This is a genomic window from Bacteroides cellulosilyticus (genome assembly GCF_020091405.1).
Lineage (GTDB): Bacteria > Bacteroidota > Bacteroidia > Bacteroidales > Bacteroidaceae > Bacteroides.
Map to the genome: position 1 here is coordinate 1268771 of NZ_CP081903.1, position 115343 is coordinate 1384113.

The window sequence follows — 115343 nt, forward strand, 5'->3', positions numbered from 1 at the left end:
TTGTCAGTCGGAGTGTGTAATAGTTGTTGCGCACTACACCATACTTTCCATACTCCATGTGTCCCAAAGCACCGTTATCGTGACGAACCTCATAGTAGTAATAGTTAAGGCTCTTCTGGAACCAACGAACTCCGGTTCCCTTAGCGATTTCGCCACCATTGGTAATGCCAAGGTTGTCGAGGTCTGTTTGAGTAAGAGCTGCAAAATCAGCAATACTTGCAATAGCAGGATATATACCATCCAACTTCGTTTTGAAAGCTTCGCAAGAAATCACCAATGCTTTTTGTGCCGCATCCCTCTTATCTTCATCCAATGCCTTAGCAACGCCATAGGCCTCTTGCAGTTTTACCAACGTCTCATAATTCGTATAAACACCATTGAGAGAAGACTGATACCAGTCCTGGCCCATAGTATATCCGTTAGGTACGTAATTGGCTTTAAGCACCAGACGGGTAGCTCCGCCCAATTTCTGGTCAGCGGCAGCCATCGTATTCTCCGTACTGTAGGCAACCTTCTTATCTTTCTCATCTACTCCGGTCTCCTCATTCGCATCATACCATTTCACCTTAGGTTCGTAATCCTCAATCTGATTCAAGATGATACCGGTACGATGGTTAGGACTTGCAAAGTTCGGGTCTTCTGTGTAGAAGTTTGTCTTATACTCATTGGGCGTATGAGGAGATGTCAACTTCGTTTTTTTCGCAAACGGGAAGAACTGGGAGTTCACGTAATCAATAGTCCACTTTGCGAATGCAAACTTGGCACCGGCAGGCAGTACTTCTATATCAGCCCCGGCAGCTCCCTTAAGCGTAACCGCCATTTTTGCTGAAAGGCGTTCTATCTGAAGCTGCGCCCGATTCTTCACAGCATCAGCTTTTGCTTCTGCCTCAGTCTTATATTTACTGGCATCAATGATGGAGCCTGATACATCAAGCAGGCAATCGTCCTTCCATTTATGATTGGCAGATGACGGATCGCTGTCATCGAACTCACCGGCATTAATCATGGTAAAACCTTTGTTAGTATCTTCAGCACGTACACGTGCAATCTCCTCTATAAGATAAAGGTTATCTTCTGCAGTGTTATCTTCAGTTACACTAAACATTGTGTTTATATCAGCGTATGTTGCATCCTTCACTACCTTAGCAGCTATATGAGCTTTCATCTGTGCGCCCGGATTAGCTATAACAAGCAAGTATTTAGTATCCGGAGACACCTTAAATGGTTCCAAAGGAGTGGTTCCATCAGGTGAAAGATGTGATGAGTTCAGGATGTTATAATACGGGGGCTCATCTTTTTCATTAACAACCTTCCTATTCTCATCAAACAGAATCAAATAAACCTCATTGATCTTAGTTTCAGCTTCCAGCGCACCTGTTTCTGTAGAACCCGCACGCGTTTTCGAAGCTTTAGGAACCGATAGGCTAATCGACATATAAGCCGCATCATAGCCTTTTTCATCACCGCCACCAGGAGTGGTTTCACCGTTATCCGAGCAACTCGCCAATGCCGCAACCGCCAGCAATGACACTAAAATAGATTTAATCTTTAGCATAAAACAAACATTTATTAGAATTAATACATATATAATTTACTCACTTTTATTCCTTCTCTTCATCTCGGCCGCATTAGCCTTTTTCTTAGCTAATTCTTCCAGATTTCCCTTTGCCGCATCCAGTCCCGACTGTTCGGCAGCCTTCAAATACTTTTCCGATGATTCATATTCTCCTTTCATTAATAGTAAAACTCCCATTGCATTGTTATATTCGGGCAGACAAGCGTCCGACTTCACTCTTTCCAGATAGCGTTCCGCAGAAACCAGGTCATTGCGCGAAAGGGCTGCGGCAGCCGCATTCATATTGGCAATCTCACTTTCCGGATAGATGCGGACGGCAGACTCAAAAATATCGATAAACTCCTGCGAACCCTTCGGATAGGTATTGGCCACCATGAACATCTCATTCAAGCTCAGATTCTGCGGACGTTTCTTTATCACCTCCTTCGCCTCCTCCAGGTTGAAATTCCTCACATCGTAACTCACCTTACAGATAGCTACGCGCAGACTTGGAAATATATGTTTCAGCATAAACCGGTAAGGCACTCCCGCACGAAGCTGCATCAACTTCGTTTCCCTTCCCTTTTCAATAGGAATATTCGTAATGATGTCCAGCACTTCGTCCTTGTAATCCATCTCAAACGTATCGAGCGCCTTTATCAGCCCGTCCCAGTTTTCACCGCCGAAGATGATGTAATACTGGTCGCGCGGGAAGTCGTAGCGGGCAGCCAGATAATTACGCAATGCCATGGCACGACCTTCGGACAAACGTCTGTTCGCTTCCAACGTTCCTTCGGGAGAAGCATAGCCGATGATATCCAGACGCTTCACCTTCACGTTGGCATCAGACTTCAGATCGTCAATCATCGCACGTATCTTAGCCAGTTCCTGAGGATTGTTCATATATTCGGGACGGATATTCACCTTATTCACCTCGAAATCCAGAAAACATTCCGCCTGCACATCACGGCTCTTTATCTCCTCCACCGTAGGCTCTACGTACGAGAGATAGGGAGTCACCACATACGGCACCAGCATACGTTCGAGCGTAACCTTATCAAAAGTGTACTCCACATTCATCAGTGTGCTTTCGCCACAACCGCACTCATCACGCTGCACGTTCAGACGGGCATTCGCCATCCAAGCCTCGTAAGGCAACGTATATCGGTAGCGGATAACACCACTCTTCTTCTTCTGATTTTTCTCTATCAGATAAGGTGCCTTGTAGCTCTTCTTCGCCTTAGCGCTCATCACCGCCAGCCTGCGTTCATAAACCAGATATTCGTTTTTCCCCTTGATGGAAACCCGTGGAAGATCGTAGGTAACGGTGGGAGAAACCAATTGCGGGATAAAGTCCACCCCATGAGATGATTTCACCTTCACATTATCCATCACTATGTCAAAATCTATATGGATAGTTTCCCCCAGTTGCTCCAGTCGCACAGGCTCTATAGTGATAGTTCCTTCATAAGAGCGTTCCTGAGCCATGACTCCGTCGAGATTCAGGCATAAGGCAGTCAGCACCCATATGATGAATTGCACATTTCTTTTCATCCTTCTCATTCTATTTAATTACGTAAATAAGTGACACACTCGCTTTAGTAGGGCCCAGGTAGTTCTTGCCGGTATCTTTCAGTTTAGTGCCACACGTTGCACAGGGATACTTTTCATACACAATGCGTGCATATCCCAAACCGAGGGAAGCCTCTATACTCCAGCGTTTCCTCAATATCCATGAGTGGCCTATCGAAATACCACCGCCATACAAGCGCCCCTGATAGCGCATATTCTGCATATTCTCACTGACGAACGGCCAGTCGGGCCATCCGCCCACATTGAAGTCTGCGTAATGGGCGTGCAGCCCGATGAATGTACGGTTGAAGCTTTCGCAGAACCAGTACCGAAGTTCCGGCTGTATGCCCCAGTGCTTCAAACGGGTATCATCAAACTTCCAAGGATTATAATTGACCGGAATATCCAATGTCCACTTGCGTGCCAAAGCTACTTCCAGACCGAGATTCATAGTTGTGGTAGCATCATAAAGAAGGTTGCTTTTTACGGCAATCTTCTGAGCTTTACTTTCAGTCGGCAACAAACCCAATATGAATAGTATGCATACTAATATCTTCTTCATTCAATTCTCGTTTTTATTATAAAATCATTTTATAAACCGGATCCGCATTCTCACCTCTGAAACGTACCGAAAACAGCCTAAAATCTCAGTATGCAAATATCGGAGTAATAAGGGAGACGGTAAATTGTATCTATTTCTGTTATAGGCACTAAAAAAGTAAGGAGACTACTAATTAAGCGATTGCCCGGCAGAGAAGTTGCCAAAATAAGAAAAAGAGGGTTTTTGAAGAATTCATTTGCGCTATATGAATATTTAATATCCAATTGTTTCAATATCCGAAACTTACGAGAGAAATAAAACCAAATTATTTAATATATGAAAAGGGGAAAGATTATCAATATATACAAGTTAGCAATATACAAATATACAAGTTTGTAGTTAAGATATGCCCTACAAGTATCTCTTGAGCCTTTTAGAAGGAATAAAGGCAAGATTTCAAATGAAACAATTTTGTAATAATTACTACATTACAGACTTTTTATTCTTACTTCAATTATAAGAGATGAGGGTATCCGCTCAATAATCTGAACATATACCTTTTGATTCAAACGGAAAAGAAAGGAGGCAAAGGATAATTGAGATTTTAGACACGGATTACACGGATTACACTGTTGTTTTTATATACTGCAACAGTGTAATCCGTGTAATCCGTGTCTAAAATAGATTCATAACTTATCCGCAATGCAAAGTTATCGTCTATAGCTTCTAAAATCATCGTCCTTGCAACAAAGACTTAGAACGAAGGCTTCGTTTTTATAAATGTAATCTTCGTTTCTATAAACGAAGATTACATTTATAAAAACGAAGCTTTCATTTCAAGTATTCATAGTAAGAAAGGAAAGTCTTATCAAGGGAGGGCGTTAGTTTTGATAGCATCCGTATCTAAAATAGAATCATATCTGTGCAGAAAGGAATTATTTCACCACAGAGGACACAGAGAGCACAGAGGTTATAATTATCTCTGAATTAGAAGTCTAAAAACTCTGCGTTCTCTGTGTCTTCTGTGGTGAAAAGATTCATAACCGAAAAAAATGAAACAAATAAGAGGTGTATTTCCTACTTCAATTCAAAAGGAACAATGCCTTTGATGTCCGCTGCCGAAGCTGCAATGACGGCTTCAAACTTACCCGGTTCGGCTACCCAGGCATGTTGGGCGTCATCGAAGAAACTCAAGGCTTCTTTGTCGATGGTGAAGGTAACTTCTTTCTCTTCGCCCGGAGCCAGTTTCACTTTCTTGAAGCCTTTCAGCTCCTTAACGGGACGGGGCAGACTGGACTTCTTATCGCTGATATACAACTGTACGACTTCCTGGCCCTCGCGGTCACCCGTATTCTTTACGGTTACGGTAAAGGAAATCTGATCATCGGCAGACATCACTTTCTTGTCAGCGACAGGTTTACCATAAGCAAATGTCGTATAAGAAAGTCCGTGTCCGAAGGGGAATAAGGGCTTCACCTTCTTTTGTTTATCGGCCCAACGATAACCTACGAAGATACCTTCGTTATATTTCATATCCACCACTTCCTTGCTACGGTCGCCAAAGTACTCGCCAAGGCTGTGGGCCGGTACATCTTCCAGACGGGCGGGGAAAGTGAAAGGCAACTTACCGGAAGGATTGGCATCACCCATCAATACGGCGGCAATCGAATTTCCGGCTTCAGAGCCCAGGAACCAGGCTTGCAATACCGAAGGAACTTCCGCAATCCAGGGCATCGCCACGGCATTGCCGGAAACATTCACAACAATCAGATTCTTATTGGCTTTTGCCAAAGCGGAGATGACATCATCCTGTGCATAAGGCAGGCCAAGACTTTCGCGGTCGGAATCTTCGCAATCCTGATTGTTGCTCTTATTCAGTCCGCCAATAAAGATAACATAATCAGCATCCGCAGCTACTTTTACGGCTTCGGCTATCAATTCTGCGGGCGTACGGTCGTCCTTCAGGTTCTGCCCCGTTACCACACCATTATACTCACCTGTCGCATCACCCACGTAACCACGGGCGTAAACCACTTCCGCCTTATCGCCCACACGGTTCCGGATGCCATCCAACGGTGAAAGTTCACGTTGCACTTTCAAAGAGGAACTGCCACCGCCTACGGTCATCATCTTCACGGCATTCTCACCGATAACGGCAATCTTTTTCGCTTTATTCAGGTCGATGGGCAATACGCCACCGTTGTTTTGCAACAACACAATGCCCTCTTCACCAATGCGGCGTGCCGCCTCATAATGTTCGGGAGAAAGTATGGAACCTAAAGGACGGTTCACATCCATCGTAGTGCGGAATGCCAGACGCAGGATGCGGCGCACCTTGTCGTCCAGTTCTTTCGTACCTACCTTACCGGACTTAATGCGTTCGAGATAAGGCATGGCCAGATAATAATTATCGTAAGCATTGCTATGCCCGTTGGAAAGACCATCCGTCCAGCTGCCGAACTCCATATCGAGGCCGTTCGTGATAGACTGGTCGGTATCGTGCGTGCCGCCCCAGTCGGAAACGACTACGCCATCAAAGCCCCATTCGCCTTTCAGGATATCGTTCAGCAGATATTGGTTATGGCAGGCATGCTGACCTTTATACAGATTGTAAGCACCCATAATAGACCACGTCTTGCCTTCCTGAACGGCTGCCTTGAAAGCAGGCAGATAGATTTCATAAAGGGCACGGTCGTCTACGATGACGTTAGTGGTGTGACGGTTGATTTCCTGATTGTTCAGTGCATAGTGCTTCACACAGGCAGCTACGCCATTCTGCTGCACGCCTTGCACGTAGGGAACTACCATGCGGGAAGCCAGATATGGATCTTCGCCCATGTACTCAAAGTTACGTCCGTTCAGCGGTGTACGGTAGATGTTGACTCCGGGGCCTAAAAGGACGGTCTTGTTGCGATAACGCGCTTCCTCACCGATGCTTTTTCCATAAAGCATGGACATATCGGGGTTCCAGGTAGCGGCCAGACAGGTCAAAGCCGGAAAAGCCACACAGGAGTCGTTGGTCCATCCTGCCTGATCCCATTCATCCCAAAGAACTTCGGGGCGGATACCGTGAGGTCCGTCCGTCATCCAGAATTCAGGAATACCCAAGCGGGGCACGCCCGGACTGCTGAATTTACTTTGCGCATGCAGCATAGCCACCTTTTCTTCGATAGTCAGCCTTTTCAACGCATCTTCCACTCTTTCTTCAATAGGTTTGGCCGCATCCAGATACACAGGTTTCTGCTGCGCAAAGAGCGGAAGAGCAACAGCGAATGCGAAACCGAATAATACTTTCCTCATATTGATATTTATTAATAAGTACTCAATCAAAATTAATCCGTAATATAAATGATAATTTAGCGGTGTGATTTACGGGGTATCACTGTTTCATACCTAACGATTGTATATATCCTTCCTGCACCACGCAGTTCTTCAGTTTACATGCCTCGATAAAGTCCATCATTGCCTTGCGTGCCATCACCTGATCGGGACGTGCGTCACGGATTTCCTTATAAGATGTACGGGGAGCCTCGGAGAAATAAACGATATTCGCCCAATTCTCCGGAGGAGTGATACCGACGAAACTGGAACCATCCATCTTCTTATATGGCCAGAAGGTATAGCCTATATTATTGTCACGCATCGTCTGGCAGAAAGCGGCCTGCCATTCATCCGTGTTATGGCCTATTTCGCCCATATACATCGGCAGATTCACTTTGTCACGGAAATCAATAATACTCTGGATAGCTTCTTTTGTAGGATCGCCCCCATAGCGGTGACAGGTATACATGATCTTATCATCAAACTTAGAGTCCTTGAACGGCTTGAAGTTACCATTCCATTGTGCACCACCCAACAGGATAATATGGTTAGTGTCCACCTCACGGATAGCAGCTACACCCATCTTATAGATATCCTCCAGCTTACCGTTCAGTTCTTCCATATTGGGGAAGTACGGAGCAATGGGCTCATTGAAAAGCTCATAACCGAGGATAACCGGCTCATTCTTATACCGGTCTGCAATCTTGCGCCAAATGTCGCAATACAATTGCTGACTCGTTTCGCTTTCAAACAGCCAGGGATATCCGTAACTATCATCGATATTATCACCAGTCTGTCCGCCCGGAGCATCGTGCATATCGAGAATCAGATAAAGGTCAGCTTCACGGCACCATTCCACTACACTGTCCACACGGGCAAAGCCGTCCTGAGCGGTGGTCAGTCCCATAAAGTCCTCATCGGTGAAGAGTTTATAATGGAACGGGAGGCGGATAGTGTTCGCACCTGTGTTCTTGATGAACTGTACGTCCTCACGGGTAATGTAATTGTCTTTAAACGCTTTCCAGAATTCGGCGGTAAAGTCGGGTCCCACCAGCTGGCTGAACATTTCATTGATGAAACGGGGCGAGTTGGTCTTGCTGAACTTAAACATATACCCTTCCGGGTTCAGCCAGTTACCCAGATTGGTACCCATGATAAAGAGTTTCGTACCGTCGGGCTTAATCAGGTCTTGCCCTTGAATTGTTACAAACGCGGCAGGTTCCTGTGCTTTTTCTGCCTTTTCACCGCAACTGCCTAACATCAGGGAGGCGGCAAGGAGGGATGTACCCACTAAAATTGATTTGAACATGGTATTATAAATATAAGATTATTTCTTCCAGCGATAAGATGCCACAGCCTTGGCAGGCACTACACAATCCACGCAATTCTTTCCGTCCGTTACTGTCAGTCTGGCTTCAGAGGTTCCTTCATTCAACAGCACAAAAGCCACGGTTCCATCGGGATTTTCGAACGCAGAGTACATCAAGCCTTTCTCTGCCACGCCTCTGCTTTCGATACGGACTGCACCCGGTTTCACCACAGACGACAGGTGGCCGATGATGTAATAATGAGAATTATAAGTCATCGTCCTGTAGTCTTCACGACTGATATCGACCGCACCGTAGCAGGTCTTACATCCTCCTTCACGCCAGGGACCACGCTCATTATCCAGCATCAGATTCCAGACAATAACGCCTTTACACCAGTTGTTTACCGTTCCGAGGGCTACTTCACGCATATCTTCCATCAGTCGCTTTTCAAGATTGCGCCCGTCATTCCACATGCCGATGGAGGTTTCGGTGAAAATCAATTCCTTGTCAGGACGCTTCTGTCGGATATTGTTCAGTTCCTCGCGCCTGCCACCATAATTGTGATAAGCGGCTCCGGTGAGGAAAGCGGCAGCTACTTCATCATCATATATCTTAACGGGGTATTGTTGCTGATCGGCCATGTTATCGTAGTTGTAATTATGATCGAAAGCATAAATCTTCGTATCCAGTCCGGCAGCCTTGAAAGCAGGGCCAAGAGCGTCGCGCACAAAGGCCAGTTCTTCTTTCCAACCCATGAATAAAGATGCGGAATTACCCCTGTTCAACGGTTCATTTTGCGGAGTGACGGAATAAATATCAATACCTTCTTTACGAAATGCCTCAATCCATTTCACGAAGTAAGTGGCATAATCCCGATAGTAATCCGGATTCAGTTGTCCGCTTGTCCAGGAATCGAAGGGCTTCTTTTCCTCCAGGTTATTCACCTTCATCCATTTAGGGCATGTCCACGGAGAGCCCAGTATCTTAATGGTGGGATTAATCGCCAGAATATCTTTTAAGATAGGTATTACGTATTCTTTTTCTTCGGTCTGCAAGGCAAAGTTTTCAATGCCTTTCGTATCGCAGCAGGTATATTCGCTCAGTGAGAAATCGGAGCAGCCTATGGAAATACGGATATAGCTGAAGCCCAGTCCGTCTTTATCCGAAAAAGTTTCGGTAAGAAACTTCGCACGGTCGGCAGGTGTCATTTGCATCAGATTGTAGCAGGTAGAACCGGTCACGGCAGCACCGAAACCGTCCATCTCCTGAAATTTCACCTTCGGATTCAGGGTGATTACGGATGCAAACGCCGGAGTTTTAGAGAGCTTCTGAGCAGTGTGATTAAAGCTTTGCTGACGGTCGGCAGTCGTGATGTACACATCTGCTTTCTTCTTTCCTGCCGCATTTTCGTCCAATGAAGCGGAAGTCTCGGCACAAGCTGTAATGGCAGCGAATAAACAGCATCCTAATAAAAGAGGTAGTTTCAAGTTCATGGTATGTTTTTCAAGGGTTAATTAATCTTCCCCAAAGGTAGGCAAGATAAAGACAGTATGCACCTCCGGTTTATCAAGATGTGGATAAGATGAAAGCATGCGGAACGATAACAGACTAAATAACAAGACAATAAGTTTGTGGTGAGAAAGTAAAAAAGTGGATGAATAGGAAAGGAATGGCGTATGTTTAGCGTATCCTCATAACGCACATTTCAAAGTCATCCCGCGAGACGCACGCTTTATTTTTCACTTTAGCGCGGTAATTATAGATTGTATTGACGGAATAACGAAGGAACTCGGCAATCTGCGAACTATCGTCAATACCTAGACGGATCAAGGCAAAAATACGCAATTCTGTATTCAGCAATTCACCCTTGCGGAGTATGATCCGTTCTTCAGGCTGCAACAACTGATTGAACTTTTCTACAAAGTCAGGGAAAAGATGGAGGAAGGCAGTATCGAAGTTCTCGTACAGTTCTTTCAGGTCAGTATCGAGCACATCTCTTGAACGCACCATCTTCAGTAGTTCCTCCGTCTGTCCGCCGGAAAGTTTTTTGTTGACCATGCGTCGGTAAGCATCCAGACGGTCGATATAGGTAGAACACAGTTTCAGGAAACGGCCGATATATTCCTCTTTTATATGATTGGACATCTGCAACTGTTCATTGGCCTGTTCCAGATGACTGCGGGCTATAGAAAGATGCTTCATCTGCCGATATATCCAGATGATAGCCATAACCAGCAACAGGGACAGGATACTGATCATCCAAAGATAAAAGCGCAGACGGTCGTTCTGCTTCTCCTGCATGGCCTGATAGGTAAGGTCTATCAGAGACAGGATGCCTGCCGTCTGCAAGCTGCGGCTACGGGCATTGTAGTGGTTGGTTTCATCCCACGAGAAGCGAATGTAGCGGTAAGCACGTTCAATGTCTCCTTCTTCATAAAGCAGTTGCGCCAAGGTCCACAAGGAAGCATGATCGGTAATTGCCAGCCGGACATCTGTCAAAGCAGACAAAGCCAGATAATACTTTTCCTGCTGTCTGTCTCCCAACCTACGGTAAAGCAGGGAACGGTGGTAAGTGACCAACGCATATTCCGGGGTATCGGGACGTATGCCCGCCAAACGGCTATCATTTATCCTCAAAGCCTCCTCCAATTGACCGGAGCCGGCGGCTTTCATCTCTTTACGTTCCAGGTAGAGGGCGGAGGCAGGAGAAAGCACCTGCATCAGAGAGTCTCCATAAGCGGTAGACAAACCGTAATAACGGCTGCGCCGGAAGGTATCCTGCGTATACGTCCCCAATTCATTGTACAAATGACGGTAACATTCATAATAATCGGGTAACAAACGGGGAGAAAGCTTAGAGGGATTTATCTTTTCCAGATCTTCGGAAGCTTCTTTATACATACCTGCCGCTGACATCAGATGCGCCCTCCGGATACGGGTTTCATCTGCCGCATCCTGCTCACCGTGCTGTTGCGCCCAGCGCAGGTTACGGCTCAGATAGTAAAGGGCGGAGTCGCAGATGTATGCTTTGTATTCCTGATACATTTCCGCATTCAGCCGGAAGAGCTCCGGAGTTTCCGAACCGGTCTGTACCAATTGCTGCCTCAACGCCTCAATACGGGCTTCACGCACTGCCACATATTCTTTGTGCTTACCGATGGCTACGTCCAAAGCATCAGTCCAGCCATCTATTGCAGGAATATCGGCCGGAGCCGACATACCATGAATGCCAACTAAAGCCAGGCCTAGAAATATCAGCAGTTTTATCTTCATAGGGGACAAATATAAAAAATTTGTTTTCTATATTTGCAGCATTAACCCCCAAATGTATTCTATAATGAAAAACTTAACACCTCAACGAGTGGCGGCGGTCGATGTATTCCGTGCGCTTACTATGTTCCTAATGCTCTTTGTGAATGATATCCCCGGTCTGAAAAACATCCCCCACTGGCTCAAGCATGCCGAAATGAATGAAGATATGATGGGATTTTCCGATACTATTTTCCCCGCATTCTTGTTCTGTATGGGTATGTCCGTTTCTTTTGCCATACAAAACCGTTACCGGAAAGGTGACACTACTTTGCAGGTCATTGCGCACGTCTTCTGGCGTACGGTGGCACTGATTGCAATGGGACTGTTTTCGCTCAATTCGGGCGGCATTGAAGGAGGCCTCTCCCATCAATGGTTCACAATACTGATGGTTGTCGGTTTCTTCCTGGTCTGGGCGGTTTATCCCAAGGCCGAAGGTTCCAAAAAGTACCTTTTCATCGCAATGAAAGTTGTCGGAGTCGCACTGCTGGCGTTCCTTGTACTGTATAAAGATTTAAACGGAAAACCTTTCCACCAAGGTTGGTGGGGCATACTGGGACTTATCGGTTGGACATACGTGGTTTGTGCCGGTATTTATCTGTTTACCCGCGAGAGTTTACGCAAGAATGTAATTGCATGGCTGGTGGTTGTGCTGCTTGCCGTAATCAGCCATTCCAGCCTGATACCGCAGGAGTACGGATTGCGTGTCATCCTGCTGCCTTTCATCCCCAGTGACTGGACACTGCATGCATTCGGCATGTCGGGCGTGCTCACTTCGTTGTTGATGCAGAAATATGCCGACCGCGAACATCCGCGTAAGTTCATCACTATGCTTTGTGTATTGGGTGCCGTCATGCTCATTGCCGCACTTTGCTCGCATCCTTACTGGATTATCTCGAAGATACAGGCCACTCCGAGCTGGTTGTTCTATTGCCTTGCCGCATTCTTCCCGCTGTTCGGATTGTTCTATTGGCTGACGGATGTGAAAGGCAAAACGCCGTGGTTCGATATCATCAAACCTGCCGGAACTGCAACACTGACATGCTATATCATTCCTTATCTATGGTATTCCGTACAGCAGTTATTAGGTTTGTACTATCCCGAAGTGCTGAATGCCGGTACACCGGGTTTACTGCGTTCGCTCATATTCTCCCTCATCATCGTCCAACTGACCGGGTTGCTGGTGAAGGCTAAAATAAAACTGAAAGTATAACTTATAAGATTTATGTTAAAGTTACAAACTCCCAACAACGAAAACAAGGTGCTGCTTCATTCCTGTTGCGCACCTTGTTCTTCCGCCATTATCGAATGTCTGCTTGCCAACGACATCCGTCCTACCGTATTTTATTATAATCCCAATATCTACCCTCAGGAAGAGTACGAAATCCGGAAAGCCGAAGCCATCCGCTACGTCCTGGGTCTTGGACTCGACTTCATTGATGGTGACTACGATTACCAGTTGTGGCGTTTGTCCATGCAGGGTATGGAAAACGAACCCGAACGTGGCAGCCGTTGCCTGAAATGTTTCACCCACCGACTGACGGAGACCGCCCGGTATGCTTCAGAACATGGCTTCACCCTGTTCACCACCACCCTCGCCTCCTCCCGCTGGAAAAGCCTCGACCAGATAAATGAGGCGGGACGCCGTGCCTCCTCCCTCTATCCCGGCACCACCTTCTGGGAACAGAACTGGCGAAAAGGAGGATTACAGGACCGGAGGAACCAACTTCTTAAAGAACATGAATTCTATAATCAGCAGTATTGCGGTTGTGAGTTCAGTATGCGGAGGCTTGAAACAACTTGATAATTATATAAACAGTGGTCAAGTATCTATCAGAGGAGCCGTCAATCGAATCTACTTCTGGCATTCTTTGAAAGATTGTGTTGGATTATAGAAAAATTTAAAAGGAAAAGCATACCTTTACAGGTGTTTTAAACAGAAGAAACAAGATGGCTAAGAAAGCAGTACTTCAAGTGAAGGACATTACGATAAGAACCTTACTGCAAAACGGAATAGATTACATTTGCATTACAGATATAGCCCGTCAGAAAAATCCGATAGAGCCGAAAGATGTCGTTAAGAACTGGATGCGGTTAAAAAACACATTGGAATATCTCGGTTTGTGGGAGAAGCTGAATAATCCGGACTTTAAAGGGGTCGAATTCGACCCCCTTTTAGCAGAAGCAGGCAGCAACGCCTTTACCATGAGCCCCACTCGTTGGATTGAAATAACCAGTGCCATTGGCATCGTCTCTAAGAATGGGGCAGGTGGAGGTACTTATGCACAACGTGATATTGCATTCAAGTTTGCCAGTTGGGTGTCGGTGGAATTTGAATTATACCTTGTCAAGGAGTTCCAGCGCCTCAAAGAGCAGGAACAAGCCCAGATAGGGTGGAGTGCGAAGCGTGAGTTGTCCAAAATCAACTACCGCATTCACACCGACGCCATCCGTCAGAACCTGATCCCAGCAGAAGTTACCCCGCAACAAGCCTCGCGCATCTATGCCAGCGAAGCTGACGTGCTGAACGTAGCCATGTTCGGCATAACCGCCCTCGAATGGCGCGACTCGCACCCCGACCTGAAAGGCAACGTGCGCGACTATGCCACGGTGAACGAACTGATCTGCCTCTCGAACATGGAGAACCTCAATGCCGTATTCATAGGCGAAGGGCTCCCGCAGCACGAACGCCTCGTCCGGCTCAACCAGATAGCCATTCATCAGATGCAGGTGCTGGAAGACGTAAACAAGAAACTGCTGCGATAAGTAGTCGAAAAGGCGAACTACAGGATTGACGAAATCAACTTCTCAAAAAACATGACTTCTACAACCAGCAATATTATGGTTGTGAGTTCAGTAGGCGCAGGGCCTAATCACATTTGTTGTATATACTTATCCAGACTATTTACAGCGGATAAGGAGAGCTTATTCTTTATTCGCTGTTTAGTTTTCAATACTGATTGAGGAGTGATATTAAAAAGAGTCGCTACAGTCTTATTACATAGCCGAGCGCGAACCAAATAACACAATTTCAGTTCCTGAGAGCTCAATGTATACTCTGCCAGTTCTTCCGACAAACAACCTCCGTAAAACCAATCAATAATAGTGAAGAGGTTCTGCCATTCAGTTTCATCTCTGATAATACCATAAGAAGAATGCTGATGAAGCCGTAACAACTGGCTCATGGCCAATAATAAAGAAGAAGAGCAATCTGCCAATACAGATGCTTCCTGATAGTTTTTCAGCTGTTTTGTCAGTTGCTTATTTCTGAACAGTAAGCAAGCATTCCAATTATCACTGTAAGTGTCCATATACATCTCCTATTTTTATAATATTCTCCTAATTATTTTTCCAGCTCCTTTGCTATTTCCTCCACTTCCCTGCGCATCTCCTCAATAGCCATAGAATGAATTTTAGGCGCTTTCATCAGCACTATTCGCTTCATCTCCTCAAACTTCTCCCTATTCAGAAATTCCGGTTCGGCATATAGCTTCGCCAGCAAATAGTAAGGATAAATCCGCCCGGGCAAACGATGGACCGAAGCCAGAAGAAGTTCCTCAGCCCAATTGTAGCAACGCAGTGCCTGATAATTCTTGCCAATGACATTCAGTATCATCGGATCAGCGCAATATACCAGGGCCTTATCCAGATATTTATTAGACTCATTATAAAACCCTGCCTTATGAAGGCTATGCCCATATTCAAACAAGAATGTCCCTTTCTCCCTCAGTTGCGGATAGAGCTTATCATAAGCCGCATTTGCCGCTGTATAGGCTCCCGCATGATAAAGTATACGGGCATTCACCCAGTCCCGACAAGCATCCTTTTCCCGTTGCCACTTGTTATGAAAACCGCCTGTCCATATAATAAGACAAGCAGATAAAATAACCGGTTTAGCTATTATATCTCCTATTCCACAAGCCAGCAATAAGCACACATAGGCTACAATGAAGGCCGGGAGATGCATAGGATAAGAAGAAAAAGAGAAAACAAGCAAAGTGACAATTGCACCGCATACACCGTAGCGCCTAAACTGTGTCCCTGCCCATAAACAGGCAAAAGTAATCACTATCAACATTATACAGATGGCAGGCCCCTGCGTCAGAGTCAGTTCCAGATACTCATTAAACGCATATTCCGGACTTCCGGCTACCTGCTCTTCCCATTCGGCATAATCTCCTTTGGCAAAATAGGCCTCCTGTGCCTCACCGTATGCAAAAGCAAATCCTTTATCACAGCCCCAAGGATGGTTGGCTATAGCCTGACAAGTGATTTTCCATAGAAATAAACGTCCCAGAGCGGAGTCCGGCTTCAGGAAGAAAGCTCCCGCACCTCCCACTATCAAAACAAGAAATATCCCTATCCCCCACGAGACATATCTCTTCTTATACCTCCGCCACAATAATTTCCATTTACGACTATCCCGATGCATATACATCACCCAGCCGCATCCTATCAAGGCAGCCACCCATGCCGAACGGCTCATAGTGGCCGGCAATACACAAAGGATGAGTACCCCTACAACTCCTGCTGCAGCTCTCTCTATCTTTAAGGAGGTAATCAGCCATTTCCAATCTCTGAATCGTACAAAATGATGCAGACAGAGCGGCAGCACCATCGCCAGATATCCGGCATACGGACCGGGATTGAAGAAAGAGCCGGTGAGTGCATAACGAAAATGACCGGAAGCAGAAAAGCCATACAATTGGCGTAATCCCCAAATAGCCTCAACTCCTCCAAAAAGTATCAGACTCCATGATACATAAGCAGAAAAATGCGGAAAAGAGAATATTTGCTTCCAGGAAGTTCTACCCCAAATCTGCAACAGGCAGGTAATGGCAATACAACTGGTCGAGAACAGTACAACCTTTCCAAACCACACCCATTGCCCGATGGTTTCCGCGGCAGGAAGTTCAGGTGTTGTCACACATACCAGGCTCAGCAAAGCACAGACTGCAAGAAACTGTAATAGAACCACAACTGCATCTCTTATTTTATGTATCCGCACTTTCATCATTTTATTCTATTTTCTTGAACACCCTATTCCATCTTATTTTATCCGCGCCTCTGTCCACCGACTTCCATATCCTGACAGCTTTCCCCACAATAAAAGGCTCCGGCAACAATCCCCAATAACGGGAATCCTGAGAGTTCATCACCTTATCCCCCGCAACAAAGTAGTAATTCTCTTTAAAGCGATAAGTATCAATCACACTGTCATTTAGCAAAACCGTATCTCTACGCACGAACAGTTTCTTCTTCTGTTCCCACTCTATCGCGTTCTTATAGAGAGCGGCATGTTTAGGATTCATATCAACCTCATCCCCTTTGGCGGGAAGATACAGAGGACCGAAGTTCATAATGTCCCAATTCACCGACTCATTATAAGGATAGCCACTCATGACTATTCCCCAATCCTGCACCATTCTCTTCTCCACCATACGCAGCAGTCCGTCTTGCGAGTCTACGTTTCCCAACGGTATATCACAGCCCCGTACTTTATAATGCGCCCTCTCTATCTCAAACGTATCGCCCGGCAGTGCCACACAACGCTTCACATAATAGGTCATCAGATTCAGTCCGATACTGTCCCATTGGGCAGGATAAGGGAAATTGAAGACCAACACGTCATTCCTTTTTATCTTACCCAACGCAGGAAGGCGGGATATCTTCACTTCTTTTCCTTCTGCGGCATCCCAGATGTTGAAGATACGGGCACCCATCACCCACTTATTCACAAGGATGTTATCTCCAGGCAGTAAAGCAGGCTCCATAGAATCCGAAGGAATCTTGAAAGTGGCAATACAGGTTACTTGAAGTAATACCCATAGAGCCACCAATCCACAGCCTATCAAAAACAAGTTTAACAACTTGTCGACAAACCAAGAGAGTTTTCTTTTTTTACGAAATAGCTTCATTCAAATTACAATATAGCCTTATTTTATCAAACCAACTAAAAAGTAAACTTTAAGAAGCCGTCTTCAAAAAATTCACTGTTATAACCATAGATAGTTCTATTCTCTTCGTCCACATCAAAGGGATTCGGCATAATATCCAACGTATATTTGGCTATGGAATGACCGGAGTAATCAAATACTTCTATAATACATTCTTTTTTCTTTCCTTCACCTCTTGCATAGAAATAGCGCTTACCCGCAACCAGTTCATTATAATAAACCACACTATTTTCAAAATCACCAATTACTATGCGTGGAGTTATATCATCCCCCACAAGCCTTTTACAGAGTTTCATACTATCCACACTATAAAAATCAATCTGCTTTTTATACTTATATGCATAAATAATCAGAGAGTCGTTTGCAATCATAATTCCACTATTCTTATAATAGTATTTTTCAGGATGATCATCCGGCTCAAGTAAAATCTGTCCTACTTCCTGCCGGATGTTCAAATTAATTTTCTTTATGGCAAGTTTGTCTGTCTCATTATATATAGAGAGGGAGTCTCTCACGATATGTCTATCATTAGGAATATCACAGAAGACAGGCAATTCGTATTTTTTTTCAAAGGAAAGATGACACGTGTTATCCATCCTAAAACTCTTAAGAGAGAACTCTGTGTATCCTCCTATATAAACCTTATCAGTCAATGTTCTCCAAATTCTGGGATAAACTTGAAACTCATCTTCCGCTTGTCCTTTTACGCCCCCTTTATAAATACACTTAAACTCAGGCAGAGAGTATTGGCACAGCATGGCATCATGATTTCTACTGTCCGTAACTAATATACTTTGTTTTTTCAGTACTATCTGCTCTGGACTTATAATCTCATCTACTCTTATTCTCTCTGCATAAAGTAATTTTTCCTCAGGAAATGGTTCTATTTCTTGTTGTAACTTTTGTTCTGTACATGCCATTAATGTGATACAGAACAATAAAAAACAAACACGCTCCATACAATAAATATTTATATTGTTTAAATTCTCAACACACTATACACATTTCACATCATCATACTTCTCGCGACAATCAATACAGGTAATCAACAGCATCATGAGACAAGATATACATTCAATTCTTTTCATAAATAAACAAGTAAAAAATCACTCTTAAAGACAAAAGGTACTTACAATAGTAATCATATTACTCAGAAAACTAAAATAGGTTATATCTCTTTCAAAGAGGGTTGCCCTATTTAGCCTTCTATTATTTTGCTTCCCCGGTTATCCTCAATAAGATGGGAGAAGAATCTACATTACAATACACTTTTATGATTTTATCAAAATGCCCCGGTTGCTCTGCCATATATGTCACCGATAAAGCGACAGAATCCTTAGGACGAACCGGTTCCTTTGAATAACCGACCATAGTGCAGTCACAGGAAGTTAGCACATCATTTATCACTAAAAGCCGCTCACCTGTATTCTCAAGAATGAACTCTACCGTTTGTTCTTGCTGCCAATCAAAAGCACCCAAAGACAAATCAGTGCTTTTTATATTGACCTTTGTTCTTATTCCCTCGCTCTCGGAAGCTGCCTTCCCTTGAATTATATTCATATATAAATCTTTTATTTTAGGATTATGAACAGGATTCCCAATAGCTATTATCTTATTACTTTTATCTAACAGGAAAGTTTGAAAGGTTATATCAGAGGGAAAACGATTCAAACGATAAAACTCATTTTTTTCATCCCAATATACAGGATAAACAAAATTAAAGCGATTAAAAATATCATTTAACTCATTCTTACGTTCCGAATAAAAATAAAATAAAAAAGAAACACGCCCCTTTGCCAATGAGTCAACCTCATGCATCAACTCCATCCAACGATGTAATTGCAATTTACAACTAGTGCATCCCACAGAATCCGTATAAACAACAACTTTATATTCTGGATTTTCTTCCATCATAAAAGTATCTTTCCCTAAGACAGTGGTAAAACTCTCCATTGGAAAAAGGATTTCTTTCCCATTCCATTCTTTTACTAATTTCAATATCTCACCTTTCTCTGATTTCCTACAAGCAAAAAGGCACAAAACAACCCATACAACAAGCAATAACTTCTTCATACCACCACTATTCTTATCTTACTCCTTTAAATTCTATTTCCATAATTCACAACAATATATCTATCAAAAAGTATACTTACAACAGTATTCATGTTTTACTCAAAAAACGAAAGTAGAATTATATCTCTTCAAGAGAAAATGCTATTTTCTCCATTGTGGACAACTCTTTTCTCCAAATCAGTTCCTCTGCCGTGGCAAATGAAATCACATAAGTATTCTTTTTTCCCTGAACATACCATATTTTCATATTCAATATCTGATTCTCTCCTGTTTCCGGATGCTTATTAGCTTTATATGTCAGCACCACTGATTGCTTCACTTTCTCCGAACTCTGTACATCCCAAACAGTAGAGCTTATAGAAGTATCTTTTAAATAATTCAAGCTATCCTGCTCCTGTATAAGTTTGTAAGATCTACATCCTTTAAACTCCATTATAGAAATAGATGCTCCCATATCCTTAATTGAATTCTTGGGACATATCCGCGTTATTTGAGTCGTTTCATATCCTCTTACGGTTCTCCTTGCCGGTTTCTTATATAGTTTTTCTCCAGTAGAAAGTTCCCATCCCTTGATCATATTCATGACATAAGTATCACCCCGCAATGTTACATAAGAAACATTCTGTGCACTAACACAGGTGCAGAATATAATTCCTAAAAGAAATAAGTAATTTCTCATAGTCGAATTGATTAACCGTTAACATTTCAAGCATTCATCACTACAAACTATCCAGATTGAAAGTATATATAGAACTTTCATCTTCTGCAAACACTCCATAAACTGTTCGGTCAGCCTCATCGATCGTAAAAGCACTTATATAACAGTTTAATCTATATTGTTTCAAAGGTTTGCCCTCCCACGAAAAGACCTGTAAAGAAGGGTAGTGCTTTCTAGCATATATATCTTGGGGAGTCATATCTAAATTTAAAGTATAAATATAGTTTTCAGTAGCATAAGCCCCAATAGCATATATATACCTATTCTCTACTTCCAATGGAACCTCTTGTTCTCCCGGTAAAATATTCAACTCTATATCATGTAGCATATTCCCGGATATATCATATATCCGCAGCTTTCGAGAATTTGTATAAAATGCCGCAAAATACTTACCGGATGGATGAGCTACCTTGATTTTGGTATAAGCCTGATTTCGTGATAGCAAATTGCCAAAGCGTTCTATCCCTTCAGGATAAACTCCCCATTTTTTCAGTTCTCCATTCGGATAAACAAATGCATATTCATTCTCTTCTTCTAAACCGGCATCACATATATATAAGGAATCGGTTAACTTAATCAAACCATTATAAAACGGCTGACTACTGGAAAAATCTAAGATAGAAATCATTGGATGTTCCCTATTAAAAGATATTTTCTTAAGCCGATTCATATCTAACACAATCGTTTCTTTATGGTTATTAGAGACCAATTGACTTGCTGGTAATATTAAATCATCCGGTCCTTCCCCCTTACTGCCAAAAGTACATTTATATTCAAAATTAGCTTTATCAAATACTTGAAAACAAGTATCCATTTTTTCATTGAAAACTATCAAAAAAGAGTCTCTTATAAAGATGTTTTTAGGATATAATATCACCGGAGGAATATCATGTTTTTCCCCTAATAAAGAATCTGTAGTGTCAAATGAATAATACATTTCAAGAGTCGGCTTAACAGTACAAGCCGACAAACTTGCAATTAACACAATAAAAGCAACTATTTTTTTCATATATATATATTAATTTACAGAAGTGTATCAAAAGCAATTTCATACATTTCAGAATGAATCTTAACCTAAATCAACGTACTACAAAACTTTTAATACACTTCTTTACATACCCTATTTATTACAAGTACTTTGATCTCTCAAATCACGTCCCTTATCTACAACGCAATAATAGCAGTGTACAAAATACTGATCTGAATGAAACCAATCAGCTGGCGTAAATGTGTTATAACAAATATAACCATTTCCCGACTCGCCATCATTAGCTAGCGCTTCTACATTCTCCAAAACTAAATTTGTCAGGCTAACATAGTTTTTCGTGCTTCGCACTCCATAACCTACAGTCACCAGAAACGCAAGGGCCAGTGCCCCCATAAAAACTCTTTTCTTCATAATATAAAAATTAAATGAATAGTATTAATAGTACGTACTATCTATTATTTGAAGTATACTTTTCTTTATTTCAATAAAAAATCCACTATTGGCTCATCCCTATTCACATCTGTAGCAACAATAGTCCTACATTGCTCATCCACAAACATACCATAAATCACATGATCCAACTCATATTTCCCCAACGGCTCCCCCGTCAGGTTAAACACATATATATACCTTCCCCCATCCGTCATATCACCTTTCTGTGCCGCTTCTGCAATCTCTTTGAATGTACGTCCCTGAAACACCGCATAAATGGCATCATTCGTAACCTGCACATCGCAAAACCCCATAATCCCCGTAGGAATACCATAGCCTTCCGAAACCTTGAACTTCGGTTCGCCATTTGGACCAATGCGTACTACATGCGTACTATCTTTCAAGTCATAGATTTCAAGAATTTCTCCCAATTGAGTTACAGCAGCCAAAACCCCATTCCGAGGATTATAGTCAATGAAACTACGCCATGCTTGCGCAAGCGCAGGACGAGCCTGCATCAAAGCTTCTTCATTTGTAGAAGGAATCTCCCCCATCTTACGTAGCAACTTGCCTTTCCGGTCTACCCAGCAGAAACGACTTTCTCCTGAATAATCAGGAATGATAAAAGTGGAGTCATCATATACCACAAAGTCTAATGCCCGGAGAATTTCTTTATCCAGACTCACTACTTCTTCACGAAGCAATGAGTCTCCAGATAAAGATAAACCAAACCTAGTAATTTGTGATTTATTTGAATCTAACACCCACAATGAATTTCCATCCCAACGGATATTCTCAACGGAAAGCATGTCTTCCGGTGAATCTCCGCGCTTACCTAAAGAAGCTATATATGAGAAATCAGGATAATGAAACAACTGGATAAAATAATCCGGAGCATGCAAGTCGAGTATTGCCACGGTATCCCCCTGTATTCGTATCCGGTAAGGGAAACGGAATATGGCGGTATCTAATGGCATAGTTTGCCCCGACAACTGTTCCGTAACCGGAAAGTCATTATAAGGAATTCCTTTCTCAGGTGCAGAGGCACATGCCGAGACAAGAAGCACTATTAGCAATATGTTAGTACAAGTCTTCAAGGCTATAACCGGTTGCCACTATTTTAACTTTCTCATGATTTATGGGACAATCAACTGTCCCAGAACCTACACAATGCATAGGAACATGACTTTCTCCTCCCGCCAATGCTTCAATATTTTCCATTAGCAAAGCACTTTCAATCTTTTCTTCATGAAAAGAACCATAGCAGACCATCGTCATAACTAGAAGCGACATACCTGCAAGCAAAACTTTCTTCTTCATATTTTTCATTCAGACAATAATTGCGTTTCATTACTCACAAAGGTAGCGACCTACAAAGCATAAAAACAAATTTAGTGTCTTACAAAACCTATCAGGCACTAAATTCAATACCGTTGACAGGTTTTGTAAGGTTATGTAAGATTTTGGCTAATTCTGTAAATCAACGTCCGGAGCAGTATTTTCTTCGATGGAATGGGCAATTTTCAACTGATACTTTGAATTTCCACTGACCAGTGAAATTTGCGGTGACATCTCAGCCAAAGAAGAACGAAGTCGTCCAGCAACCGTATGCACTCGTTCAGAGCGTCCACTGCCATCCGGCCATAATAACAGATAAATATCTGACATAAGCATACAATATCCATCAGCCTCTAAAAGCCCAAGCAATAAAGCCGAGACCTGTGGCAATAAATTCTTCACCTGATTTCCCCGCCTCAACAATCTATTTGTCGAATCAAACAAGACATCATCTCCCAATTGATAGATACAAGACGCCGTTTCTTTCAATACAACAACCGGAATTTCTTTCTCCGTACCTGCAAGTTCAGTGACATCCGATCTACGGACTTCAACAAAACGTCTGTTATGAACATTCCAGCCCCAAAAGAAAAGCACTACGGAAAACAGAAGAAAGACATGCTTTATCCAGTCCCATAAAGTCATACTACGCCAATACCTAAAAGGCGGTACAAAAGCAGTCACCTCCACTTCACAGCGGTAACCTATATAGTAGGAACACAAGCTATCCAATACAGGCATATGACGAGTATCTTTTGCATAAGCTATGGATACATTCCCTGATAAATCAGTAACCGACACACGTATATTGCCGCTACCGGAGATTCCGTTCTCAACCCAAAGACTATCCCACAGCATATTCAAAGAATCTGGCTCTAAAGGTTGTTCTTCCAATATAACACTGTCGAAAAGTCTCTCCGTAGGATTCTCCGCTATATTATTATAATGCTTATAGGCAGGTACAATATATTCTTTAGGGCCTTCTCCCACATCCATTGTAACTGTTTTCGGACTATCATCTTTAAAGTCTCTTCGAGTATAGGAATGTGACACAATATACATATCCTCTTTTCCGCGCTTCTCCATACTATCTTCCAAAACACTGACAAGAGAAGTACGCATTTGCTCATTCAGGTTGTGTTCCCTCGTCAAATATTTATAAACAATATCTATTGATAAACACAAAGTTGCTGTCAATGATACAATCAGCAGAACTCTACCAAAAGCGTTTTTTCTATTCATAATCCAATTCTATTTTATGACTTATCATTATCTGTTTTTACCAAAACACCTGTTCCCCATCCACATACTCAAAGATCCGTTCGTCCACCCCGCCCGAATGGTTCTTCAAATAAAGCAACGCCCCTTTAGGAACATTATAAACCAGCGAGTCCGAATCCGCCACCGTCACTCCCGCAGAAATCCAGCCCCCCTTTCCGGCATAGAAAAGCTCATACTTATCGCCTTTGCGAATAAAATTAACGCGATTCCGCGGAGTAAAGACTATCTTACCAACAGAAACAGGCTTTCCAAAGTCAATCCCCGCCCAACCGCCACCCGGCTGTTTATAATCGAAGGAAGTATAAGGGTCACCATCAAAGGCACTCATATACCAATGTCCCTTATCGCCATCAAAGCTACCCGGTGTACCTATCACCTGCCCCTTCAACGGAATAGTATCACCCGTTTCTCTATAAAAGCCTACTTCCGATATGTTACAATAACTTCCCGCAGGACCATAATAACGCAAATAGCGATACCCCTTTGATTTATCCACATAAGCCACATTATAGAGCCGAACCGGCTTCTCCTCTATCAAATACAGCGTATCCTTTTTCCGGAATCCCGCATCATTGCTACCCTCGAATACCCCGCCCACCATACGGTCGATAAAAGGTTCTATAAACAGATTGAACTTATGAAATATAATCACCTGCTCCATCTCTTCTCCGTTTCCGAAATACCGGAAATATTTCAGTTCCTTATGCACCCAAAAAGGAACGCTTATCGGCAGCAACTTCTTATCACGATAGACGGATAAGCAAAAAACAGCGTTTCCATCGACATTTTCAAAACTTACCTGCCCATCCTTGCACTTGCTGACTGCCACCGGAACCCACTCCATACGAGAAGGAAGACACAAGTAAATAACCTCATCCTGCTCCGGCCGAATAAGAAAGCGTGACTCAGGAATACGGATCGTCTGTTCGCAATCAGAATAAATGTTTGTCACGTCCTGCATCAACGGATAGCGGAAAGTAGGATGTATTTTCTCCGGCGGTTGGTTCATCATTTTCATCATATCCCGGTTGACACTGAACATCCGGCGATAAACCTTCCCCCGGGGTGCATCGTAAGTGTGCGATTGGATAAGAGGACCGGGATAGAGAAGCGAGCAGAAGAAAGCGTCGCAATGATCATCCGGTACAAAGTTCCAGTAATGGGGCACATTGTTATCACCACGCATCAGCATTTCATCACAACCGCTCGGAATCCCCAAGGCACGATAGATGTAAGTAAACGCATCCGCCAAATCTTCACAGTTACCGGACAGCCAGTCCGCAATTTCCGGTCCTGCGCTATGCTTGGCATAAGAATAAGAAACAAAACGGGGAGCACGTTTCTTCAAAGAATCTAGCAGTACATCCGCCACAATCCAGGGATATACGCTCTCGGGTTTAAGACGAATGCTATCCAGCAGAGAATTATATTTATCGTAAAGCCGTTCGCGCCATTCCACCGGACATTCATCCCCCACGCGATAAGGGAGCATGTATTCACAAAAGTTCTCAAAAGAAACCTTCTTGCCCCAAGGTTGCTCATGCCAAACCTTGAATGCCCAGTCTATATTGCGAACCAAATAGGCGGAATCCATCTCCTGAATATCATATTTCAACTCAGTCTTACCGAACTGCTCGTTCATTTTCCCACGGTTCAGGGAATCCGCAATCACTTCAGGCGACAAGGTCGTTTCATGAAGCATCTTGAAAAATTGTTTTTCATAATCCACCTCTTCACCCGTATAGTAATAATGATAAGGCATATTTTCGACCAGGAAACAAGCAGCCTTATACTTCAGCGAATCTTCTGCATAGTGATTTAAGACTTTTTCCAGCTCTGCACGATTACCTCCTGCCTGTATCAGCGCCGTCTCTAAATTCGTTTTGCCGCCACAAGCCACGATTGCGATGGAAAGGGCGATTATTGAAAGAATCTTCTTCATGGTCATCATCTTTTTTGTGTTTTTATTCTCATTACTGTATAAGAGAAAGGAAGAAATTCGTAATCAAACTGCTCTCCAAACTCCCGAAACTCACTCTCACGCGGATAAATACGTTTAGGCTCCTCCGCCGTATTCTCATCCATGCCGGTAGCGGCCGCCAATATAAGCACGCGTCCTTCCGCCTCAACCCGTGCGCCTCCTACAAGATGGAATCTTACTTTATAAGGAACATCTGCCGAATTAACCACCTTTACTACAGTCTCTCCCGTCTTTTCATCGTATCCGGCAGTATAAAACTGCCGGGGCATGACCGGCTTATAACCAATCACCAATCTTTCATTCACGTAAAACTCCACACCTTCGGACGTACTCACCAATTTCACGTCATACCAGCGGTTATTCTTCAGATGCCAAGGCAATATCTTGGTCACCACCTCGCCCTCCAGATCTTCGATATTAATAAATTGATTGGTCCATCTCCCCACATTAACGCAATATCCTTTTTTCTTGTCTGCGGACACACCATAATAAAGGAAAAAGCCTTCATCACCTCTTGTACGTCGCGCTCGGAATGTAAGAACGTATTCATTCCCGATGAAATCAGGCAAAATCGCTCTGGTACGCAATTGTCTGGAAGTCTGTATCAAGACACCATCCTGCACTTTCCATTCACCGCTATCGGCTTTGCAACAGGATACATCATAAGAAGTAGTCTTTCCATCCGCCTCAATCCGGATATCCTTAAACTCAACCTCTGTACCCCACGAGCCAAATCCGATCATGCCTTTTTCTGTTTTTACAGGCAATGGTACACTTTGTGTTTTACTAATCTGTACATTATAAGTCGGTATATTCCCTACAGATATAGCCCGTACATAATCAGAACTAAGCTTACTATCATTTTCATTCTTCACGGCCAATGAATCAAAATTTATCCGAACTAAGTCTCTGTTACGCTCCATTCCCAGATACCAGGCAGCCTCAGCCAGCGAAGCCAGCATATTGCCACTATCTACTTTGCAGGCATACCCATGTGAATGGAGCAGGAATTTTCCACGTGGTTCTTTGTCAAACATCACAGAATTAGCAAAGAAGAACTCCGGACTCCGGCGATAAAAAGTATCAATTACATTCACAATAGAAACCGTTTCCATAGACACATCCTGACAAACATCTATAACAACTTCATCTTCGACGGGAGACAGACAACAGGAACTGAGCAGAAAAGCCAAAAGAATAAAAGTATTCCATACATGGCAGTGCATTTTTCTAAATAGCATCATAATATAAGTTTTGAAGGTTTTATTATTTCTCCACCACAAAGTAAGCTATTCTTATCTGCTTTTAGGGTACATTATCAAACCAATAAGGGGATAAAAACAAGTCTTACCTACACAAATCATGCTCCCTCTTCTCTCTTTAATACCAATAAACCTCCCCATTCTCATATACAAAAGGGCGCACATGTTTCCGCTCCTTTTGAGAAGAAGGTCTGATCAACCACAATGCATTTTTAGGAACATCTGTAAAATGCAGAGGCTTCCCTCCTTTACCACTCGTAACAACCTGCCAGCCATTCTGCCATATGCAAAGTTCATAAACTTCATCTTCCTTATACTCCACATCCAGATAAGGGCAAAAACTCACCTCAGACAACAGGCAGCATTCCCCTAAATCCAAATCTACATAATCTGTATCAAGCGGCCTTCTATAACCTGTGGAAGACCATGCATCAAATATATTATCAGCTGGTTCCCCTTTGAAAGACAAAGGCAATGATGTCATCCAACGAACACTCTTCACAAGCTCCTTGCCTGAAAAAGTTTCTTTATAGAATTTCAAATCGCCAAGCGCCACCCCTTTTGCGGGCAACATCATCCGTACATAACGTACCGAATCTTTGGATTGCACTTGCAGTCGTTGGCTATTCAATTCTATTTGTTCCGGGAATACACACAACGTATCTCCCCATCTACCATACACCTTCCCTCCCTTAAGCACTGTTCCAGCTATGATCCCATTATTATACCTGTTCAATGGATAAGCCAGTACACCTGTATACTGTGTAGTCACCATTTCTTCCCGTGTATCCTCCGGATGAAGTATTCGTACCTTCCCATCTTTCTGTACCAATACGGGATCAGCCGCCACTACCATCTCCCCGTCCATACAGTACATAGGCAAATAAGCAATGTCTTTCCCCATTCCCGAAAACAACGCCATATCCCCGGTTATTTTTCCCCAATGAACAGGTTTCCAGTTATTATAATTCCACACGCACAGATACGCATACTTCGTGCCGGAAGGCATCTTACGCAGCTTTATCCTCACATTCACCGTATCAAAATACTCATGCGAAACATCTTTCTTCCTTAAACTTCTGAAGGATTCCGGTATATCCTTAGCGGGCACTCCATCTGCCAGCGGCCCTTCCATATAATATCGGTATGTCTTCCTGAAAACCTTAGGCAGACGGAAGCGTCCCCAGTATTTATGATAATCCATATTGTTGTAAAGGCGCTTATACTGCCACAAGCCCTGTTCCCAAAAGGGATTAAAAGGATGAATATCTCCCTCTTCAATCAATACACTCCACGAATGGGAACTTCCCCTATTGGCCCATGCCGGAACGATATCAGTGGCAACCGCTATACCTAAAGAAGAAAACAACAATGTGTTATGCCAACATTTGTGCGTGCAAAGCCCGTGACGTAACTTCTCTAAAGTAGCAACATCCCATATAGGAATACCGGTAGCATGAAATCCCGAATGCCCTATGTAACTATACAATCGTAACAGGGAATCCGCTTCTTCTATCATTTTTTTTCCGGGATTGGTAAAAAACTGTCCCTGATGCCTGCTGTAAAATACCTGGCGTGCACTATCCACCAACAAGCCGTTTTCCTGGCGATAAGGCAGAATGTAATCACAAAAAGTTTCAAAAGAATAGTTTCGGGTATAGACATTCTCTTTCCAGGACCGAAATGCCTGCTCAATTTCTGTTATTAACCGGGAAGCTTTAATGGTCTTAATATCAATACACATATCCTTTCTCAGCTTTTCATTATTATAGCTGGAATATACATCCCACAAGCTATCTATCTGCCTTCCCCAGTCTTTACCCTTAGGATACTGGTCGTATATAGACAGAGAATCATAATCGTAGGTATGCGACAATGAATCATACATTTGGTAGAAAGGCTGACAAGCTGCTACAACTTCTTCGTCCACGGCAAAAGCTCCCGGCATATTCTCTATAAGAAAACAAGCCGCCTTATACTTCAAACTATCTCCCCTGAAGTAATCCAAAACCAATTCCAACTCTTTCCGGTTCTCTCCGGAAGCTGCTAATGCGCGCTCTAACGAACTTTCTTGCCGACATGCGACGAGAAAAATCAATACCAGATATAAGGTAAACCTCAAGTTGCTCATTACTTTATTTAATATCTATGTTTTATTAAAGAGTTCTATTGAAATCTTTCACGAAAGGCATAGTGTTTTATTTCATAAACAAAAACTATAGTAATCGCAAATATAATAAATAATATTATTATATATTCAATAAATTATAAATATATAATCAAACACCCGGATTATACATTAAATAAATTCAGATTACAAACAATAGATTTTAAATACAGCATCAATATTTTACAAATCCACAGTTGAAGATCAGCTAACCGGAATTATCTTATAGCAAAAGTGTTTCATTGCAATACAAACCCTATCTAAACCATATCCGGAATGCACTTGCTCCGTACCTTCTCCACTCACAGGTATCTCTGACCGAAGAAAGTACGGCCTTGGTACGGAGCAAGTACATCCCGGTTATAACGAGGACAGGTCATAATACAATGAAGAAGATCAAAAAGTTATCTACGCAAAACGACGCGAATGAACGCAAAAATCACAGGAAGCGGGTTGAAGAGATTTATTTTCCATAGATTTGCACAGTAACAGAAACAAGTAATTAAAGACACAATATCATGGGAATTATCAACCAGGGCATTCTCGGAGGGTTCTCCGGTAAAGTGGGACCCATAGTCGGTTTCCGCTGGAAATCAAACTACTATATACGTGCACGCGCCGCCAAAGTCAGCAATCCGCGCACACCCCGGCAACAGGAACAACGCGGCAAGTTTGCCACGGCATTCAGCTTTCTGAAGACTATAAAACCTTTCATTCGCATTGGCTATAAAGAGTTTACGCAGGATAAATCTGCGTTCAACGCCGCTATGTCCTACACACTGAAAAGAGCCGTGACTGGCAGTGGAAAAGAAATCAAAATAGACTTTGACCGGGCATTGGTTTCTATGGGAACCCTGATGCCGGTATTCGAAGGTGCAGCTACACAAGACGGAAATAAGATGCACTTTAACTGGCAGGACAACAGTGGCATGGGAAACGCAGAAGATACGGACATAGCCATGTTATTAGTATATAACAAAGACAAAGAAGCAGCTGTTTACGATACGGAAGCCACCCTACGTTCCGTCCGACATGCAGAACTTCAACTTCCTTCCGACTGGCAGGACGATGAATTGATAGCCTACCTCAGTTTTCGCAGTGCCGACGGGAGTTGCGTGGCCAATAGCATTCGCCTGACGGTAACAGTAGACAAAACAGACTTACAAACACCGGACTCAAAGGATTCCAGCCTATGTACCTCATCAAATCAAATGCTGTTTTATCCAGAGCTTAAACAGTCGATTATCCATAATGCAGCCATCAAGAGTATTATTTATCATACATGGACAATAGGGCCACCTTTCACGTATAAAACCGGCAGGTGCACCGTAATAAATTCCGTAACTTTGCCATCAGTTAACGTAAAAAACGGAAAAACATGAAGAAATTTACCATTACATTGGCGCTCTCCATCATGATAGTGCTATTGATTACCACTCCTTGCAATGCCAAGGGAAAAGCAAAACATGTCGTATTAATCGGTTTGGATGGTTGGGGTGCCTACAGCGTTCCCAAAGCTGATATACCTACTATTAAACAATTGATGGCAGACGGAGCCTATACGCTTGAAAAACGTTCGGCACTCCCCTCTTCAAGTGCCATCAACTGGGCTTCCATGTTTATGGGTGCCGGTCCCGAATTGCACGGATATACCCAATGGGGGTCCAAAACGCCTGAGCTTCCTTCACGGGTGCTCAATCAACATGGCATTTTCCCTACTATTTTCCAGTTATTGCGTGATGCACAACCCGAAGCGGAAATCGGTTGCCTATACGAATGGGATGGTATTAAATATCTGGTAGACACCCTTGCATTAAGTCACCACAAGCAAGCGCCCGACTATAACAAATACCCCGAAGCTCTGTGCACAATGGCGGAAACATACATCAAAGAGAAAAGCCCGACCCTGCTTGCCGTCTGTTTCGATAATCCCGATCATGTAGGGCACCAGGCCGGACATGACACTCCCGAATATTATGCCAAACTAAAAGAACTGGATACTTATATAGCCCGCATTATCAAAGCCGTGAAAGATGCCGGTATATTGAAAGAAACGATCTTCATTGTCACCGCCGACCACGGCGGTATTGAGAAAGGACATGGCGGCAAAACCATGAATGAGATGCAAACTCCTTTCATCATTTCCGGTAAAAACGTGAAGAAAAGCGGTGAATTTCATGAAAGCATGATGCAATATGACGTTGCTTCCACCATAGCCCATATCTTTGGATTAAAGCAACCACAGGTTTGGATAGGCCGCCCGATGAAGCAAGTGTTCAAGTAAGAGATATTATTCACGCCTAAACATTTGCAAATGTCGAAAGTTATTGCGTAATTTGTGTAGCACAAAAAGTGCTACACTTTTTATGCTATACATAAACATTTGCTTATGAACAGAATAACAAACCCTTTTCTGGTTTACGGCTATGCCGGACCTGAGTATTTTTGCGACCGCAAAGAAGATACGCAGAAAAAGCACTGACCACCCTTACCGGCTTCTTCAGAAGTTGCCGTATCCTATTCTCTTCCGACCCACTGAACGGAACTCCGCAAGCTACTCTCGATTTCCAACTATCGCAGGCTCAAGCCACCTTAAAGGAGATATTCGAGTATCTGGAGCATTCCGGCAAAGAATGCTACATAGCCATTGATGAGTTCCAGCAAATCACGGACTATCCGGAAAAAGGCGTAGAAGGATTATTACGCTCTTATATACAGTTCCTGCCACATGTACATTTCATATTTTCCGGCAGCAAGCAACATCTCATGGATGAAATCTTCACTTCTACCAAACGTCCCTTCTATCGGAGTACGGAGAAAATGACTCTGCAACCGATCCCCGTAGAAGATTACTTTCTTTTTGCCTGTGAATGGATGAACCAGGGGGATAAGCAGCTGGGGAGAAACTTATTTCAGCAAATCTATCAGCGCTTCGGAGGCCATACCTGGTATATGCAATATATCCTGAACCGGCTTTATGAACAATCTCAACCAACCATTGATGAAAAACTGATTAAAGAGTGCATATCAGATATTATCCATTCCGAAATAGATTCTTACCAACAGTTATACGGGATGCTAACCGAGAATCAATCGGCTTTATTACGCGCCATCGCACGAGAGAAAATAGTAACAGCCATCAACAGCTCGGCTTTCATAAAAAAATATGGCTTGAAAGGTAGCAGTAGTATAAACACAGCGCTAAAAACATTAATCAACAAGGAATATGTTTTCAAATCCGACAAAGGTTATTGTGTGTATGACCGGTTTATGGAACTGTGGTTACAAACATTACCCTATCCCATTAAATAAACGACAATCAGCGATAAATTAACGTCGACAGATAATCTTCTGCAAACATCTCATTCGCCACTTCCAGCAAAATCTCCGGAGTAATTTGTTCAATACGTTGATAAACAGCTTCGGAGCTTTCATACTTATTATAGTGCAGGAAAGTCTTCGCCATGCCGAGAGCATTGTTCTCATTATTATCCGAAGCTACACCTATTTGTCCGATAAGCTGCTTCTTCGCAGCTGCGAGTTGTAGCGAAGTCATCTTTGTATCACGCAGATTTTTAAGTTCTTTCATCACCAAACGCATACAAGTATCCACATCATCGGGATCGCAACCAAAATAAGTGCAGAAAACCCCGGTATCCGTATAAGAAGTCAGGTTAGACTCTACATTATAGACAAGGCCGCGACGCTCACGCAGAGAAACATTCAAGCGACTGTTCATGCCAGGCCCGCCAAGAATATTATTCAATAGATAGAGCGCGGTGCGCTTATCATCGTAAGCATTATAGCCACGGCTGCCTATCATCACATGAGCCTGATGCGTATCCTTATGCACCACCAGTTTTTCGGGCGTATAAAGAGACGGCGGAGTACGACGGTTATCCACCGTCACCGCCGGAATATCAGCAAGCAGTTTCTCTGCCCAACGGATGATTTGCTTGAAATACAGGTTTCCCCACACAAAGAACACCATATTCCCCGGATGATAGAAACGGGAAGTAAACGCAGCGGCATCTTCGCTGTGAAAGGTCTTCAGCAGCTCAGGATTCCCCAGGATATTGCGTCCCAACGGATGTCCTCGGAAGATTAAATCCTCAAAATCATCGAAAATAAGTTCGGAAGGGGTGTCTTCATAAGATTGGATCTCATCAATAATCACTTCCGTTTCCTTTTCAATCTCACGTTGCGGAAAAGTAGAGTGAAAGACAATATCCGCCAGTAACTCGAACGCACGGCCGAAATGTTCGGTAAGAAAAGCAGAGTAGATCACTGTTTCCTCCTTGTTGGTATAAGCATTCAGGTCACCGCCCACATTCTCCATACGGTTGAGTATATGCCAGGCTTTCCGCTTCTGAGTACCCTTAAAAATAAGATGTTCCACAAAATGCGCCATGCCCTGTTCATTCTCCAATTCATCACGGGTTCCGGCATCAACTGCAAAACCACAGTAAGCCACATCGGAAAATGACGGTTGGTGAATAATACGCAAACCATTGGCAAGAGTATATTGATGGTGTCCCAGCAAGGGTAATAGTGCTAACTTCTTCATTCTGACGTTTGAAACTAATTGAGGGCGCAAAGATAGCGCAATTTGACGAGGTCCCCTTATCTTCGCAAAGCAAAAATACAATAAAACTTATTGCCATTTATGGAAAATTGCAGATATTTGTAGGCTATAACCTAACTACTAACAAAAATAGTATAATGATTGAATCCATTCAAGAGCTTTTGCAGAAAGAGGCACAAGCCGTACTGAACATCCCCGTGACAGACGCTTACGAGCGTGCGGTAGAACTTATCGTGGAACAGATTCATCGGCGGAAAGGAAAACTGGTGACCTCAGGTATGGGAAAAGCCGGGCAGATTGCCATGAACATTGCTACGACATTCTGTTCCACAGGTATTCCTTCCGTATTTCTGCACCCCAGCGAAGCACAACACGGAGACTTGGGCATCTTGCAGGAGAACGACCTGCTGTTGCTGATTTCCAATTCCGGTAAGACGCGTGAAATCGTTGAACTTACACAATTGGCTCATAATCTGAACCCAGACCTCAAGTTTATTGTTATTACCGGAAATCCGGACAGTCCGTTGGCACACGAGTCCGATGTATGCCTCAGCACAGGAAAACCAAAGGAAGTTTGTGCTTTAGGTATGACTCCCACCACTTCGACCACTGTGATGACCGTTATCGGTGACATCCTTGTGGTACAAGTCATGAAACAGACAGGATTTACTATTGGAGACTACTCCAAACGCCATCACGGTGGCTATTTGGGTGAAAAATCAAGAAAATTATGCGAAAAGTAATTGGTATAGGAGAAACGATTCTTGACATCATTTTCCGCAACGGCCAGCCGACAGCTGCCGTACCGGGCGGTTCAGTATTCAATGGCGTCGTGTCATTGGCACGGGCAGGCGTTCCCGTCAGCTTTATCAGTGAGACAGGAAACGACCGGGTAGGTAATACAATCCTGCAATCCATGCGGGATAGCGGCATGTCTACTGACTATGTCAACGTATTTCCCGATGGAAAATCCCCGGTATCACTGGCCTATCTTAACGAGAATGGTGATGCGGAATACATCTTCTACAAAGATTATCCCAAGCAACGGCTGGACGTGGTTTTCCCAAAACTGGAAGAAGATGACATCGTGGTTTTCGGCTCCTATTTTGCCCTGAATCCGGTGCTGCGCGAAAAAGTTCTGGATTTGCTGGAACAGGCACGCGAGAAGAAAGCAATCGTATACTATGATCCCAACTTCCGGTCGTCGCACAAAGACGAGGCTATCAAGCTGACGTCCACCATTATCGAGAATCTGGAATATGCCGACATTGTGCGCGGATCTATAGAAGACTTTTTCTATATGTACAATCAAAGAGAAGTGGACAAGGTATATAAAGACAAAATTCGTTTTTATTGCCCTAACTTCCTTTGTACTGCCGGAGCCAAAGAAATCTCACTGCGCACCAATAGCATCACCAAAGAGTATCCTATTCCCCCATTGGAAGCAGTCAGCACTATTGGCGCAGGCGATAACTTTAATGCCGGTATTATTTATGGCTTATTGAAGTACGACGTGCGTTACTGCGATTTAGGACAGATAAGCGAGGACACCTGGGACAAGATTATCCGTTGCGGCATCGAGTTTGCGGCAGATGTATGCCGGAGTTTCAACAACTCTATATCACCGGAATTTGCCAAGCAGTTGCCTCCCGTTAACTAAATCCCCGTTAAAGGAGAAAAAACTCTGTGAAACTCTGTGCCCTGGAATAACAAAAGTCATCAGAATACATATCTTTGCAACAAAGCGAAGATAAGCTGCACCTCGGCATAAAAAATGAACAAGTTCATTTTATTCTGCTCTCGGTTTGCATTATCTTTGCATATATATGCTCAGACAAAAAAACTATGTATAGAAATCTGTTGAACTTGCTAACATGTGTATTGCTGCTACCGGCTTGTAGCGGCACAGCTCCTCATATATCCATTGTTTGCGAAGAAAATAACGTCGGGAACAGTATCGTCAAATGGGAAATAGCCCCTCTCATCAAAGGGAACGTAAAGGTATATGCTTCGACTGATCCGAACAATATCCCCGAGGATTCTCCGGTAGCCATAGCAAACATTTCCGACCAGCGAATGACGATTGTCACCACAGACCCTACCAGGCGTTATTACTACACCCTCGTATTCAATGATAAATATCGCGTAAAGATTGCTACCCGCAATGTCAATATCCCCGGCATACAAAACTTCCGTGATATGGGTGGATATCCGTCATACCCTGCCAAGAAGAGGTTGCGTTGGGGCATGCTCTATCGTTCTGCACAGATAGACAGTCTGGAATGCTACTCACGCAGGGAACTGAAGAATATAGGCATCAAGACCATCATCGATCTGCGCTCAGAATCGGAGTTGAAAGGTCACACTCCAGTGCAACAAGGATTTAATGTAATACATGTCCCTATAAAAACGGGAGACATGGAAGATATACTGAAAGGCATCCAGGAACAGAAGATAAAAAGCGACACTGTCTACCGGATGGTGGAACGGATGAACCGCGAATTGGTAATGAACTATCATAAAGAGTATCGCCAGATATTTGATATCTTGCTGAACAGTACCAATTACCCAGTCGTTATCCATTGCTCCTCCGGCAAAGGGCGCACCGGCATTGCTTCGGCACTGATCCTTGCCTCCCTTGGCGTGAACAGCGACATCATTATGGAAGACTACCGCCTAAGCAACGATTACTTCAACATTCCCAGCGCTTCCAGCTATGCCTACAACCTGCCCGCACGCTCGCAAGAGGCCATTACGACCATCTATTCGGCAAGGGAAGATTTCCTGAACGCCGCCAAGGAGGAAATAGAGCGCCGGTACGGTGATGTAGATACGTATCTGCAAAGAGCCATCGGACTCAACAAAGAAGAAATCAAGAAGTTGCAGAAGATTCTGCTGGTGAAAGATTGATAAACATGCCGTTTACGTAGCATAATTTCTTCCTATTCCTCAATTTATCACTAACAACTAATCGTTTATCACCAAAAAACTCTTATCTTTGTGCCCGAATATAAAGATATACAAAGATTTAATGAAGAATTTTGAAGAGCTCGGTCTGTCGCCGGAGATACGCCGCGCCATTGAAGAAATGGGATATGAGTGTCCCATGCCGGTACAAGAGGAAGTGATTCCTTACCTTTTAGGAGAAAATAATGATGTTGTAGCACTTGCACAAACAGGAACGGGGAAAACCGCCGCATTCGGCTTGCCACTTATCCAGAAAATTAATGTAAAGAACCGGATTCCACAATCCCTTATACTTTGCCCTACACGCGAACTTTGCTTGCAGATTGCAGGTGATCTGAATGATTATTCCAAATACATCACCGGATTGAGGGTATTGCCTGTATATGGTGGTTCATCCATAGACAGCCAGATACGCGCCCTGAAACAGGGTGTACATATCATTGTCGCCACCCCGGGGCGCTTGCTCGACCTGATGGAGCGCAAAACGGTATCCCTCACCACCATCCAGAACGTAGTGATGGACGAGGCTGACGAAATGCTGAACATGGGATTCACGGACAGCATCAACGCCATTCTTGCCGATGTACCGCAAGAGCGTAACACTCTGTTATTCTCCGCCACTATGAGTCCGGAGATTGCACGCATTTCAAAAAAATATCTGCGTGACGCCAAAGAAATCACCATCGGACGGAAAAATGAAAGCACAAGCAATGTGAAGCATGTGGTTTTCACCGTTCATGCCAAAGATAAATACGCTGCCCTGAAACGCATTGTAGACTATTACCCGCAAATATATGGTATCATTTTCTGCCGTACACGAAAAGAAACGCAGGAGATTGCCGACAAGCTGATGCAGGACGGTTATAACGCTGACTCACTGCATGGAGAATTAAGCCAGGCACAACGTGATACCGTCATGCAGAAATTCCGTATCCGCAATCTGCAAATCCTGGTTGCCACGGACGTTGCCGCCCGCGGACTGGATGTGGACGATCTGACCCACGTCATCAATTATGGCTTGCCGGATGATACCGAAAGCTACACTCACCGTAGCGGACGTACAGGACGTGCCGGAAAGACGGGCACTTCCATCGCCATCATCAACCTGCGCGAGAAAGGTAAAATGCGTGAAATTGAACGGATTATCAGCAAGAAGTTTATTGTTGGTGAAATGCCTACCGGTAAACAGATTTGCGAGAAACAGCTTCTGAAAGTGATCGATGACCTGGAAAAGGTGAAGGTGAACGAAGAAGATATGGCCGACTTCATGCCTGAAATATACCGTAAGCTGGACTGGTTGAGCAAAGAAGATCTGATCAAGCGCATGGTTTCTCATGAATTCAACCGTTTCTCAGAATATTACCGCAACCGCGAAGAGATAGAAATGCCTACCGACAGCCGTGGCGAACGCAACAGCAGAGGCGGCAGCGAACGCACCGGTGATCGCAACAGCCGCAAAGCAGATCCGGGATTCACCCGCCTGTTCATCAATCTGGGTAAGATGGATAACTTCTTCCCAAATGAGCTGATAAGCCTACTGAACGGTAATACCCGCGGACGCGTGGAGCTGGGACGCATAGACCTGATGAAGAACTTCTCATTCTTCGAAGTAGATGAGAAAGAGGCAGGTAATGTAGTGAAAGCCCTGAACCGTGCGAACTGGAACGGTCGAAAGGTATCTGTAGAAATTGCCGGCGAAGAAGGCAAGGAAGCTCCCAAAGGCAGACGTAAGAGTGAGGGCAACAACTACGGCAAGAAGGAATTTGAAGGCAAGAAACGCAGCTTCAAAGACGAAAAGCGCAGTGATGCATCTGGAAAACGTAGCGATGCCCCCAGAAAAAGTAGAAGTAAATCTGAAAGTGCTCCGGCTGACAAAAAGAAAAGCAAACCAAGCCGCGAAGAGCGTGGCTATACCGACGCCCGCGGCAAGAAAGACGATTGGAGACAGTTCTTTCAAAGCGACAACAAGGAGTTCCGTGATAAAGAACCCGATTTCAGCGAAGAAGGCTGGGCAAGACGGGCACCTAAAAAGAAATAATAGAATGCTGTGATAGAGTGATGGGGTGATAAAGTGATAGAGTAATGTCACCTTATCACCCCATCACTCTATCACCTTATCACTTTATCACCTTATCACCTTATCACCTTTTTTATATGAACAAAGTAAACGGATTCCTATATGGCCTTCTCTCTTCGGCGAGCTTCGGACTTATTCCGCTGTTCACCATTCCTGCTATGCATCAGGGCATGCAGTTCTGGTCCATACTGCTCTACCGTTTCCTCTTTGCCATGCTGGCACTGGCCTGTATACTGTTGCTCGACAAGCAGTCTTTCCGCATCCGCCGGAAAGAGATACTTCCACTTCTCCTGCTGGCATTCCTGTATGACTGTTCCGCTGTTTTTCTGTTCTGGGGATATAAGTTCATGTCAAGCGGAGTAGCTACTACCATTCATTTCATGTATCCGGTGCTGACTACGCTTATTATGATGGTTTTCTTCCGCGAAAAGAAATCCCCTTGGCGTATAGCAGCAATCGCTTTAGCGGTAAGCGGAGTTTTCTTCCTTTCGCATGGAGACACAACAGGGACTGTTACCTTACCGGGTATTTTTATCGTCCTACTCTCTGCTTTGGGCTACGCGCTCTATCTGGTCACCGTCAGCCAACTGAAATCCCTTGAAATGAAGGGGCTGAAAATGACATTCTATGTTTTCCTTTTTGGCGGAATCCTTCTTTTCACCGGAATGACAGTGACAGGCGTCGGAGTACAGGCCATCCCGGACCGGATAACCCTGGGAAACCTGGTGATGCTGGCATTGGTACCAACCGTAATATCTAATCTGGCACTGGTACGCGCCATTAAAAACATAGGCTCCACACTCACCTCTGTATTGGGAGCCATGGAGCCTGTGACTGCCGTCTGTGTAGGCATTCTCATCTTTGGAGAACCTTTCACTCAAAGCATCGCCTTAGGCATCGGGTTGATTATTTCGGCGGTTACGGTGATCATACTGAAAAAATAGAATGTCCTATTTTCATCCAGTTCTTTTAGCATCTATATATGGGTGGCGTTGGATATATAGATACTGCATGTCCGATATATAGATGCTGTACATCCGATATATAGATGCTGTACATCCGATATATAGATGCAACACGTCCGATATATAGATACAATACAAGATTCCATCCACCTTCACAGGCAGATGGAATCCCTGAACATCCAATTCAATGTTCTTATCTATTTTTGAATTTAATCCAAACAATCATACCACGTCAATTAATACCCCGGATTCTGGTAATAGCCACCACCCTCTTCCAGATTCTCCAGGAATGACTGTGGGAATGGTCTTACCTCATGTTTGCCATCTACAAAGTATTGACCGACATCAGGATTTGTAGACTTCAGATAGGTGCTGGTCAACTTCCCTGTACGCTTCAAATCATAGAACCGTACATACTCCCCACACAATTCTCTGGCACGTTCATCCAATACCGTTTCTACTGTTGCCGCACCGGACAGAGCCTTGGCACCGGCACGCTCACGAACCAGATTTATGTATTGCATCGCATTTGCTCCACCATTTACATAGATATCGGCCTCAGCAGCTATTAAGAAAACCTCAGGAGTACGCATCATAAAGGTAGCATTCAGATTTCCGAGACGTTTCTTGCTCAAGTTATTAACATAATAATTGCTACTGTTATGCTTCATCAACGACGGATAGAAATTAAGCCAAGGACTGACTACATCCGTATTATCATAATCTCTGTGATAATCCATAATCACCGTATTGTCCTCAGCATACAAGTCCTTGTAGTCAACATACAGGATTTTTGAGTCCTTCTTTTCCGCTATCTTTTCCGCATATCCTTCATCTCCCGGACGGATAAATTCCAGTGCTTTTTCATCAAATACAAATTTGGTATACTGCCGCACCAACTCACCGGTTGTCGCATTAGGCACCATTTCTGATATTTCAGGAGACTCCAGATTCTTATCAAACTGCTTCACTTGTGATTCGCTCCATGACTGACCTTTATCTTTGTTACAAGTCCATTGCGTTTGAAAAAATTCATGATATCGAGGATCCAGCGTTCCATCTTCCTGTACGTATAAATCCATCAGATGCTTTGAAGGCATAAAACTCCCGCCGGCACGTCTGCCCCAAATCTGATAATCGGACAAGCCGTCATATTTGTTACCGGAATGTATATCCGTCTTGAACACAATGGCTGAAAAGGCTGTGAGCGGACAATAGAACTGCTCGTTATTCTGATTCATGATCCAAGCCTGGTTACTTACACCGCCCACCACATAGCGGTGTTTCCATAAGGCTTCTTTATTCTCAAAATTGTTGCTTTCTGCAAATACATCTTCTATGTTATCATACATATACACTCCCAAAGCGGCTCCTCCTGCCTTGCAATCTTCCACCATCTCTTTGGCAACTTCCAAAGCCCGTTGCGCATACTTTTTAGAAGAGTCATACTCTATGGATTGCAGGCAGGCTCTTGCCAACATTCCCATCGCCGACTTCTTGGACGGACGCGTAGTTCTTTCTTCTACCGGTAACCACTGAACGGCAAACTCCAGATCGGGAATGATACATTTCTCATAGATATCCAGCGGGGTATCTTTACCGGGATGCAAATCCACATCTTCGACTGGCGACATTTGCAACGTCACGCCACCCAGTTGTTCTACCAGATTATAGTAATATACCGCCCTCATAAAATGAGCTTCCGCCACCTTCTGGTTTTTCTCTTCCTCGGTAGTGAAAGGAACTTTATTGGCCTGTACAATTGCCTGGTTGCAATAGCAGATACCGTCATAACAGCAATTCAGCGTGTTAGCCATCATATTATTAGCAAAGTCCGATCCCATACCATACTTTAAGTAAAGGTTATCACCGTTCTTCTGAGAGGTCCAGATATCAGTTCCGCCCTCGGTCATCTGCATAAACTGTCCATAGCCGTAGAGCGCTCTTTCCATGCCAAAGTAAACATTATTAAGTATGGTTTGATAGCCTTCTACCGAAGCGGACAGTGCATCCATAGTGTATCCCGAAGGATTATATTCATCGAGTGTACAAGAAGCATTGCTTATCGTCACTGCCATTACTGTTACAGTCAGCCAGTTTTTTATTTTCGTAGTCATATCTATTCTTATTGAATTATTAATTAAAAGGATACATTAAGTCCCAAGAGATAAGTTTTGTAAAGCGGGAAGGTATCGGAACCGTTATTTTCAGGGTCCGAGTGCTTCAGCTCACTCTTAAACGGCAGTACAAATACATTATATGCCGTTGCATAAAGCCGGCATTGCTCAAGTCCCAGAGTTTTACATAATTTCTTGGGGAAGGTATATCCCAAAGTGATATTCTTTATTTTGGCATAAGAACCGTCAATATACTTCAGCGAACCTATACCCGTCGTACTGGCAATACCCGGTCGGGGGAAGTAAGCCGACTGGTTTTCAGGAGTCCAATAATTCGTACCCCTAGGTTGGTTATTACCATTGGCGGAATACCAGCCGATTGTTTTGCTGTCTATCATCTGCCCGTATCTCACAATAGCGAAAACGCTTAAATCAAAATCTCTGTACTTAAATGTATTATTTACACCCAAGATACCGTCAGGTACATTCGAGCCCAATATCTGGAGGTCGCGCGTGTTGCTGTAAGTGTGTACGCCACCATCTCCTACAAGATTTCCATTCTCATCCGTAGTGAACTGCTCCACTGTCTCAATCTTCACATATCCCGGTTGGCATCCATATTTCGCCGCTTCTTCTTCTTCGGCAGTGCTCCATATTCCGGCATATTTAAAATCGTAGAATGTCTTGATGGGATGTCCTTCGAATAACTTTTTGGCAATGAGGTCACCATCGGGCAGGTCTACAATTTTTTCATCGTTATGAGTATAAGAAATGGATGAAGACCATTGGAAATTCCTGCTCTTTACATTGACCGTAGACAATTGGATTTCATAACCTTTGTTGCTGGTTTCACCTATATTCTGCCAGGTTGCCATAGGAGATCCCCAGGCGGTAATGGCCGAAGTAACGGGCAATGTACGGCTAAACAGAAGGTCTTTCGTTTTTGAGTCGTAATAATCGAAACTCAGATTGATGCGGCCGTCGAAAAATCCCAAGTCTACACCATAGTTCCATTGATAGGTTTTCTCCCAACCGATAGAGGGGTTTCCGTATGGAGACACAAGTTGGCTTACTGAACTCAGCTCCCCATCGATGGATACCGGAGAATAGGTGGCTGCTCCTGTCTGCGAAGAATAAGCTCCCATACCTCCGGAGTTACCGGTAATACCGTAGCTTAGGCGAAGTTTCAGGTTGTTCAGCCATTTTTTTGTAGACTCCATGAAGGGTTCCTGCGAAACACGCCATGCCAACGCCCCTGCCGGAAACGATTCCCATTTATGTCCACTGGCCAGATGGGATGCGCCATCCCAGCGCGTAGTAAATGAAGCTATATATTTATCATTATATACATAATTCAGACGTAAGGCATAAGACATCTTCTGGCTTTGAGAATAATTGGACTTCACACCGTACTTCGTAATACCCGAAGCCATATTATAAAACAAATAGGAGTCAAGAGGCTGACCGGAAGCTCGCATGTTATTAGAATCACTTTGGCCATGGCTATAAGAGGTTACACCGGTCAGCGTGACTTTATGTCCTTTAAGCGGTTCGATTTTATAAGTCAGCACATTATCCCATAAATAGCTATAGCCATAGTTGTTATTGATGTAGGCATACGGTGCGGAATATCCATTTTCCACTCCCTGCAATGAATGTTCACCGATATATTGCCCATTGCGGGAGCTATTCAATGTGGTGCTGATCTGTGAGCGGAATGACAATCCTTTCAGTGGAGTAATCTCCAGATAACCGTTGACATTGGCATAAGTCGTACGTGTTTGATTGGCATATTGATTCTCCATTTCATCTCCGAATGGAGAGGTCTCCCCTTCTATAAATTCAACATTGATGTTGCCATTGTCATCATAAGGTTTACCCAGAGGAAAGGCAGTCAGCGATTTAGTAAAAATATTCTTGCCCCGCGAATTCTTGATCGTATAGGTGAGCGCCGAGCTCGCACCTATCTTTACCCATTTCCGGATTTGATAATCCACATTAAACCTCATTCCGTAACGCGTCTGGTTTTCGTTAGAGAGCAAACCTTGCGTATTGTTATAGCTAAATGAAGTGTATATTTTGATTTTGTCACTTCCGCCTCTCAATGACAAGTTTATATCTTTCTGAGAAGCATTTCCTTTGGTAGCCTCATCAATCCAGTCTATCCATTGATTGTTTTCATAAGCTTGCTGTATAGCCTCAGAAGAAAACATCTGGAAGAAGTTCTCCGGATATTCCCCGTTCTTAGTCCGATAGAGCTCGGTCTGATAACGGTACCATTCATCTCCCATCATACCATGTATGAAATTGGCTCCTCCCGAAATACTATATTTGGCATCCAAGTTGACTGTAACTTTCCCGGCCGCGCCTCTTTTGGTTGTGATAATGATGACGCCATTGGCACCCGCCGAACCGTAAATAGCAGTTGACGACGCATCTTTCAATACATCAATCTGCTCAATATCATTTGGATTCAGCTGGTTGTAACTGGCTCCCTGCACACCGTCAATGACAAACAGGGGTTCGTTGCTTCCGTTGATGGAACGAGAGCCACGCAATAAGATATCCACATCCTCGCCTACTGCACCGGAGCCCATCATAATATCGGCACCCGCAATTTTACCTTGAAGGGCCTCCATCACATTGCTTGTCGGAGTCCCCTTTATGTCTTCCTTACTTACCGACACGACAGAGCCACTCAGATCGGCTTTCCTCTGCGAACCATAACCAGTGCTCACAATCACCTCCTCCAGCAAAGTCGCATCCTCTTGCATCACAATGTTCAAAGAAGTTTTCCCCTTCAGGTTTATCACCTGTTTCTTATATCCCATATAGGATACTTCAATAGGATACTTGCCCGAGGCTTTCAAGGTGAACTTACCCTCAAGATTGGTAACTACTCCATTACTTGTCCCTTTTTCTACTACGGAAGCCCCGATGATGGGCTCTCCCTGGCTGTCCTTTACAGTTCCCGTAATGTTCTGTGCAACGGCATTGACACTCAGGAAAACGAATAGCATACTAAGCAATATTCGCATGTTTCTCAAGTTGATAGATGTTTTCATCAATTCAAAATAATTTAATTAATTAAAGGTTACTTATCGCAAAACTACCCCAGAGTATTTTTTTAACTTTGTATGAGCGTACAAAATTTGTGTTTGTCCGTCTATCATACAGCTATGAACCTGTTATTTCGATTTAAAAACCAATTAGTACCAAAATGAAGCTACGCCTATCGACACTATTACTTTTGTTCTGCCTTTCTGTTTCCGGACAACTTCAGTACACAATTACCCGATACAGCACTGAAGACGGACTGCCGCAACAAACCATAACCGGCATCACCCGAGATAGAAACGGATATATGTGGTTTACTACCTGGAATGGAATCTGCCGTTTTGACGGACATTCATTCAAGACCTACAGAGTGATGCCCGGTGATGCGAATGACTTACCAACCAACCGGATTGACGATATAAAGATAGATGCCCGCAACCATCTCTGGCTATTGGATGACCAGAATTTCCTGTACCGCTTTCATCCGGAAAACAACAAGTTCCACCGCTTTACGTCGCAGACAGCTCCTGTCCAAAACATATTTACTCTTTCTGACGGGGACACCTGGTTGTTCCAGTCGGACGGACGCTTACTGAGAATTACTCCGGACGAGCAAGCAATGGCTTGCCGCCAAATCCTGGGCAGTTCGCATGGAGTCCGCAGAGTGATCAGTCTCGTGCAGGACAAAGAGATCATCTGGATTATCTCTGACAAAGGTATTTATAAATACTCCAAGGAAAATAGCAAACTGACCCTAGCCCTATCTACCCGAAAGCATTTCCACAGTTTCAGAAAATACGCAAACAAGTTTATAATCGGTGCCGACAATGGACAACTATATATTTACGACCCCAGGAAAGACGATTATTCAATAATGAAGTTCAATACTTCCGCCACTCTGACAAGAGTCAAAGCCTATGATTCCAAGCATTTGCTTATCACGGCAGAAAATGACGGCTTCTTCCTGACAGACGGTTATCGGGGAGAAGGAGTACACTATACGATCTCAAACCAACTGTTAAGCAATGAAGTGAATGCACTGTATGTGGAAGACAGCCAGAAACACATATGGATAGCCTATAAAAACACGACAATGATTACCCGCATCGACTCACTCGGCACTTACCGCAAGCATTACCAGCTGAAAATGCAGAAGTATGACGATTCTCCACGGCAGATATCACAAGACCATGACGGGCGGTTATGGGTTTTCTCCAAGAACGAAGCACTCAATTATTACGATGAGAAGTCAGATGAATTCCTCTTTTTTTCCATCAGCAGAACCAGCCACAACTCAAATCCACCGAAAATAAAGAAAATATACTTCGACAAGCAGAACAATCTTTGGATAGCCAAGCAGCCGAAAGGACTTATAAAAGTATCTTTCAAAAAAGACCTTTTCAGTCTCTCCGTACCTGACCTGGCAGAGTACTCATCTACCAACGAATTGAGAAGTATCATGGAAGATGCAGACCACAACATCTGGGTTGGAAGCAAAAACGGAGACATACAAGTATATGACAGAAACAAGCTGTTCATCGGCTTTCTGAACTCAACCGGCAGATTATCCCGACAAGCGGAGAATTTCGATGCCGCATACGCCTTGCTGCAAGACAAAAAGGGGAATATATGGATAGGGACACGCAACAAAGGCCTCATCCGATTAATCCCCAATGGCAAACTGAATTACCGGATCAAATACTATAAGAATGATCCTGTGGACAGGTTCAGCCTGAGTTGCAACTCCATATTTTCACTAAAAGAGGATAAACTGGGCAGAATCTGGATCGGCACATTAGGAGGCGGAATCAACTATATAGACCGGGACGGGCGTTTCATACACCCGGGCAATGAACTACCGGATTATCCAGCCCGCTTTTCGAGAATCAAGAACATCTGTATAGACCATCAGGACAACCTCTGGCTGGCCACTACATCGGGAGTATTGCTCTGCAAGTGGAGTAACGGCAAACTGGCATACACTCCCATTGTGCGTAACTGTAACGAAAAGAACAGCCTGAGCTGCGATAATGTATATGACGTGTTCGAAAGCAGCAAACACGAAGTCTTTATCGCGACTTTTGGCGGAGGTCTTGATAAGCTGACGGGATTCGATAAGCAGAACAATGGAATCTTCAAGAACTACTCTTCCCCGCAAATGATTTCCAATGTCCCGCTGACGCTGACGGAAGATCACGAAGGTAATTTATGGATTCCATCGGAAAATGGTTTGTACCGGCTGTTTACAGGCAATGACTCTATCGAAATATACGACAGCAGGTTCCTGCCCGAAGGACTTCTGCTCACCGAAAGCAGAGCCTGCCGCCTTTCAAACAATGAAATACTTTTCGGAACAGACAAGGGATTATTATCAATGAACCCCGAAAAGATGAAGCGGGACTCGCATACATCCAATCTCCTCATTACGGATATCCACATAAACGGAGAGAAAAAGAAATCCTCCTACCAGTCTTCCGGCATCACCCTCAGCCACAAGGAGAACTCATTCAGCATCAATTATGAGACACTGGACATGAAATTCCCCAATAAGATAGAGTACGCCTATCGTCTGAAAGGCTTTGACAACTGGAACTACGTGCAAAACAACCGCATGGCAGTCTATACAAACATTCCTAAAGGAAACTACTGCTTCCAAGTCAAATCAACCAACAGTGACGGAGTATGGAGCAATAAGATAAAGGAAATTTCCATCACTATATTGCCTTCATTCTGGGAATCTATTTATGGCATTATACTGTACATCATTCTATTTTTCCTCATTGTCGCCATTTCAGCATATATCCTGTTCGTTATCTATAAACTCAGAAACCGGGTTGCAATAGAGAAGCATATCTTAGATATAAAAACCAAGTTCTTCACAGATATCATTCATGAGTTACGCACTCCTTTCACACTGATTGTAGCCCCCATAGACCACATGCTCTCACAAAAAGGTTTGAATCCTGTCATTCAGCAAGACCTGGCTCTGGTAAAGCGGAATACCAAACATACACTGAAAATCATTAACCAGGTACTCGATTTGCAAAAGATACAGAATGAGTCCAAACTTACGGTACAAAGAATAGAAATAGCCCCATTCATCGAACATATTATAAATAATTTCCAGTCAATTGCCATTCAACGGGAAAGTGAAATCACCTTTGAATCTAAAGAATCACCTCTTTTTTTATGGGCAGACCCGGATAAATTGGAAAGTATTCTCTTCAACCTGATCACGAATGCTTTTAAATATTCACCCAAAGGGACAGTCATACATCTGTCTGTTCAAGAAACTGACACCAATATCATTCTGCAAATATCCGACCAGGGATATGGCATCAGTCAGGAAAAACAAAAAAGCATCTTCAACCGGTTTGAGAATTATGTAAGTTCCGACATCTTCAAGAAACAAAGTACAGGCATAGGGCTATCTTTAGTAAAGGAATTGGTAGAGTTACACAAAGGCAAAATCACTTTACAAAGCAAAATAAACGAGGGTTCTACCTTCACCATCCACTTTCGTAAAGGGAAAGAGCATTTTGCACCGGAAACGGAGTTCATTCTATCAGATTATGATGAACGGCCTCAACTGTCCCAAAGTGATACTCTTTTTCTGAGAGACGATTACGAAGCAGAAGAGGGGGAAGCTTGTAAGGATTGCGGTAAAAGTTCCATTTTAGTGGTGGATGATAATCAGGAGCTTCTTTTCTTCTTACACACGATTCTTTCCGAAGAGTTTCGTGTAATCACCGCTTCCAATGGGAAAGAGGGATTGGAAAAGGCAATCAAGTACCTGCCGAATATGATTGTCAGCGATGTTGTAATGCCCGAAATGACAGGGATCGAAATGGTCAAGAAGCTACAAGCCAATACTTATACCTGCCACATACCAATTGTTTTACTGAGTAGTAAGGCAGATGTGGAAAATCAAAATGAAGGTTTGGAGTTGGGCGTGGATGATTACATTACCAAGCCCTTCAGTGCGAGTTATCTGATAGCCAAGATATGGAACATCATCAGACAAAGAAAGCGGATTCAGGCACTGTATTATTCGGAACTCATACAAAATAAAGAAGAAAGCAATATCGATTCCAAAGAGGAACTTCGCTCACTTCCGCAAGCCGATAAAGACTTGCTGGACGGGATTGTCTGTTTCATCAACAAACATCTGGATTATCCGGACTTGAGTGTAGATACGCTTGTTGAGGAAGCGGGAATCAGCCGCTCCGCCCTATTCAAAAAGATAAAGACGCTCATAGGCATCTCACCAATGGAACTTATTAAAAACATACGTTTGAAAAAAGCGGCGGAACTGATAGAAGAAGGTTCGGATAACTTTACCCAAGTGGCTTATAAAACAGGATTTAAAGATTCGCAGCATTTCAGTAAATGCTTCAAAATGATTTATGGGGTAACTCCTTCGGAATACAGAAAAAAAACATTTGGTTCAGTTGGTATGACTATAAAGCTATAAGCCTGTTTTTTATAGAAATGCTTTAGGAATATTCTTAAAATAGTAAAGTAAAAGCCAACCAATTCATTGAAGTTAGTTGGCTTTTTTTGTATCTTTAGATATTTCCCAAGGACAGGGATACTGCTACATCATTCTTTCATAAAATCAGGAGTCCAATCTTCTACTTTATGATGCTTATATAAAATATCATCTATTAGTTTAAGCATATGTTTATCTCCTTTCATCAATGTATCATTTTTAAGAATTACCCCATTCAAACTAATACATACAGGTACTTTTTTCCTATCTTCCTTAAATACAATAAGGGAAGTTATACGTAAATCGTAGTTAAGGTCCTTCTTCAAAACCTTTAGTTTATTAACTGCCTCTACATATTCTCTTATTATTTTTCTATCCATTATCACAGAATCTTTAGCGACACAGGTGGCATACACAATATCGGCACAATCCCTGATAGGAGTAGGTGTCCTAATCCATTTGGGCATATACCAAAATTTTATATAATCAATATCGTTAGCATCAATCAAATTCTTAGTAGTGGAACAAGAAGTTCCGACTAAAGAAAAAAGAGCACAAAACATTCCATATAGAAATAATCTATTCAGATATCCAACGTTTTCTGTTATTTTCATATTCTTTCGTTTTAACTTCATTTATTTTATTTGATGTAACTCCTTCGGTAATTACGGATTTCCCACCGTGATTTCTTCGTGTGACTTGTTTTTGATTAATTTCTCCATTAGCACGAGCTGTTTTTTGTTCTGATCCGGTAATCACCCTTCTTTCTTCTTTATCTCCATACGCAGAATCTGCAGTACTTGTATTTTTCTTATACTCATCGGGATATAATTTTTGATTTACAGCATGATCTGCTTCATGGTCAAAGCCTGTAGCGGGAGATGTTACTACATTATTATCTGATTGTAAGCCCAATTCTGGATTCCAATATATTGTGCCTCCTGCTGCATATTCACTATAATAATCTCTATTGGTTGACTCCATTACATTTATTGTCAAATTAGGATTCTCAACTGCTATAACCGTAGAAGCGCCACCTCCATTACCCGCTTTGCTTCCGTTCTGTTTATTATATTGGTATGCCGTAACAACAGCTTTAACAAATGAATTTGAATTACCAGTATTACCACCAGAATATTTATATGATGCCATTTTTCCATCATCATTTTTGTACCATATCAACAAAGTCATGCCATTAGGATCAATATATTTGACAGGATTATTTATGCAATATGTATATGGACTCACTGCATAATATTTCTCCGTCATCGGATCCATCGTCGTAAACCTTCCTATTGCCGCATCATACTGTCTCGCCCCATAGTCATACCAGTTCAGCCCCTTCTTTGTATCCAGTTCCTTGCCATTATATTTATAAGGCTGAACATTCTGAGATGAAGCAAACACACCACCAAATGGATAGTAATGATTCGTCTCCTCCACATTACCATTTTGGTTGATAACTACCCGATTATTCCCTTGATGATCTTTCAGATAATAGTGGTATTTGCTATCGTTCAAAGAAAGATATCCTTCTTCCGTCAGCAACAGCTTCTGAGCACCATTTTCATAGACCACATTGTTGCAATAGTACGTAGTGGTGGTGGTGCTGCCAATCTTATGAATCGTGCGAAGCTTCACTCCATCCGCACTATATAGATAAGAAATAGTACTCCCATCAGAGAACGTGACTGTATCCGGCAAATTTAAAAAATCATACTGAATATCAGTTATATTCTTATTCAAATCTTTCGTTAAATTACCGTTGGCATCATACATATATTCTGTAGTGGCGTTTGCACCATTCTTAAACTCGAAACTGTTATTGTAGGCCATAGTTGTAATCGCATCATTCACTGATTTCAACTGGTTACCGTTCAAAGTGATTTTCAAATTGTCTATCAGACCGTATGCGCTTGCACTTGTCTGGCCGTACCGCTGTAAGGCAAGAATATTACCGTTCTTATTGTAGGCCATCATCCGTAAAACACTTGTGCTTGTCTGCCCGTATGCAAGAGAAGAGGAAACCTCCGGATGGCTCTAGCACTACAAAAATAGAATATCAAAATCCCTACCTCTACCCATATTTCAGAATAAGAGGCAGGGAGACTTCAAGTGAGCGAATTCAAAATCCGAAGGCTCAATCCAGTCGGATATTTTATCACAGGTGACTGGACGGTGATTCTTTTCTATATCTATCAAAATGCCTCATTTCAACTATATTAATTATTCAAACACATTATTCCATAATATAGAATCAGGCTTTGCATGTTTATAAAATATTCTAAAAAACACTTCATAGAATTTAGCTTTCTGTACATCAGATAATTCGTTTACATAATCTTTTAACAATCTCTTTTGCCTTACAAATGAGTTAGTCTCAGTTACAGGGAGTTTATTCAATGTCACAAAAAATGTCTTATCAATATTGGACATTAGTATTTTAACAATATCATCATCAGAATACGATAAGAATTTTATAATAGAGTTGGTTTCTATCACATTCCGGGTATATTGCGTCCAACCTATTTTGGTTTTTACAAGATTCAACAATGAGTCATTATCCTGCATACGATTCCCATTTTTGATTATTCCGAAATATTCCCCCATATAAAGAGTATCATTGGGAATACTTTCTTCATAGCTTACGACGGTCATAATTCTTGGATCTATTAAAAAGGTTGAATCACTATGTGAAAGCCTTGAATACAAATCCTGAAATTGTGCAATAAATATACCATCATAAGTAGTCAAAATGTTGAGATCTTCACCAAATCGGGCTATGAAACTGATATCGCAAGAAGCAGCTATCGGTATGAGAGTTCCTTCTTGGCCATATATAAACCTTATTTTAGTAATATCTTGAGATGTCAGACTATTACTAAATAGTAAAAAGACAAATGTAACTAAAATTAATTTCATGGTTCTGGCGTATAACTATTTCTAAATTCTTTGATTTTTTTCCTTAACTCTTCGGAACTTTTAGTACTAAATTCTTTATTAGATATTACGGAGCGAGTTACAACCCACTGACCATCAGCATGACTCTTTCTTCCAGGATGATTTGCGGGTAATTCGCCATTTGCCTTAGCCGTTTTCAATTCAGCTCCTTTTATGACGGAACGTTCTTCTGTAGTACCATATTTATTATCAATCTTACTATCTACTCCTTTTTTATTATTAACCGCATGCGCAGCTTCATGTTCAAGTCCGGTAGCTGGTGACAGAATATTGCCATCATCCAACTTGAGACCAGCCGTAGGATTGAATCTTATAGCATTTGCATTTGGCAAGTACACATTATCATAACCCGTTTCTACAACTCCAATTCTCATCTTTTTATCAGTTGCAATTGCTTGCATATTTTCACCACCTCCATTCGCTACATTATAATTATATGCAGTTATAACATCTTTAACAAATGAATTTGGGGGAGCTTGGGCTGCATTTATTCCATTAAACATAAAGTATCTCTGTTTTCCGTTCTCATCTCCATACCAAATTACCATATCTGCTCCAGTTGGATCAATATATTTAATCGGATTATTTCCACAATATGTATACGGGCTCATTTCATAATGTTTCTCTGTCAGTGGGTCTACTGCTGTAAACCTTCCCAGTGCCGCATCATACATTCTCGCCCCATAATCATACCAGTTCACCCCCTTCTTTGTATCCAGTTCCTTACCGTTATACTTATAAGCCTGAACATTACCGTCTGCTGAAGCAAACGTGCCGCCGAACGGATAGTAATGGTTTACCTCTTCCTTTTGCCCCACCTGGTTCGCAACTACGCGGTTGTTGCCCTGATGATCCTGCAAGTAGTAATGATACATCTTGTCAGACAAAGTAACATATCCCGCATCAGTCAACAACAACTTCTGCACACCATTCTCATAGACCACATTTCCGCAATAGTCAGTCGTAGTGGTAGTGTTACCTATTTTATGGACAGTACGGAGTTTCGTGCCGTTCAACGCATAAGTATAAGTAATGGTGCTACCGTCCTTAAACGTGACCTTACTTGGCAAATTTAAACAATTATACTGGATATCAGTAATATTCTTATTCAAATCTTTCGTCATATTTCCATTCCTATCATAGGCGTACTCATCGGCCTGCTTCACGGCATCCTTGAATTCAAAGCCAGCATTATAAGCTGAAGCTGTAGCAGCATCGTCCGTGCGGAACAATTGGAAAATCTGTCGTAGCTGAAATACTATTATAGTGATAATTATAAAAAATAGAAGGGCAAAGCATTGGACCTTGTGTATTAGGGTAATTTCCTAATAATTCAGAGAATGGTCCATCCATGACAGAGGGAATAGTGAATAATTCCTATCTTCAAATATTGTACTATTTTGAAGACAGGATTCAAGTATAAAACCTGAATCCTGTAGTTGGCTATTTACACAAAATTGTGGACAGAACTAATTCTAATTTTAATATTCAGAAACAAATAGCTGAATTAGTTCTCAATAAATAAATACCCTGATTCACAAGCTATATTTACTAGGATATTATTTTGATACAGAATATCAATTAGATATTTTTCTTCATCGTATGATAACGAAAGAGATATAAAACCATTATCATCAAAACAATTGGAAACTAAATTATCAACATTTCCTCTAAAAATAGAATCTATGCGAGGCTGAGGAGCTACAATAGCTGTTCTCAATTTAAAAAAGGTCATACTGTCGATATTTAAAACTCCGGAATCCTTTAGAGCTTGCATATAATCATTTGGATAATTCTTCTCTAAAATAACATCGTTGTTTCTCAGTACCATACGATAAGTAGAATCTTGATATTTTACACTTATTGCTTTATATGGCTCATTATTGTTTCCTACAAATTCATTTTGAGATTTCTTGTCAACAGATGTGCATGCAACAAGAAAACATGTGATTCCAGCAATTATAAGGATTCTATTCCAATAGTGCCTTAGGTATTTCTTTCTTTCCATATTTTGTTCTTTTAGGATCTCCTGTTTTCATCCTTATTTTATTTTCTGTGTTAATTGCACGTACCTCAATTAACAAAACTCCATTTTCCGTTTCTTCTTGAGTCATAATTCCCTTGTCGGCATCATACGAATGCCTTAACTCGTGACTTAATCCAACTCTTGGAGTTCTACTCTCTCCATTAGGGTCTGTTTTTTTATAGGGATCATACCCAATAGTAGTACCTTGCGAAACACCTTCATCAGCTTTTGACTTATCAATTCCTGAGAAATTTCCTCTTCTCTTATCTTTTGGCATTGTAATAGAATGTATATTCTCACTCTCCTCTAAATCAGAGATTATTCCTGAAACCTTTGCATCGTCTTTCTTCAGTTGCGATAAGTCAGCTTTCACAATCTCTTGATATTTTGTATCAAATCCAAAGAATTCTTTAATCTGATCAATAAGTCCATTGGCATTAGGCTGAATGATTATACTATCTCCGTTAATATCAATGTTATTTACTGGATTATTTCCTCCATACTGATAAGGTGACATAGTATTATACTTCTCCGTAAATCTATCTATCGTCATAAACCTTCCTAATGCCACATCATACATTCTCGCCCCATAATCATACCAGTTCACCCCCTTCTTTGTATCCAGTTCCTTACCGTTATACTTATAAGCCTGAACATTACCGTCTGCTGAAGCAAACGTGCCGCCGAACGGATAGTAATGGTTTACCTCTTCCTTTTGCCCCACCTGGTTCGCAACTACGCGGTTGTTGCCCTGATGATCCTGCAAGTAGTAATGATACATCTTGTCAGACAAAGTAACATATCCCGCATCAGTCAACAACAACTTCTGCACACCATTCTCATAGACCACATTTCCGCAATACTCAGTCGTAGTGGTAGTGTTACCTATTTTATGGACAGTACGGAGTTTCGTGCCGTTCAACGCATAAGTATAAGTAATGGTGCTACCATCCTTAAACGTGACCTTACTTGGCAAATTTAAACAATTATACTGAATATCAGTAATATTCTTATTTAAATCTTTCGTCATATTTCCATTCTTATCATAGGCGTACTCATCGGCCTGTTTCACGGCATCCTTAAATTCAAAGCCACCATTATAAGCTGAAGCTGTGGCAGCATCGTCCGTACGCGTTAGCTTGTTACCGTCCAGCGTGAAAGTCAGATTGTCGATCAGGCCGTAAGAGGAAGCTCCTGTGCGACCATTACGCCGGAGTGAGGTTATATTACTTTGCTTATTATACGTATATGAAGTACTGTAATTCGTACTGGAAATGCCGTTCCATAAATAATCGGCGGAGGTCAGTCGGGAAAGTCTGTCATAGCGGAAGCGGTATCCGTGCAGTCCCGTGTCGCCCGAAGCTTTCCAACTCATGGCGGAGATATTGCCATTGTAGCAGGGGGTGTTTCCGCTGTAAGACTCGTTGTAATACAGGGTCTGATTGAACAGCGTACCGGTGGTTAATGTCTTGATCCATGAGCGGACATTATAGGTATAGTTCGTTGTAAGGGCAGAGACGCCATGACGTTTGTTGCTCTTCACTCGCCCCAAGTCATCGTACGTATTTTCGATGAGTGTCACCTCACCATTTGTGTTTAACTTGTGTTTTGACTTTGACAGGCGGCCCGCATGGTCGTACTCGTATGTACATACTTCCGTCTGTGTAGCCTTACCCGTGGCTGTATGAACATGCTGGCGCTTCAAAGGATCGCCTATAAAGTTATAGGTAACGTACTCCACTTCAGTTCCTCCCAAATGGTTCGTTGTCCGGCTTTGGATGATACGTCCGCGCTCGTCGTAATAGAAAGCGGCGTAATCATATCCGGTCACTCCGGTAGCGTCCACGCGTGCTGTTACCGTTCCTGTCAGCAATCCTTTGCTGCTTTCCGTGTAGCGGGTGCCGTAGCCCGAAGGGGGGGTGGTGTAGTTCAGAGAGGTGGGTACTCCGTGCTTGCCGATGAAAGAGTAGTCATCGTAGTAGTTCACCGTATACACTACAGGAGTCTTCAACGTAATATTCTCGGGAATATAACCATGAAAGGCAGTGCCTGTATCATCACGCCGTGCTTTTATATTAATCTCCGACAACTGTAAATCTTCGTAAAAATAGGAGTTATTACAAATTCCCGTCACTACCGGACGACTAAATTCATCGGAAAGGGAGAAACTCCATTCTCCGCGGACGCGTTGTTCGCCGTCTTGCGAGAAGACCTGATGGCTTCCACGATCGTAAACGAAATAAATGGCATCACGTTCCGGAAGTTTCTTGTAAATGTAGCGGTGCAGGAAGTCATAGCGGTAGGAATAACTGCTCTGTGCATTAAAAGACCCTTCAGGTGCTCCCGGCTTTGGGGAAGCAACGAAAGGCGGGTAAACATTCACCAAATCATCGCGACTGTCATATTCATAATGAGTGAAATAGGGTTCGGAACCGTCCATACGTCCCGCTAGGATTGTGCGTCCCAGGCCGTCTTTAAATTCATAAGCCTGATTTCCGTCTTCATCCGTAGTGCAAACGCCTAATAAATCCCTGTTGGGAACCCTGTTGGAAAAATAAGCAAACGACTGAGGATTGCGAGTGACATAGCGGTAGCCTACAGGCTGTTCCGCCCATGCCTCGCCCGCTCCATGCTCTGCAACCGGCCTCTTCAGGGGAGAGGCTTCATAGGTGGTCTGTGCGTAGGGGCGCGAATCACCGCTTGCCAACGAACTTGCGCCGCTCTTCAGGGAGGAGATATTCATATAGCTGCCATTTCCCGCCGATTTGGCGGGAAGCCATGTGCGCAGCTTGCGTCCCTGGTCGTCATATTCCTGCAGGGAGACGATATCCTTCCCGTCGGGGGTGATGCTGCGGTCTACGATTTGTGAGGGGCGGCCCAGACCGTCATAGTATACCACCTGCTCACGGCAACCACTGCGGTCGGCCGAGGTGTAAGTACGGGCACTGATGTAGTTCTGAGAGGTGCTTACCTGCGACATGCACAAGAGTTGGCACAATAAAAGTGAAAGTAATAGATATATTCGTTTCATAAGTGTGTACGGATTTTAGTTATTGGTTACGGTAATGATAGTCATATTCCTGCAAGACGCGTTTCTCGCTTTCCTGCATAGTGTTGTTTTCGTAATAGTAATTTCTCTTCAGGCGTCCCAGTCCATCATACTCGTAATACAGGGTCTTCCCCGTAGGGTCGGTGATGGAGGCGACGCCTATCAACGGAAGATGCGTGAAAACAGTGACCTGCGCTTTCGAGAGGGACGTGTGTTTGCGCAAGGCTTTCAGTTTGGCTGCATCGGGGACGGCATTCCGTGCTAGTGCAGAGGATGTCATGCCAAAAACGGAGGACACAGCGGTTTCTACCTGTGCCAGAGTGGCATTCTTGATTTCCGCGATAGGATAACGATCTCCATACCCCCACAGGTAGACTGTATGCAACTTATCATTGGAGATTACTTCACGGGGATTTCCGTTAGGAGAGTAAGCGAGGATTTCGCTGTGGAATCTATTCGTTGCATAGCACTTTTGATAAAGCCGGGCGGGCAGTATTAATGTGTCTCCGCTTTGTGTGGGGAACTCTCCGAATTCACGTTCATAGCCGTTGGAGTTACTTTGTTTTTCTGTCAACACGGGGGCGATAATATGCTTCTCTACCATTTTGCGGACTATATCCGTGGTAGTGCCGGTTTGTGACAACTTAGGATATTCCCAATTGGTCTCTCGTTGCAGCCCCCCTGCATCGCGCTTTTTCTGTTGCATCCGGTTGCCGGAGAGATAGCTGTACTGCTCTGTCTCTTTAACACCGGTTTCCGATTCGTCATAGGTAGTTACATCACGTTGGTATAGGAGTGAGTGCCCAAGCAACTGCCAAGTGGAAGTATAAAAATCACCAAGGACAGCGGTTACAGGGACAAAAGATAAAGTTCCATATAGATTGGAATATTCCCAGCTTACCACCGATGCGCCACTGGGATGCCAAATAAGCGTTTCGCGTCGTTTCAGTTTATACTCCTGTCCGTCGCTCATGTAGTCAGTTTGTTCTTTCAGCAAATTATAGCGATATTTCTCTCCCACATACGAAAGCACATTGTTGAAGTATTGCGGTTTCTCGAAAAAGGCTGTGTCATACTGCATTGCTTCGTAGATGTCATATTGATAAACGGTTTTTCCATTACAATTTTCGGGGGTATATGTAGTTGCTCCATCTTTCAGATAATAGACCGTGACTTCGGGATAGACCACTGCAGGACGGCCATTCAGTAACCGCTGAAAATTAAATGCACTGAAAGTACATTCCCATTCCCACTTATCAGTAATGGGTCCTACTGATGGATTATAGCTCATAAAGGGATTGTAATTAAAAGAACGATACTGTCCGGACGGATCAAGGCCGAGTACCATGTTTAGTACCGACATCGGAATAGGCTCTGATGATTGATAAGTCATATAGGTCTGAATAGTAGGATCTAAGGTCGGTTCGCCTGCGCCTGTATGAAAATAACGTCCTCCTATTCCACCATTTGCGTCATAATCAGTTTGCCCGTAGCAGTAGTGTTTGGAGTCACTTCGTACGCCTTCTGCCGTATAATTGACGATTTCATAAATCCTGAAACCGGTAGCTTGGGTTTTGATACGTCTTTTTTTGTTGTGAATATAGTCACCGTCATAATCTGTAAACGTAAAGAACTCATGGTTCTCAAAGTAAAACTCTGTATAACCACCCGTCGGATAGGTTAGTTTGTTTAGCACACAATGAGCTTCTGCACTGCTCGGTGTTCGTGTATTGGCGTATGAATTGGAAATCCTCACTTTATCCAATGGAGACAGGTCATCTCCATCTTTGGGTACATCTACTACGTAAGTGGAAGAGGCAGCTCTGGATACATCGAAGCCGACAAAAAGATTCAGGCAGGCCACATTGTGAATATCGGAACGATAATTCAGGTTGCCCCAATGGTCTGTTCCCCCAAAACTGGCGCTTGAAGATGTATATCCACATTGATAAGTCTCGGATGTAATGCCATTGCTACCAAGAAGTATAATTTTATCAAGAGTGCTAAAAGGCAAGTTCCCCGATCCGTGATAGTGCAAAATTCCTTGATGTTGCTCCAGATTGATTTTCCGGATAAGCGTGCCGTTATCTCTGATGTTGATGGCTTTGGCATAGTTGTAATGCTCGCTGTCGCTACCGTCTTGATAGTCGATGTTGATGGTTGTGCTGCCATAAGCTATGGAGGTTAAAAGTTTCATTTGATAGGCGTGCTGTTGCGTATAGGTTTGGAAAGTGACGTCAAACCTATCCGGATCTCCATTCACTTCATAAATATGATGGAAACGTACCGCTGGTTCCACCTGATGCCGTCCATAGTTGGAGCTGATACTCTTTCCATAGGCAAGAGTAATAAGTTCTGCGGAATGGGGTAGGCGGATTGAAGTCAGTTGCCAAGATACGTAGGCAGTACCATAAGGGGTAATGGTACTGCCTAGTCCTGCAAAGGTAGTATCTGCGCCATCAAAAGAATATTCAATGCCTTGTTCGTCTACCACTTTAAAGGAATATATCTTACTGGCATCAGCCACGTGGGTTATCTTTACATCGCGTCCGCCGGAAACCACGTATTCGAGCTTACCATCATACTTTATCCGGATGACAAAGTCGAAAGAACTGCCATCTGGCAGGGTAGCGGTAAAGAGGTCGTACTTTAAATTGAGTCTGTTCATGCTTGCTTCCGTAAAGTTACGGTAGGATTTACCAAACTGATCGGTATCCAGTTTGAAACCTGTAGTCTCATCAGGCATACATTCAATGCTTCGGGATATACAACTGCTTACAGATAATGCCCAACCACGGCCGAATACGTCGTAGTTATAACCTGGATGAAATGGTGTAGGATTATACTTCAGACTTAAAGGTAACTGATAGCCGTGATGCTCGATATTGAACAAAGGGATGGAAATATCAGGTACTCCCATGGCTGGGTTCACTGCCACGTCTCCGTACATTTTGAAGGCCGCTGCCTGAGGAGAGGTCGGAACAGAAGGGGCAATGTATGGAAACTCTGATCCTGCATGTGCCGCAAATGGAAAAAGTGCAGCGAAGAAAAATAGTATAAAAATGTATCGTTTCATTTTTCGTTTTTGTTTTATAATGATTAAAAACTAAAGAAATGGTATTAAACAGAGTCTTAATCTGTCTCAAATATTGGTTTGGAACTCTGCAGATTCCGGAGTATAGAATCTGCAGAGTTATAAAAACATGGGAACTTTGTAATATTTACAACGGCATCGCATTACCCCCAATCACCCCGGCTATTGCCGACGCTACCGCGATTACCACCTTCAGGATTATATCCCATACTGATTTCTTGATTGCCATAGTTCACACACCTCCTTTCGTGTTCTTTTTTAAAATGATTTCATGATCTGAGAGAGTCAAAGTTCCTTCTCCACCTTCGAAGCACGGACACAGTTCACCCGGGTGGCACTGCAATGCACCACGAGAAAATAAATACCTCTCATGTATTAAATGAAATAAGTTTAGTTAATTAAAAATGAATAGTTTAGTCAATTAGAATGAATGCAGAGCAACGGAGGCACATCCTGTTTTTTAAATCTGATACCCGGGAAACCCTCTGCGTCTCCGCGTCTCTGTATTCAACTCTTTAGCCCAGCGGATTTTCGTCCAAACCACCGCCACCGCTACCGGAGCCACTGCCGCCTTCGTTGCCACTACCCGAACCGTCCGATTCAGGTTTGTAAAGCACACACTTCACGCCTGTCACCAGCGAGCGGGTGGCTACGGTACGGTCCATATTGCGGGTGGATGCCGGGGTGAAGTGCACCTGTAGTGTGGCTTGTGCCGCAGATACCTCCTCTTTCGTCTTCACTCCCTTGCCTCTCGATTTCATGGCTAGTCGGAAAGTACCGAAGCCATCCAGTGTCACCACTTCGGAGGATTGCAGGTGTTTGGTCAATACGGTGACCAGGTTGTCGATGGAATTCTTTACGTCACCGGTGGAGAGGGAGGAATACTCCGCAATTTCCTGGGCGATCTTCTCTGTGTTGACACCACCCACGTACACGGTACGGGGATGAAATAGTTTGTCACCTTCTTTGTTTTTCATTGTTGACTGAATAGTCTTGTAAAGTACTGGCATAATAAATTAGTTTTTAAATGTAAATGTTTTATCGTTTTGTGTATTAAGCTTAACCACATTGCAAAGATACGACTCTACTTTTAAGTAAACGAACGATTTTCGCAAAAGCGTTCAAGAAATTATTCAATATTCAAAAACACAACCAAATACATAATTCACAATATATATCACAATTCTCTTTCTGTTCACATTCTATCTGTTTTGCTAGAATCCCGGCACAGACTCAACAGATAATGTCCCGGCTGGCGGATCTTCCCGTGGCAACCACGCAACTCGTAGAAGCCTCTCCACACCGGATGTCCGATGACGCCAAAGTTGCTTTTGCAGACAATAGCATACTGCTCGGCAGGCGGAATGGCATAGAGCCGGAGATTACAGAGCAGCCCGTCGAAGTTGCGCTGCATCCCGTCCCGGGGTGGTTGCAGGCGGGAGAGGTCTTCAAGAGTCCACTCTTTCCGCTTGCCACCGCGCCCGGTGGGTTTGGCAGGGTTATCCGCTATTCCTCGTTCCGGAGAAATCTCCTCCTCTCCTTCCTCCGCGGACTTCAAGGCCGCGTCTCCGGCAGTTCCACCAACGGGGGAACTATTGAGGAGGGGGTTTTCTATGCTTTGCTGTGCTATACTATGCTGTGCTATGCTATGTGTACCAAGGTACATAGTTTCGTTGTTTTCAGCGTTAAACGTTGCATTTATAGGGATAATCGCAGCATTTTCACCATCGGGTTCCCCGTCCCCCTTCCGATCCTCTGCCGGCTGCTGCACACCGAGTTCCTCCGGTGAAAGCAGGCAGTAACGCGCATCTATCAGCGAAGCATTGCGGCGCTTGGTTGCAAAAAGGAACTGGCGCTGAATATCGGCTGACGTCAGCAGTCCGTACTTATTGAAAACTTCCGGATCGAAAAGTTTCAGTTCCAGGGCAAGGGCGACGATGCGCCGGATATCTTCGGGCTCCATCTGATAGAGGTTATCCGCCTGGTCGTCATAGAAAAGGTCGTCCGCAAGGACGTAGTAACCTTCTCCGGAGTAGATGCTGCAAAGCACCTGAAGCAGTACGGATACGGCACCGTCCCCCTCGCTTTTCATAATGCGGCGTACGATGCGATCGTGCATAAAATCAATACTTATGGGGAAGTAATCGAGTCCCCGTTTCTTTATTCTAGGCATATTGTTTTAGTTCTTAATTATGCAAATCAGGAGTTGAAATTCATTCATTTCGGAATAGTTACGAGCTACCGGTTACAAGCTACAAGTAGCTGCGCTATATTCCGAAAGGCACTTGTAGCTTGTAGCTCGTAGCCTGTAGCTGATTCATAACCGTTCAGGATGAGCTAAATTCAACCACTGATTCGCATTAATTCTTAATCCTCAATCGTTTCTCTGATTCGCCTCCGCTTCCGCGCAATGCTTTCGTTCACCACCTGCAGGGCATGGAGGATGAGCTTGAGGCGTTGTTCCCTGTCCTCAATGCGGGTGAGCACCAGATAGCATCTCGGACGATTTGTACCTTGCGGATGGATGTTTTTCTTCCGCACCATCCGGTTACATTCCCCGCGGCACTTTTTGCAATAGCAGTCCGGGGTTTGAGTTTTCTTGTTGAAGTAGAAGGCTTCGAAAGGAAGTTTACGGTGACATTTTCCGCAGACGCGGGTGTCTTCTGATAATACCTGATTCATGATTCTGACTTTTAATAATTTATAAAACAATGATTGACTGTTCTTTATCGTATATACATCACATGCATACCTTGATTATGTAACGCTTGTGTCCTGTATGCGTAACGCTTGTGTCCTGCATGCGTAATACTTGTATTCTGCGTGTGCAACACTTGTGTTTTACAGCTCTGTCAGGTTGTTACTATTCACATATATAGTACTACCCACGCAAGGGGGAGGCTTATTTTTTAAACGCCCACGTTTCTTTTCCATAATTTCCGCACTTTTATTTGTATTTCTAAAACCAAATGATTAATTTTGTTGCCGCAAATATAACCAAATTTCCATTTTAAAACCAACATGTTTTAAATATTAATTTTCACAAAGTATATAACTACATATCAATGAGCAAGAAACAAGTTTTATTTTATTTACAATATAATCATGGAAAAAGAACAGGATTTATTATTCAATGTAGCCGACATCGTGAAACGCGCCAAGCGGGTACTGAATTTCAAAACGGATGCAGAATTGGCAGCTTATCTGGGTGTGTCGCGTCCCACACTAAGTAACTGGATTGCACGAAACGGCATCGACTTCCCGCTGCTGCTGGAGAAACTGAAAGAGATAGACTACAACTGGCTGCTGGTGGGAAAAGGGAAGCCTGAACATCAGGCTAAATTCTGCAATGGCGAAATCGTTTCGGGTGAAGTGGAAATGATTCATAACCCCAAAACAGCTGATCCGGTAGACGACCGCAGCGTGTCACTATACGATATCACCGCTGCCGCCAACCTGAAAACACTGCTTGCCAACAAAGGTCAGCATGTGGTGGGAAAGATACAGATTCCGAACATACCTGTCTGCGACGGAGCACTCTACATCAGTGGAGACAGTATGTATCCCATCCTGAAATCGGGGGATGTGGTGGGGTTTAAGGAAATCAGCAATTTCAGCAGCGTCATTTATGGAGAGATGTACCTGGTGTCATTTTGCATCGACGGCGATGAATACCTGTCGGTGAAGTATGTGAACCGTTCCGATGTGGAAGGTTGCATCAGGCTGGTGAGCTACAATCCACACCATGAACCGATGGATCTACCGCTCACGTGCATACAGGCGATGGCGATTGTCAAGTTCTCCATCAGAAAGAATATGATGATGTAAACCCGGCAGGCAAGCTGGCTAAGCTATAGGACAAAAGAAAAGGTGACCAAGCAGTGTCTACACCGCTTCATCACCTTTTCCATCATTTATCACCTAAACCTATATATTATTTGTCTGTGCATCCTTTTGTGCTGAAAGCTACCAGCATCCAAACCATCTTTTCCTGTTCTTTCAGATAGCCTGTCATCAGGTCGGCAGTAACGTCGTCACCTGCTTCATTAGCCAGTTCAATGATTTTTCTTTCCTCACCAATGAGGTATCCGTAAGTTTCAAGAATATTGCTGACCGCATCGCTACCACAAGCCACGTCAGATACTTCCTTGATCTTTGCAACTTTCAGGTATTCGCTGAACTTGTTTTCGGGTACACCACCCAGCATCAGGATACGTTCTGCAATTTCGTCCACCTTCTCGGCTGCGTCGTCATACATACTTTCAAACTTCTCGTGCAATACAAAGAAACCGTGTCCCTTGATGTTCCAGTGGAAACCGCGCAGATTCGTGTAATATACCTGGAAATCTGCCAAAAGCTGATGCAATGCAGATACTACGTTAGCTACTCCCGATTCATTTAACTTGATGTAATTTAAAGTCTTCATAATTTTATGGTTTTAATAGTTTATACTGTTTTTCTTTTTTCTGTTGCAAAGATAAGGCGGAAACCCATGCTTGTCAAACAGATAATTTCTATCTTTGCATAGACAGAATCTATATAACCCGTTCAAACCCCTTATTTATCATGACTTTACAACAACTGGAATACATTCTTGCCGTTAATCAGTTCCGCCATTTCGCTAAAGCCGCGGAACACTGCCGTGTAACTCAACCCACCCTGAGTGCCATGATACAGAAACTGGAAGACGAGTTAGACACTAAGATATTCGACCGCAGCCAACAGCCCATCTGCCCTACTCCCGTCGGACAGCTTGTAATAGAGCAAGCCCGTATCGTATTGGAACAGGCAGGCCATATAAAGGATATTATTGAAGAAGAGAAGCACTCCTTATCGGGTGTCTTTAAGTTAGGCATACTCCCCACCATCGCCCCTTATCTGTTGCCCCGCTTCTTTCCGCAACTGATGAAGAAATATCCTAAATTGGATATCCGCGTAACGGAGATGAAGACGAAGGACATCAAACAGGCTCTTATAAAAGGAGAGATAGATGCCGGCATTATCGCCACCCTGCCTGAAAAGGATGACTTCCGCCAGATACCTTTATTCTACGAACAATTCTATGCTTATATCGCGCGCGAAAGCAAACTGTTCGATAATAAGATTATCCGTACCTCCGATCTCAGCGACGAACAGCTTTGGATGCTTGACGAGGGACATTGCTTCCGCGACCAGTTAGTCCGCTTCTGCCAGATGAAAGCGGCGCAAGCCAGCCAGATCGCTTATCATCTAGGTAGCATGGAGACATTCATGCGTATGGTAGAAAGCGGTAAAGGCGTTACCTTCATTCCCGAACTTGCCATCGATCAGCTCAACGAGACACAGAAAGAGTTGGTGCGCCCCTTTGCCATCCCCACTCCTACCCGGCAGATCATTCTCATCACCAACGAGCACTTCATACGAACCACCTTATTGGAGGTACTCACAAAAGAAATACAAGCCTCTGTACCCCGCAAAATGCTGTCCCTGCGGGCAACTCAGTGCGTTGTATAGATTTCGTCTATCGGCCCATAAATCTTTTCAATCGGTTTTTTTGTTCTATCGGCAAAAGATGCTATATTTTTGCAAAAGCGAAATTCAGCTGCACCTCAGCATAATCAAGCGAGCTTGCTTCTGCATTCGGTTTGCATGAACTTTGCATCATCGAAAAAACAAAGTACTAAACCTTTTAAAACAAAAAAGATTATGGAACCAATTATCAATTCACAGCTTCCTGAATTCAAAGTTCAGGCATTTCAGAACGGAAGTTTCAAAACAGTAACTAACGAAGACGTAAAAGGAAAATGGGCTATTTTCTTCTTCTATCCCGCAGACTTTACGTTTGTATGCCCTACCGAACTGGTGGACATCGCTGAAAAATACGAGCAATTCCAGGCAATGGGTGTAGAAGTATATTCTGTAAGTACCGACTCTCACTTCGTGCACAAAGCATGGCACGATGCATCCGAAAGTATCCGTAAGATCAAGTATCCGATGCTGGCAGACCCTACAGGCGTGCTGACTCGCGCATTCGGTGTAATGATCGAAGAAGAAGGTATGGCTTACCGCGGCACATTTGTCGTGAACCCCGAAGGCAAAATCAAGATTGCCGAAATACAGGACAATAACATCGGACGTAATGCCGACGAACTTCTCCGCAAGGTAGAAGCAGCACAATTCGTTGCAACACACGACGGTGAAGTATGTCCCGCAAAATGGAAGAAAGGCGGCGAAACACTGAAACCAAGTATAGATTTAGTTGGTAAAATTTAAGTTCACATCCCTTTTTTATTAGCGAGGCCCCCTTTATCCATTGCACACATAGAGGGGGCTTCTTTTATCTTATCATTAGTATAGACTGTTATGTTAGAAACAAGCATTTTAAATCAAGTACGCAGTGTCTTCCAAAACCTGGAAGCACAGTACACTTTTCATATCACCTGCCATCCCCGGCACGAAAGCGCACAGGAACTGACAGAGTTGCTGAAAGATGTAGCAGGATGTTCCGATAAACTCTCCTGTGAGGTAACTGAAACCGAAGAACCGAAGCTGGAATTCTCTTTACTGAAAAACAGGAAAGAAACCGGTGTCAAATTCCGCGGAATACCGAACGGTCATGAATTCACATCTTTGCTTCTGGCCGTACTGAATGCCGATGGAAAGGGGAAAAATCTTCCCGATGAAGCCATCAGCCGACGCATTCAGGCGTTGAAAGGGCTCATTTCATTGCAGACTTATGTATCATTGACATGTACCAACTGCCCCGATGTGGTGCAGGCTCTGAACATTATGGCTTTGCTGAACGGACAGGTCACACATGAAATGATAGACGGTGCCCTTTTCCAGGAAGAAGTGGATGCACTGAAAATTCAAGGCGTACCGTCCGTCTATGCCAACGGTAAATTGCTTCATGTAGGACGTGGCACTTTAGGCGAACTTCTGCAAAAGCTGGAAGAAATGTTCGGCTCCGAACCTGTGGAGAATGCAGAGCCTATCTCACGTACTTATGATGTCCTCGTATTAGGTGGTGGGCCGGCAGGTGCCTCAGCTGCGATCTATTCAGCCCGCAAGGGATTACGGGTAGCTATTGTAGCTGAAAAGATCGGTGGTCAGGTAAAGGAAACCGTAGGAATCGAGAATCTGATCTCCGTGCCGCAGACTACAGGCGCACAGTTGGCAGACAATTTAAGAAGCCATATCAATCATTATCCCATCGACTTGTTTGAAGACCGTAAGATAGAGAAGGCGGAACTTCAAGGAAAAGAAAAGAGGATTTCAGTAGTGGGCGGTGAAGTATTCATATCTCCCAGTGTAATTATTGCCACCGGTGCAAGCTGGCGCAAACTGAATGTGGAAGGTGAAACGGAATATATAGGCAGAGGAGTTGCTTTCTGTCCGCATTGCGACGGACCGTTCTATCAGGGAAAAGATGTAGCCGTTATCGGCGGCGGAAACTCCGGTATAGAAGCAGCCATCGACTTGGCGGGTATCTGCCGGAAAGTGACTGTCTTTGAATTTGCCGATACGCTGAAAGCCGACCAGGTACTGCAAGAAAAGACGCAAAGCTTGCCGAATGTAGAAATCTTCACTTCCTCACAGACTACCAAGGTAGTGGGAAACGGTGATAAGGTAACAGCTATCCGCGTCAAAGATCGTGTAAGCGGCGAAGAACGGGATTTCCCATTGGATGGTATCTTCGTACAGATTGGTCTGGCAGCCAATAGTGCTCCTTTCCGTGACATGCTGGAAACGACTCCGATAGGCGAAATTAAGATCGATGCTTTTTGCCGCACCACGCTTCCGGGTGTTTATGCGGCAGGAGATGTTTCGAACGTTCCCTACAAACAGATAGTAATTGCAATGGGTGAAGGTGCAAAGGCGGCACTGTCGGCATTTGATGACCGCATCCGGGGAATTGAATGAAGTTACGAGCTACGAGCTACAAGCTACAAGTAGCTGCGCTATGTTCCGAAAGGCACTTGTAGCTTGTAGCTCGTAACTGATTCATATCCGCTCAGAAAGAAATTCAACGATATCCTCTTTTTCTGCCATGCCCAATTTCTGCCGTATGACCGTCTTACGTTGATACACTGTCCGTATGCTTTGCTGGATAACCACGCTAATCTCTTTCGTCGAAAAGTCCGACTTCAACAAACAGCAGAGTTGCAGTTCCTTTTCATTCAGGATATTTCCATACTTCTGACTGATACGGGTATAAAAGCCATCATGTACCATGTCGATAGTCTTATATAAATCACTCCAAACCAGCAAATCGTCCACCGCTACATCTTTATTGGCTATCCGTCCCATCTGTACCAATAGCTCCTGATGATCGGAACTGGGATTCGTAGCCACAATACGTATCAGACCTAACTGCTGAAGCAGCATCTTCTTGACAAACTTATCATTATTGCCGCTTTCATCGCCTTCCGTCTCATGCAGCAGACGGCGCAAGGCTTCCAGTTCTTCTTCCTTCTCCACAAGCAAATGCTTTCTTCTCTGCAAATACCAGACGACAGCCAGCAACAACAAAATACAGAGAGCCACCACTCCGACAAAGAAAGTCCGTTCTTTCTGTTTTTCCAGTTGCAGATTCATATTCTGCTGTTGGAGTAACAATTGCACCTTTCCTTTTTGGGCTATCACCCGCTGGTCACGGATAAAGTTGTTATACAGCCGGTTTGAGAAGAACGCCACATCCCGAATTGTAAAAGAGCGGTTGTCCATATAATCCATCAATGTTTTCTGTACCAGACAAAAGTTAGCCAATGATAAGTCCTGGTCGATGTAGGGCGAACGCACGCTATCTCCCATTTGCATATAGTAGCGGGCGGAATCCATCTGACCCATATTCAGGAAATAACGCGAAAGAGCATAATAAGATAAGGACTCGAAGGGGTGTTTAGTCTCTTTATATTCCTGTAAACTGCGGCGTTGTAAATCGATAGCTTCCCGGTTCTTTCCGGAGTCACTCAATATATCCGCATAGTTGCGCATCACATAGTACAGCGCTTTCAGAGAGTCCGCGGATGTATACAGGCATTCAGTAGCTTTGCGGAGAGCCAGCAGCGCAGAGTCATTCTGATTTGCACAGTAGTATGATATCGCCAGACTGTTGTAGTTGGAATATCGCCGGGTGGAATCAGGCTCTATAGCTATCAACTGCTTCTGTAAGCGTATCAGCCCTTCAAAATCATCATTACCTTCCCCTATATTCGCTACAGACCGCAGCAAATCAAGACGGGCGGCCGTATCACCGTACAGGACTGCAATACGATTCCCTTCGGCCATCATCTCAGTGGCTTCTTTATATCTCTCGCTATCGTAGAAGTAATGCGCTGCCAGTTTGCAGGTACGCAGCAACCGCAATGTGTCACTCACATCCGGCCTTCCATAATAATCCAAGGCATATAACAGCAAAGAATCTTCATTCATTACCCAATGTGCATTATAGTGGGCTTGCCCCATAGCCAATGCAAACCGTGCCCGCAATGAATCCGGCAATGCTTCGGGATCTTCCACCGACCGAAGCAGAGCAATCGCCTCCTCTGCATTCTGCTGTAACATCTGCTCCGCCTTTTCTATCCGGATGCGTTGCGATGGCAGGGCTTCTGCACATGCTGCCAATGCCAACACGCATACCCAACCTATCAAACCATGTTTCAATGCTTTCATGCCGTCCTTCCTTCTTGCTTTAAGTCTTTGCAAAGATAGATATTTATCAATTAACGGAAGTTACGGCATCCCATTTTTTGCACTTTTCTTTATATATAAACTTGAAATGGGAAGATATAAACTTTTCTATAAATTGCAGTTTAAATCTCCTTAATTCTCAGATAGTTGCAAAAGTTGTTGCACTTTATTTAGTGCCACATATAAACCGCTTTTCTCCCCCGATCCCCCTACCTTTGTCATGTTCAAAGAACAGAAATAATCACTAAAAATAATAAGAAAAATGAAGAGACTAAGTATCATTTCAGGAGTATTATTCCTATGTACCTCCCTGATGGCGGCAAACAAAATCACAGGGAAAATCATCGATGAGAGTAACAATCAGCACATCGAGTATGCCAATGTCAGCCTGCTGACTCAGGACTCGACATTCATCACCGGAGTTGCCACAGATAACGGTGGTGGCTTCCTGCTGAAAGAAGTAAACGATGGAGATTATATCTTATGTATCTCATGCGTCGGATATGAAAACTCCTATCTCTCCATCCGCAATCTGCAAGCCAACCTGAATCTGGGAGAACTGCCCTTATCACCCGACAATGTAATGCTGGAAGGTGTTACCGTCACAGCCAGCCCCATCATCAAAAAGACCGACCGGCAAATTATCCTCCCGACCGAAATGCAGACTAAAGCCGCTTCCAACGGAGTTTCCTTACTGAGAAATCTACAACTGTCGCGCATCCTGATCAATCCGATAGACAACAGCATCACGATGTCCGGAGGAGACAATGTGCAACTTAGGATTAACGGTGTGGAAGTGACCCAAGCTGAAATAATTGCCATCCGCCCGACAGATGTGATCCGTATCGAATATATAGACAATCCCGGTGCACGTTATGGAAATGCAGGAGCTGTATTGAACTACGTCGTAAAGAGAAGGGAATCGGGAGGAAGTATCTCTGCCGATCTCGCCAACGGGGTATCCGACACGGGATATGGCGAACATAACCTCGCTGCCAAATACCACTTCAACAAGTCAGAGCTCAGCACTACCGTATATTGGGGACAGAGAGATCTGAAGTGGACACGCGAAAACTATGAAAGTTTCCACTTCCCGGAGGCCTATCAGGAGAACAGAGAGGTGGGAGAACCAACTAAAGTAAAGTACGATAACCTTAACTTCAACCTCAATTACAGTTATCAGGATAATGACAAGCAACTTCTCAATATTGCTCTCAGAAATCAATACAGCGATACTCCCAGTTCCATGTCGGACAGAATCAGTACATTGTATGAAGGAGACACCTCCTACTCCATATCCGACCTTTCCGCTTCCAAAGTACTGATCCCTTCTTTGGATATCTATTACCAAAGAAATCTGAAGAACAAGCAGACAATCTATGCGGATATAGTGGCTTCTTATCTGGACAGCAAGAACGAACGGACTTTTATGCAGAAAGCTCTTAATAATGACAATAACGATACGGATATCTATTCGGAAACCAAAGGTGAGAAATACTCCGTCATCGGCGAAGGCATCTACGAGAAACAATTCAATACGGGTAAGTTTACCGGAGGTATCAAGCATACACAGGTCTATTTGCAAAATAGATATTCGGGTAATATAGAGAATAAAATCACGATGAATACGGCCGAAACGTACCTATTTGCCGAGTATCAATCAAAGATAAAAGCTCTGAACTACACAGTAGGGATTGGAGCCATGAGAACTTATAACAGTCAGGAGCAGTATTCTTCCGAGAAGTGTATAGTCAAACCTTCCTTAAGCCTGTCGTACTCTATCAGCGGGAAGTGGTTTTTCAGATACAACGGATACGTGTCGGGCTATGCCCCTTCCCTGTCCGACTTGAACGACATCTCGCAAGCAATGGATAAGTATCAGATACGCAAAGGGAATCCCGACTTAAAGTCTGTTACATTCTACGCCAATACACTGTCTGCCAACTGGCAAAGCAAGTATGTATCTGTCGATTTATTTGGAAGATATAGCTATGACAATAAGCCGATTATGGAAAATACCTACTACGAAGACGGGTATTTTGTCCGCACTACCGAGAATCATAAAGGTTTCCACCGGATCAATCTGGAGACAGCTATACAAATACGACCTTACAAAGAGTATATCTCCATTAAAATCACTCCGTTTCTGAACCGCTATATCAGCTATGGCAACACCTACACGCATACACACACCAATGCAGGACTGCGAGGTAGCCTGATGGCAATGTACAAGAACTGGGTACTGATGGCAGAAATGAATACCAGCAACCACACTCTGTGGGGTGAAACGCTGACTAAAGAGGAGAAACTGCACACCATCATGGCAGGATATAATACGGAGAAATGGAGCCTTTCTGCCGGGGTGCTGAACCCGTTCACCAAGAAGTATGAACAGGAAATAGAAAATCTGTCAAAGTCGGCTCCCTACCGCCAGTTAGCGTACTCCAAGAACTTAAGGCTTTTGTTCATGGTAAATGCATCCTTCAGCCTTGACTTCGGAAAGAAGCGCAACAGCCAAGGCAGAAGAATCAACAACAGGGATACCGATACCGGAATCTTGTCCGGAAGCAAGTAATTGTCTCCCTCACGAAAAGCAGGGGCCCGTCCACTAATTGAGAATATTCAATTCCTGGATCAGGTTCCCTGCTTTCCCGTATTTCTCAATCATAAACAATATATAGCGCACGTCCACCCCGATGGTACGCTGCATCTTCGGTTCATAAAGAATATCACTGCCCATAGCTTCCCAGTTTCCATCGAAAGCCAACCCCAGCAATTCACCTTTCGAATTGAACATCGCACTACCACTATTGCCACCCGTAATGTCATTATTAGAGATGAAGCACACCTTCATTTCGCCCTTTTCATCGGCATATCTTCCGAAATTGCCCGAAGAGAGCAATGAAAGTACCTCCGGCTGTACTGCAAAATCAACATCATCCACATGAGCTTTCACTTTCTCCAGGACACCCTTTGTCGTTGTATAATAATCATATTCCGCTCCGTCAAAGGGAGTATAACCGCATACCGTTCCAAAGCTCAGCCGCATGGTGGAATTGGCATCCGGATAAAAGTTACGAGACGTATACATCCGACGGATAACCCCGTTCAGCAAACGTTCCCCGCGGATGATCTCCGTAGTAGGCGCCTGCATCTGCATATTCATATCGAACAACACCGTCAGCATATCAATGCCCAACGAGATAGCCGGATCATCGAAAATCTGATAGGTAGTATCCCGTTCAAGAAAGCGCTTCAAACCACGGGGAGTAGTCAACTCAGAACTTGCATAAAGACTATCTACGAAAGCTTTCTCATCCCCATTATATTTCTGTGCGATAGTATGGTAGATTTCCGGCAGGAAAGTGGTATCCACTTTTAAGCGATACTCCTTCAACAGTGCCGTAAATACTTCCTTGTCTATATCCAGGTCCAAATTAGAGTATTGCTCAACGATATCCTTCAAGGCGGCAATAACTGTTTTCTGCTCCCCTTCAAAGTCGAAGTTCAGAATCTTCAGTGCAAGCTGCACTAATTCGGGTCCATATAGGAAAGACTCGATAAAGTAAGCCTGCGCACGGTTTACCTCCCGGCGGTTCTTATAATTCAGTTCCAGGTCTGTAAACAGTTGAAGAAGCTTCTCACGTTCGTCCGGGTTCTGCTGTATCCATCGACGGATTTCCTGTTCCATTTCACGTTTCTTCTCCAGGATTCCCAGCTTACGGATGGCACGGTTGACACCGATACTGTTCTTCCAGTAATTGGAGCTTTCATCGTATTTGGAAGCATACTTAATGCGTATACTGTCCTTACTATCCATTTCACGTTTCCAGATGGCTTGCTTCACACCACGGATGTCAATCTGCGCCTGATTGGAGTTATTCATCATTTCCTCGATACCGAATGAAGAAAGGTAACGTTCCGTACTTCCCGGATAGCCTATCGTCATACAGAAAGAGCCTTCCTTATAACCATCCAGTGAAATCGGCGCTACATATTCAGGGTGATACGGAACATTGTCGGGGGAGTAATCGGCAGGCCGGTTCTTGTGGTCTGCATAAATACGAAACACACAGAAATCTCCTGTATGCCGAGGCCACACCCAATTATCCGTATCCCAACCGAACTTACCGACAGAGGAAGGAGGTGCAAACACCAACCGCACATCGTTGAAATCGCGGTAAACGGAGAGCCAGAACTCATTGCCTCCATAATAAGCATCTACCACGCCAAGCAAAGTGGAGTCTTTCAGGGATACCTCACCACCTATTACCATCATCATAGAGTCTACCGCACTGGAACGTTCCATCTCGTTCATCGAAGGTTTAACAACTCCCAGCACACGCTTGGTTACATCTTCCGTACGAAGCAGAAAACGAACATAAAGCTCCGGATTAGGTAATTCCTCTGCACGGCTACGGGCTACGAAACCATCTTTCAGGTAATCATGCTCCACCGACGAATGTTGCTGCACACTGCTGAAGCCACAGTGATGATTGGTAAACACCAACCCGTCTTCCGACACTACCACACCGGAACAAAACCCTCCAAAACTGACTACCGCATCTTTCAACGACGGTTTCTTCGGATTATATAGTTTATCGGCAGGCATTTGCAGGCCGAGTTCTTTCATGGTCTTACGGGTCTGTTTATTCAGGTTTCCCAGCATCCACATACCTTCGTCCGCCTGTCCCGTCAATGTGAAGAGGCTGCAAGCTACAATTAGGATACACTTTAGCTTCATTCTATACTTGGTATTAAATTATTATTTAGAATAACTCGTTATACTTAACTGATTATCATTCTGCAATCAGTCTTAGTTTTTTCGCTCCAGTACGTGCTTTCAGCCATTCGGTAATCTTCTGTTTCTCATGGGCGTCGGGATGCTTGCCAAACTTCAGCACAGCAAGTGTAATGGTATCCGTCCGTACCGAATCAACCGTCAGTTCTATGGCATGAGAGATAGAAACAGTTTTCACTGATGGATAGAGAACTTTTAGCTCCGGAACGATCGTTTTGCCCAATTCATCGAAAGATTTGTATCTTGCCAGACTCTGTTCCAGCACTGTGATTTTCTTGGTTTGTTCCACCAGTCGTTCCTCACTGTTTTTATAGAAATCTTCCATCACCATAGCTCGGATAGAAGAAATATCCACAGCTTCGTTATTCATTCCCTGAAGAACGATCAGCTTCGTTTCACCTAACTTATAATCCTTCATCTTGTTGCGGGCAATGGCAATCGAAGCTTCGGGAACTTCTTGTCCGATCAGTACCACACGTATTTCATTGTCCTTACTGCCATGATAATGAATCTTCTTGTCTAGCACCTGTGTATTCTCAAAAGAAAGCTGTTCGGCAACAAACCGATTGGCGGCACTCTCATAGAAAGTACTCTGAATAATGCCTACCGTCAAGTAGACAGCCGGACACATAGTCAGCACAGCAATGAGTATTATGTATTGGCGTACTTTCTTCTCCCGCTTCTTGTCCACAAACTCTTTACGCTGGAAATGCATCACACGCACACCGGCAAACGTGGCAAGACTGATAAATACCGAATTAATGAAGTAAAGATAGAATGCTCCGAGGAAATAAACCAGATTCCCCGTTGCCAACCCGTAACCTGCCGTACAGAGCGGCGGCATCAAAGCCGTGGCAATGGCAACACCAGGAATCACATTTCCTTTCTCCTTGGTAGACAGGGCAACTACACCGGCAAGACCACCCATCAATGCGATGAATACGTCATAAATCGTAGGTGAAGTACGTGCCAGAAGCTCCGACTGCCCTTCGGCAACAGGGCTTACAAGAAAGAAGATAGTAGCGGTAGTCACACTGAACAAGGTGGTTATCAAAAAGCTCTTCAGTGAGCGCTTCATCAGTTCGAAGTCATTCAGACCGACAGACAGTCCCACACCCATGATAGGTCCCATCAGTGGGGAAATCAACATGGCACCGATGATTACGGCTGTGGAGTTGACATTCAGTCCCAATGATGCCATAAAGATGGCAAAGATCAAAATCCACAGATTGGCTCCTTTAAACTCCACTCCTTTGCGGATGGAGTCTACTGTTTCCAGCTCATTATCTTTGTCTTTCCTCAGATCAAGATACTCGCTCAGGAACTTTTTGACGGCAAAAACATTCCGGTTTTGGTTCTGTTCAGGTGTTTCCATAAGCATAATTATTTTCGAATGAAACGGTTTAGGATTGGTATTTGGCTAAGCGGCAAATCACGCTTCACGACATAAGCGACAAACAGCAGCAGCAGAATTGTGCGGTATGCCATACGCAAGTAGATATTGTCTATCGGTACATATTCGGCGGCCACATAAAGCACAGCCGCCAGAAGCACATACATACCTATCGCCTTCAGGTCGTATTGTATCGGATATTTCTTCTGGCCCACAAAGTAAGAAAGCAGCATAGCAACGCCATATCCGGTAAATCCCGCCCAGGCACAAGCGATGTAACCATACTTCGGGATCAAGAAGACGTTCATCAATATCAGGATGGTACAGCCTGTCAACGAGAAGTAGGCTCCCCAACGGGTCTCATCAATCAATTTGTACCAAAAGGACAGGTTGAAGTAAATGCCCATAAAGATTTCAGCTGCCATGACAATAGGCACCACCCGTAATCCATCCCAGTAATCACGTCCGATGACATGGCGCAGGATGTCCAGATAGAACATTACAGCCAGAAAGGCAAGCAAAGTAAAGATAATGAAAAATTTCATAGCCTGGGCATACATCTCACGACTATCTTTCTCCTTGCTCTTACCGAACACAAAAGGTTCATAAGCGAAGCGGAATGCCTGGGTAAACATAGCCATAATCATGGCAATCTTACTGGCAGCTCCGTAAATGCCGAGTTGTACGGTAGCCTCAGCCTCGTCGGGATAGACGAAAGGAAAAATAATCTTATCAGCCACCTGATTCAGGATGCCTGCCACACCCAGAATAACCAACGGCAGAGAGTAACGAAGCATCCGTTTCAGCAATTCTTTATCCAGCACATAAGTAAAGCCCCTCAGTTCCGGTATCATGCACACCATAACAACAGAGGTACATACCAGATTGAAGAGGAAAGCATACCCCACATCATTCCCTTCCAATATGACATAATAGAAAAGATTGAGTGCTATATTGAGGAAGATAAACAGCAACTTCAATGCAGCAAACTTGATAGGACGTTTTTTATAGCGCAGATAAGCGAACGGAATACTTTGAATGGCATCCATCGCTACCACAATCATCATCATGCCTATATACCAGGGATGTTCTCCGTATTCCAACCATCCGGCAATAGGTTCCAGAAATAACAATCCCAAGGCTACGAACACCAATGAACCGATACTTACGCTCAACAAGGTGGTAGAGTACACCCGCATCGGGTCATCCTGCCCTTTATTGGCAAAACGGAAAAAACCCGTCTCCATGCCGCACGTCAGCAATACCAGTATCAATGCCACCCAGGCATATATATTCGTAACCACACCATAGCCACCCGACGATGCAGGCAAAGCTATCGTATATACAGGCACCAGCAGATAATTGAGGAAGCGCCCTACAATACTACTCACCCCGTAAATAGCCGTTTCTTTTGCTAAACTTTTTAATCCCGCCATGTTTTCTTAATTAATGAACAAAACTATCTTTATTCTCAGTCCGGGAAGAAAATAGAGATAGTATTTGTTCTTAGTCGTTAAATAAGGTACGCTGACTATTGTAAAGGCTACGTCCTAAATGTTTATAAGCCAGTTCAGTCACTTCACGTCCGCGCGGAGTACGTTTCAGGAAACCTTCTTTTATCAGGAACGGTTCGTATACTTCTTCTACGGTCCCAGCATCCTCACCCAATGCCGTAGCAATGGTAGTAAGCCCTACCGGACCGCCTTTGAATTTATCAATAATGGTACAAAGTATCTTATTATCGATTTCATCGAGTCCGTACTTATCGATATTCAGCGCTTCAAGAGCGTAATTCGCAATCTCGGTATCAATGCTCCCCGAACCTTTCACCTGTGCAAAATCCCGTACACGACGCAACAATGCATTTGCAATACGCGGCGTTCCACGGCTACGGGAAGCAATCTCTGAAGCTGCCCTTGTAGAGCAAGGTACATTCAATATCCCTGCCGAACGACGAATAATACCGCTCAATACATCATCATCGTAATACTCCAAATGCAGATTAATGCCAAAACGTGCACGCAAAGGCGCAGTCAGCAAGCCGCTACGGGTAGTAGCTCCCACCATCGTAAACGGATTCAGATCAATCTGGATGCTCCGTGCAGACGGGCCTTTGTCTATCATGATGTCAATGCGGTAATCCTCCATTGCAGAATACAGATACTCTTCCACCACCGGAGAAAGCCGGTGAATTTCATCGATAAACAGCACATCATTCGGCTCCAGACTGGTAAGCACTCCCGCCAAATCACCCGGTTTATCAAGCACCGGACCGGAAGTAACCTTAAACCCAACGCCCAACTCATTGGCAATAATATTCGAAAGCGTAGTCTTTCCCAATCCCGGAGGACCGTGCAGCAATACATGGTCCAGTGCTTCGCCACGCAGACGAGCCGCCTTCACAAAAATACGCAAGTTATCCACCACCTTGTCCTGCCCGCTGAAATCTTCAAAGGACAAGGGACGAAGCGCGTTCTCAAAATCGCGTTCTTTACTGCTGATGGATTGCTGATTGCGTATGTCAAAATCGTCTTGTTCCATACTAAGTTATCTCAATTCTTTTTCTTTTCTTTTTTTATAGGAGAAATAGAAAATAAAAAACCTTACTGATAATCAACACATTGATTGTATTTATTTTCCATTTTATTTCTCATTTATTTTTTTTGCCACTTATTACTTCAATATATAGCCTCTATTCTTATTGAATCCTTCTGTTGCTAATTCCACATCCACCATCGAATAAACCATCTTCCTCAACTCCTGTAAATCGACTCCCGGCAACCGACCCGCAATCTCCGAAATCTTACTTTTAGGATGTGCTCTCAAGTCTTCCATAATTAGAGTTCTCAACACATAAGGTTCTACTGTTTTCAGAGTTGTCTTCAAATTTACCTTTGCGTTCTTTATCAACTGGGGATTCACAAAAAACTGAGTACCTTTCTTCGCACCATTCCTTCCGATAATATTATCTTTCAACAACTTATCCGTATAGCTGCGCAAACGGTCTTCTTCTTGAAGCTGAAGTTACGAATATCATTCGCCAACTGCCGCAAAGCATCCAAAGCAACCCCATCAAGCAGGTATTTGGTCCTCACCAATTCCCACTGATAAGCGCCCTTCTCTTCGCCCAAACGCTGCAAGTCCTCGCTACGCACCGGTTCACATTTATCGGCCACCCGAATGTAAATACGTCCGTCCGAGGTAGTAGCTACAGAATGCATAGAAGGTGAAACAGAAACAATAAAGTATTGGCTGCCGGTATCATCAGTACATATTTCAGAAGCTACAAGGCCGACGTTGAAACAGAGGCTACGCAATTTAGTCACTGCCTCATTCACTTCGTCGGACGTGACATGCTGTCCCGGCAAAGGGGCTTTCTTCTTGTCATCGTAGCCTATAAAGATTCTTCCGCCTTGTGCATTTGCCAAAGCAACACAGGTCACGGACAAGTCTTTGAATCCTTTATCTCCTGTTCTAATTTTCAGAAGACTCTTATATTCGGTTGTCTGCTTCTCGCAATCCATGTCTCCATATTTTGGTTCTATTGAGCAAAGATAGTACAAACTGATGAACCCTATCTATTTTTCACTTAATTTCTTTCCTCCCTTCATCATTCCATCCTTCTCCGCTTGCTCATGTTGAAAAGAAACTCTGCCTTTGCGGCTCACATGCAATCACATATCATGATAAAGACTGCACAAGGAATATTTCCCCATGCAGTCTTTATCCCCAATGAGGCTTAGTTTTTTTACTTAAGATTCTTGTAGTTCCTGATGTACAATGACTTCATACCACAACTTTTTGTTTTCTGCAAAATAACTAATTTATTTTGAGATAATCCCTATAAGTTAATTCTTTTCACAAACACTTCTGTCCTTACATCCCGCCTCCAATATCATTTAATCCATAACAATAAAGGTGTACTGAAAGTAACTAACCTGTAACTTCCAGCACACCTTTATTCTATAAAGACAGCAAAATACTTCGCTTATAACATCACTATTGCACCACCCTTATAAATTGAGCCGAAGCCTTAAATGAAGGAAAAATAGACATAGAGACCTGCACTACGGCATTACATGGCTGACCGCCCTTCGTTGCCGGAAGCCATCCTTCCAGCATATTCACCAGGCGCATCACTTCTTTATCAACACGCTCATTACAACGCCTTTTGTAATTTGCACCGGTAACTGTGCCATCGGACGTCACAATGAACTCAACGGTAGTAGTACCATATCCTGCCGTTTCAATCGCAATCTGAGGTTTACGCATATTCTCCTGTAAGAAAGTATACAGAATCCTAGTCCCTCCCGGATATTTGGGAGCAGTCACTACACGCGCGGCACGTTCAGCAGCCATTTCTGCCTCTGCCGCTTCCACTGCCGCTATTGAATCCACTATGCGTATCGAATCATAATAGGCTCTGTCAGCATCCTTCTGCTGAATGTTGCCTATAGTCTTGGTTTCCTTCTCTTCTTTGGGTATGCTCAACATCTCATCATGAATATAAAATCCTTGAAAACCCGCAGGAGTATATCCCGCAAAAGCGGAAACAATCTCAAAACTAAACTTCTGTCCTGCTTTCACCTTAGGGAAATAATACGCGCCTGCCACTGTCGTCTTATTACCTGTACTTATATAATAAAAATTAATGCTTCTACTTATCGTAAAGTCGTGATTGGCTATTCCCAGTACTCTGAATTTATAACCTCCGTTTCCCCGACCCGTACAAAGAACTCCCTGCACATCCCAATAATACTTCACCTCTTCCGACACAGCAAAAGGTACTTTCATTGGATAACTTTTAGGCGGCCACGAAAACTTCTGGGCAGAAGCCGCAACCACTAATAAACTCATTGTAAGTAAAACAAATAACTTTCTCATAATCATATTTCTTTTGCGTAAATATAACATTCTATACCATCCACTCTTTATCCCTACCTTACTACATGGAAGTCATCGTTTGTTCCTTGATAACACATGCCTTTTCTCCTGAATCCGGCACCACTTTGATAATGTTACTTATCTTCATTGTCTTCTTTTGTGAGTCATAAGTTAGAAGCGCTTGATAAGCAGTGTCACATCCAAACTCTTCTTCGCCATAAGGCCCATAAGTTTTGAACTTAATGACAGCGTAATTCCCTCCCATACGCACATAATAGATATAGTAGGAGCCCAATGTCATCGGTTGCCCTTCTGGTAATCGAACCTTATATTGAAATGTACCTAGCATATTATTGGCAAAATTATCTTTAATAGAATGATTTTTGAAATCCAAATCCATATAAAGATATTCAGTACTGCCATCTGCCTTATTATTGCTTCCACCCCAAGAACCTACAAATTTAGAAGATACCCAGGTAGGAAACAGATCAGGAGATTTGCTATAATAATAGGTACGTGTGGTAATATCTTTATTGTTGCGTATTTTTTTCGTCCAATTACCATGACTATCATACACATATTTATAGGTAGATTTACCCAAAGAAGAATCATCTTCTGTTATTACATTGTCATTTTCATCATAGGTATAATACGTGCTGCTTGTAGAAGTTTTCTTTTCAATTAAGCGTCCCTTATCATCAAATTTATAGTAAGTAATCCCTTCATATTCTCCTTCAACAGATATATTTTTCCCTTCATTGTCATACATATAAACATCCCCCTTATCATCCAAAGAGCTTTGCACCGTAGTCATAGAAGGATAATTGCCATACTTATAAGTAATAATTTGATTGTTAGTCGTTTTTTCTTTAATCAGGCGTCCCTTTGTATCATAATAAAAGTATCCTGTATATTTAAAATTTCTCCACCATCTGATTACATTCGTTGATTTTCCATCTGCTCCATATATATATTCATATTTTATCATATTACTTTCCGGAAGTTCACGTATAGCATCTTCATTCGGGAAATTGGCTAAATCCCCACCATTCATTACTTGTTGGCGTCCAACCTGTCTACCCAATTTATCAAATTGATAAACGTCATACAGTTTCTCAATGCCACGTTCATCTTCAGCCATAAATGCAGTGAGTCTTCCCGCCTGATCATATTGATAGTAGGCAACAGGAGCATCAATAAATTGACTACCTTTCTCAATGATAAAGCGCACATCTCCTTTTAAATTCATGCGTTGCGCATCTGTTTTGTTACTATATTGGCTGTTATCGGGATATTCTCCAAAATAACGCCTATTATCTACCGGATGCGGATTATTGCCATATTGACCGAATATGGGAGATAAACTTCCCAACAGCATAAAAACCACTAAATAAATTTGTTTCATATACATCATTTTGTTTTTTGTTCTTTATGGATTTCCTCATTCCCTACTTCTGTTTCATAATAAGAAATAATACGTCTATCTTCCGTATAAGTCTTCCCTTCCGCATCTTTCCGTATAATAATGAAATCACCCAAGAGCTTGCGGAGTTCTGAGCAATAAAGCTTTAAAACAACCCAGTTGTCATGCTCATCGTATTCATAAGAATAGTCAATCTGGCAATCCCACGTTTTTCCGGAAGGATATTCCACACTATGAATCAAGTATTGCTCCACATCCTCTTTATCATTATAAGAGACATTATAAGTATTGACTATTGAATCAATCTTGTTTTTATAATATCGGGAATCCGGATAGTATATCTTAGTAAATCTCTTACATAATTCCGTCATAGGACATTCTGTCTGGAAATGCATACGTGTGTTTCCATCCATCATCCGGTATCCTTCCGGTTTATCATATGTATCGAACACCAACTTCTTATTATCACGAATACCCGAAAAGAAGTACAATGCTACTTCACTTTCCTTTTTACATTCTGTATTAACCACATAACAGGATCTATCCTCACCAGTATATTGATAAGTATGGATGTAATCATCTGCTCTACATTCTATCAACCGATTCCATTCATCATAAGCATACACTTCTGCCTTCCACTTATTCCTTGCATTATAAAGCTTTGTCAGTCTACCTTCATCATCGTATTCCCGCTTGTATTCATCTCCAAAACGATGACTTGAATCAAACCACAAGCCTCGAGACGTCAAATTCCCGTCTTCATTAAATTTCTGAACCATTTCTGCAGCAGACGTTGTTTTCATTTCTTTTACCGTCCCCCGCAGTCCAAGCCTTACCAGATCACTCGGATAATCTACAAAATTTAACATAAAAGATTCTCCAACGTAAGGAGTAGTAGATAAATACACATATACTGGTGTATATTTTTTCTCAGTAAACGTTCCGGTTCCATTACAACCACATAAAACAGCAGGCAACATAAATATTATGCTCCCCAGAAATGAGCATGAGAAGAGATTCTTTTTCATATCTATAACTCTAATTTATAATATATTGATTACTTATCAATTCTGTTCTTCTAATTTCCCATCATCATTTCTCTTATATTCTTTCCCATTTTCGCCTTTAAGGAGACTTTTGTCTTTAAAGAAACTAATATCTTTCGCCTTTACATCGCCACCAAAAGGACCGGCACCTTTGATTATCGCATCACAATCTTCCTCCTGAGAGTCATTGCTATTATCAGAAGATTCAGGCAAAGTATTACCCGAACTCTCACTTACCTTCCGAGGAGCTAATACGAATGCAATGATAGCACAGACAATCATGGCAACTATTACCACTGCCATTGATGATATCAGCAATACTATCCCTGCCGCAAAGAATACCGGATATAGCAACAATATCGCAATCCGATAAATCCCTTTTACAGAAACAGCCAATATAATCATCTGCACAATAAATAATAGACCTACAGCCACTACCAATAATGCCATTATAAACCCAAATAGTCCGTCCTGGTACATTAATGAGGGGAAAAAGCGTTCTGCAAGAATGTCAAATAGCATATTCCCTGTAAACATGTGAATTGCAAGAAGCATTACGGCAATCACAGCAGCAATGGTTGTGGGAGTTTTGCTAAAATAACCAAAGCCCTCATAAAGCCACAATAAAATACTGAACAAACCAAACAGGAAGCTTCCTGTTACCAGAATAACAGCCCCGTAAAGTTTCAGAACACTCATCAAACCCGACTCTCCTAAATCCAGTTTTCCTTCGTTGCAGAATATATTGCAGACCAGAAACAATATTAAAACACTCATTGCTAACAATTCAATGACAGGCAACCAAAAACGTATTGCTCCCTCAACATCCAGCACATTCAGTAGAATCAAGGATACAACCAAAAGAATGGCCAAAACAAAAATCCACATACCTACCTTTGCAAACAAAAAAGAATCGTTAGCAGAAAGTTCTTCCAAAACCGGTGCTCCATTTTTGTTGGGTAAAGGTGCTCCCCCGTCCATTATCAGAGTCCCGTCTTTCCAATTATAATTAAAATGAACTTGCATCGGCTTATCCTCCGGATAATCGGGAAAAACAGCCATTACGATTGCCCCCAAAGCATTGGAAGAAACCACCGAAGTAATCAGTTTGTGACTAATGTCCACATCTGTGTCATAAACAATGTACCCGTAACAAGACTGACCGTTCAATGGATACTCATCCGGTGCCTTTATTTCCTGATACAAGCTAAGTTTCACATATTCGCTTGTACCCTCATTGTCCATCATTTCCCATTCCCCAACAAACGGTCTAAGACCGGATACGTATTTGAAAACATCATCTTTACCATAAGTAATCTCGTTTGTTTTCGGATTAAAAGTAAGCGTATCTTCATAAAGTTGCAAATCGTAAGTCCCTAATGACACCAGTCGATACTTATTATTGCCTATGTAGGAAACCGAATCTATATAATAACGATAAATGCGGGACATAGTGGAAAAATCCATAAAACCATAACTTTTCTTCCCGCTCGGCAGTTCTTCCATTTCCGTATCAAAAGTACGTTCCGAGAAATCCAACTCCATACAGTAAATAAGGTTATCCACTCCATACTCCTGCCCCATCAGACTTGGATCCTTTCCCACAAACATCTCCCAACGACCTTTCAGTGAAGGTTTCTCTTTGCTACACCCTGATATTCCGAGCAATAGAAATACAACGATCCCTAATGAGAGTATCCACTTTCTCCGATTCAAACTTTGAATTGCATTCATCCCTTTTATCGTTTAATGATTAATGTACGCAGATCATTTCAAATTCACGCGTTGCGCATCCGTATTTTCCCCTTTTTCACGATCTATTCATGTTTTATTGGAGCCTAAACATCAACGGCATAGTGTATTGAACCCTCACGGCTTTGCCTCCCTTCATACCGGGTTTCCAGCGAGGCATAACGCTGACTATCCGCAAAGCTTCCTGATCAAGAGCAGGACTAACACTACGAGTTACTTTAGCATCACAAATAGAACCGTCGCGTCCGACCACAAACTGCACAACAACCCTTCCCTGTGTCCCGGACTCCTGCTCCTCCTTCGGGTATTTCATATTACTACTTAGGAAACGCATCAAAGCCACTTGCCCACCGGGGAATGAGGGCATTTCCTCCGCATCATCACATATTTTATCAGAATCAACTTCTATCTGTACAGGGACATATTTTATTTCAACCGGTTTGTCCTCCACAATAGCAAGCGTTTCCGGTGGCGGTGGTACCGACGAATTATCAGAAGAGAAATTCCTAATCCCCAAGTCCTCTATGTTCTGTGGATAAACCTGACTAATGGCTTTTTGCTCCTGATAAGAGCATTTGGAAAAATCTTTCCCAAACTTTTCATTAGCCAATTCCCCGCGCAGCTCCTTATAGGCTGCACGAATAGCAGCCATCACTGCCTGATGATCAGCTTCGGTAGTCTTAGCATTCCTGGACACGGTAACTTTATGATTGGAAGTAACCATTATTTCATCAAAGTAAGGGATACGCTTCTTCTGCTTTTCCGGCAGATTCTCATCATTATAAGGATTAGCAACAAATTCCTTCACCTTTTCTGTCAGTTGCCCGAGATTTCCTATATAATCATCCCCAGCCATCACCTCACCTGCCATATTAATCATTACCGCCAACACATTACGCCCATCTACTTGATTGGCTACCGCAGGCAACGTAGATGTTTCTTCTCTTTTCAAAGCCACTTCCTCTTTAGGAATCCTCAACAATTCATCATGGATATAAAACCCGTTGAAGCCTGCCGGAGTATACCCGGAGAAAGCGGAAACAATCTCAAAACTAAACTTCTGTCCTGCTTTCACCTTAGGGAAATAATACGCGCCTGCCACTGTCATCTTATTCCCTGTACTTATATAATAAAAATTAATGCTTCTACTTGCCGTAAAGTCGTGATTGGCTGTTCCCAATATCCTGAACTTATAGCCTCCGTTTCCACGGCCCGTACAAAGAACTCCCTGCACATCCCAATAATACTTCACCTCTTCCGACACAGTAAAAGGCACTTTCACTGGATAACTCTTAGGTGGCCACGAAAGTTTCTGGGCAGAAGCCGTAACTACCAGCAAACTCATTGTAAGTAAAACAAATAACTTTCTCATGATCCTATCTCTTTGGTACTTCTGTTACATAATAAGATTCCCGACTTTCATACAGTCTATCTTAATTAAGATTTTTCATCTCATCTTCTTCTACTATCGTAAGTTATTCCCCTCCTGATTCAAACTCAGCACATAAGTTCCCTGTTGATCTATATCTACTGAGAGGCTCCGGTTCGAAGAATCATACACCAGCGTTATCTTTTGCCGATTACCATGTTTCGCCTGTACTACCGCTTTCCTACCTTCCAACGAAAGAATAGAATCGATCTCATATTCATGCCAGTCATCATTCACCCACGAAGTTATCTTACCATAATCATCATCAATATCCCGATTATATAAACTCAAGGAACAATTTACCTCCGTCCCGTCCTCCTTTTCATATTTCCACTCACCTACAAATGGGTGGTCAGCATCAGTAGAAGGCAGTATTTTGTAGTTTGTATAATTAAGTTGAACATTAAATTTCCTCTTTCCATTACTCCAATCTCCTGAGAAAAAAGAGTCACCATTATACTCCCCGTCAAACAATTTAAACGTACCAGTTTTCTTGCCGTTAACAGTTTCATCAATGATATAATCCACACCTATCTGCTTTCCCGTCAGCTGTATCGGGTTATTGATATGCTTATAAGAATAACTGCCATAAAGCGAATCTCCAATTTGCGTCAATGCCATTTGTACTTCTTTACCAGCTACCTGTCCGCTTAAAGTCATTTCCTTAATAGCCGGAATATCAACAGGCCTATCCTCTCCTCTTCTTCCTATAATATAAACCAAAGCTATAACTACCACTAATATAACCAGCCCTATCATGTAATAAAAAGAAGTTTTCCGCCTAACCGGAACTTCCGTTTTTTGTTTCTCTTCACTAACAGGCACGACCACAGTAGCCGGAATCATTTCTGAAGGCAGCAAGATCTCTGTACCGCCTTCCGGTTCCCCATCTGTAGCAGTCACAGTTAGTACAGCTTCCTGTTGACCGCGGTTGGCACGACTTCTTAACTTCCGATTCCACTCCTTACGATAAGTATACAGCAACCAGAACTCGAAAACCAAAATTAGAATGGAAATTATTATAGAAATAACTATAGTCAATTTCTCGCTCGTACCGACGCCTGAAATTATCACAGCTATTACTGCATACAATGAATAGACAATGGCCGGACGAATTAAAGGCAAATAGACTCCCCAGAACAGTGTTTGCAAAGGATACCATTTATAATACCCACAGAAAGTGCCAAGGGTATAAACGAAAAAACCTATGCCAAGGCAAGGCAGAATAAGAGGACCGAAGCCCATCTGATATTTGACACTATAGAAAATCAGATCCACTGGTGCTTGACCTGCAACAGTGGATGCTGCCCAACATAATCCTATCCCCATTGCGAGAGCAAACAAACCATTATACAAATCTAACACAACCAGCACATAATGGTAAAAAAGCCTGGAAAAAGCGAATTTCAACACCCCTATCACTAAAGTCAGCACAGGCAAGACATTCAAAATCAGCGAAACAGCATTATCGCTATGTTCCTCCAAAAAAACCGCCAATGTCTTTGTTTCAGCAACTTGTCTGTTCACCACCACCTCCACAAAAGGAGCACAAAAAATCATGGCGTAAAATAAAACTGATAAAATGATATCATAAATACCATTTTCCCTATGTTTTTCATTCGAATACATATCCATACCAATTAGTTATTACTCGCCTATATTTCCAACCAACCTCCCTTAATAGCCTTTATCAACATATCAGATGCATTCTTGGCTTCCAGCTTAAGCATGATCTGCTTACGGTGAAACTCCACTGTATTGACTGATATATACAGCGTTTCTGCTATCTCATTGCTCTTCAGACCTTCGGATATGCATTTCAGCACCTCCAGTTCGCGTTTGCTGAGAACCTGTGACATTTCAGGAGGAAGCTTCTTCCGGGATTTCTGGAAGTGTGGACAGTAGTATTTACGACCTGCCAAAACCGATTGAATCGCCTCTTGCAGGTTCTCCGGATCAGACTGTTTAAGAATCACTGCATCTACATCCGCCTTTACCATCCGACGGACCACCCACACCTCACTATGCATCGTCTCAATAATAATACGCATACCCGGATAGAGCAAACGTATCTGTTCTATCAGCTCAAAACCCGACATGTCCGGCAATTCTATGTCGACCATGCAAATACTGATATCGTGGGATTTAAGAAGTTCCAAAGCTTTCGCAGCACTGTCAGCCGCATATATCTCACCTATTTCCGGACAGACTTCAAGAATGTTACGGATGCCCGCCAATACAATAGGGTGATCATCTATAAGAAGAAGATGGTATTTCGATGTATCCGATGGAAGTTGCACCATATTTCTTTTATTTATATGCTTGTGGTCAGATATTAGTCCTCCCTGTTATCATGTTTACTATTTTGTGCAAAGGAAGGGTATTTTTAGTTTAAATCTACTATTGTTTTCCGTAGTTTTTCAACAGGCAGTATGTAAATGCAATGGTATACTTTCCATACATGAAAGCTATTATGGAATAAATCTTTATTTAATAGGAGCCGTAACCGTAACGCACACACCGGTCTCATCAGCAGCCACATGAAGCGTACCATTCATACATCTGACCCTATCTTCCATCGTGCGCATCCCGATGCCCTTGGAAGAAGAGCGCTTCATGACTCCATTACTGAATATCTCCAACCGCACATGCGCCCCATCCATCAACAGTGAAATGGAGATCTGTGTGCCGGAAGAATATTTGAGAATATTATTCATGCTTTCCTGTACAATACGATACAATTCATAGGCCACATTGTAGGATACCAGACTCCAATCGGACGTAGAGGCATCGAATGAAAGATGCATGGATGAAGGAATATTCAGATGATCGATATAGTCTGTTATAATTTCATCAATAGTGGCATCAGAAAATACAGGAGGCATCAGTTCATGCGAGATACTACGGATATTTGCACGGCTCCGTCCCAGTTTGTCCAGCAACTCACATTTATCCTCTTCTCTATTAAATCCCGATTTAAGTTCCATTTCCAGTCCCAGAAGTTCATTGCAAACCCCATCGTGCAGCTCGCGTGCCAGACGGGCGCGCTCGTTCTCCATTCCGTCAATATATTTACGGCTGAGCTGCAACTTGCGTTTATACAAGAGGACGATCAAGAGGATAATCATAAAGCTGATAAAAGCTATAAACCAAATTGTGAGCCGAAGACTGCGAAGTTCTTCCTGCTGTTGTAATTCTTTCAGACGCTTAATTTCAAGTTCTTTCTTCTGAGTATCATAGCGCACTTGCAGCTCGCTCATTTGCTTCTCCACCTCCTGCGCAGCCAGGGAATCACGCAATTCGAGAGCTTGCTCCATATATCTGTAGGCCTCATCAGGCTGTTGCAGGTTATGATAGCATTCGGCCATACGGCTGTACCACACGTAGGGAGCGGTAGGCGAATTCGCACTTATCAATCCCGTCAACTTTCGATAAAAATCCAAACTTTCCCGATATTTCTTTTCCTTTAGTAAGAGCTGGGCTTTTGTCTCATAAATACCGATAGCTTCATGGCTCGTTTCTGGTAATTCATCCAGAAAGCGGTCACATACATTCAGATAGTAACGCACCGAATCATCTTGTGCAGTAGCCTGAAAAGCGGGTAATAGCGCTGACAATACTTTTAACCGGAAACGCGGTGATTGTTGCTGGGAAGCTATTCCATAAGCCTTATGCAGATAATTGATCGCTTGATCGTATTCCCCTGTCTTTACCAACAGAGAACCGCAGATGTAGTAAGCCTGCAACCAGTCCAAAGCATCTTCTTCTTTCAGAGCATACGTAATGGCTTCCTGTGCATGTTCCCTCGCGTTTTCCAGTTGTTTGAAAGAGATATACATCACGGCAATATTGGCATGCAAATTGGATACAGCGCTATAGTCCTTGCTTTTCATGGCTGCCTCAAGCCCTTTGCTGTAATAGTAAAGAGCAGAATCCGGAAGGTTTATTCTACGGTAGGCGACGCCCAACGAACTGCAATTGGTCAGATAAGCTTCGCTATCACCGGATTTAGAGGTGGCATCCAAAGCTGTCAGATAGTGTGATGTTGCTTCCCGGATATCCCCCTCAATCATATAGCAACTTGCCAAATCGGTAAGTAACCGTCCACGGATACTATCAAGTGCTGTATTCCCTTCACAATATTTCAGTCCTTCCAGTAAATAAGGTCTTGCCGAATCGGTCTGAGCTATTCCATTGTAGGATTGCCCCAACGACAAACAGGTGATAGCCACCTTTTCGTTTTCTCCACTCTCACGATATAGTTCTAAGGCTTTTGCCAGTTTATAGGTACAACTATCTATTTCTTCATTTTCATAATGTGCACAAGCTTCCTCGTAAAGACTATCGGCTTCACTGTTAATTTGCAGATCCAAGGTAGCGGGTTTCGTACACCCTGCCAGAACAAACATCAATAAAAGTAGTAATTTCATCTTCATCACAATTTACCATACACTATAAACTCCCATTCAACATAATGATAATGCCATATGGAATTTCATCTTCCAGTCAGCTGAAATTGTGACAAAGTTAAGACTCTTCATTTAAAATGAAAATTATCCGGTATATTTTTATCCGGCATTTTTACCACATATCACTTATTTTCAAACTTACTAATCACTATTTTAGATTTATCCTTTACCTGTTGGCAGAATTAATTTATTTCGATACAGTAATGAGGTTTCACCACAGAGTAACACTGAGTTTCACATGCCACGTAACCATCTGTGTGACAACGCACTTGGTGTTTCAACACGATCAGTCGTTGTGAAACACGAATTCAGTCGTAATGGGAAGTACTTTCAGTCGTAATGGGAAATACCTTCAGTCCTAGTGGGAAATACCTTCAGTCGTAGTGGGAAGACGACACACTGATTGCTTATCCGGGCCTTTGTTGCAGCGGAAATGACGAAAGTGTAGCCAACAACGTATGTCTGCCGCTTACCGCTTCATAAACTCTTTCCGTTCTTCTTCCGGAAATTTCTCTATTGCATAACGCAACATTGTACGTGGCATCACTTTACAATGTTTTTCAAGAAACTGCATCAACAAGTCTTTGTTCCGTTTTCCCATTTCCCGTAACATCCATCCCACGGCTTTCTGCATCAGGTCATGACGAGTGTAAAGGAGATGCTCTGAGAGGGCTAAAATATCGATGAAATCGTCGTTTTTAATCAATGTATAAGTAGAAACCACTGCTATGCGCTGGTCCCAAAGCAATTCATTACCGGCCAAGCGATAAAGAACATCACGAGGTTTATCCTTCAGATATTCGCCCACAATACCCGGAGCAGATAAGTCTACCAAATCCCAGTTATTGATACGGGAAGTCTGCGACAAATAGAAGTCGAATATTTCTTTTTTCCCCTTTTCATCGCACTTTTTAAAGCGTTCCACCAGCATCAGTAAGGCACACAAGCGACATTCGTGCCATTCGCTTTGCAATAGTTCTGCCATTACCTCAAACGGCACATCCTTATGCCGCTTCGCTACCATACGGGTGTTGGGAACGACAATACCGAGAAACTTGTCACCTTCTCCGTATTGTCCTTTCCCGGTTTTAAAGAAGTTGGGAAGATACTCCCGTTTCACCGGGTCAATGTACTGTTCCAGCTCCTGCTGTATTTCCTTTGTTTTCTGCATAATTTCATTGTATCATAATTTCTACTAGAGGCATAACTCCGGATAACATCAGGAAAGCCGTACTCCATGCTTATTCATTTGATAACACTTATAACTAAGATGTGCCAAATATAAAGCTTTTCCCACGAATGATTCATCTCCACAGGGAGATTTTTATATTTCTGCTAATACCTTTTACAGACCCGGCCAATACTTTTAATAGAAGTTTGAAGGCATCATATCCCACACCGTCACACTCTTAAACCTGGCACTTCCACCCTCTCCAAATAAAGAGATATTCTTCTCGTTCGATTCCGAGAAGAAAGCGTTGGTACGCACCAAAGCCTGCCTTTCATTGGCATAGACTTCTACAATACACTTGTCTATCAGGATATCCAATACCAGCTTTTCACCTTTTTGCAATTCGAATGGCGCTTCCTCAATCTTTTTAAACTCTACTCCAAGCGGCGTGACAGGCGCCATCCCGATGGCATTCAGACGTGACATATCAAGCACAAGTTTCTTACCGGCAACGTCATAATAGACCTCGCCATATTCCTTTCCATCCTGACTCTCAAGTATTCTTACACCACATTTGGTTGCTTCCCGAGGGTCTATTTCCACCACGATCTCTTTGACATCACCAGTGGCACCGGTCAGCGGGGTTACTTTCGATATATTCTGTGCAGCATACAATTTCTCGTTATATCGCAAAGAGCGCAACTCACTGACAGGACGCATCCCGAGTGTATGATCCTTTCTCATGAACAGCTCACGGGGAAGGCTCATCATGCCACTCCAGCCACTTTTCTGTACAACCTCCTGACTTCTGGCATCAAATAGCCATGCCCACATCACCCTACGCCCATCAGGAGTCAACAAGGACTCCGGTGCAAAGAACGTGTTGTCTGCAAATGACATACAGGCATGATTCTCCGGATAAAACTTTTCATCTTTCCATGTGCCAACGTAATAACGGCAACCCAAATGATGGCTGATACACAACAATACTTTCTTTCCGCCCAAAGTGAAAAAGTCGGGACAAGAAACATCTTCATTCTTTGAAACATCCGACAGATATGTACCAAACAAATCACCTACATAGTTCCACTTATCCAATTCCACAGCCTTAAACACAGCCGGACGTTTTCCACCGAAAATAGCATAATATGTATCTCCTTCTACCCAACCATGAGGGTCCCACGAAGCATACGGTGCACCCCCTTCGGAGTCTCTGTCCGCCTCATTGGCAATAGCCGGACGATCTTTCGGATCGGGTACAACCGGATTGGAAGGCAACTGCCTCCACTGGTCCAGCAGCGGATCACTGCTCAACGAAATGCTATTCCCCTGCCCTACACCATGATAAAGCATCGTAGCCTCTCCTTTCTTATTCACAAAACAATTGCCGCTGAAAATACCTTCTATCTTCGATTCATGAGTCGGATACAAAGCTTTGGGATGTTCTCTCCAATGTATCATATCCAAGCTGGATAAATGGGCAAAAACATGCACACCACGATCCTGGAAAATATGAAACATATGATAGCGTCCTCCCCAATATATGCACCCGTTAGGATCGGAAGGAACAGCGTAATCTTCCGGAATGGCAAAATGATAGACCGGACGATATGGGTCTGCCAGCAGTTTATTCCGGAACTCCCGGATGGCAGCCACATCATATCCCGAAGGGAAATTATTTTGTTGGGCATAAGAAGACAAACAAAACAATATGCCCAAAACTGATAAAACAGAAATTTTCTTCATATAAGTATGTTTTTAGTTCATAGTATCTTATTCTTCCAACCTGAATAATTTCAGGTTCAATACATCCAAAGTCCCGTCATTGGCAAATATGCCCGGCAAGTAATTGCCCGAACTATACAAACTGGAATTAAAAACCAGTTCGTCGTTGATATAGAATTCAATCGTATTCCCCATCAGGAGTACACGAAAATCATATTTCCTCCCTTCTTCAAAAGTATAAGAACGGCAATTCTGGAAATCCCAGGTATGATTGGTCAGATAGACCCGGTCTTTCTTCGGCTCGATCACCAGGATATGAGACAAATCGCTCAAAGATATCTCCGCAGCAGGTCTGGCAAGTACGATTCCGAAAGAAGAACACTGGAAATCCTCTACGGTAAATGAGATTTCCATATTGGCGGAAGCTCCTTCGAATACAGCTGCCTGCCAACTGTCTTTGTCTGTCTTGCATGAAAACACTCCCTCTTTTTCTTTCCAGAGACCACCGTATGTAGGCCAGCCGAAACTATTGGCAGGCTGGTCATATATTACCGGAGAAATCTCCTGAATACGAAGTTTAGGCAGCAGGTCAGAGGCATACAAGGCTCTCAATTGCCCTTGGTTGTTCAGCCCTATATTTTTAGGCAATGACAAAACGGAAACGCCATTGTCCACATCTACATACATCAACCTCCGCTCTCCCTGATAATAGACAGTACGCATACTATAACCACTGCTCAACTGTCCGCCTATCAGAACATTGTCCTTCATATCCTCCACAAAAGGTCCTTGGGGCGAAGCAGCAGTGGCATAGATGGTTCCACGGGTAATGTACGGATCGGAAAATGCAGTCAGACTGCCATTATCCTTAGCAGTAGTCAGAGTCATGTACCAAACGCCTTCGTGCTCAAAGACATCAATCATCTCCGGCATACTGACCCCTGTCGGGTAATATACAATTCCGCGTTGCTCCCAATGAAGCAGATCGGTGGAATATGCCAAACCGATAACAGCCGTAGGAGATGTCAATCCAGACATATCGGAAGAAGAAACAAAGTAGCCATAAAAGCCTCCTCCGGACTTATCCTTAACCACCACCATATCCCGGCAGTCTACCCGGTCCCAGTTCGCATAGCTGCTGCCCGCTGATGAACTACCGGAGAAAGTTATAAACCAGCGTCCATCAGGCACAATGACAGGATTTCCTTCATATTCTGTCCAAGTATACAGGTCGTCCGATACAGCCACCCCTATGCGCTGCCCCGCCCACTTCCGCATGGTATAAAAAGTGTAATATTTTCCTTGGTGCTCTACCGTGCACCCGGTATAGCGGAAATCAGCCTCATTATCCAGATTCTTGTCATAAAGAGACAGTACTTCCGGCTTTTCATTCCAGTGCAGCAAATCACCGGAAGCGGCATGCCCGAATCCGCGCAAATTAGTATCACGAGGATAAGAAACACCATTCACTATACCCTGAAGATGGAAAAGATGGATCGAGTCTTCCTTTACAATGTACCAATTATCCCACATCATATAGTTATATGGTCGGTACTTCACTTTGTTCACCACCCGCAGTCCCGCTTCCGGGTCAGGTGCAGGATCAGGATTTTCTATCGGATTTCCTTTGGTTACTATATTGTCATCTCCACAAGATGCCAGCAGGAAACTCCCTGCCAGCAATATGTACCATAATAACAGATTCTTTATGTACTTCATATAGTTCTTATATCATTCACAAGATTCGTTTGGATCACAACGTTATACTTCCTTTCAGCAGTAAACACTCAGAGGAAGTCCCTACAAGTATTTCAAAGTCTCCTTTTTCTACTACGAAGCGTTGCTTGTCCATATCGTAATAAGAAAAGGCATCATCTTCCAATTCTATGGTGACACGTTTGGTTTCTCCTTTCTTCAGAAAGACTTTTTCATACCCTTTCAGCTCTTTATACGGACGCGGGACAGACGACTTCACATCATGCACATACACCTGGGCAACTTCCGCCGCATCCATTTTCCCCGTATTACTTATATCAAACGTTACTTTTATCCGGTTCACCCCATTCTTTTCAACAATTAGATTATCATAGGCAAAAGTGGTATATGACAACCCGTAACCAAACGGATACAAGGGTTTTATACCCGATTTATCATATCCCCGATACCCCATAAAGATACCTTCCGAATATTGTGTACGCTTATACTCGGCAAACTTCATGTTCTCATAATAGCTCTTCGAAACCGGATTATCTTCCCAACGATGCTCTATTGAAATGGGTAGCTTCCCGCTTGGCGAGATGACACCGGTCAGAATCTCAGCCACTGCACGCCCGCCTTCCTGTCCGGAATACCAAGCCATCACAATCGCTTTCACTTTATCACCCCAATCGGAAAAATCAATGCCGCCACCAGCATTTACCACTACCACAACGTTATCATGTAAGGAAGTCACTCTGCGAATCAGCTCCAACCGAGGTTTAGGCAGGGCAAAAGAACGGTCGGCTCCTTCTCCCTCAATACCACCATCTTCATCACCATTGTTAAAGCCGACACAAAGCACTACATTTTTTGCCTGAGCTAATGTCTGCTTTAACAGACTTTCATTCAGTATCCCAGTTTTCAAACCAATACGGGCATCTCCGCCATAATTATGATATTCTACACGCAACCGGTAGTTTTTACCCGCCTCCACTTCTATCACCTGTTCACGTTCCGGCAGATGGTCAGTACAGATCAGTTGATCATTGATATAAGCCCTATAGCCACCTCGCCCACACATCGTCATGCGTACAAGTCCATTGGTTGCCGGAACATACGTTGCAGTCCAGCGCACAGAAAAGCCGTCAGCCGGAAATCCTTCCAATGGTGTACCGGTTCCCCAATCATGGGCAACCTGATTTTCCAGACAAGTCGCATCAGGAGTACCTTTCAATTCTACATTCTTGAAATATTCTGCCTTGAATCCTTTTTGCTGCTTACCCTCATCTGCATAAATCGCATCCTTCAAATCATCAAACAGCAAATCATCCTTCAGCCGGATTGTATTCCGCTTTTGCAACTGCTCCAGCCCTTCGGCAATAGAGACAGTAGAAAAAGGAGATACAAAGCCGCTTCCACCACCGGTTACCAGCACTTCCGCATTAGACCCCATCACTACTGTCTTACCTTTCAGAGGTAACATGTTCCCTTCATTTTTCAGCAATACAATTCCTTCACGGGCAATATCCAAGGCGGTCTGACGCGAATGGGGATTGTCCAGAGCTATAGAAGTATCTTTAGGGTCCTTATCCAAAAAACCAAAAGCTATCAAAGTCTGCAAAATATGTTGTACTTTCAAATCAATAGTAGCTTCTGTTATCAATCCTTGCTCTATAGCCGGCATCAGGAGTTCTTCATTCAGATACTCCCCCGCAGGCATTTCCAAATCCAAACCATGATTGGCCGCTCCCACTGTAGAATACACGGAAACCCAATCCGACATCAGGATTCCTTTAAATCCCCATGTATCTCTCAGTATATCAATATTCAGCCAGCGATTTTCGCTTGCATGTACCCCATTCAGCAAATTATAACTATTCATCACAGCTCCTACATGGGCCTCTTTCACTGCTTTCCGGAAAGGTGCAAAATAAACTTCCTGCAAAGTGCGCTCATCTACTTCCGAACTGACATGGTGGCGATCCCATTCCTGGTTGTTAGCCGTAAAATGTTTGATTGTGGCAATCACACCTTCCGATTGCACTCCTAATATGTACTGTTTGGCAACTTCACCCGACAAATAAGGGTCCTCGCCAAAATACTCAAAGTTGCGCCCGCACAACGGAGAACGATAAATGTTCACCCCCGGTCCCAGCAGAATGCCTACACCTCTTGCTTTGGCATCTTGTCCCAATCCTCTGCCAAGCCTGTAGTTCAAATCACGATTCCAAGTGGCAGCAGACAGGATGCCGGATGGATACATCGTACTTTTCGTATTGTTACGGATACCCTGCGGTCCATCTGCCATAAACACCTCCGGCAATCCCAGACGGGGAACCGGGCAGATTGAAAATCCGCCCGTATAACCCGATATATACCGTAGTTTCTCTTTTAAAGTCATTTTCGCAACGATCTCCTTTGCACGTTGCTCCGCCTCGGAAGTAATAACGACCTGGGCGTTCAGAATGCCTATTCCGCATAACAGGATTCCTATGGTAAAATACCTTCTTATATTCATCTTCAGTCTCTATTTATTCAGATTATTCAAAGTATCATACTACTTGTCCCAACCCGGACTCTGAACCAGATTCGGATTATTATCCATATCTCCCTGAGGAATAGGGAACCAGTAGAACTTCTTATCAAAAACACGGTTCTGATAGGATGAACGCTTATAGAAATCCTGTGTGGTGGTGGCTTGCCTGTTCATGCCATAAAATTTAGTATTCAGCGTCTTATCCCCAATCATCCAGCGACGGATATCATTGTGACGGATTTCTGTTTCACAACACAATTCCACTCGACGTTCACGACGGATAATATCACGCATTTCTTCCTGCGTACCGGGAGCGGGAATCATTCCTTGCCCATTTCCATATTGTGGAATGCCTGCCCGTTCACGAATGAGATTCAGATATGTCAGGATATCCGGATTACCGGGATCAGACTCATTCAGAGCTTCTACATAGTTCAGATAAGCTTCACCGAGACGGTAAAGGATGGAAGGATAGTAGTTCCATTGCTCAATGACAGGATTGTTTTCCGGATGAATCAGTTTACGCATCAGATAGCAGGACTCGGGACAGTCAGGATTGTTATTCTCCGGCTGGCCGGAAAGAAAGTTCAACGGTCTTTCCAACCTGTTGTACCAACAGCCGTTGTATAATACGGAAACATAGAAGCGAGGCTCACGTTGGCAATACATTTTATATGTACCTGCATTCGTAATCATACCATGATTGTTCTCCACATCATTATTCCAGCATCCTTCGGTCCAGTTTGTGGTACGAAACTCAGGAGCAGCAGAAAAACCGGATTCACTGTAACCGCTCTGAGTGTTGATAATGGGACGCCCCACATCATTATTTTCATACCCCAGAATAGGCGGGAGCCCATTGTTCATAAAGAAAGCATCAACCAACGACTGGCTAACCCCCAGTCCGCTGCCACGGCCCACACCACGGGGTGCCGCCAGAAATGGAATAGCCCAATATGCCCAGTTGGGACGGGCAAATAAGATTTCCTTGTTTCCTTGCGATTCCTTCTTCCACATCATATTCTGGTAAGATAAGAATGGATCTATCTCTCCGTTGATATATTCCTTATAAAGTCCTCTTCCTGCTGAATGGGCGGCATCAATCAGTTCTTTAGCGGCTTTTGCTGCACGCGTCCATTTGGAGGCATCATATGTGCTGTTAAAAAGCTCAACTCCATCTTTATTTACATGCTCTTTATACTCCGCATTACCATTCACCAACGGACTGGCGGCAAATAGTAAAAGACGGGAACGGACAGCCAGACACATCAAGGAGGTAGCACGGCCAAATTTCTCAGCCTGAGGATAGACAGCCGGTAACCCCTTGGATACTTCCAGTAACTCATTATCTATCCAATTGACAATTTCGTCGAACGGAGTCTGTGTAGCCAGCAATTCATTGGCAGGTGTATCGAGCGGCCACAACTTATCAGGATTAAAAGGTACAGGACCATATTTTTCAACCAGTAATGTATAATAATAAGCTATCAGGAAACGAGCCTCCAGCTTCATATATTCCACTTCCTGACTTGTCAATAACTGAGCTTCATTAGGCTTCACATTTTGAATAAAAATCAGAGAAGAACGGATGCGTTTCGGCAATACGCTCCAATAATCACGGTCGACGGTACTTGCAGGATTCCAGTTTCCGGACTGGAAATAGATGCAAGGCCATCCCCACTGCGCCCATATTGTATTCGGGGTTACATCATCCGCCATTATTCCCTCCTGGTGGATGAACCTTTCATGGTCAGGGATACTGGAATAACATCCGGCCAGCCATTCTTCCGTATTGACCTTATTCCCAAAAACCATATCCAACGTCTCCATATCATCCGGAGACTTATCCAGAAAATCGGTACAAGAAGCTATAGACAGCAAAGCTCCCAGTAAGAAAATATATTTGAATGTTTTCATATCATTATCATTTTATATTTATTACTTCTTAGAAAGAGACATTTAAACCAAGTGATACGGACTTCGTAATAGGATAGCACTGTCCGTTCGGAGTATCCAACTCGGGATCCCACATTTTGAACTTAGAGAATTGCAGCAGATTAGATCCGGCAATGAAGATACGCGCACTTTGAATAAAGTTCGGTAACAGCGTCTTTTTAGAGAAGCTATACCCTAGCTCGATATTTTTCAACCGCAACATACTCATATTACGCAGCCACCAAGTGGACGATTGTGCATTGTTCTTGTTTTCCATACGGGAAAGGCGGGGCCAAAATACATTCTGACTTGGATTTTCGGGGGTCCACCGATCATTGTAATTGGAGTAAATAGCACCCCAACCGTCACCGCTTCCCGGAATAAAAGCATTCTTACCGGCACCAATCACACGGTAAGTCTTGCCGTTGCCCTGAAAGAAGAAGCCAAGATCAAACTGCCGGTATTTCACAGTCGCACCAAAACCATACACCAATTGGGGATCTATCGTACCACCGATAGCTGTTTCATCGAAACTATCCACAACGCCATCATCATTCAGGTCTTTATATTTGATGTCACCCGGACGTACCGGTCCGAAGGTATGCTTAGGAAGTCCCTCCTTCAGTGAACCATCTGCCTTGAAATCATCTTCCGTAAACAATCCCTCGTCTACAAGACCGAACAATTGGTTAATGCGGTGCCCTGTGCGGGCACGATTGGTTCCTACTACAGAAAGCGGTTCATCCATTTCCCTTATTTTGCTTTGTGCATAAGTGAAAGTTCCCTGTAACATGATAGTCCAATCCTTACCCAGTTGCTTATTAAAGGCCAGTGACAAATCAATACCCTGATTGCTCGCCTCACCATAGTTGGCAAAAGGCACTTGAATAAATCCCGCGGTAGAAGGTATAGTCTGACGTTGCAGGAAAATATCATAACGAAGGTCATAGAAGTAATCGACAGACAGATCTAAAGCATTCCATAACCCCAGATCGATGCCGACATTGAGTTTCTTTACTTTTTCCCAAGTCAGAAGAGGAGAACCGGCCAATCCCTCCTGCTTGCCATTTGCATAACCATAATTGTTATCAACCCCCCAGTAGTAACCATCCGTCACATCAATCGTAGTCAGATAAGGGAAACGGATATCCCTGCGGTTCTGGCCTAGACAATCATTACCGACCAATCCGTAAGAGCCGCGAAGTTTTAAAGTAGAAAGAGTATTCTTATAGCGTTCCATAAAGGGTTCTTCCGATATCACCCAGCCCAGAGCTACGGAAGGGAAGAATCCGAAGCGGTGTCCGCTGGCAAAGTTCTCAGAACCGTTATAACCAAAATTGACCTCGCCTACGTAACGACTATCATACGTATAAGACGCGCGTCCTGCTATACCCTGAAAACGGAATGGTAGTTTCTCACCTTCATCAAGGCTACGCTGGTTATACATAAACATTGCACTAATGGCATGCTTACCAAATGTCTGGTCATAATTGACTGAACCTTCAAGATATACACTCTTCGTTCCAAACTCGGCCTCCTTCATGTAATCAAGATAAGGCTTACCATAACTCTGAATAGTAAGATTAAGTGTACCGTCCGGATTACGTCTGGTGGCTGCTGCATCGTAGTAATTCGGCTCCTTGGTACGAAGCACAGAGTTAGCGGAATAACTATCAAATGAGAAAACTCCTTTCACCTTTAATCCCGGTAATAGGAACTTTAAATCTTGCTCAACAGAGAACAACGACTCTATCTTGGTCGTATTGGTGTTTTTATATCCATTTTGCGTCGTTACAGCCCATGGATTATTATGTTGGCCATGTTTGGGAATCTCACCGGTGGAGTAGCGTGTAGGATGTACATAAGGGGGAGTGAAGAAAGCATCTTCATACAACTTCGGAGCTCTGTCCGGTGCACTTGTTCCTTCCTGTAAATACCCGCCGATGCTAACACGCAACAGAGTGGTAGGTGTCACATTCACATCCACATTCGAGCGTAAGTTATAACGGCGTAGTCTGGTAGAGGAATCCCACTCTTGACGTGAATCATTCTCAAGAAGTCCCTTCTCCGAATAAACCGAAGCAACCAACGAATAGCGAAGAATCTCACTACCCCCGCTTACTTCAAGGTTAGCACGTGTGTTATGCCCCATATCTTTCATGATTGCATCTATCCAGTCTACATCCGGATAGAGGTCGGGATCTTCACCCGTACGATATTTTTCAATATCCTTATAAGGTGCCGGTAAACCTTCGTCAGCATACAGTTCGTTCATCAGGCTCAGATAGTCATACGACCCGATCAACTTAGGTGTTTTTCCCAACATCGTAACGGCCTGCTCAAAACGTACATTCACTGAAGGCTTTCCTATCTTGCCACGCTTTGTATTGATCAGGATAACACCATTCGCACCACGAACACCATATACCGCACTGGCAGATGCATCTTTCAGTATGGAAAACGACTCTATTTCAGCAGGATCGATATTATTCAGATCCCGTTCGATGCCATCAACAAGAACCAGGGGATTGTTGCTTCCTTTGAAAGAAGAGATGCCGCGGATAAAGAAAGTGGAGTTATCATACCCCGGTTCCCCGGTACGTTGCGCCCCGATGACACCTGCCAGTTGTCCAATCAGGTTAGTACTCATGGAACGGCTTGTACCTACCTGTAGTTTCCTCGGCTCGATGGTAGTGACGGCACCCACCACAGAAACTTTCTTCTGCTTGCCAAAACCTACCACCACGACCTCATCCAATGCCTTTGCATCTTCTTTCAGTGCCACATTGACGTTCAACTGATTCCCAACAGTGATTTCTTGTGATTCGAAACCTATATACTGGAATACAAGTACGGATTTCTTATCCGGAACAGTAATAAAATAGTTTCCGTCCACATCGGTAACAGTACCCGACGTTGTTCCCTTTATTACGATATTCACTCCCGGTAACGGTTCACGCTGCATATCCCGCACGGTACCGTTTATCGCAATTCCTTTCTTTTGCTGGGTAACTTCCATTACACCGGCATTGTCAAACGTATGTGCTTCCATAGTCGATACCGGTTTTGTATAGTCATCCTCAGCTGCAAGGGGAAGACTCACTAGACCCAGTAAACCGGCAAAACATACTCGTTGTAAATTAATAATCAGTGCTTTCTTGTACATGATTAGATTGATTTGATTAACATTAAATAGTATACATCTCTCTTGTATATGCTTATATCAAAGCATAAGATATTTGAAATCGTTTCTGTTTCTTCTTGATCATTGCATAGGCACTACATCTTTTAAAGGTTAAACTTATTTCTATCCATTCATAAATTCTCACTTAATTCTTCCAATGACTTGCCTTTTGTTTCGGGAAAGTATAGCCAGGCCACCAGCATCTGCAACAGCATCATAATGGAGAAAAATCCGAAAGTGAAAGCAAGACCGATTCCCCCATTTTCCGCTATCACCGGGAAACAGAATGTTATCAGAGCTGCAAAAAGCCAATGGGTTAAACTACCCAACGATTGTCCTTTGCTCCGCACCGAGTTAGGAAAGACCTCAGCTATCAACACCCAGATTACAGCACCGGTAGACATACCGAAGAAAGCGATATAAAATAAAATTGAGATTAACAGAGGAATACCACCCAGATCGAAGGCAAAGAATATGTAGGAAGCAACACCCAAGCATACCGCCATACCCATTGAGCCAAACATAAGCAATTTACGCCGACCAGCTTTATCTATCAGCAGGAAGCCTATAAATGTGAAAACCAGGTTCACGATGCCAATAGCTACAGATTGTAGTAAAGAGTCTCCCGACGATAAACCACTCTGCTCAAATATTCTCGGTGCATAATACAAAATAGCATTAATGCCGGAGAATTGATTAAACATAGCAACCAGAAAAGCAACAATGATAGCTTTCTTATTCGCTTTAGTGAAAAGAGCACCTTTCTGAGCAATATTCTTCCTGATCTGTTGCTGTATAGCCCCGACTACTTGCTCTACCTGCGTATCATCAATCTGCATCAGTACCTCTTTAGCCTGAGCTATTTTATTCTTCATCACCAGGAAGCGAGGACTTTCGGGAACAAAGAACAACAGGATGAAATAGATTAAAGCCGGAACCCCCTCAATACCCAACATGATACGCCATGAATAATCCGACAAATCATATAACAGGTAGTTGGAAACATAAGCCATCAGTATACCGAATATCACATTGATCTGAAAAATAGCGGTCATCTGTCCTCTCACTTTAGCCGGAGCCACCTCTGATATATACATAGGCGCCACCACCGATGAAGCCCCCACACCCAACCCGCCAATAAAGCGGAAAAAGATCAAAGAACCTGCATCAAACGAAAAAGCACATCCTACGGCAGAAAGCAAATAGACCGACGCTATAATCAGCAACATAGGACGCCTTCCATATTTATCCACAGGCTTACTGATTCCCAAAGCCCCGATAACCGTCCCGATTAGCGCAGAAGAAATAGTAAATCCATGCTCTACGGAGGTTAAACTGAATATAGCCTGAATGGTCTTTTCTACACCGGAAATAACCGCTGTATCAAACCCGAAAAGGAAACCGCCTAAAGAGACAATTACCGACCAACTTAATATACGAAAATAGTTTTTCATGGTATCCATTTATTTTATGATAATAATGAAGAGGAAATCGTTGCACAAATATACCCGGCAGTAGTAAATATGAGTATCAATATTGTTTCGTATACTATCACCATTCCGATTCCGAAACATCCATTATAGTAAATGAAACATGCTACTTCGGATCAGGTACAAATATTCCTTTTTCAGGTTATCACTCATAAAGAATCTTCATTCTTCAATGCCATACGTTTAAGAAATGCAGTAGGTAATTCCTTATAGAATTCACGATAACATTTAGTGAAATAGGCCGGCGATGAGAACCCTACCCGGTATGCAATCTCCGCAACGGCAAGATCTGTTGTAGACAATAGTTTTTTAGCTTTTTGCAAACGATACACCCTAAGCAGTTCATTGGGAGAATAACCGGTCTGTTCTTTTATTCTCCGGTAAAGTTGTACACGAGACAAGCCTATAGACTGCCCGAAAGCCTCTACTTTAAAGCCACTATCGGCAATGTGACTATCCATCAAGGCATATATCTTTTCCATGAACAGGCGCCCTTCCAGTTTTACTCCGTCATTGGGTGTAGAATCTGCCTCATTCAAAATCGCTTTTGCATCCTTCCTGCTTTTAATCAAATTCTTGACGTAAGCCAGTAAAAGAGACGAATCGAAGGGTTTCTCAAAATAAATGTCCGCTCCGCAATCAATGCCTTTTATCTTCTGACTGCTTAGCGTCAAGGCCGACAATAGAATGACAGGAATGTGATGCGTTATGGATTCACCTTTTAAACGCCGACAGAGTTCAAAGCCATCCATCATGGGCATCATTACATCTGCAATCACCAGGTCAGGCAAATACTGAGAAGCCAGTTTAAGTCCGTACTGACCATTCTTCGCCAGCAAAACAATATATTCTGTTTGCAGCAGGTTGCAAATGAAGTTCAGTATATCCAGATTGTCATCCACCACTAAGATGACAGGTTTATTTCTCTCATTCAGAAGAAGTGTTTGATTGCCAAGGTCTATGTTATCTCCTTCTTCATCATTGTTTTTAGTTTCCAACGAGAAAGTCTGTCCTTCTATAGTTGCATTGAGATAAGGCAGAATAACATAAAATTCCGATCCTTTACCTACTTCACTTTTCACCCTGATATCCCCTCCATGAAGTTCTGCAAAAGCTTTTGCAACAGCCAGGCCGATACCCGAACCTGATGAATAGTTATCGACTTTGAAGAAACGGTCGAATATGTTCTCTATATATTCAGGATCAATCCCGACCCCGGTATCGGAGATTTTAATGACAGCCTTCTTTTCATTCGCATCCCATTCGTTGTACAAATCCACCCGTATCGTTCCTCCCTGATTCGTAAATTCAAGGGCATTCGATAATAGATTGTAAAACAGACGTTCTATCTTATTGTAATCAAGAGCCATTTCAAAATTCGCGGCATCTTCTGTTACATGAATACAAAACTTAATGCTCTTTCGCTTAATGGCAGGACAAAAGGCCTTACTCCACCCCTCGATACAATCTTTCAGATTCGCTTGTGACAGGTTCAGCGCCAGCTTTCCATTCTCATATTTCCTAAAATCAAGAAGTTGCTTAACCAAGCGGTGAAGGATGATAGCATTCCGTTTTACCATTACCAACAGGTCGTATTGATCATGCTTCATCTGATGATTCTGCAACAACAGCTCGACCGGTTCTATAATAAGTGTCAGGGGAGTCAGAAAGTCATGTGAAATGGTAGTGTAGAAGTGCAATTTCGATTGTGTAGCTTCCTCTAATTGTCTTCTCTGCAACTCCAGTTGCTCATTCTTATCTTCAATATCCTTGTTCTTTTGAGATAATTCATTGTTGTGTTGTTTATTCTTCCGGAATGCATTCATCAGCAGATAAAGAAACAGCAGTAACAAAACCAGAATAATGACAGAGCAATATAAAAGCACCTGCTGGCGTGCATACAATGAGATATTTTTATTAATGTCTTTATTCAGTGAGAATATCTTATCGCTTTGTCCATTCATATACCTTGCCTGAAGCTTCAATATTCTGGCATTCGTATGATCCACCTGAGTAGTAGGCAGGATCGTCTCCCGTTCGAACGGCTTATTTTGCAGGATATTCATGGCAAGCTCCATTATCTTATCCCCTCCTGTAGCATTCACAAACGAAGCTGCTAAAACTCCATCCAATATCATATCGACACCGTATCCATCTTCAGCAAGCCCATCAATACCCACAAAGGTGATCTCCTTCTCTCTTCCCTCCGCTTTCACAACCTTATATGCACCCTTAGCCATCCGATCATTGTGGGCAAACACCAGATCTATTTCCGGATTCAGCTGCAATGCCTCTTCCATTTTCTTTTCTCCAATGCTTTCCAGGAAAATACCACTCTCCGAATAAATAATCTCTATATCCTTATATTTATTAACGACAGACATAAATCCCTCATGCCTTTCAATTGTAGGAGAAGCACCTTCTGTACCCTTAATCTCAACAATCTTTCCTTTCCCTTTCAGGTATTTCACTATAAATTCACCTGCCAAAGCACCTATTTCATAATTATCAGGACCGATATATGCAGTGAACTTATCTGAACGTATCTTCCTGTCGCTGATAATAATGGGGATATTACTTTTGTATGCCATCTCAACAGCAGGGGTAACAGGTGCCGATTCATTGGGAGAGATAATCATGAGATCCACCTTTTTCTTCATGAGATAAGCTATATCTTCAGCCTGTTTAGCATTATTGTCATTAGCGGAGCAGAAGATAACATCTATATTCCCCCTGAACATAGCCTCCAGAAAAATTTCTTTATTCAACTTGTCACGCCACTCGTCATCACTACATTGTGATACTCCTATCAAATATCTTTTCTCCTCATTTTGCCGACAAGAAAAAGATATAAGCATCAAAAATGATATTCCTATCAATAGTGATACTCTCCTTAATTTACATTCAATTCCTATCATCATGTTCTTCATGTATATTGATTCAGTAATCGCAAACATAATGATTTAAACAGAAGTTCAATATAACAGATGATTCATATAATATTATAATATCATTTATCAGGGTTTTGGAGAAAGAAAAAACAGCAATATTCTATCATGTTGACAGAAATATAGGATACTGATAAAGCATTGATATATTGCAAAATCTTGAAGGAATATAAAAATCCGGATACTGATAAGGAATGACAGTACGCTTACTGTATTCTTCACATCGACACACAGAAAATAATACGGGTACCTTGAGTGTAGCCTTTATCAATCATCAGGTATCCACCCAGCCTTTCCGCAACGATACGGCAAATAGACAAACCGAGTCCTGCTCCCTGACTAAAATTATCCAACTTCACAAAGCGCTCAAAAACACGCTCCTGTTCCTCGACAGGAATACCGATCCCGGTATCTGTAACCGTGAAAATCAATTGATTCTCTTCTTTCTTAACCTCATAGGCTAATGTAACGGAACCCTCATGAGTGAACTTCGATGCATTACCCAGCAGGTTGTCGAGTACCTGCACTATATAATTATAATTACTGTTTATGATCAGTTCATCACAGGCTGGTTCAAAAACGAGCTTTACGCCCGGGTCGAAGGATGCCCCCGCCGCATCTACCGAAGCTTGGCAACAAGCATTGACATCAACAGCATTATGCTTGATTTCAACCTCACTGTCGAGAATGGAAATATCAAGGATATCACCTACCAGCTTCAATAATAGCTTGCTGTTACTCTCAATCAATGCAACATATTGCCCGATGTCTTCCTTTTCATCAAGCATATCAACCAATACCCCGGAGAATCCGACAATGGAGTTAAGCGGAGTACGGATTTCATGGGACATATTCTGAATGAACATTGTTTTCAGCCAATTACTCTGTTCAGCAAGCTCTTTGGCTTTACGCAGTTCCTCCTCGGCTTTAATTAATGTACGATTCTGCTCGTCCAGTTTATTTTTTGCCCTATGCAACTTTGCATTGAGTTTTCTCTGTTGCCACAAGAAGATAACGACGACACATAAAATACCTATAACAGAGAATAAAATGGTCCGGGTATTTTGCAGTTGTTTCTTCTGAGAAATCTTCTCCAGACGTACCTTTTCAGCATTGAGCTGCTGCAAATTCAGCATGGTAGCAAACTCACTGGTGGTGATTTCTTCATTCCTTTCTCTCTCCTTCTTCTGTTCCAACAGAAAATCGCGGTATAACCCGGCTGCTTCTTCTTTACGATTCATATCCCAAAGAATATCCGCCTTCATTTTTCTCAGTAGCACCAGGGTCGTCAGATTGTTTTTCTTCTTCAGTTCGTTTTCCCGTTCATCCAATACGCTAAGGGCCTTATTATAGTTGCCCACCCTCCAGTTATAATCAATCTCTACATCATATAAATAGTGGATATGACGTTTCATTGAAGGTTCTTCCATATACATTCGCCTACATTCCTCCAATGCCTTGCGGGCAGCTGCTGTATCTCCTTGTGCAAGATAGAGTGATACATAAACCAGTTTGGCCGTCACTTCATGATAAGTGGTTTTAGAGGTTTTGAGTGCCTTTTTAAGAAGTTCGGGAGCTTTTTCCGCTTCGCCCAGATCAATGTATATCTTTGCGGCATCACTATACTGACAGGATATATTATATCTTACCACATTGGCATTCTCAAAAATATCAATCTCTTTAAGCATGAACTCCTGAGATTTTTTCACTAAACCCTTAGCCCCATATACATTGGCCAATGCATAATAGCACTCAGCAATACTTCCCTGATCTTTCTCACCTTTGGCCTCCTGCAACATCTTTTCAGCTTCAAGAAGAGCAATGTTATATTCTCCCTGTATGATATAATAGTTAACCAACCTGGCAGCCCACGCCCAGTAGTAAAGTTCTGCATTACCGACCCTTCTGGCATATTGTTTTAAGCGATTGACTCCGGCTATGATGCTATCTGTACGGTTCTCACCCTGTCCGTAATAGTAATAGTCCACCTTGGCTCCCAAAGCTATCTTAGCCATCACCGTATCGTTGCACCTGATTGCCATATCGAACAATGTATCCGATGCTGCAAGAACAATGGGATCAGTAGGATCATTGAAATACTGTTTATAGTAAGCACGCATGCTTTTAATATCAGTAGAGTCTACATTTTGGGGTGAAATAGTTCCTACAACCAAATGCAAAAGAACACAGGCAAGAATCGTTTTTTTCAGCATAAGTTATTTGTCTGTTGTATGTTATATGATGATAAAGATATGTTTTATCTGTGAAATAAAATATCCCCCTACCTCACAAGACAGACTAATTGATGATTTTTACCTTTTTATTGCATATAATAAGCATTGTTTAGGATAACAACAGCAAATAAGCAAGCAAACGTTCATCTCATTTATAGAACCTATTGATAGAAAGAATAGCTTCATTCAACTTCCTAGTATCTATTTTATAATCTTCCAAGGGGTTCAAAAGGCTATCACTGATTTCTATGCAGCCAGAGGGTTGTTTTTCCAAAATTGTATGGTTGTCCACAATAAAGGCATAGTCCAGATAATCGCCTACAACGTGCCAATTGCGTGAGCAGGTATCGGTGAGGAGATGCCCCATGCTATAGTCCGAAGGGGGACTGGTCACCCCCAACACTTCAGTCATCAAAGTAGGTACAAAATCATAATGGGTGGTGACATGACGGTACGTATGCGATGGCTTTCCCGGGTCATATAATAAGAAAGGTATATGCGTCTGTACAGGCGAGTAATTGCTGCCATGCCCCCAATAGTTCTTGTGATTTTCATTAAACTCCTGTCCATGGTCGCCTGTAATGATAACAAGTGTATTATCCAGTAACTTCTTCTCAGCAAGTTTCTGCAAGACACAACCAGCCAGAGAGTCCACCTCCGCCATGCAGTTGTAATATAGATTCAAGAAAGGAGTCGGATCAATATTGTTATCCAATTTCATATAGTCTGCAAACTCCCAAGTGGGTTTAAAACGGTAGAGCTTGTCCTTAGAAAGTTCGATTCCATGTGCCAAGTCGTAAAAAAGAAATGAGAAGAATGGTTGTGTACCACTCCCTAAAGTATCAAGTGATTGAAGGTAATCCGTCGTAATACGGCAGTCACGATCGTAGACAGTCTCTCCCGGTGTATGAGTACGCAAGTTAGGAACTTTCGAAAAGAGTATTTTAGCAAATGGCGGGCTGACAAGGGTGGCACTAGGGTAAATACCTATCCGGTAGTTCTGCGCCAATAATTCTTCTATCAGTAAGGGCTGAATGCCTGACAACTCAAAATCGCTCCAATAAATGGAAGAAAGGCTGAAGAAAAGCCCAAAGATACTGCCGCGTGTACCGTTACTGCTACTCAGGTGGGAGGTGAAGTTACTGCAACTATCGGCAAAGTGAGTGATGCAGGGCATTACATCTGGGTTAAAAGCACGATAGTTCCACGAATCGATGGTTATCAGCACTACATTCTTAGAGGTAGAATGAACTCGGTGCTCCAGAGAATGTACCGGATAGTTGAGATCCGTGGTCTGCTTTTTATTCTTGAAATTCATCTTGATGACATCTTCGGATGAGACTACTCCTAATTTTATCATCAGCCGGGTAGCTGTCAGCGGAAAATAATAAGGCAGACATGAAGCACTGCGAATCACCGAAGGTTTCTGCATAACGGCTGCATAAGCATGGTAAAGATTGGAAAACAGTGCAAATAGAATCAGCACTGAAAGTGCCGGCCAGAAACCGCAGCGATGAAAACGATCATAACAACGTCCGGCAAGCAACCGCAGCAGAGTATTAACGGCAAACACACCCAACAGCACCCCAGCCATTTTGAGGTAAAGCCAGGGGCTGAACGTGAAAATCTCACTATTCCCCTCGCCAAGCAAGAGATTTAGAACGAAGCCATTAATGTGGAATTTATAGAGGCTGTATACACTACCGTCTATATAAGCAAGAGCATTGAGCAGCGTTACAAGAATAACGTGTACCATAGCAGCAGCTTTACTATGCCGTACAATAAGCGCCACCATCATGGACACTGCATAGGGTATAAATGCCCACAAGGCAGCATGCGAACAAGCAGCCGTTACATAAAAGAACCATCCGCCGACATCCATTACAGAAAGCCGAGGACTATTAATGAGATAAAAAAAGAACTGTACGGTAATCGTCAGCACCGAAATAGCATAAAAGATAAATCCTTTGCCCCACAAACTTCGCAACTGCATTTTTTGCATTACCATTATTATAAAGTTTTGTCGCCTATAGCTTTCCCCTGATTTGGCAATAGTTAAAAAAAGACGTAGGAATCTATACCAACTTCTTCTCCATACCCACTACTTTGTAAGCCTAAACATGGAGAATAGCACTCTGTAAACGTCTTGTCATGTATTATTTAGAATCGCTTCCACGCTTGGAAACTATGATTCAGATGCAAAGGAAATAATTTTATTCATACAGGGCAAAGTTCTTTTCAAAAAAAATTCGCTTTGCACTACATTAACACTTCACATGCAGCACAAAGCGAACATTTCTATATCGATGTTATTTCTGCGTCACCCCTTTCCAGTCATCCGTACGGAAAGGTGAAGCCGGAAGGCCGGCACCATTATATAAGTTACAAACCGGATTGTTGGCCCATGCGTAACGCACGGCAACGGGATACGGCACATCGGGAGAACTCACCACAATCTTATCACCCTGTATTTCGGCCTTCGCCCAGTGGAATTTATGATCACGACCGGCAATGGCAAAGCCTTGCAATGCCTTCCCGTCACTACTCTTTAAGCCACCATCCGTATGATCAAAAGAAAGGATGATCTTATCCCCATCTACCTGATAGGAACGATAGACGGGACCGGAATAAGGAATTTGTTCTCCGTACGTCTTGGCACGGGCCACCAATGCCAGGCGATGTCCAACGGCCTGTTTATCTTTCGGGTGGATGTCATTGGCATCGCCTTTGTCAATAATCACAGCCATTCCGGTATTCGCTACCGACAATGTACGCTCTTGTGCTTCACGAAGTTCCGCCCAGTCAGAATCAACGGGGTTTGGAGACACTTGCATAAAGTTGGCCAACTGCACAAAATAGAATGGAAAATCCTGCCCCCAGTCCTTACGCCAGTTCTCGATAACCAGCGGGAAAAGCTCACGATACTGATAGGCACGGGAAGCATTGTTTTCCCCCTGATACCAGATAGCACCACGGATACTGTAAGGCACCAGCGGATGGATCATAGCATTGTATAAAGATGTCGGCAGATTGGGGTCCTCGGACATATCCTTCGGAAACATACCCTCTTTCCGGGCATCGGCGGCTATCTGATATTTCCATTCACCGGCCAGGCTGATTTGTTCTCCATTGTCTGAACGGAGATAAAGCTCATCCGGCATGCCACAGCCACCGCCTGTATCTGTCACACGGACAGCCAGCGTAAGCGGTCCTGCTTTCACCAGCTTACCCGGAACGGTGTAATTGCGTTGAACAGAATAGCCATCCGTACGGCCCACTTCCCGACCATTCCAATACGTTATATCATTATCATCAATGGCTCCTAAAACTAACTGCACCTTCTTACCTGCCCAGGATGCAGGAATATCGACGGTGCGGCGAAGCCAGATCAGTCCGTCAAAATCACCAAGCCCTTGCTGATCCACCATTCCGGGGAAGTTCAGTTTGCCCCAGGCTTTATCATCCAGAGATGCCTCAGCCCGTACCGGTTTTCCGGCAGCAAAGCCTTCATCAACGCGATTGTTCCAAGCTTCCAAAGCTTTCAAATAGTCCGCTTTCATCGCAGTTTTATCGGGCATTGCACGAATATCTTCCACCACTTTACTAAAATCCGGCATTTCCTGTAACACCTTCCCGCTTATCCAGGACTCTACATTGGTCCCACCCCAGGAAGTATGAATCAGCCCGACGGGTACATTCTGTTTTTCAGAGATTTCACGACCAAAGAAATAGGCGGTAGCCGAAAATTCAGGAACGGTCAGCGGTGAGCATACTTGCCAGCCATTATCACGGATTTTGATATCCGTCTCCGGCTGTGTACTGGTTACATGTTCCACATGCAATAAACGGATATTGGGATGATTAGCGGCGGCTATTTCCTTCTCATAATCCATAATCTTTCCCCATCCTTTCAGAGGCATTTCCATATTGGATTGTCCGGAACAGATCCATACCTCACCAATCATTACGTTCTTCAACACTAGTTTCTGACCATCGGTCAGTGTAAGCTCATACGGGCCACCCGCTTCAGGGGTACGAACGGAAAGCTTCCATTTACCCTCCTTATCAGACAGCGTTTCATACGTCTTCCCGTCCCAGGAAGTGGTTATTTTCACCGTTTTCATCGGTTTTGCCTCACCCCAGATAGGGGCATCCGCCTGTTGCTGCAACACCATGTTATCCGAAAACATCGGAGGCAATACCACCTTGGCCGAGATTGTACCGGATAACAACAGCAAAGCTGCAACTAACATACATTTGTTTTTCATATCAGTTAATTATTGGTTTAAACAGACGCATTGCAAACAGTTGCTTTAATCACATACCACCGTCGCAATATCGGAAAGCAAAGATAGCCA

The 115343-nt window shown here is 43.2% G+C and carries 76 protein-coding genes and 4 pseudogenes (1 of these 80 cut by a window edge); 18 read left to right on the forward strand and 62 right to left on the reverse strand.

Annotated features, from left to right (window positions below; translation table 11 throughout):
* The 7 genes from K6V21_RS04430 to K6V21_RS04460 all read right to left on the reverse strand — a co-directional run.
* Positions 1-1555, reverse strand: partial view of an Mfa1 family fimbria major subunit gene (locus K6V21_RS04430; protein ID WP_224320958.1) — the 5' portion only. Its footprint begins 137 nt before the window's first position; 1555 of the gene's 1692 nt are visible here — the first part of the coding sequence; the start codon lies at positions 1553-1555; its stop codon lies beyond the left edge, outside the window.
* A 36-nt stretch (positions 1556-1591) separates the two neighbouring features.
* The gene (locus K6V21_RS04435) at positions 1592-3109 is read right to left on the reverse strand and encodes a DUF3868 domain-containing protein (protein WP_224321999.1); all 1518 of its coding nucleotides are present in this window, start codon (positions 3107-3109) and stop codon (positions 1592-1594) included.
* Between the two features lie 10 nt (positions 3110-3119).
* On the reverse strand, positions 3120-3689 hold the full coding sequence (locus K6V21_RS04440) for a DUF3575 domain-containing protein (RefSeq protein ID WP_025831225.1): 570 nt from the start codon (positions 3687-3689) through the stop codon (positions 3120-3122).
* Between the two features lie 1056 nt (positions 3690-4745).
* Positions 4746-6968: a glycoside hydrolase family 3 C-terminal domain-containing protein gene (locus tag K6V21_RS04445; protein WP_224320959.1), complete on the reverse strand. Its 2223-nt coding sequence runs from the start codon at positions 6966-6968 to the stop codon at positions 4746-4748.
* A gap of 79 nt (positions 6969-7047) precedes the next feature.
* Positions 7048-8298 carry a glycoside hydrolase family 5 protein gene (locus K6V21_RS04450; protein ID WP_224320960.1) on the reverse strand — a complete coding sequence of 417 codons (1251 nt, stop codon included), beginning with the start codon at positions 8296-8298 and terminating at the stop codon, positions 7048-7050.
* 18 nt (positions 8299-8316) lie between these two features.
* Positions 8317-9792 carry a glycoside hydrolase family 30 protein gene (locus tag K6V21_RS04455; protein ID WP_224320961.1) on the reverse strand — a complete coding sequence of 492 codons (1476 nt, stop codon included), beginning with the start codon at positions 9790-9792 and terminating at the stop codon, positions 8317-8319.
* 187 nt (positions 9793-9979) lie between these two features.
* Entirely contained in the window at positions 9980-11572 is a 1593-nt protein-coding gene (locus K6V21_RS04460; protein ID WP_224320962.1) for a DUF6377 domain-containing protein, read from the reverse strand.
* Between the two features lie 64 nt (positions 11573-11636).
* Between K6V21_RS04460 and K6V21_RS04465 the strand changes: the two genes are divergently transcribed.
* From K6V21_RS04465 to K6V21_RS04480, 4 genes and pseudogenes are all read left to right on the forward strand, one after another.
* Positions 11637-12821 carry a DUF5009 domain-containing protein gene (locus K6V21_RS04465; protein ID WP_224320963.1) on the forward strand — a complete coding sequence of 395 codons (1185 nt, stop codon included), beginning with the start codon at positions 11637-11639 and terminating at the stop codon, positions 12819-12821.
* Positions 12822-12833: 12 nt separating this feature from the next.
* Positions 12834-13412: an epoxyqueuosine reductase QueH gene (locus tag K6V21_RS04470; protein WP_224320964.1), complete on the forward strand. Its 579-nt coding sequence runs from the start codon at positions 12834-12836 to the stop codon at positions 13410-13412.
* Between the two features lie 146 nt (positions 13413-13558).
* The gene (locus K6V21_RS04475; RefSeq protein WP_224320965.1) at positions 13559-14374 is read left to right on the forward strand and encodes a KilA-N domain-containing protein; all 816 of its coding nucleotides are present in this window, start codon (positions 13559-13561) and stop codon (positions 14372-14374) included.
* A 5-nt stretch (positions 14375-14379) separates the two neighbouring features.
* Positions 14380-14481, forward strand: a pseudogene (locus K6V21_RS04480) (diacylglucosamine hydrolase); the annotation flags it as partial.
* Here the strand turns inward: K6V21_RS04480 and K6V21_RS04485 are convergent.
* The 14 genes from K6V21_RS04485 to K6V21_RS04550 form a co-directional block, all read right to left on the reverse strand.
* On the reverse strand, positions 14482-14919 hold the full coding sequence (locus tag K6V21_RS04485; RefSeq protein WP_224320966.1) for a helix-turn-helix transcriptional regulator: 438 nt from the start codon (positions 14917-14919) through the stop codon (positions 14482-14484).
* Between the two features lie 32 nt (positions 14920-14951).
* A complete protein-coding gene (locus K6V21_RS04490; RefSeq protein WP_224320967.1) occupies positions 14952-16625 on the reverse strand; it encodes an O-antigen ligase family protein in 1674 nt (557 codons plus the stop codon).
* A 1-nt stretch (position 16626) separates the two neighbouring features.
* On the reverse strand, positions 16627-17526 hold the full coding sequence (lepB, locus tag K6V21_RS04495) for a signal peptidase I (RefSeq protein ID WP_217715288.1): 900 nt from the start codon (positions 17524-17526) through the stop codon (positions 16627-16629).
* Positions 17527-17561: 35 nt separating this feature from the next.
* Positions 17562-18524 (reverse strand): hypothetical protein, encoded by a 963-nt coding sequence (locus K6V21_RS04500; RefSeq protein WP_224320968.1) that lies wholly within the window; start codon positions 18522-18524, stop codon positions 17562-17564.
* Between the two features lie 250 nt (positions 18525-18774).
* Positions 18775-19638 carry a DUF1573 domain-containing protein gene (locus K6V21_RS04505; RefSeq protein WP_217715293.1) on the reverse strand — a complete coding sequence of 288 codons (864 nt, stop codon included), beginning with the start codon at positions 19636-19638 and terminating at the stop codon, positions 18775-18777.
* A 118-nt stretch (positions 19639-19756) separates the two neighbouring features.
* Entirely contained in the window at positions 19757-20317 is a 561-nt protein-coding gene (locus K6V21_RS04510) for a hypothetical protein (RefSeq protein WP_217715295.1), read from the reverse strand.
* Positions 20318-20357: 40 nt separating this feature from the next.
* The gene (locus tag K6V21_RS04515) at positions 20358-21365 is read right to left on the reverse strand and encodes a BF3164 family lipoprotein (protein ID WP_217715296.1); all 1008 of its coding nucleotides are present in this window, start codon (positions 21363-21365) and stop codon (positions 20358-20360) included.
* Positions 21366-21476: 111 nt separating this feature from the next.
* Positions 21477-21755, reverse strand: a complete 279-nt coding sequence (locus K6V21_RS04520; protein WP_217715298.1) for an NVEALA domain-containing protein — start codon at positions 21753-21755, stop codon at positions 21477-21479.
* 65 nt (positions 21756-21820) lie between these two features.
* Positions 21821-22873 (reverse strand): BF3164 family lipoprotein, encoded by a 1053-nt coding sequence (locus K6V21_RS04525; RefSeq protein WP_224320969.1) that lies wholly within the window; start codon positions 22871-22873, stop codon positions 21821-21823.
* Complete coding sequence (locus K6V21_RS04530; protein WP_022209576.1) at positions 22857-23096, reverse strand: NVEALA domain-containing protein; 240 nt, start codon at positions 23094-23096, stop codon at positions 22857-22859. The genes K6V21_RS04525 and K6V21_RS04530 overlap by 17 nt, the downstream gene beginning before the upstream one ends.
* Before the next feature lie 147 nt (positions 23097-23243).
* Positions 23244-24356, reverse strand: coding sequence for a hypothetical protein (locus tag K6V21_RS04535; RefSeq protein WP_224320970.1), 1113 nt, complete (start codon positions 24354-24356; stop codon positions 23244-23246).
* A gap of 37 nt (positions 24357-24393) precedes the next feature.
* Positions 24394-26337, reverse strand: coding sequence for a transglutaminase-like domain-containing protein (locus K6V21_RS04540; protein WP_224320971.1), 1944 nt, complete (start codon positions 26335-26337; stop codon positions 24394-24396).
* A 5-nt stretch (positions 26338-26342) separates the two neighbouring features.
* A complete protein-coding gene (locus tag K6V21_RS04545) occupies positions 26343-27620 on the reverse strand; it encodes an alpha-L-arabinofuranosidase C-terminal domain-containing protein (protein WP_224320972.1) in 1278 nt (425 codons plus the stop codon).
* Between the two features lie 136 nt (positions 27621-27756).
* Entirely contained in the window at positions 27757-29769 is a 2013-nt protein-coding gene (locus tag K6V21_RS04550; RefSeq protein WP_224320973.1) for a hypothetical protein, read from the reverse strand.
* A 554-nt stretch (positions 29770-30323) separates the two neighbouring features.
* Here K6V21_RS04550 and K6V21_RS04555 point away from each other — a divergent pair.
* The 3 genes from K6V21_RS04555 (at position 30324) to K6V21_RS04565 (ending at position 33117) form a co-directional block, all read left to right on the forward strand.
* On the forward strand, positions 30324-31187 hold the full coding sequence (locus tag K6V21_RS04555) for a DUF6266 family protein (RefSeq protein ID WP_224320974.1): 864 nt from the start codon (positions 30324-30326) through the stop codon (positions 31185-31187).
* Positions 31184-32089, forward strand: coding sequence for an alkaline phosphatase (locus K6V21_RS04560; protein WP_224320975.1), 906 nt, complete (start codon positions 31184-31186; stop codon positions 32087-32089). Before K6V21_RS04555 ends, K6V21_RS04560 begins: the two co-directional genes overlap by 4 nt.
* A 161-nt stretch (positions 32090-32250) precedes the next feature.
* The gene (locus K6V21_RS04565) at positions 32251-33117 is read left to right on the forward strand and encodes an AAA family ATPase (protein WP_408912646.1); all 867 of its coding nucleotides are present in this window, start codon (positions 32251-32253) and stop codon (positions 33115-33117) included.
* 7 nt (positions 33118-33124) lie between these two features.
* Here K6V21_RS04565 and K6V21_RS04570 read toward each other — a convergent pair whose 3' ends face one another.
* Positions 33125-34372, reverse strand: a complete 1248-nt coding sequence (locus K6V21_RS04570; RefSeq protein ID WP_217715312.1) for a M16 family metallopeptidase — start codon at positions 34370-34372, stop codon at positions 33125-33127.
* 155 nt (positions 34373-34527) lie between these two features.
* Here K6V21_RS04570 and K6V21_RS04575 point away from each other — a divergent pair, with 155 nt between their 5' ends.
* The 5 genes from K6V21_RS04575 (at position 34528) to K6V21_RS04595 (ending at position 40378) form a co-directional block, all read left to right on the forward strand.
* Positions 34528-35133: an SIS domain-containing protein gene (locus tag K6V21_RS04575; RefSeq protein ID WP_022208190.1), complete on the forward strand. Its 606-nt coding sequence runs from the start codon at positions 34528-34530 to the stop codon at positions 35131-35133.
* Positions 35121-36050, forward strand: a complete 930-nt coding sequence (locus K6V21_RS04580) for a carbohydrate kinase family protein (RefSeq protein ID WP_217715314.1) — start codon at positions 35121-35123, stop codon at positions 36048-36050. The genes K6V21_RS04575 and K6V21_RS04580 overlap by 13 nt, the downstream gene beginning before the upstream one ends.
* A gap of 185 nt (positions 36051-36235) precedes the next feature.
* Positions 36236-37300, forward strand: a complete 1065-nt coding sequence (locus tag K6V21_RS04585; protein ID WP_224320976.1) for a tyrosine-protein phosphatase — start codon at positions 36236-36238, stop codon at positions 37298-37300.
* Between the two features lie 121 nt (positions 37301-37421).
* Positions 37422-39395 (forward strand): DEAD/DEAH box helicase, encoded by a 1974-nt coding sequence (locus K6V21_RS04590; protein ID WP_217715317.1) that lies wholly within the window; start codon positions 37422-37424, stop codon positions 39393-39395.
* Between the two features lie 116 nt (positions 39396-39511).
* Complete coding sequence (locus K6V21_RS04595; RefSeq protein WP_224320977.1) at positions 39512-40378, forward strand: DMT family transporter; 867 nt, start codon at positions 39512-39514, stop codon at positions 40376-40378.
* Positions 40379-40635: 257 nt separating this feature from the next.
* Here K6V21_RS04595 and K6V21_RS04600 read toward each other — a convergent pair whose 3' ends face one another.
* Both K6V21_RS04600 and K6V21_RS04605 read right to left on the reverse strand, forming a co-directional pair.
* Positions 40636-42516, reverse strand: a complete 1881-nt coding sequence (locus K6V21_RS04600; protein ID WP_224320978.1) for a RagB/SusD family nutrient uptake outer membrane protein — start codon at positions 42514-42516, stop codon at positions 40636-40638.
* A 23-nt stretch (positions 42517-42539) separates the two neighbouring features.
* Positions 42540-45581 carry a SusC/RagA family TonB-linked outer membrane protein gene (locus tag K6V21_RS04605; RefSeq protein WP_217715321.1) on the reverse strand — a complete coding sequence of 1014 codons (3042 nt, stop codon included), beginning with the start codon at positions 45579-45581 and terminating at the stop codon, positions 42540-42542.
* A 155-nt stretch (positions 45582-45736) separates the two neighbouring features.
* On the opposite strand from K6V21_RS04605, the gene K6V21_RS04610 reads away from it, so the two are divergent.
* On the forward strand, positions 45737-50047 hold the full coding sequence (locus tag K6V21_RS04610; protein WP_224320979.1) for a hybrid sensor histidine kinase/response regulator transcription factor: 4311 nt from the start codon (positions 45737-45739) through the stop codon (positions 50045-50047).
* A gap of 128 nt (positions 50048-50175) precedes the next feature.
* On the opposite strand, the gene K6V21_RS04615 is transcribed toward K6V21_RS04610, so the two are convergent.
* From K6V21_RS04615 to K6V21_RS04665, 11 genes and pseudogenes are all read right to left on the reverse strand, one after another.
* Positions 50176-50679: a hypothetical protein gene (locus K6V21_RS04615; RefSeq protein ID WP_224320980.1), complete on the reverse strand. Its 504-nt coding sequence runs from the start codon at positions 50677-50679 to the stop codon at positions 50176-50178.
* Positions 50645-52039 (reverse strand): annotated as a pseudogene (locus K6V21_RS04620) (RHS repeat domain-containing protein); the annotation flags it as partial. The pseudogene K6V21_RS04620 and the gene K6V21_RS04615, both read right to left, overlap by 35 nt.
* Positions 52040-52291: 252 nt before the next feature.
* Positions 52292-52987 carry a hypothetical protein gene (locus tag K6V21_RS04625; RefSeq protein WP_224320981.1) on the reverse strand — a complete coding sequence of 232 codons (696 nt, stop codon included), beginning with the start codon at positions 52985-52987 and terminating at the stop codon, positions 52292-52294.
* Positions 52984-54261 (reverse strand): annotated as a pseudogene (locus K6V21_RS04630) (RHS repeat domain-containing protein); the annotation flags it as partial. The pseudogene K6V21_RS04630 and the gene K6V21_RS04625, both read right to left, overlap by 4 nt.
* Before the next feature lie 272 nt (positions 54262-54533).
* Entirely contained in the window at positions 54534-55034 is a 501-nt protein-coding gene (locus tag K6V21_RS04635) for a hypothetical protein (protein ID WP_224320982.1), read from the reverse strand.
* Positions 54997-58083: a DUF6443 domain-containing protein gene (locus K6V21_RS04640; RefSeq protein WP_224320983.1), complete on the reverse strand. Its 3087-nt coding sequence runs from the start codon at positions 58081-58083 to the stop codon at positions 54997-54999. The genes K6V21_RS04635 and K6V21_RS04640 overlap by 38 nt, the downstream gene beginning before the upstream one ends.
* Before the next feature lie 19 nt (positions 58084-58102).
* A complete protein-coding gene (locus tag K6V21_RS04645) occupies positions 58103-61177 on the reverse strand; it encodes a hypothetical protein (protein WP_224320984.1) in 3075 nt (1024 codons plus the stop codon).
* A 145-nt stretch (positions 61178-61322) separates the two neighbouring features.
* Positions 61323-61418, reverse strand: a complete 96-nt coding sequence (locus tag K6V21_RS04650) for a smalltalk protein (protein WP_224322000.1) — start codon at positions 61416-61418, stop codon at positions 61323-61325.
* A 292-nt stretch (positions 61419-61710) separates the two neighbouring features.
* Complete coding sequence (locus K6V21_RS04655) at positions 61711-62205, reverse strand: HU family DNA-binding protein (protein WP_224320985.1); 495 nt, start codon at positions 62203-62205, stop codon at positions 61711-61713.
* 185 nt (positions 62206-62390) lie between these two features.
* A complete protein-coding gene (locus K6V21_RS04660; protein WP_224320986.1) occupies positions 62391-63368 on the reverse strand; it encodes a DUF4373 domain-containing protein in 978 nt (325 codons plus the stop codon).
* A gap of 194 nt (positions 63369-63562) precedes the next feature.
* Entirely contained in the window at positions 63563-63877 is a 315-nt protein-coding gene (locus K6V21_RS04665; protein WP_224320987.1) for a hypothetical protein, read from the reverse strand.
* A gap of 423 nt (positions 63878-64300) precedes the next feature.
* On the opposite strand from K6V21_RS04665, the gene K6V21_RS04670 reads away from it, so the two are divergent.
* Complete coding sequence (locus K6V21_RS04670; RefSeq protein ID WP_224320988.1) at positions 64301-65023, forward strand: helix-turn-helix domain-containing protein; 723 nt, start codon at positions 64301-64303, stop codon at positions 65021-65023.
* A 106-nt stretch (positions 65024-65129) separates the two neighbouring features.
* On the opposite strand, the gene K6V21_RS04675 is transcribed toward K6V21_RS04670, so the two are convergent.
* On the reverse strand, positions 65130-65621 hold the full coding sequence (locus tag K6V21_RS04675) for a Dps family protein (protein ID WP_007216682.1): 492 nt from the start codon (positions 65619-65621) through the stop codon (positions 65130-65132).
* Between the two features lie 140 nt (positions 65622-65761).
* Here K6V21_RS04675 and K6V21_RS04680 point away from each other — a divergent pair, with 140 nt between their 5' ends.
* The 3 genes from K6V21_RS04680 (at position 65762) to ahpF (ending at position 69097) form a co-directional block, all read left to right on the forward strand.
* Complete coding sequence (locus tag K6V21_RS04680; protein WP_224320989.1) at positions 65762-66688, forward strand: hydrogen peroxide-inducible genes activator; 927 nt, start codon at positions 65762-65764, stop codon at positions 66686-66688.
* A 192-nt stretch (positions 66689-66880) separates the two neighbouring features.
* Positions 66881-67447 (forward strand): alkyl hydroperoxide reductase subunit C, encoded by a 567-nt coding sequence (gene ahpC / locus K6V21_RS04685; protein WP_007211096.1) that lies wholly within the window; start codon positions 66881-66883, stop codon positions 67445-67447.
* 90 nt (positions 67448-67537) lie between these two features.
* On the forward strand, positions 67538-69097 hold the full coding sequence (gene ahpF, locus K6V21_RS04690) for an alkyl hydroperoxide reductase subunit F (RefSeq protein WP_224320990.1): 1560 nt from the start codon (positions 67538-67540) through the stop codon (positions 69095-69097).
* Positions 69098-69178: 81 nt separating this feature from the next.
* Here ahpF and K6V21_RS04695 read toward each other — a convergent pair whose 3' ends face one another.
* Positions 69179-70849: a tetratricopeptide repeat protein gene (locus K6V21_RS04695; RefSeq protein WP_224320991.1), complete on the reverse strand. Its 1671-nt coding sequence runs from the start codon at positions 70847-70849 to the stop codon at positions 69179-69181.
* A gap of 280 nt (positions 70850-71129) precedes the next feature.
* Between K6V21_RS04695 and K6V21_RS04700 the strand changes: the two genes are divergently transcribed.
* On the forward strand, positions 71130-73442 hold the full coding sequence (locus tag K6V21_RS04700; RefSeq protein WP_224320992.1) for a TonB-dependent receptor: 2313 nt from the start codon (positions 71130-71132) through the stop codon (positions 73440-73442).
* Between the two features lie 33 nt (positions 73443-73475).
* Here the strand turns inward: K6V21_RS04700 and K6V21_RS04705 are convergent, their stop codons facing one another.
* From K6V21_RS04705 to K6V21_RS04825, 25 genes and pseudogenes are all read right to left on the reverse strand, one after another.
* Positions 73476-75611, reverse strand: a complete 2136-nt coding sequence (locus tag K6V21_RS04705; RefSeq protein WP_224320993.1) for a S46 family peptidase — start codon at positions 75609-75611, stop codon at positions 73476-73478.
* Positions 75612-75666: 55 nt separating this feature from the next.
* A complete protein-coding gene (locus K6V21_RS04710) occupies positions 75667-77043 on the reverse strand; it encodes a TIGR00341 family protein (protein ID WP_224320994.1) in 1377 nt (458 codons plus the stop codon).
* Positions 77044-77051: 8 nt separating this feature from the next.
* Positions 77052-78497 (reverse strand): lipopolysaccharide biosynthesis protein, encoded by a 1446-nt coding sequence (locus tag K6V21_RS04715; RefSeq protein WP_217712805.1) that lies wholly within the window; start codon positions 78495-78497, stop codon positions 77052-77054.
* A 70-nt stretch (positions 78498-78567) separates the two neighbouring features.
* On the reverse strand, positions 78568-79602 hold the full coding sequence (ruvB, locus tag K6V21_RS04720) for a Holliday junction branch migration DNA helicase RuvB (protein WP_224320995.1): 1035 nt from the start codon (positions 79600-79602) through the stop codon (positions 78568-78570).
* A gap of 132 nt (positions 79603-79734) precedes the next feature.
* The gene (locus K6V21_RS04725; protein ID WP_224320996.1) at positions 79735-80037 is read right to left on the reverse strand and encodes a hypothetical protein; all 303 of its coding nucleotides are present in this window, start codon (positions 80035-80037) and stop codon (positions 79735-79737) included.
* Positions 80034-80585, reverse strand: coding sequence for a helix-turn-helix domain-containing protein (locus K6V21_RS04730; RefSeq protein ID WP_224320997.1), 552 nt, complete (start codon positions 80583-80585; stop codon positions 80034-80036). Before K6V21_RS04730 ends, K6V21_RS04725 begins: the two co-directional genes overlap by 4 nt.
* A 475-nt stretch (positions 80586-81060) precedes the next feature.
* A complete protein-coding gene (locus K6V21_RS04735) occupies positions 81061-81945 on the reverse strand; it encodes an energy transducer TonB (protein ID WP_224320998.1) in 885 nt (294 codons plus the stop codon).
* Between the two features lie 61 nt (positions 81946-82006).
* Entirely contained in the window at positions 82007-83350 is a 1344-nt protein-coding gene (locus tag K6V21_RS04740; RefSeq protein ID WP_224320999.1) for a hypothetical protein, read from the reverse strand.
* Between the two features lie 5 nt (positions 83351-83355).
* Positions 83356-84171, reverse strand: a complete 816-nt coding sequence (locus K6V21_RS04745) for a hypothetical protein (RefSeq protein ID WP_224321000.1) — start codon at positions 84169-84171, stop codon at positions 83356-83358.
* Between the two features lie 261 nt (positions 84172-84432).
* On the reverse strand, positions 84433-86148 hold the full coding sequence (locus tag K6V21_RS04750) for a DUF3488 domain-containing protein (protein WP_224321001.1): 1716 nt from the start codon (positions 86146-86148) through the stop codon (positions 84433-84435).
* A gap of 94 nt (positions 86149-86242) precedes the next feature.
* Positions 86243-86650 (reverse strand): annotated as a pseudogene (locus K6V21_RS26715) (energy transducer TonB); the annotation flags it as partial.
* A gap of 981 nt (positions 86651-87631) precedes the next feature.
* Positions 87632-89230 carry a hypothetical protein gene (locus K6V21_RS04760; protein WP_224321003.1) on the reverse strand — a complete coding sequence of 533 codons (1599 nt, stop codon included), beginning with the start codon at positions 89228-89230 and terminating at the stop codon, positions 87632-87634.
* A 20-nt stretch (positions 89231-89250) separates the two neighbouring features.
* On the reverse strand, positions 89251-89898 hold the full coding sequence (locus K6V21_RS04765) for a response regulator (protein ID WP_217712814.1): 648 nt from the start codon (positions 89896-89898) through the stop codon (positions 89251-89253).
* 183 nt (positions 89899-90081) lie between these two features.
* Positions 90082-92025 (reverse strand): tetratricopeptide repeat protein, encoded by a 1944-nt coding sequence (locus K6V21_RS04770; protein WP_224321004.1) that lies wholly within the window; start codon positions 92023-92025, stop codon positions 90082-90084.
* 508 nt (positions 92026-92533) lie between these two features.
* Complete coding sequence (locus tag K6V21_RS04775; protein WP_224321005.1) at positions 92534-93235, reverse strand: DNA alkylation repair protein; 702 nt, start codon at positions 93233-93235, stop codon at positions 92534-92536.
* A gap of 195 nt (positions 93236-93430) precedes the next feature.
* Positions 93431-94981 (reverse strand): glycoside hydrolase family 32 protein, encoded by a 1551-nt coding sequence (locus K6V21_RS04780; protein ID WP_224321006.1) that lies wholly within the window; start codon positions 94979-94981, stop codon positions 93431-93433.
* A gap of 27 nt (positions 94982-95008) precedes the next feature.
* Positions 95009-96679, reverse strand: a complete 1671-nt coding sequence (locus K6V21_RS04785; RefSeq protein ID WP_217712818.1) for a GH32 C-terminal domain-containing protein — start codon at positions 96677-96679, stop codon at positions 95009-95011.
* Between the two features lie 34 nt (positions 96680-96713).
* Positions 96714-99176: a beta-glucosidase gene (locus K6V21_RS04790; RefSeq protein ID WP_224321007.1), complete on the reverse strand. Its 2463-nt coding sequence runs from the start codon at positions 99174-99176 to the stop codon at positions 96714-96716.
* 39 nt (positions 99177-99215) lie between these two features.
* Positions 99216-101111: a RagB/SusD family nutrient uptake outer membrane protein gene (locus K6V21_RS04795; protein ID WP_224321008.1), complete on the reverse strand. Its 1896-nt coding sequence runs from the start codon at positions 101109-101111 to the stop codon at positions 99216-99218.
* A gap of 28 nt (positions 101112-101139) precedes the next feature.
* The gene (locus tag K6V21_RS04800) at positions 101140-104295 is read right to left on the reverse strand and encodes a SusC/RagA family TonB-linked outer membrane protein (RefSeq protein WP_224321009.1); all 3156 of its coding nucleotides are present in this window, start codon (positions 104293-104295) and stop codon (positions 101140-101142) included.
* Between the two features lie 149 nt (positions 104296-104444).
* The gene (locus tag K6V21_RS04805) at positions 104445-105767 is read right to left on the reverse strand and encodes a sugar porter family MFS transporter (RefSeq protein WP_258771237.1); all 1323 of its coding nucleotides are present in this window, start codon (positions 105765-105767) and stop codon (positions 104445-104447) included.
* Positions 105768-105952: 185 nt separating this feature from the next.
* Entirely contained in the window at positions 105953-108616 is a 2664-nt protein-coding gene (locus K6V21_RS04810) for a substrate-binding domain-containing protein (protein WP_224321011.1), read from the reverse strand.
* A gap of 353 nt (positions 108617-108969) precedes the next feature.
* Entirely contained in the window at positions 108970-110964 is a 1995-nt protein-coding gene (locus K6V21_RS04815) for an ATP-binding protein (RefSeq protein WP_224321012.1), read from the reverse strand.
* A 169-nt stretch (positions 110965-111133) separates the two neighbouring features.
* Positions 111134-112993, reverse strand: a complete 1860-nt coding sequence (locus K6V21_RS04820; RefSeq protein ID WP_224321013.1) for a sulfatase-like hydrolase/transferase — start codon at positions 112991-112993, stop codon at positions 111134-111136.
* A 301-nt stretch (positions 112994-113294) separates the two neighbouring features.
* Entirely contained in the window at positions 113295-115253 is a 1959-nt protein-coding gene (locus K6V21_RS04825; RefSeq protein WP_224321014.1) for a sialate O-acetylesterase, read from the reverse strand.
* Positions 115254-115343 lie beyond the last annotated feature (90 nt).

Coding starts and splice junctions, on each gene's coding strand:
- K6V21_RS04435 (WP_224321999.1), bottom strand. CDS start 3,109: ATGAAAAGAAATGTGCAATTCATCATATGGGTGCTGACTGCCTTATGC.
- K6V21_RS04440 (WP_025831225.1), bottom strand. CDS start 3,689: ATGAAGAAGATATTAGTATGCATACTATTCATATTGGGTTTGTTGCCG.
- K6V21_RS04445 (WP_224320959.1), bottom strand. CDS start 6,968: ATGAGGAAAGTATTATTCGGTTTCGCATTCGCTGTTGCTCTTCCGCTC.
- K6V21_RS04450 (WP_224320960.1), bottom strand. CDS start 8,298: ATGTTCAAATCAATTTTAGTGGGTACATCCCTCCTTGCCGCCTCCCTG.
- K6V21_RS04455 (WP_224320961.1), bottom strand. CDS start 9,792: ATGAACTTGAAACTACCTCTTTTATTAGGATGCTGTTTATTCGCTGCC.
- K6V21_RS04460 (WP_224320962.1), bottom strand. CDS start 11,572: ATGAAGATAAAACTGCTGATATTTCTAGGCCTGGCTTTAGTTGGCATT.
- K6V21_RS04465 (WP_224320963.1), top strand. CDS start 11,637: ATGAAAAACTTAACACCTCAACGAGTGGCGGCGGTCGATGTATTCCGT.
- K6V21_RS04470 (WP_224320964.1), top strand. CDS start 12,834: ATGTTAAAGTTACAAACTCCCAACAACGAAAACAAGGTGCTGCTTCAT.
- K6V21_RS04475 (WP_224320965.1), top strand. CDS start 13,559: ATGGCTAAGAAAGCAGTACTTCAAGTGAAGGACATTACGATAAGAACC.
- K6V21_RS04485 (WP_224320966.1), bottom strand. CDS start 14,919: ATGGACACTTACAGTGATAATTGGAATGCTTGCTTACTGTTCAGAAAT.
- K6V21_RS04490 (WP_224320967.1), bottom strand. CDS start 16,625: ATGATGAAAGTGCGGATACATAAAATAAGAGATGCAGTTGTGGTTCTA.
- lepB (WP_217715288.1), bottom strand. CDS start 17,526: ATGAAGCTATTTCGTAAAAAAAGAAAACTCTCTTGGTTTGTCGACAAG.
- K6V21_RS04500 (WP_224320968.1), bottom strand. CDS start 18,524: ATGGAGCGTGTTTGTTTTTTATTGTTCTGTATCACATTAATGGCATGT.
- K6V21_RS04505 (WP_217715293.1), bottom strand. CDS start 19,638: ATGAAGAAGTTATTGCTTGTTGTATGGGTTGTTTTGTGCCTTTTTGCT.
- K6V21_RS04510 (WP_217715295.1), bottom strand. CDS start 20,317: ATGAGAAATTACTTATTTCTTTTAGGAATTATATTCTGCACCTGTGTT.
- K6V21_RS04515 (WP_217715296.1), bottom strand. CDS start 21,365: ATGAAAAAAATAGTTGCTTTTATTGTGTTAATTGCAAGTTTGTCGGCT.
- K6V21_RS04520 (WP_217715298.1), bottom strand. CDS start 21,755: ATGAAGAAAAGAGTTTTTATGGGGGCACTGGCCCTTGCGTTTCTGGTG.
- K6V21_RS04530 (WP_022209576.1), bottom strand. CDS start 23,096: ATGAAGAAGAAAGTTTTGCTTGCAGGTATGTCGCTTCTAGTTATGACG.
- K6V21_RS04535 (WP_224320970.1), bottom strand. CDS start 24,356: ATGAATAGAAAAAACGCTTTTGGTAGAGTTCTGCTGATTGTATCATTG.
- K6V21_RS04540 (WP_224320971.1), bottom strand. CDS start 26,337: ATGAAGAAGATTCTTTCAATAATCGCCCTTTCCATCGCAATCGTGGCT.
- K6V21_RS04545 (WP_224320972.1), bottom strand. CDS start 27,620: ATGATGCTATTTAGAAAAATGCACTGCCATGTATGGAATACTTTTATT.
- K6V21_RS04550 (WP_224320973.1), bottom strand. CDS start 29,769: ATGAGCAACTTGAGGTTTACCTTATATCTGGTATTGATTTTTCTCGTC.
- K6V21_RS04555 (WP_224320974.1), top strand. CDS start 30,324: ATGGGAATTATCAACCAGGGCATTCTCGGAGGGTTCTCCGGTAAAGTG.
- K6V21_RS04560 (WP_224320975.1), top strand. CDS start 31,184: ATGAAGAAATTTACCATTACATTGGCGCTCTCCATCATGATAGTGCTA.
- K6V21_RS04570 (WP_217715312.1), bottom strand. CDS start 34,372: ATGAAGAAGTTAGCACTATTACCCTTGCTGGGACACCATCAATATACT.
- K6V21_RS04575 (WP_022208190.1), top strand. CDS start 34,528: ATGATTGAATCCATTCAAGAGCTTTTGCAGAAAGAGGCACAAGCCGTA.
- K6V21_RS04580 (WP_217715314.1), top strand. CDS start 35,121: ATGCGAAAAGTAATTGGTATAGGAGAAACGATTCTTGACATCATTTTC.
- K6V21_RS04585 (WP_224320976.1), top strand. CDS start 36,236: ATGTATAGAAATCTGTTGAACTTGCTAACATGTGTATTGCTGCTACCG.
- K6V21_RS04590 (WP_217715317.1), top strand. CDS start 37,422: ATGAAGAATTTTGAAGAGCTCGGTCTGTCGCCGGAGATACGCCGCGCC.
- K6V21_RS04595 (WP_224320977.1), top strand. CDS start 39,512: ATGAACAAAGTAAACGGATTCCTATATGGCCTTCTCTCTTCGGCGAGC.
- K6V21_RS04600 (WP_224320978.1), bottom strand. CDS start 42,516: ATGACTACGAAAATAAAAAACTGGCTGACTGTAACAGTAATGGCAGTG.
- K6V21_RS04605 (WP_217715321.1), bottom strand. CDS start 45,581: ATGAAAACATCTATCAACTTGAGAAACATGCGAATATTGCTTAGTATG.
- K6V21_RS04610 (WP_224320979.1), top strand. CDS start 45,737: ATGAAGCTACGCCTATCGACACTATTACTTTTGTTCTGCCTTTCTGTT.
- K6V21_RS04615 (WP_224320980.1), bottom strand. CDS start 50,679: ATGAAAATAACAGAAAACGTTGGATATCTGAATAGATTATTTCTATAT.
- K6V21_RS04625 (WP_224320981.1), bottom strand. CDS start 52,987: ATGAAATTAATTTTAGTTACATTTGTCTTTTTACTATTTAGTAATAGT.
- K6V21_RS04635 (WP_224320982.1), bottom strand. CDS start 55,034: ATGGAAAGAAAGAAATACCTAAGGCACTATTGGAATAGAATCCTTATA.
- K6V21_RS04640 (WP_224320983.1), bottom strand. CDS start 58,083: ATGAAACGAATATATCTATTACTTTCACTTTTATTGTGCCAACTCTTG.
- K6V21_RS04645 (WP_224320984.1), bottom strand. CDS start 61,177: ATGAAACGATACATTTTTATACTATTTTTCTTCGCTGCACTTTTTCCA.
- K6V21_RS04655 (WP_224320985.1), bottom strand. CDS start 62,205: ATGCCAGTACTTTACAAGACTATTCAGTCAACAATGAAAAACAAAGAA.
- K6V21_RS04660 (WP_224320986.1), bottom strand. CDS start 63,368: ATGCCTAGAATAAAGAAACGGGGACTCGATTACTTCCCCATAAGTATT.
- K6V21_RS04665 (WP_224320987.1), bottom strand. CDS start 63,877: ATGAATCAGGTATTATCAGAAGACACCCGCGTCTGCGGAAAATGTCAC.
- K6V21_RS04670 (WP_224320988.1), top strand. CDS start 64,301: ATGGAAAAAGAACAGGATTTATTATTCAATGTAGCCGACATCGTGAAA.
- K6V21_RS04675 (WP_007216682.1), bottom strand. CDS start 65,621: ATGAAGACTTTAAATTACATCAAGTTAAATGAATCGGGAGTAGCTAAC.
- K6V21_RS04680 (WP_224320989.1), top strand. CDS start 65,762: ATGACTTTACAACAACTGGAATACATTCTTGCCGTTAATCAGTTCCGC.
- ahpC (WP_007211096.1), top strand. CDS start 66,881: ATGGAACCAATTATCAATTCACAGCTTCCTGAATTCAAAGTTCAGGCA.
- ahpF (WP_224320990.1), top strand. CDS start 67,538: ATGTTAGAAACAAGCATTTTAAATCAAGTACGCAGTGTCTTCCAAAAC.
- K6V21_RS04695 (WP_224320991.1), bottom strand. CDS start 70,849: ATGAAAGCATTGAAACATGGTTTGATAGGTTGGGTATGCGTGTTGGCA.
- K6V21_RS04700 (WP_224320992.1), top strand. CDS start 71,130: ATGAAGAGACTAAGTATCATTTCAGGAGTATTATTCCTATGTACCTCC.
- K6V21_RS04705 (WP_224320993.1), bottom strand. CDS start 75,611: ATGAAGCTAAAGTGTATCCTAATTGTAGCTTGCAGCCTCTTCACATTG.
- K6V21_RS04710 (WP_224320994.1), bottom strand. CDS start 77,043: ATGGAAACACCTGAACAGAACCAAAACCGGAATGTTTTTGCCGTCAAA.
- K6V21_RS04715 (WP_217712805.1), bottom strand. CDS start 78,497: ATGGCGGGATTAAAAAGTTTAGCAAAAGAAACGGCTATTTACGGGGTG.
- ruvB (WP_224320995.1), bottom strand. CDS start 79,602: ATGGAACAAGACGATTTTGACATACGCAATCAGCAATCCATCAGCAGT.
- K6V21_RS04730 (WP_224320997.1), bottom strand. CDS start 80,585: ATGGATTGCGAGAAGCAGACAACCGAATATAAGAGTCTTCTGAAAATT.
- K6V21_RS04735 (WP_224320998.1), bottom strand. CDS start 81,945: ATGAGAAAGTTATTTGTTTTACTTACAATGAGTTTATTAGTGGTTGCG.
- K6V21_RS04740 (WP_224320999.1), bottom strand. CDS start 83,350: ATGAAACAAATTTATTTAGTGGTTTTTATGCTGTTGGGAAGTTTATCT.
- K6V21_RS04745 (WP_224321000.1), bottom strand. CDS start 84,171: ATGAAAACAACGTCTGCTGCAGAAATGGTTCAGAAATTTAATGAAGAC.
- K6V21_RS04750 (WP_224321001.1), bottom strand. CDS start 86,148: ATGAATGCAATTCAAAGTTTGAATCGGAGAAAGTGGATACTCTCATTA.
- K6V21_RS04760 (WP_224321003.1), bottom strand. CDS start 89,230: ATGGATATGTATTCGAATGAAAAACATAGGGAAAATGGTATTTATGAT.
- K6V21_RS04765 (WP_217712814.1), bottom strand. CDS start 89,898: ATGGTGCAACTTCCATCGGATACATCGAAATACCATCTTCTTCTTATA.
- K6V21_RS04770 (WP_224321004.1), bottom strand. CDS start 92,025: ATGAAATTACTACTTTTATTGATGTTTGTTCTGGCAGGGTGTACGAAA.
- K6V21_RS04775 (WP_224321005.1), bottom strand. CDS start 93,235: ATGCAGAAAACAAAGGAAATACAGCAGGAGCTGGAACAGTACATTGAC.
- K6V21_RS04780 (WP_224321006.1), bottom strand. CDS start 94,981: ATGAAGAAAATTTCTGTTTTATCAGTTTTGGGCATATTGTTTTGTTTG.
- K6V21_RS04785 (WP_217712818.1), bottom strand. CDS start 96,679: ATGAAGTACATAAAGAATCTGTTATTATGGTACATATTGCTGGCAGGG.
- K6V21_RS04790 (WP_224321007.1), bottom strand. CDS start 99,176: ATGAATATAAGAAGGTATTTTACCATAGGAATCCTGTTATGCGGAATA.
- K6V21_RS04795 (WP_224321008.1), bottom strand. CDS start 101,111: ATGAAAACATTCAAATATATTTTCTTACTGGGAGCTTTGCTGTCTATA.
- K6V21_RS04800 (WP_224321009.1), bottom strand. CDS start 104,295: ATGTACAAGAAAGCACTGATTATTAATTTACAACGAGTATGTTTTGCC.
- K6V21_RS04805 (WP_258771237.1), bottom strand. CDS start 105,767: ATGAAAAACTATTTTCGTATATTAAGTTGGTCGGTAATTGTCTCTTTA.
- K6V21_RS04815 (WP_224321012.1), bottom strand. CDS start 110,964: ATGCTGAAAAAAACGATTCTTGCCTGTGTTCTTTTGCATTTGGTTGTA.
- K6V21_RS04820 (WP_224321013.1), bottom strand. CDS start 112,993: ATGGTAATGCAAAAAATGCAGTTGCGAAGTTTGTGGGGCAAAGGATTT.
- K6V21_RS04825 (WP_224321014.1), bottom strand. CDS start 115,253: ATGAAAAACAAATGTATGTTAGTTGCAGCTTTGCTGTTGTTATCCGGT.